Annotated in this window: 100 protein-coding genes, 1 tRNA gene and 1 riboswitch (1 of these 102 running past the window's edge); of the genes, 37 read left to right on the plus strand and 64 right to left on the minus strand. The window is 42.3% G+C overall.

Annotated elements, in window-relative coordinates:
- From PSH41_RS13970 to deoC, 14 genes are all read right to left on the minus strand, one after another.
- The coding region (locus PSH41_RS13970) for a GTP-binding protein (RefSeq protein WP_033023824.1) at window positions 1-127 on the minus strand (127 nt) is incomplete at its 3' end.
- Window positions 128-189: 62 nt separating this feature from the next.
- Window positions 190-2304, minus strand: coding sequence for an elongation factor G (gene fusA, locus PSH41_RS13975; RefSeq protein WP_054983403.1), 2115 nt, complete (start codon window positions 2302-2304; stop codon window positions 190-192).
- A gap of 27 nt (window positions 2305-2331) precedes the next feature.
- Window positions 2332-2802: a 30S ribosomal protein S7 gene (gene rpsG, locus PSH41_RS13980; protein WP_004588211.1), complete on the minus strand. Its 471-nt coding sequence runs from the start codon at window positions 2800-2802 to the stop codon at window positions 2332-2334.
- A 97-nt stretch (window positions 2803-2899) separates the two neighbouring features.
- Window positions 2900-3274 carry a 30S ribosomal protein S12 gene (rpsL, locus tag PSH41_RS13985; protein ID WP_002958885.1) on the minus strand — a complete coding sequence of 125 codons (375 nt, stop codon included), beginning with the start codon at window positions 3272-3274 and terminating at the stop codon, window positions 2900-2902.
- A gap of 193 nt (window positions 3275-3467) precedes the next feature.
- A complete protein-coding gene (rpoC, locus tag PSH41_RS13990; protein ID WP_004588210.1) occupies window positions 3468-7640 on the minus strand; it encodes a DNA-directed RNA polymerase subunit beta' in 4173 nt (1390 codons plus the stop codon).
- 104 nt (window positions 7641-7744) lie between these two features.
- Window positions 7745-11770, minus strand: coding sequence for a DNA-directed RNA polymerase subunit beta (gene rpoB / locus PSH41_RS13995; protein ID WP_004588209.1), 4026 nt, complete (start codon window positions 11768-11770; stop codon window positions 7745-7747).
- 272 nt (window positions 11771-12042) lie between these two features.
- A complete protein-coding gene (rplL, locus tag PSH41_RS14000) occupies window positions 12043-12405 on the minus strand; it encodes a 50S ribosomal protein L7/L12 (RefSeq protein ID WP_004588208.1) in 363 nt (120 codons plus the stop codon).
- A 75-nt stretch (window positions 12406-12480) separates the two neighbouring features.
- Window positions 12481-12975, minus strand: coding sequence for a 50S ribosomal protein L10 (gene rplJ / locus PSH41_RS14005; RefSeq protein WP_024032046.1), 495 nt, complete (start codon window positions 12973-12975; stop codon window positions 12481-12483).
- Between the two features lie 323 nt (window positions 12976-13298).
- Complete coding sequence (rplA, locus tag PSH41_RS14010; RefSeq protein ID WP_004588206.1) at window positions 13299-14003, minus strand: 50S ribosomal protein L1; 705 nt, start codon at window positions 14001-14003, stop codon at window positions 13299-13301.
- A 3-nt stretch (window positions 14004-14006) separates the two neighbouring features.
- Window positions 14007-14435 (minus strand): 50S ribosomal protein L11, encoded by a 429-nt coding sequence (rplK, locus tag PSH41_RS14015; RefSeq protein WP_004588205.1) that lies wholly within the window; start codon window positions 14433-14435, stop codon window positions 14007-14009.
- A gap of 213 nt (window positions 14436-14648) precedes the next feature.
- A complete protein-coding gene (gene nusG / locus PSH41_RS14020; protein WP_024032045.1) occupies window positions 14649-15206 on the minus strand; it encodes a transcription termination/antitermination protein NusG in 558 nt (185 codons plus the stop codon).
- A 4-nt stretch (window positions 15207-15210) separates the two neighbouring features.
- Window positions 15211-15588, minus strand: a complete 378-nt coding sequence (gene secE / locus PSH41_RS14025; RefSeq protein ID WP_004588203.1) for a preprotein translocase subunit SecE — start codon at window positions 15586-15588, stop codon at window positions 15211-15213.
- Between the two features lie 132 nt (window positions 15589-15720).
- Window positions 15721-15797 (minus strand) — tRNA-Trp (locus PSH41_RS14030).
- A 149-nt stretch (window positions 15798-15946) separates the two neighbouring features.
- Window positions 15947-16690 (minus strand): deoxyribose-phosphate aldolase, encoded by a 744-nt coding sequence (gene deoC, locus PSH41_RS14035; RefSeq protein WP_273589370.1) that lies wholly within the window; start codon window positions 16688-16690, stop codon window positions 15947-15949.
- Between the two features lie 281 nt (window positions 16691-16971).
- Here deoC and cysG point away from each other — a divergent pair, with 281 nt between their 5' ends.
- Genes cysG through cysQ form a run of 6 tightly spaced genes read left to right on the plus strand, consistent with a single transcriptional unit; the run spans window position 16972 to window position 23933 of the window.
- The gene (cysG, locus tag PSH41_RS14040) at window positions 16972-18399 is read left to right on the plus strand and encodes a siroheme synthase CysG (RefSeq protein WP_024032043.1); all 1428 of its coding nucleotides are present in this window, start codon (window positions 16972-16974) and stop codon (window positions 18397-18399) included.
- Between the two features lie 48 nt (window positions 18400-18447).
- Window positions 18448-19347 (plus strand): sulfate adenylyltransferase subunit CysD, encoded by a 900-nt coding sequence (gene cysD / locus PSH41_RS14045; RefSeq protein ID WP_004588199.1) that lies wholly within the window; start codon window positions 18448-18450, stop codon window positions 19345-19347.
- Window positions 19347-20771: a sulfate adenylyltransferase subunit CysN gene (cysN, locus tag PSH41_RS14050; protein ID WP_024032042.1), complete on the plus strand. Its 1425-nt coding sequence runs from the start codon at window positions 19347-19349 to the stop codon at window positions 20769-20771. Before cysD ends, cysN begins: the two co-directional genes overlap by 1 nt.
- A gap of 31 nt (window positions 20772-20802) precedes the next feature.
- A complete protein-coding gene (locus tag PSH41_RS14055; RefSeq protein WP_054983400.1) occupies window positions 20803-22527 on the plus strand; it encodes an SLC13 family permease in 1725 nt (574 codons plus the stop codon).
- Window positions 22528-22560: 33 nt separating this feature from the next.
- A complete protein-coding gene (gene cysC, locus PSH41_RS14060; RefSeq protein WP_273589371.1) occupies window positions 22561-23157 on the plus strand; it encodes an adenylyl-sulfate kinase in 597 nt (198 codons plus the stop codon).
- A 5-nt stretch (window positions 23158-23162) separates the two neighbouring features.
- The gene (gene cysQ / locus PSH41_RS14065; protein ID WP_273589372.1) at window positions 23163-23933 is read left to right on the plus strand and encodes a 3'(2'),5'-bisphosphate nucleotidase CysQ; all 771 of its coding nucleotides are present in this window, start codon (window positions 23163-23165) and stop codon (window positions 23931-23933) included.
- Between the two features lie 127 nt (window positions 23934-24060).
- Here cysQ and PSH41_RS14070 read toward each other — a convergent pair whose 3' ends face one another.
- A complete protein-coding gene (locus PSH41_RS14070; protein ID WP_273589373.1) occupies window positions 24061-26427 on the minus strand; it encodes a P-loop NTPase fold protein in 2367 nt (788 codons plus the stop codon).
- A 325-nt stretch (window positions 26428-26752) separates the two neighbouring features.
- Here PSH41_RS14070 and PSH41_RS14075 point away from each other — a divergent pair, with 325 nt between their 5' ends.
- The gene (locus PSH41_RS14075) at window positions 26753-28024 is read left to right on the plus strand and encodes an aromatic amino acid transport family protein (RefSeq protein ID WP_248443278.1); all 1272 of its coding nucleotides are present in this window, start codon (window positions 26753-26755) and stop codon (window positions 28022-28024) included.
- An 83-nt stretch (window positions 28025-28107) separates the two neighbouring features.
- Here PSH41_RS14075 and speD read toward each other — a convergent pair whose 3' ends face one another.
- The 10 genes from speD to PSH41_RS14125 form a co-directional block, all read right to left on the minus strand.
- Window positions 28108-28920, minus strand: a complete 813-nt coding sequence (gene speD / locus PSH41_RS14080; protein ID WP_004588193.1) for an adenosylmethionine decarboxylase — start codon at window positions 28918-28920, stop codon at window positions 28108-28110.
- An 88-nt stretch (window positions 28921-29008) separates the two neighbouring features.
- The gene (locus PSH41_RS14085; protein WP_004588192.1) at window positions 29009-29422 is read right to left on the minus strand and encodes an OsmC family protein; all 414 of its coding nucleotides are present in this window, start codon (window positions 29420-29422) and stop codon (window positions 29009-29011) included.
- A gap of 149 nt (window positions 29423-29571) precedes the next feature.
- Window positions 29572-29919: a DUF3802 family protein gene (locus PSH41_RS14090; protein WP_004588191.1), complete on the minus strand. Its 348-nt coding sequence runs from the start codon at window positions 29917-29919 to the stop codon at window positions 29572-29574.
- A 140-nt stretch (window positions 29920-30059) separates the two neighbouring features.
- Entirely contained in the window at window positions 30060-31529 is a 1470-nt protein-coding gene (gene astD / locus PSH41_RS14095; RefSeq protein WP_029774138.1) for a succinylglutamate-semialdehyde dehydrogenase, read from the minus strand.
- Between the two features lie 16 nt (window positions 31530-31545).
- Window positions 31546-32562 carry an arginine N-succinyltransferase gene (astA, locus tag PSH41_RS14100; protein WP_004588189.1) on the minus strand — a complete coding sequence of 339 codons (1017 nt, stop codon included), beginning with the start codon at window positions 32560-32562 and terminating at the stop codon, window positions 31546-31548.
- Window positions 32563-32646: 84 nt separating this feature from the next.
- On the minus strand, window positions 32647-33852 hold the full coding sequence (locus tag PSH41_RS14105) for an aspartate aminotransferase family protein (protein WP_273589374.1): 1206 nt from the start codon (window positions 33850-33852) through the stop codon (window positions 32647-32649).
- A 444-nt stretch (window positions 33853-34296) separates the two neighbouring features.
- A complete protein-coding gene (locus PSH41_RS14110) occupies window positions 34297-35457 on the minus strand; it encodes an HDOD domain-containing protein (protein ID WP_064386547.1) in 1161 nt (386 codons plus the stop codon).
- 46 nt (window positions 35458-35503) lie between these two features.
- Complete coding sequence (locus PSH41_RS14115) at window positions 35504-36085, minus strand: anthranilate synthase component II (RefSeq protein WP_273589375.1); 582 nt, start codon at window positions 36083-36085, stop codon at window positions 35504-35506.
- Between the two features lie 128 nt (window positions 36086-36213).
- Window positions 36214-38487: a putative bifunctional diguanylate cyclase/phosphodiesterase gene (locus PSH41_RS14120; protein WP_273589376.1), complete on the minus strand. Its 2274-nt coding sequence runs from the start codon at window positions 38485-38487 to the stop codon at window positions 36214-36216.
- Between the two features lie 332 nt (window positions 38488-38819).
- On the minus strand, window positions 38820-39809 hold the full coding sequence (locus PSH41_RS14125) for a zinc-dependent alcohol dehydrogenase family protein (protein WP_273589377.1): 990 nt from the start codon (window positions 39807-39809) through the stop codon (window positions 38820-38822).
- 300 nt (window positions 39810-40109) lie between these two features.
- On the opposite strand from PSH41_RS14125, the gene PSH41_RS14130 reads away from it, so the two are divergent.
- Window positions 40110-40349 (plus strand): YdcH family protein, encoded by a 240-nt coding sequence (locus tag PSH41_RS14130; protein ID WP_004588182.1) that lies wholly within the window; start codon window positions 40110-40112, stop codon window positions 40347-40349.
- A gap of 144 nt (window positions 40350-40493) precedes the next feature.
- Here the strand turns inward: PSH41_RS14130 and PSH41_RS14135 are convergent, their stop codons facing one another.
- A complete protein-coding gene (locus PSH41_RS14135) occupies window positions 40494-41321 on the minus strand; it encodes an SDR family NAD(P)-dependent oxidoreductase (RefSeq protein WP_273589378.1) in 828 nt (275 codons plus the stop codon).
- 306 nt (window positions 41322-41627) lie between these two features.
- Here PSH41_RS14135 and galE point away from each other — a divergent pair, with 306 nt between their 5' ends.
- The 7 genes from galE (at window position 41628) to glpD (ending at window position 50641) form a co-directional block, all read left to right on the plus strand.
- A complete protein-coding gene (gene galE / locus PSH41_RS14140) occupies window positions 41628-42641 on the plus strand; it encodes a UDP-glucose 4-epimerase GalE (protein WP_273589379.1) in 1014 nt (337 codons plus the stop codon).
- Window position 42642: 1 nt separating this feature from the next.
- Complete coding sequence (locus PSH41_RS14145; RefSeq protein WP_273589380.1) at window positions 42643-43707, plus strand: UDP-glucose--hexose-1-phosphate uridylyltransferase; 1065 nt, start codon at window positions 42643-42645, stop codon at window positions 43705-43707.
- The gene (gene galK, locus PSH41_RS14150) at window positions 43697-44845 is read left to right on the plus strand and encodes a galactokinase (RefSeq protein WP_024032028.1); all 1149 of its coding nucleotides are present in this window, start codon (window positions 43697-43699) and stop codon (window positions 44843-44845) included. Before PSH41_RS14145 ends, galK begins: the two co-directional genes overlap by 11 nt.
- 19 nt (window positions 44846-44864) lie before the next feature.
- Window positions 44865-45866 carry a Gfo/Idh/MocA family protein gene (locus PSH41_RS14155; RefSeq protein ID WP_273589381.1) on the plus strand — a complete coding sequence of 334 codons (1002 nt, stop codon included), beginning with the start codon at window positions 44865-44867 and terminating at the stop codon, window positions 45864-45866.
- Between the two features lie 31 nt (window positions 45867-45897).
- A complete protein-coding gene (locus PSH41_RS14160) occupies window positions 45898-47226 on the plus strand; it encodes an alpha/beta hydrolase family protein (protein ID WP_273589382.1) in 1329 nt (442 codons plus the stop codon).
- A 205-nt stretch (window positions 47227-47431) separates the two neighbouring features.
- On the plus strand, window positions 47432-48934 hold the full coding sequence (gene glpK / locus PSH41_RS14165; RefSeq protein ID WP_273589383.1) for a glycerol kinase GlpK: 1503 nt from the start codon (window positions 47432-47434) through the stop codon (window positions 48932-48934).
- A gap of 201 nt (window positions 48935-49135) precedes the next feature.
- Entirely contained in the window at window positions 49136-50641 is a 1506-nt protein-coding gene (gene glpD, locus PSH41_RS14170) for a glycerol-3-phosphate dehydrogenase (protein ID WP_273589384.1), read from the plus strand.
- A 71-nt stretch (window positions 50642-50712) separates the two neighbouring features.
- Here glpD and PSH41_RS14175 read toward each other — a convergent pair whose 3' ends face one another.
- The gene (locus tag PSH41_RS14175; protein ID WP_273589385.1) at window positions 50713-51669 is read right to left on the minus strand and encodes a 2-dehydro-3-deoxygalactonokinase; all 957 of its coding nucleotides are present in this window, start codon (window positions 51667-51669) and stop codon (window positions 50713-50715) included.
- 1 nt (window position 51670) lies between these two features.
- On the minus strand, window positions 51671-52429 hold the full coding sequence (locus tag PSH41_RS14180) for an SDR family NAD(P)-dependent oxidoreductase (protein ID WP_024032022.1): 759 nt from the start codon (window positions 52427-52429) through the stop codon (window positions 51671-51673).
- A gap of 178 nt (window positions 52430-52607) precedes the next feature.
- On the opposite strand from PSH41_RS14180, the gene PSH41_RS14185 reads away from it, so the two are divergent.
- Entirely contained in the window at window positions 52608-53309 is a 702-nt protein-coding gene (locus PSH41_RS14185; protein WP_004588172.1) for a FadR/GntR family transcriptional regulator, read from the plus strand.
- Between the two features lie 63 nt (window positions 53310-53372).
- On the opposite strand, the gene PSH41_RS14190 is transcribed toward PSH41_RS14185, so the two are convergent.
- The 7 genes from PSH41_RS14190 to PSH41_RS14220 form a co-directional block, all read right to left on the minus strand.
- Window positions 53373-55505 carry an alpha-galactosidase gene (locus PSH41_RS14190; RefSeq protein ID WP_273589386.1) on the minus strand — a complete coding sequence of 711 codons (2133 nt, stop codon included), beginning with the start codon at window positions 55503-55505 and terminating at the stop codon, window positions 53373-53375.
- 445 nt (window positions 55506-55950) lie between these two features.
- Window positions 55951-57429 carry an SLC5 family protein gene (locus PSH41_RS14195; RefSeq protein WP_273589387.1) on the minus strand — a complete coding sequence of 493 codons (1479 nt, stop codon included), beginning with the start codon at window positions 57427-57429 and terminating at the stop codon, window positions 55951-55953.
- Between the two features lie 81 nt (window positions 57430-57510).
- The gene (locus PSH41_RS14200; RefSeq protein ID WP_273589388.1) at window positions 57511-58272 is read right to left on the minus strand and encodes a SapC family protein; all 762 of its coding nucleotides are present in this window, start codon (window positions 58270-58272) and stop codon (window positions 57511-57513) included.
- A 12-nt stretch (window positions 58273-58284) separates the two neighbouring features.
- A complete protein-coding gene (locus PSH41_RS14205) occupies window positions 58285-59811 on the minus strand; it encodes a tryptophan halogenase family protein (protein ID WP_273589389.1) in 1527 nt (508 codons plus the stop codon).
- Window positions 59812-59984: 173 nt separating this feature from the next.
- A complete protein-coding gene (locus tag PSH41_RS14210; RefSeq protein WP_024032017.1) occupies window positions 59985-62732 on the minus strand; it encodes a TonB-dependent receptor in 2748 nt (915 codons plus the stop codon).
- A 186-nt stretch (window positions 62733-62918) separates the two neighbouring features.
- Window positions 62919-63893 (minus strand): aldose epimerase family protein, encoded by a 975-nt coding sequence (locus PSH41_RS14215; RefSeq protein WP_273589390.1) that lies wholly within the window; start codon window positions 63891-63893, stop codon window positions 62919-62921.
- A gap of 187 nt (window positions 63894-64080) precedes the next feature.
- On the minus strand, window positions 64081-64470 hold the full coding sequence (locus PSH41_RS14220) for an acyl-CoA thioesterase (RefSeq protein ID WP_273589391.1): 390 nt from the start codon (window positions 64468-64470) through the stop codon (window positions 64081-64083).
- A 36-nt stretch (window positions 64471-64506) separates the two neighbouring features.
- On the opposite strand from PSH41_RS14220, the gene PSH41_RS14225 reads away from it, so the two are divergent.
- Window positions 64507-65211 (plus strand): 2OG-Fe(II) oxygenase, encoded by a 705-nt coding sequence (locus PSH41_RS14225; protein WP_273589392.1) that lies wholly within the window; start codon window positions 64507-64509, stop codon window positions 65209-65211.
- A 142-nt stretch (window positions 65212-65353) separates the two neighbouring features.
- Here the strand turns inward: PSH41_RS14225 and PSH41_RS14230 are convergent, their stop codons facing one another.
- The 6 genes from PSH41_RS14230 to PSH41_RS14255 all read right to left on the minus strand — a co-directional run bounded on the left by PSH41_RS14230 (window position 65354) and on the right by PSH41_RS14255 (window position 73839).
- Complete coding sequence (locus PSH41_RS14230) at window positions 65354-66586, minus strand: cysteine desulfurase-like protein (RefSeq protein ID WP_273589393.1); 1233 nt, start codon at window positions 66584-66586, stop codon at window positions 65354-65356.
- A 9-nt stretch (window positions 66587-66595) separates the two neighbouring features.
- On the minus strand, window positions 66596-67228 hold the full coding sequence (locus tag PSH41_RS14235) for a 2OG-Fe dioxygenase family protein (RefSeq protein WP_004588163.1): 633 nt from the start codon (window positions 67226-67228) through the stop codon (window positions 66596-66598).
- Between the two features lie 198 nt (window positions 67229-67426).
- A complete protein-coding gene (acnB, locus tag PSH41_RS14240; RefSeq protein ID WP_004588162.1) occupies window positions 67427-70024 on the minus strand; it encodes a bifunctional aconitate hydratase 2/2-methylisocitrate dehydratase in 2598 nt (865 codons plus the stop codon).
- A gap of 308 nt (window positions 70025-70332) precedes the next feature.
- Window positions 70333-71391, minus strand: a complete 1059-nt coding sequence (locus PSH41_RS14245) for an OmpA family protein (protein ID WP_004588161.1) — start codon at window positions 71389-71391, stop codon at window positions 70333-70335.
- A gap of 334 nt (window positions 71392-71725) precedes the next feature.
- Window positions 71726-73132 carry a protein adenylyltransferase SelO gene (locus tag PSH41_RS14250; protein ID WP_273589394.1) on the minus strand — a complete coding sequence of 469 codons (1407 nt, stop codon included), beginning with the start codon at window positions 73130-73132 and terminating at the stop codon, window positions 71726-71728.
- 2 nt (window positions 73133-73134) lie between these two features.
- Complete coding sequence (locus PSH41_RS14255) at window positions 73135-73839, minus strand: DNA-3-methyladenine glycosylase I (protein WP_096738934.1); 705 nt, start codon at window positions 73837-73839, stop codon at window positions 73135-73137.
- A 194-nt stretch (window positions 73840-74033) separates the two neighbouring features.
- Window positions 74034-74230, plus strand: a riboswitch (Lysine riboswitch).
- A 128-nt stretch (window positions 74231-74358) separates the two neighbouring features.
- Here PSH41_RS14255 and dapA point away from each other — a divergent pair.
- From dapA to PSH41_RS14280, 5 genes are all read left to right on the plus strand, one after another.
- A complete protein-coding gene (dapA, locus tag PSH41_RS14260) occupies window positions 74359-75243 on the plus strand; it encodes a 4-hydroxy-tetrahydrodipicolinate synthase (protein WP_029773500.1) in 885 nt (294 codons plus the stop codon).
- A 15-nt stretch (window positions 75244-75258) separates the two neighbouring features.
- Window positions 75259-75999 (plus strand): 2,3,4,5-tetrahydropyridine-2,6-dicarboxylate N-succinyltransferase, encoded by a 741-nt coding sequence (locus PSH41_RS14265; protein ID WP_054983375.1) that lies wholly within the window; start codon window positions 75259-75261, stop codon window positions 75997-75999.
- A complete protein-coding gene (locus tag PSH41_RS14270) occupies window positions 75999-77204 on the plus strand; it encodes a PLP-dependent decarboxylase (RefSeq protein WP_273589395.1) in 1206 nt (401 codons plus the stop codon). Before PSH41_RS14265 ends, PSH41_RS14270 begins: the two co-directional genes overlap by 1 nt.
- Window positions 77205-77209: 5 nt before the next feature.
- Window positions 77210-78331, plus strand: a complete 1122-nt coding sequence (locus PSH41_RS14275) for a succinylglutamate desuccinylase/aspartoacylase family protein (RefSeq protein ID WP_248451544.1) — start codon at window positions 77210-77212, stop codon at window positions 78329-78331.
- 209 nt (window positions 78332-78540) lie between these two features.
- Window positions 78541-79575, plus strand: coding sequence for a phospholipase A (locus tag PSH41_RS14280; protein ID WP_004588421.1), 1035 nt, complete (start codon window positions 78541-78543; stop codon window positions 79573-79575).
- A gap of 72 nt (window positions 79576-79647) precedes the next feature.
- Here PSH41_RS14280 and PSH41_RS14285 read toward each other — a convergent pair whose 3' ends face one another.
- On the minus strand, window positions 79648-80541 hold the full coding sequence (locus tag PSH41_RS14285; RefSeq protein WP_138578053.1) for a bifunctional GNAT family N-acetyltransferase/hotdog fold thioesterase: 894 nt from the start codon (window positions 80539-80541) through the stop codon (window positions 79648-79650).
- A gap of 432 nt (window positions 80542-80973) precedes the next feature.
- Here PSH41_RS14285 and PSH41_RS14290 point away from each other — a divergent pair, with 432 nt between their 5' ends.
- A complete protein-coding gene (locus PSH41_RS14290; protein ID WP_273589396.1) occupies window positions 80974-81675 on the plus strand; it encodes a spermidine synthase in 702 nt (233 codons plus the stop codon).
- Here PSH41_RS14290 and dtd read toward each other — a convergent pair.
- Window positions 81672-82109: a D-aminoacyl-tRNA deacylase gene (gene dtd, locus PSH41_RS14295; RefSeq protein ID WP_004588424.1), complete on the minus strand. Its 438-nt coding sequence runs from the start codon at window positions 82107-82109 to the stop codon at window positions 81672-81674. The genes PSH41_RS14290 and dtd overlap by 4 nt on opposite strands.
- Window positions 82110-83012, minus strand: a complete 903-nt coding sequence (locus PSH41_RS14300; protein WP_029773504.1) for a virulence factor BrkB family protein — start codon at window positions 83010-83012, stop codon at window positions 82110-82112.
- 85 nt (window positions 83013-83097) lie between these two features.
- Here PSH41_RS14300 and PSH41_RS14305 point away from each other — a divergent pair, with 85 nt between their 5' ends.
- The 3 genes from PSH41_RS14305 to PSH41_RS14315 all read left to right on the plus strand — a co-directional run bounded on the left by PSH41_RS14305 (window position 83098) and on the right by PSH41_RS14315 (window position 85770).
- Window positions 83098-83754 (plus strand): DUF2959 domain-containing protein, encoded by a 657-nt coding sequence (locus PSH41_RS14305; protein ID WP_004588426.1) that lies wholly within the window; start codon window positions 83098-83100, stop codon window positions 83752-83754.
- A 129-nt stretch (window positions 83755-83883) separates the two neighbouring features.
- Window positions 83884-84975 carry an MBL fold metallo-hydrolase gene (locus PSH41_RS14310; RefSeq protein ID WP_273589397.1) on the plus strand — a complete coding sequence of 364 codons (1092 nt, stop codon included), beginning with the start codon at window positions 83884-83886 and terminating at the stop codon, window positions 84973-84975.
- Window positions 84976-85038: 63 nt separating this feature from the next.
- Window positions 85039-85770, plus strand: a complete 732-nt coding sequence (locus PSH41_RS14315) for a CBM9 family sugar-binding protein (protein WP_273589398.1) — start codon at window positions 85039-85041, stop codon at window positions 85768-85770.
- Window positions 85771-86303: 533 nt separating this feature from the next.
- Here the strand turns inward: PSH41_RS14315 and typA are convergent.
- Window positions 86304-88127: a translational GTPase TypA gene (typA, locus tag PSH41_RS14320; protein WP_004589455.1), complete on the minus strand. Its 1824-nt coding sequence runs from the start codon at window positions 88125-88127 to the stop codon at window positions 86304-86306.
- A gap of 507 nt (window positions 88128-88634) precedes the next feature.
- Here typA and glnA point away from each other — a divergent pair.
- The 5 genes from glnA to PSH41_RS14345 all read left to right on the plus strand — a co-directional run bounded on the left by glnA (window position 88635) and on the right by PSH41_RS14345 (window position 93734).
- The gene (gene glnA, locus PSH41_RS14325) at window positions 88635-90041 is read left to right on the plus strand and encodes a glutamate--ammonia ligase (RefSeq protein WP_024031998.1); all 1407 of its coding nucleotides are present in this window, start codon (window positions 88635-88637) and stop codon (window positions 90039-90041) included.
- A 132-nt stretch (window positions 90042-90173) separates the two neighbouring features.
- Window positions 90174-90686 carry a DUF4124 domain-containing protein gene (locus tag PSH41_RS14330; protein ID WP_273589399.1) on the plus strand — a complete coding sequence of 171 codons (513 nt, stop codon included), beginning with the start codon at window positions 90174-90176 and terminating at the stop codon, window positions 90684-90686.
- 89 nt (window positions 90687-90775) lie between these two features.
- Window positions 90776-91846 (plus strand): nitrogen regulation protein NR(II), encoded by a 1071-nt coding sequence (gene glnL, locus PSH41_RS14335; protein WP_273589400.1) that lies wholly within the window; start codon window positions 90776-90778, stop codon window positions 91844-91846.
- A gap of 15 nt (window positions 91847-91861) precedes the next feature.
- On the plus strand, window positions 91862-93247 hold the full coding sequence (gene glnG / locus PSH41_RS14340) for a nitrogen regulation protein NR(I) (RefSeq protein ID WP_126005528.1): 1386 nt from the start codon (window positions 91862-91864) through the stop codon (window positions 93245-93247).
- Between the two features lie 28 nt (window positions 93248-93275).
- Window positions 93276-93734 carry a cyclic nucleotide-binding domain-containing protein gene (locus PSH41_RS14345; protein WP_004589450.1) on the plus strand — a complete coding sequence of 153 codons (459 nt, stop codon included), beginning with the start codon at window positions 93276-93278 and terminating at the stop codon, window positions 93732-93734.
- Window positions 93735-93743: 9 nt separating this feature from the next.
- On the opposite strand, the gene PSH41_RS14350 is transcribed toward PSH41_RS14345, so the two are convergent.
- Window positions 93744-94409, minus strand: a complete 666-nt coding sequence (locus PSH41_RS14350) for a hypothetical protein (RefSeq protein WP_273589401.1) — start codon at window positions 94407-94409, stop codon at window positions 93744-93746.
- A gap of 82 nt (window positions 94410-94491) precedes the next feature.
- Window positions 94492-94794, minus strand: a complete 303-nt coding sequence (locus PSH41_RS14355) for a hypothetical protein (protein WP_004589447.1) — start codon at window positions 94792-94794, stop codon at window positions 94492-94494.
- A 269-nt stretch (window positions 94795-95063) separates the two neighbouring features.
- On the opposite strand from PSH41_RS14355, the gene PSH41_RS14360 reads away from it, so the two are divergent.
- The 3 genes from PSH41_RS14360 (at window position 95064) to acnA (ending at window position 98942) form a co-directional block, all read left to right on the plus strand.
- The gene (locus PSH41_RS14360) at window positions 95064-95447 is read left to right on the plus strand and encodes an RNA-binding S4 domain-containing protein (protein WP_024031994.1); all 384 of its coding nucleotides are present in this window, start codon (window positions 95064-95066) and stop codon (window positions 95445-95447) included.
- 107 nt (window positions 95448-95554) lie between these two features.
- Window positions 95555-95983 (plus strand): hypothetical protein, encoded by a 429-nt coding sequence (locus PSH41_RS14365; protein WP_273589402.1) that lies wholly within the window; start codon window positions 95555-95557, stop codon window positions 95981-95983.
- A gap of 217 nt (window positions 95984-96200) precedes the next feature.
- Entirely contained in the window at window positions 96201-98942 is a 2742-nt protein-coding gene (gene acnA / locus PSH41_RS14370; RefSeq protein WP_024031992.1) for an aconitate hydratase AcnA, read from the plus strand.
- A 209-nt stretch (window positions 98943-99151) separates the two neighbouring features.
- Here acnA and PSH41_RS14375 read toward each other — a convergent pair whose 3' ends face one another.
- The 4 genes from PSH41_RS14375 to PSH41_RS14390 form a co-directional block, all read right to left on the minus strand.
- A complete protein-coding gene (locus PSH41_RS14375) occupies window positions 99152-99694 on the minus strand; it encodes a DUF4124 domain-containing protein (protein WP_024031991.1) in 543 nt (180 codons plus the stop codon).
- 127 nt (window positions 99695-99821) lie between these two features.
- The gene (locus PSH41_RS14380; protein WP_004589442.1) at window positions 99822-100562 is read right to left on the minus strand and encodes a phosphoadenylyl-sulfate reductase; all 741 of its coding nucleotides are present in this window, start codon (window positions 100560-100562) and stop codon (window positions 99822-99824) included.
- Between the two features lie 42 nt (window positions 100563-100604).
- Entirely contained in the window at window positions 100605-102302 is a 1698-nt protein-coding gene (cysI, locus tag PSH41_RS14385; RefSeq protein ID WP_024031990.1) for an assimilatory sulfite reductase (NADPH) hemoprotein subunit, read from the minus strand.
- Between the two features lie 60 nt (window positions 102303-102362).
- Window positions 102363-104174, minus strand: coding sequence for an assimilatory sulfite reductase (NADPH) flavoprotein subunit (locus tag PSH41_RS14390; protein ID WP_054983363.1), 1812 nt, complete (start codon window positions 104172-104174; stop codon window positions 102363-102365).
- 306 nt (window positions 104175-104480) lie between these two features.
- Here PSH41_RS14390 and PSH41_RS14395 point away from each other — a divergent pair, with 306 nt between their 5' ends.
- Window positions 104481-106112 carry an endonuclease gene (locus tag PSH41_RS14395; RefSeq protein ID WP_248451550.1) on the plus strand — a complete coding sequence of 544 codons (1632 nt, stop codon included), beginning with the start codon at window positions 104481-104483 and terminating at the stop codon, window positions 106110-106112.
- A 30-nt stretch (window positions 106113-106142) separates the two neighbouring features.
- Here the strand turns inward: PSH41_RS14395 and PSH41_RS14400 are convergent, their stop codons facing one another.
- Complete coding sequence (locus PSH41_RS14400; RefSeq protein ID WP_248451551.1) at window positions 106143-106739, minus strand: hypothetical protein; 597 nt, start codon at window positions 106737-106739, stop codon at window positions 106143-106145.
- Between the two features lie 113 nt (window positions 106740-106852).
- Window positions 106853-107326, minus strand: a complete 474-nt coding sequence (locus tag PSH41_RS14405) for a hypothetical protein (protein ID WP_004588695.1) — start codon at window positions 107324-107326, stop codon at window positions 106853-106855.
- Window positions 107327-107507: 181 nt separating this feature from the next.
- Between PSH41_RS14405 and PSH41_RS14410 the strand changes: the two genes are divergently transcribed.
- Window positions 107508-108044: a helix-turn-helix domain-containing protein gene (locus PSH41_RS14410; protein WP_248451553.1), complete on the plus strand. Its 537-nt coding sequence runs from the start codon at window positions 107508-107510 to the stop codon at window positions 108042-108044.
- 326 nt (window positions 108045-108370) lie between these two features.
- On the opposite strand, the gene rpsQ is transcribed toward PSH41_RS14410, so the two are convergent.
- From rpsQ to rpsJ, 11 genes are read right to left on the minus strand one after another with little or no spacing between them, the layout of a single operon-like run.
- Window positions 108371-108628, minus strand: a complete 258-nt coding sequence (gene rpsQ, locus PSH41_RS14415) for a 30S ribosomal protein S17 (protein WP_004588693.1) — start codon at window positions 108626-108628, stop codon at window positions 108371-108373.
- Window positions 108628-108819 carry a 50S ribosomal protein L29 gene (gene rpmC / locus PSH41_RS14420; protein WP_004588692.1) on the minus strand — a complete coding sequence of 64 codons (192 nt, stop codon included), beginning with the start codon at window positions 108817-108819 and terminating at the stop codon, window positions 108628-108630. The genes rpsQ and rpmC overlap by 1 nt, the downstream gene beginning before the upstream one ends.
- A complete protein-coding gene (gene rplP, locus PSH41_RS14425; RefSeq protein ID WP_002957890.1) occupies window positions 108819-109232 on the minus strand; it encodes a 50S ribosomal protein L16 in 414 nt (137 codons plus the stop codon). Before rplP ends, rpmC begins: the two co-directional genes overlap by 1 nt.
- A 12-nt stretch (window positions 109233-109244) precedes the next feature.
- Window positions 109245-109946, minus strand: coding sequence for a 30S ribosomal protein S3 (gene rpsC / locus PSH41_RS14430; RefSeq protein ID WP_004588691.1), 702 nt, complete (start codon window positions 109944-109946; stop codon window positions 109245-109247).
- 11 nt (window positions 109947-109957) lie between these two features.
- Window positions 109958-110290: a 50S ribosomal protein L22 gene (rplV, locus tag PSH41_RS14435; protein ID WP_004588690.1), complete on the minus strand. Its 333-nt coding sequence runs from the start codon at window positions 110288-110290 to the stop codon at window positions 109958-109960.
- A 14-nt stretch (window positions 110291-110304) separates the two neighbouring features.
- Entirely contained in the window at window positions 110305-110583 is a 279-nt protein-coding gene (gene rpsS / locus PSH41_RS14440; RefSeq protein WP_004588689.1) for a 30S ribosomal protein S19, read from the minus strand.
- A gap of 15 nt (window positions 110584-110598) precedes the next feature.
- Complete coding sequence (gene rplB / locus PSH41_RS14445; protein WP_004588688.1) at window positions 110599-111423, minus strand: 50S ribosomal protein L2; 825 nt, start codon at window positions 111421-111423, stop codon at window positions 110599-110601.
- Window positions 111424-111440: 17 nt separating this feature from the next.
- Complete coding sequence (rplW, locus tag PSH41_RS14450; protein WP_004588687.1) at window positions 111441-111743, minus strand: 50S ribosomal protein L23; 303 nt, start codon at window positions 111741-111743, stop codon at window positions 111441-111443.
- Window positions 111740-112345, minus strand: coding sequence for a 50S ribosomal protein L4 (rplD, locus tag PSH41_RS14455; RefSeq protein WP_004588686.1), 606 nt, complete (start codon window positions 112343-112345; stop codon window positions 111740-111742). The genes rplW and rplD overlap by 4 nt, the downstream gene beginning before the upstream one ends.
- Window positions 112346-112362: 17 nt before the next feature.
- Window positions 112363-112998 carry a 50S ribosomal protein L3 gene (rplC, locus tag PSH41_RS14460; protein WP_004588685.1) on the minus strand — a complete coding sequence of 212 codons (636 nt, stop codon included), beginning with the start codon at window positions 112996-112998 and terminating at the stop codon, window positions 112363-112365.
- Window positions 112999-113025: 27 nt separating this feature from the next.
- Window positions 113026-113337, minus strand: coding sequence for a 30S ribosomal protein S10 (rpsJ, locus tag PSH41_RS14465; RefSeq protein WP_002957900.1), 312 nt, complete (start codon window positions 113335-113337; stop codon window positions 113026-113028).
- A 413-nt stretch (window positions 113338-113750) separates the two neighbouring features.
- On the opposite strand from rpsJ, the gene plsB reads away from it, so the two are divergent.
- Window positions 113751-115343, plus strand: partial view of a glycerol-3-phosphate 1-O-acyltransferase PlsB gene (plsB, locus tag PSH41_RS14470; protein WP_029773518.1) — the 5' portion only. Its footprint extends 846 nt past the window's final position; 1593 of the gene's 2439 nt are visible here — the first part of the coding sequence; it begins with the start codon at window positions 113751-113753; the stop codon falls past the right edge of the window.

Below are 115343 nucleotides of genomic sequence, written 5' to 3' on the forward strand. Positions count from 1 at the left end.
CACCGCCGTATACTTTTGCAAGTACGTTAGTGATTGCTGCAGTTAGTGTAGTTTTACCGTGGTCAACGTGGCCGATTGTACCAACGTTTACGTGCGGTTTTACGCGTTCAAACTTTTCTTTTGCCATCTTAAAAAATTCCTAATTAAGAAATTAAAGCCTGACTCACTATTGAGCCAGACAAGCTAAAATCATATAACAGCGCGAGCTGAAATTATTGTATCTGCAACATTTTTAGAGGCTTCAGCGTACTTCAAAAACTCCATAGAGTAAGAAGCACGGCCCTGTGTTGCAGATCGTAAAGCAGTTGCATAACCAAACATTTCAGAAAGAGGAACCTGAGCATTAACTTGCTTAAGTCCACCTATTGCATCTTCCATGCCTTCGATTATGCCGCGACGACGGTTTAAGTCGCCAACTACATCACCCATGTTTGAGTCAGGAGTGATTACTTCAACCTTCATCATTGGCTCTAAAAGTACAGGGTCAGCTTTAAGCGCCCCAGCTTTCATTGCCATTGAACCTGCAATTTTAAATGCCATTTCATTCGAGTCTACATCATGGAATGAACCATCATATAAAGTCGCTTTAACGCCAAGTAATGGGTAGCCTGCCAGTACACCTTGAGACATTTGCTCTTGGATACCTTTGTCTACCGCAGGGATAAATTCTTTTGGAACCGAACCACCTACAGTTTCGTTAACGAACTCATAAATTGGTGCTTCATCATCCGAAATATCCATCGGTTCAAGTTTAACCCAGACGTGACCATATTGACCACGACCACCTGATTGACGTACAAACTTCCCTTCAACTTCAACAGTTGAACGAATAGCTTCTCGGTATGCAACCTGCGGCTTACCAACGTTACATTCAACACTGAATTCACGTTTCATACGGTCGACAATGATATCAAGGTGAAGTTCACCCATACCAGAGATTATAGTCTGGCCTGATTCTTCGTCAGTTTGTACACGAAAAGACGGATCTTCTGCGGCTAGTTTACCTAGTGCAATACCCATCTTATCTTGGTCAGCGATTGTGCGAGGCTCAACCGCAACAGAGATAACTGGCTCTGGGAACTCCATACGCTCTAGCGTAATGATAGAGTTCGGATCACACAGTGTCTCACCTGTTGTTACGTCTTTAAGACCAATAGCTGCCGCAATATCGCCTGCGTGAACTTCTTTGATCTCTTCACGTGAGTTTGAATGCATCTGTACGATACGACCAAATCGCTCACGCTTACTTTTAACTGGGTTATAAACCGCGTCACCCTGTTTAACAGTACCAGAGTAAACACGGAAAAAGGTTAAAGTGCCAACAAACGGGTCTGTTGCAATTTTAAATGCAAGTGCAGCAAACGGCGCTTTATCATCAGCTGGACGTTCTTCCTCAGTTCCATTTTCTAGGATACCTTGGATTTGTTTCACTTGTGTTGGTGCAGGCATGTATTCAACAACGCCATCAAGCACAGCTTGAACGCCTTTGTTTTTAAATGCACTACCACACGTAATGGGAACAATTTCGTTCGCTAATGTGCGTTGACGTAAGGCAGATTTAATCTCTGCTTCACTTAACTCTTCACCTTCTAAGTACTTATCCATTAGTTCTTCAGAGGCTTCAGCTGCACTTTCAACTAAATGAGAGTGCCATTCTTGAGCGAGCTCTTGAAGTTCTGCCGGTATTGCCTCATAAGAGAAAGTCATACCCTGGTCCGCTTCGTTCCAGTTAATGGCTTTCATTTTTATCAGGTCAATAACACCTTTAAAGTCGTCTTCAGCGCCAATTGGCAACTGGATTGGAACAGGCGTTGCTCCAAGACGAGATTTCACCTGGTCAACAACCGTTAAGAAGTCAGCGCCGGTGCGATCCATTTTATTTACGAAGATCATTCTTGGAACTTCGTATTTGTTCGCTTGGCGCCAAACTGTCTCAGTTTGCGGCTGTACACCTGATGAAGCACAAAGAACAACTACCGCACCATCAAGTACGCGTAAAGAACGCTCTACTTCAATAGTGAAATCTACGTGTCCTGGAGTATCAATGATATTGATACGATGGTCGTCAAATTGCGCGTCCATCCCTTTCCAGAAACACGTTGTTGCAGCAGAAGTGATTGTGATACCACGCTCTTGTTCCTGCTCCATCCAATCCATAGTTGCGGCGCCATCATGTACTTCACCGATCTTATGAGAAAGACCTGTGTAGAACAGAACACGTTCTGTTGTGGTGGTTTTGCCTGCATCTACGTGAGCTACTATGCCGATATTACGGTAGCGCTCAAGTGGAGTTGTACGTGCCATATGATCCTCTTAAAGGTTAAGGACAGATTACCAACGGTAATGTGCGAATGCTTTATTCGCTTCAGCCATACGGTGAACGTCTTCACGTTTCTTAACCGCAGTGCCTTTGTTGTCAGCAGCGTCAACGATTTCTTGAGCTAAACGTAAGCCCATAGATTTTTCGCCACGCTTACGTGCAGCGTCTACTAACCAACGCATACCTAATGCGTTGCGACGTACTGGACGTACTTCAACTGGAACTTGATAAGTTGAACCACCAACACGGCGAGATTTAACCTCTACCTGTGGACGGATGTTATCAAGTGCAGATTCAAAGATTTCTAGGTGCGACTTGCCTGATTTCTCAGCAGCCACGTCTAGCGCACCATAAACAATTTTTTCAGCAGTAGATTTCTTGCCGTCTAACATTACGATGTTAACGAATTTAGCAAGAAGTTCCGATCCGAACTTAGGATCTGGAAGAATTTTACGTTGACCTATTACGCGTCTTCTAGGCATTTTGTATCTCCGGTTTATTCAGGTTTGTCCTTTTGGAACAATCACCCAAAACAATAATTAATAATATTTAGTGCTTGGCCTTACTAACGGAAAACAATTAGCCTTTAGGGCGTTTTGCACCGTATTTAGAACGAGCTTGACGACGGTCGCTAACGCCTGCACAGTCAAGTGCACCACGTACAGTGTGAAAACGCACACCTGGTAAATCTTTAACACGACCACCACGGATTAGGATTACACTGTGCTCTTGAAGGTTATGACCTTCACCACCGATGTATGATGTTACTTCGAAACCGTTAGTTAAACGTACACGAGCTACTTTACGTAACGCTGAGTTTGGTTTCTTAGGTGTAGTTGTATATACGCGAGTACATACACCACGCTTTTGCGGACACGCTTTAAGCGCAGCTGAGTTACTTTTAGTAACCTTGCTACGACGTGGCTTACGCACTAGCTGGTTAATAGTTGCCATTTAAATAGCTCCTGAAATTAAAATTACTACTGAAAAAAATAAAAAAATCCGCCCTTTTTACAAGCTTGTAACATACATGCAAGTAAATGGGTGGCGGAATTTTAATGAGCAAAGTTTAACCTGTCAACCTAAACTCATCGTAAGACAGTAGATAACTGTCTTACGATTTATTAATCTGTTGATTAATAAGAGTTTATTGATTTCCAGATAAATCTGCGTTCAGAGCATCTGTTAGTGCTTGAGTTGCCTCTTCTGCACTTACTGTTTGCTCTTCAACAACTTCACCCTGCTTGCGGCGAGCCATACGGTCTTGGTGATACGCAAAGCCAGTACCGGCTGGGATCAGACGACCCACAATTACGTTTTCTTTCAGACCACGAAGCTCATCGCTCTTACCATTCACTGCGGCATCTGTAAGAACACGTGTTGTTTCTTGGAAAGACGCTGCCGAGATGAAAGATTCGGTTGCTAGTGATGCTTTCGTGATACCCATAAGTTGTATTTCAAACTTCGCTGGGATTTTACCTTGTTTTTCAAGGTCACGATTAGCGATATTAACGCGAGCTACTTCAATTTGCTCACCCGCTAAGAACTCAGTATCACCGCCGTCAAGGATGGTACATTTACGTAGCATCTGACGAATAATTGTTTCAATGTGCTTATCATTGATCTTAACGCCCTGCAAACGGTAAACCTCTTGCACTTCGTTAACAATGTAGTTAGCAACATGAGTCACACCACGTAGGCGTAAGATGTCATGTGGTGATTCAGGGCCATCGGCGATAACTTCACCTTTAGACACTTGCTCACCTTCAAACACGTTAAGTTGACGCCACTTAGGAATCATCTCTTCGTAATGATCGCCTTCAGCTGGTGTAATAACTAAACGTTTCTTACCTTTAGTCTCTTTACCGAAGCTAATAGTACCTGTGATTTCAGCTAAGATAGCTGGATCTTTTGGCTTACGTGCTTCAAATAAGTCGGCTACGCGTGGTAGACCACCCGTGATATCACGAGTTTTCGAACCTTCTTGCGGAATACGTGCAAGTACGTCACCTGGGTTTGCTGTAACGCCATCTGTCACTTCAATCGTAGTGAATGAAGGAAGACGTGTTTCTTGCAAGCCGCGCTCTTCACTTTCGATGATAAGCTTAGGCTCTTTCGCATTTACTTTAGCAAGGTCTTTAACAACTACACGGGTTAAGCCGGTTAGTTCATCAGTTTGTGCTTCAGTATTTGAGTCATCAATATCGCTGAACGAGATTTTTGACTTATGCTCAAGAACGATTGGGTGACTATGCGGGTCCCAAGTAGCAACGATGTCGTTACCTTGAACTTCTGCATTGTCTTGTACTGTTAGTACCGCACCGTAAGGTACTTTATAACGCTCTTTTTCACGACCGAAGCTATCAATGATAGTGATTTCAGTTGAACGTGAAGTAATTACAATCTTACCGTCGGTATTAAGTACATACTTAGCGTTATGTAGTTTTAACGTACCGTCAGTTTTAACTTGTACATTGTTTTCAGCTGATGCTCTTGATGCCGCACCACCGATGTGGAATGTACGCATCGTAAGCTGTGTACCCGGCTCACCGATTGATTGTGCCGCGATAACACCTACTGATTCACCCGCGTTGATGATATGACCACGTGCAAGGTCACGACCATAACACTTAGCACATACACCAAAGTCGTTATCACACGTGATAACAGAACGTACGCGAACTTCATCTACTGAGTGCTCTTCTAAAAGGTCACACAGTTTTTCATCAAGCATGATATTACGTTCTACTAATACAGTGTCTGTATTAGGGATAACCACAGGCTCAGCTACAACACGACCTAGTACACGTTCGCGAAGTGCTTCTACAACGTCACCACCTTCAATAAGCGGTTTCATTGTTAAGCCATCTTCTGTGCCACAGTCGTCTTCATTGATTACCAAATCTTGTGCAACGTCTACTAGACGACGCGTTAGGTAACCTGAGTTAGCTGTTTTAAGTGCTGTATCGGCAAGACCTTTACGCGCACCGTGCGTTGAGATGAAGTACTGTAGTACGTTTAGACCTTCACGGAAGTTAGCCGTGATTGGCGTCTCGATGATTGAACCATCTGGACGTGCCATTAGACCACGCATACCTGCTAGCTGACGGATCTGAGCGGCACTACCACGAGCACCTGAGTCGGCCATCATAAACACTGAGTTAAATGACGGTTGCTCTTCTTCTTCACCTTTCGCATTGATAACCGTGTCTTTAGACAAGTTGGCCATCATTTCACGTGATAAGTTTTCATTTACACGTGACCAGATATCGATAACTTTATTGTACTTTTCACCAGCCGTTACAAGACCTGATTGGAATTGTTGGTTGATTTCAGTTACTTCAGCTTCAGCTGATTCAATGATTGATGCTTTAACTGGTGGGATAACTAAGTCATCGATACCAATTGAAACACCTGACTTCATTGCGTAGTGGAAACCGGTGTACATAACTTGGTCAGCAAACACAACAGTGTCTTTAAGACCTAGACGACGGTAACACTCGTTTAATAAGCCAGAAATCTGCTTTTTACCTAATGCTTGGTTGATTGACTCAAACGGCATGCCTTTAGGTAAAATTAGAGACAGAATTGCACGACCAACAGTAGTGTCGATAAGCGTTACAGTGTCTTCAACAACACCTGCTTCGTTAGTGATTGACTGACTAATACGCACTTTAACGCGCGCGTGAAGTTCTGCGTTACCACTACGGTATGCTTTTTCTGCTTCTTTAGGATCTTTAAATACAATGCCTTCGCCTTTCGCATTAATGCGATCGCGCGTCATGTAGTAAAGACCTAATACAACATCCTGTGAAGGAACGATGATTGGCTCACCATTCGCTGGAGATAGAATGTTGTTAGTAGACATCATTAGTGCACGAGCTTCTAACTGAGCTTCAAGCGTTAACGGTACGTGTACCGCCATTTGGTCACCATCGAAGTCGGCGTTGTAAGCCGCACATACTAATGGGTGTAAATGGATTGCTTTACCTTCAATTAGTACAGGTTCGAACGCTTGGATACCTAAACGGTGAAGTGTAGGTGCACGGTTAAGTAATACTGGATGTTCACGAATTACTTCGTCTAGTACATCCCATACTTCCGCTACTTCGCGCTCTACCATTTTCTTAGCAGCTTTGATTGTCGTAGCCATGCCGCGACGCTCTAATTTGCCATAGATGAATGGTTTGAATAGCTCAAGTGCCATCTTCTTAGGAAGACCACATTGGTGAAGCTTAAGTGTAGGACCAACCGTGATTACAGAACGGCCAGAGTAATCTACACGCTTACCAAGTAAGTTCTGACGGAAACGACCTTGCTTACCCTTGATCATATCAGCAAGAGATTTAAGCGGACGCTTGTTAGAACCTGTAATTGCACGACCACGACGACCGTTATCAAGTAGCGCATCTACCGCTTCTTGTAACATACGTTTTTCGTTGCGTACGATAATATCTGGTGCAGCTAAATCTAATAGACGCTTAAGACGGTTATTACGGTTAATAACACGACGGTAAAGGTCGTTTAGATCAGATGTCGCAAAACGACCACCGTCTAGCGGTACTAATGGACGTAAGTCAGGTGGCAATACTGGAAGTACTGTCATGATCATCCACTCAGGGTTATTGCCTGATTGGTGGAACGATTCCATTAACTTAAGACGCTTAGTGATCTTTTTACGCTTCGTTTCAGAGTTAATTGTTGGTAACTCTTCACGCATTTCTGCAATTAATTGGCCAAGATCAAGTTCACGAAGCAAGTCTAATACTGCTTCTGCACCCATCTTAGCTTCAAACTCATCACCGTGCTCTTCAAGTGCATCTAGGTATTCTTCTTCACCTAATAGTTGACCACGCTCAAGCGTTGTCATACCAGGCTCAGTTACTACGAATGATTCGAAGTAAAGAACACGTTCAATATCACGAAGTGTCATATCAAGCATTAAGCCAATACGAGACGGTAATGATTTTAAAAACCATATATGTGCTACTGGGCTCGCAAGATCGATATGACCCATACGATCACGACGCACTTTTGTAAGTGTAACTTCAACGCCACACTTCTCACAGATCACACCACGGTGTTTAAGGCGTTTATATTTACCACATAAACACTCATAATCTTTCACTGGGCCGAAAATACGGGCACAGAATAAGCCATCGCGCTCAGGCTTGAAAGTACGGTAGTTAATAGTCTCAGGTTTCTTTACTTCACCGTATGACCATGAACGAACCATGTCTGGTGAAGCAAGACCAATGCGAATTGCATCGAATTCTTCGGTCTTATTTTGTTGCTTCAGAAACTTAAGTAAGTCTTTCACCTTAGCTCTCCTGTCGGAGTTAATCTTGAGGGCGGATAATCTCGCCCCTACATTCTATTCAGCCGTAACAGATGCTGCAGGATTAACTGCAGCATCTAATTGGCTTAATTTTCTTCCAACTCGATGTTGATACCCAGTGAGCGGATTTCTTTCAACAATACGTTGAACGATTCTGGCATACCTGGTTCCATTTTATGGTTACCATCAACGATGTTTTTATACATCTTAGTACGACCGTTCACGTCATCCGATTTCACTGTTAGCATTTCTTGTAGAGTGTAAGCAGCACCGTAAGCTTCAAGTGCCCATACTTCCATCTCACCAAAACGCTGGCCACCGAACTGTGCTTTACCACCCAGCGGCTGCTGAGTAACAAGGCTGTAAGAACCAGTAGAACGTGCGTGCATCTTATCGTCAACCAAGTGGTTAAGTTTAAGCATGTACATGTAACCAACAGTTACTTGACGTTCAAACTGATCGCCAGTACGGCCATCATAGAGTGTAACCTGACCACTTCTTGGGTATCCACCAAGCTCTAGCATGTCTTTGATTTCGTCTTCTTTAGCGCCATCAAATGCAGGAGTAGCGATTGGTAAACCACCTTTTAAGTTATCAGCTAAACGACGAATTTCATCATCAGAGAAGCTAGCAATATCTACTTCTTGACGAGATTCACCGATTTCGTAAGCTTGCTTGATGAATTCACGTAGCTCATGAAGCTCACGTTGTTCTTTCATCATTTCCTCTAAGCGCTCACCAATACCACGTGCAGCTAGACCCATATGTGTTTCAAGGATCTGACCGATGTTCATTCGTGATGGTACACCTAGTGGATTTAGTACGATATCTACCGTACGACCTTTGTCATCGTATGGCATATCTTCTACTGGTACGATAGTCGAGATAACACCTTTGTTACCGTGACGACCCGCCATTTTATCACCCGGTTGGATACGACGTTTAACAGCTAGGTATACTTTAACAATCTTAAGTACGCCAGGTGCTAAGTCATCACCTTGAGTGATTTTACGACGTTTGTTTTCAAACTTCTTATCGTATTCAGCTTTAAGCTCATCGTACTGGGCAGCTAATTGCTCAAGTTCAGCTTGCTTGTCTTCTTGTGCAAGGCTTTGAGTAAGTAGCTTTTCAGCATTTAGTGACGCTAAGTTGTCTTCATCGAAGCCTGCTGCAGCAAGTAGCTTGCGAGCACGGTCTAATACACCAGCTTCTAGAATACGGAACTCTTCGTTGAAGTCTTTCTTCGCTTCGCGAAGCTGCATGTCTTCAACTTCTAACGCACGCTTATCTTTTTCAACGCCATCACGGGTGAAAACTTGTACGTCAATTACAGTACCAGTTACAGAGTTTGGTACACGTAAAGAGCTGTCTTTAACGTCAGACGCTTTTTCGCCGAAGATAGCACGCAGTAGCTTCTCTTCAGGTGTTAATTGCGTCTCGCCTTTCGGAGTCACTTTACCTACTAGGATATCGCCGCCTTTAACTTCAGCACCAATATAAACAACGCCTGATTCATCAAGCTTGCCTAGCGCAGACTCACCCACATTCGGGATATCTGCAGTGATCTCTTCAGGACCTAATTTAGTATCACGGGCAACACACTGTAGTTCTTGAATGTGGATAGTCGTTAGACGATCTTCTTCAACTACGCGCTCTGATAGTAAGATTGAATCCTCGAAGTTATAACCGTTCCATGGCATGAATGCCACGCGAAGATTTTGACCAAGGGCTAAGTCACCTAAGTCAGTCGAAGGACCATCTGCTAACACGTCACCGCGAGTAACCGGTTCACCAACCATGCACGTTGGTTTTTGGTTAATACATGTATTTTGGTTAGAACGTGTGTATTTAGTAAGGTTGTAAATGTCGATGCCCGCTTCACCAGGAATACGCTCATCGTCATGTACGTTTACAACGATGCGGCTAGCATCGGCGTACATTACTTCACCACCACGTTTAGCAACAATCGTTACACCAGAATCTTTCGCTAGTGTTAACTCAATACCTGTACCTACTAACGGCTTATCCGCTTTCAATGTTGGTACTGCTTGACGTTGCATGTTTGAACCCATCAATGCACGGTTAGCATCATCGTGTTCTAGGAACGGGATAAGTGCTGCCGCTACAGAGATCACCTGTTGTGGTGATACATCCATATATTGCTGGTCCATGCGACCCATAAAGGTAGATTCACCTTTGTGACGACACGGAATAAGTTCATCAACAAACTCATTGGTTTCGGTTAAGTTTGAGTTCGCCTGTGCGATAACAAACTGACCTTCTTCAATGGCTGATAAATAATCAACTTCATCAGTTACTACACCATCTACCACTTTACGGTAAGGTGTTTCTAAGAAACCGTAATCATTTGTACGTGCGTACGTAGATAACGAGTTAATTAGACCGATGTTTGGACCCTCAGGAGTCTCGATTGGACATACGCGACCATAGTGAGTTACGTGAACGTCACGTACTTCAAAGCCAGCGCGCTCACGCGTTAGACCGCCCGGACCTAATGCAGAAATACGACGCTTATGCGTTACTTCTGATAGCGGGTTATTTTGGTCCATAAACTGTGATAACTGAGACGAGCCGAAGAACTCTTTAACCGCTGCCGAAATAGGCTTAGCGTTAATAAGATCTTGTGGCATTATCGCGTCAAGGTCACCTAAGCTTAAACGCTCACGTACAGCACGTTCTACACGTACTAGACCAACACGGAATTGGTTCTCAGCCATTTCGCCAACACTACGTATACGACGGTTGCCTAAGTGGTCAATATCATCAACATCGCCTTGACCGTTACGAATAGCAATTAATACTTTCATAACAGACACGATGTCTTCTTTGCTTAATGTGCCAGGGCCTGTGTCTGTATCGTAACCAACACGGCTATTGAACTTCATACGACCTACAGTAGATAAGTCATAACGTTCTTCAGAGAAGAATAAGTTCTCGAATAAGGCTTCAGCCGCGTCTTTCGTCGGTGGCTCGCCTGGGCGCATCATGCGGTAAATTTCTACTAATGCTTCTAAACGGTTGCTAGACGAGTCAATATTTAATGTATTTGACATGTAAGCGCCGCTGTCCACTTCATTGATGTATAACGTCTCAATTTTAGTGTGACCTGCTTTAACCAATTCAGCCATCAACTCTAGTGATAGCTCGTCATTAGCGTTTGCAATAACTTCACCTGTTGACTCATCAACATAGTTTTTAGCTACAATACGGCCAATGATGTACTCATGTGGTACTTCTAATTGATTAATGCCTTTTTTCTCGATGCTCTTGATGTGGCGAGCCGTAATACGACGACCGCTTTCAACAAGTACTTCACCGTCTTCGCCTTTGATATCAAAAGCGGCAGTTTCACCACGTAAACGTGAAGGCACAAGTTCCATAAGAACTTTACCGTCAGTTACTTCAAACGCGGTAGTATCGAAGAACATATCTAAGATTTCTTCGCTAGAGTACTCAAGTGCACGTAAAATAATAGACGCCGGTAATTTACGACGACGGTCTATACGTACATATAAGTTATCTTTTGCATCAAATTCGAAGTCTAACCATGAACCACGGTAAGGTATAACGCGTGCGTTATATAATACTTTACCCGATGAATGGGTTTTACCGCGGTCGTTATCAAAGAATACACCAGGGCTACGGTGTAGCTGAGAAACGATAACACGCTCTGTACCATTGATTACAAAAGTACCGGTATCAGTCATGAGCGGAATTTCGCCCATGTAAACTTCTTGCTCTTTAATGTCTTTAACTGTGCCTGGAGCTTCTTTGTCCATAACTACAAGACGCAGTTTCACGCGAAGTGGAGCAGAATAAGTCACACCGCGAATTTGACATTCTTTTACATCGAATACTGGCTCACCAATACGATAACTTACGTATTGAAGCTCAGAATTTCCCGAGTAGCTTTTAATAGGGAACACAGAACGGAAGGCTGCTTCCAAACCATGATCGCCATCAGCGTCTGGGACTAAGAATTTTTTAAACGATTCTAACTGTGTCGACAGTAAGAAAGGTATATCCAAAACTTGTGGACGTTTACCAAAATCCTTACGGATACGTTTCTTTTCAGAATAAGAGTAAGCCATGGGGTTCCTCAGCTTGCTGATCTTTGACCCGACCTGTTCTTGTAAGAACAGACTTAACTGGCATCTATGCCAAGATTTACAACATTTAATTGTTGTTCTAATTAACTCCGCCTTAGCAACACTAGCAAACTATAAAGCGTTGAAAGTAAAGAGAAAATCAGATTTCATTTGAGCTATAGGAATACATAACTCTATAGCGCAAAAAGGCCGGTGATTAAATAATCACCAGCCCTTGCCTGATTACTCAGGCAGCGAACCTAGCGTGAGCTAGATTACTTAACCTCAACTTCAGCACCAGCTTCAGTAAGGTCTTTTTGAAGTGCTTCAGCTTCTTCTTTAGATACACCTTCTTTGATAGGTGCAGGAGCAGCTTCAACAAGAGCTTTCGCTTCTTTAAGGCCTAGGCCTGTTGCGCTACGTACAGCTTTGATTGCCGCAACCTTGTTAGCGCCAGCGCCAGTAAGGATTACGTCAAATTCAGTTTTCTCTTCAGCAGCTTCAGCAGCAGGACCTGCTACCATAGCAGCTGCAGCAGTTACGCCGAATTTTTCTTCCATTGCTTCAACAAGAGCAACAACGTCCATTACTGACATTTCAGCAATTGCGTCAAGGATTTGGTCTTTAGTTACAGACATTACAAATTTCCTAATAATTAACGGACTCTAGGTCCAAATAAATTTACACCGAAAGAGAGGTTAAACAGCTTAAAATTAAGCAGCTTGCTCTTCTTTCTGTACACGTACTGCTTCAATTGTTTTACACAATTTGCCAGCAGACGCTTCTTTCATAGCGCTCATTAAGCGTGCAACAGCTTCATCGTATGTAGGTAATGTAGCAAGCATTGCTGCATCTACAACATTTCCTTCAAAAGCGGCCGTTTTAACTTCGAATTTCTCATTCTTTTTCGCGAAATCTGCGAAGATACGCGCAGCAGCACCAGGGTGCTCTGATGAGAAAGCGATTAAGCTTGGACCAACTAACGAATCAGATAGACATTCAAATTCAGTACCTTCAACAGCACGTTTTGCTAGAGTGTTACGAACAACTTTCATCCATACACCAGCTTCACGAGCTTCTTTACGAAGGGCTGTAATTGCGCCTACTGCTACACCACGAGAATCTGCAACAACTGCAGAAAGAGCACCATTGGCTGCTTCGTTGACTTCAGCAACAATTGCTTTTTTGCCTTGAAGATTTAAAGCCATGGGTGTTACTCCTGGTTTAATGGGTCACCGACACTCGGCTTCCCTGTTTTACTCTTCCCTATCAACAAACTTGATAGAGATGCTTTTTACGGCGAGAGCCAGAAGAGATTAGGAAAAATCTATCTGGGGATTCACACCGTCTACGTAGGTAATATTAAGGCCGAAGCCGCCTACGGTCTTGGACGGAAGCCCAATTTATCGCATCACTCAAGAGCTTAGCGAAATTATGGACTTCAACCCGAATTCTTTACTTGTTAAATAATAAATTATTCAACAAAATGGCGCAAAATTATAGTACAAATTTCACGCCATGTAAACACCTATTAAGCTACAGAAGTGCTTAAAGTGTTTTGGTCAACAGCAACACCTGCGCCCATTGTTGTAGAGATGGTTACTTTCTTAACGTAAACACCTTTAGCTTGAGAAGGTTTAGCCTTCTTAAGCGCAACGATTAGAGCTTCAAGGTTTTGTTGAAGTTGCTCAGCAGTGAAATCAACCTTACCGATAGTAGTATGGATGATACCATTTTTGTCATTACGGTAACGTACTTGACCTGCTTTCGCATTTTTAACTGCTTCTGCAACGTTAGGCGTTACAGTACCAGTTTTAGGGTTAGGCATAAGACCACGTGGACCTAAGATTTGACCTAGTTGACCAACAACACGCATAGCGTCTGGTGATGCAACAACAACGTCAAAATCCATCTCGCCTTTCTTAACTAGTTCAGCAAGATCTTCCATGCCTACTAATTCAGCACCGGCTTCTTTTGCAGCTTCTGCATTAGCGCCTTGAGTGAATACAGCAACACGAACATCACGGCCAGTACCGTTAGGTAGTACAGTTGCACCACGAACGTTCTGGTCAGATTTACGAGCGTCAATACCAAGGTTAACAGCAACGTCAACACTTTCTACGAATTTAGCTGTCGCTAACTCTTTTAAAAGCGCAACTGCTTCATTGATTTCGTAATCTTTAGTTACTTCCACTTTTTCGCGGATAGTACGCATACGTTTAGTTAATTTAGCCATTTCTTAGTCCTCTACGTTCAAGCCCATCGCACGCGCAGAACCTGCGATAGTGCGAACCGCAGCGTCCATATCAGCCGCTGTAAGGTCAGCTCGTTTTGTCTCAACGATCTCTTCAAGTTGAGCACGAGTTACTGTGCCTACTTTTTCAGTGTTAGGACGGCCTGAGCCTGATTTGATACCAGCAGCTTTCTTAAGTAAGTAAGCAGCAGGTGGCGTTTTCATATCGAACGTAAATGAACGGTCACCGTAAACAGAGATCACTACAGGAACTGGAGCGCCTTTTTCGATAGACTCTGTACGCGCGTTAAACGCTTTACAGAATTCCATGATGTTTACACCGTGTTGACCTAGTGCAGGACCTACTGGAGGACTAGGATTAGCCATACCAGCGGCAACTTGTAGCTTGATTAAAGCTTCAACTTTTTTAGCCATTATAAATACCTCATTTGGTGGGTCTTAGCCTTGTGCGCGCGAGGACGCGTACTCTAACGGCTTCCCAGTTTAAAAATTGGTTTCGTACTTTTTGCGAGCAAAAATAAATTTTTGCCTTAATACAAAAAGGCCGCTGATTATAAGTTAATCAGCGGCCTTTTTCAAGCTTCGTGCCAAAATTTAAGTAAATAATGGCGAAGCTTTTTTAATCAATTACTTATCTTGTTCAACTTGACCAAATTCAAGTTCAACCGGTGTAGAACGACCAAAAATAAGTACCGACACTTTCACGCGGCTCTTTTCGTAGTCAACTTCTTCAACAACACCGCTAAAGTCAGCAAATGGACCATCAGTAACACGAACAACTTCACCTGGCTCAAATAATGTAGCTGGTTTAGGTGCTTCAGCGTTTTCTTGAAGACGGTTAAGAATGCGTTCTGCTTCTTTAGAACTAATAGGCGCTGGGCGGTCAGAAGTACCACCAATAAAGCCCATTACACGTTCAGTGCTGTTCACTAAGTGCCAGCTTGCATCGTTCATGTCCATTTGTACTAGTACGTAACCTGGGAAGAATTTACGCTCAGATTTACGCTTTTGACCGGCGCGCATCTCAACAACTTCTTCTGTTGGTACTAATATTTCACCAAAGCTCTCTTCAAGACCTTCAATTTTAATGTGCTCTGATAACGTTTGCGCTACACGCTTTTCGTAACCAGAGAATGCTTGTACAACGTACCAGCGTAATTTAATTTCTTTGTTCTCATCCGACATGGGATCAGATCTCCAATCCAGTTAAAAAGCCTACAGCGCGGAATAAAATGCCATCTAATCCCCAAAGGATAAGCGCCATAATCACTGTTGCAACCATTACGATTAATGTCGTGTGGGTAGTTTCTTGGCGCGTTGGCCAAACAACTTTACGTACTTCAATGCGTGCTTCTTTAGCAAATGCTAAAAAGTCACGGCCTTTAGCGGTTTGCGAGGCAATACCTAAACCTGCTGCTATAGCAACCACAACGCCAATTGCACGTAGTAATACAGACTGATCTGCAAACATGTGATTACCAACAACTGCGCCTGCAAGTAGCGCGATTGCTACTAACCACTTTACCGACTCCATCGCACTTGATGGTGTTTCTACATTCGTGCTCATAATATTATTACCTTAACTACAGACACAACAACCCTACACAACGGCAGGGTTAATCCATTAAAATCTAAACTTAAAAACAGACTTATTTAAACCGATTTTTAACCCCAGACTTACTCAACTTATGAGTAAAAATGGCAGGGGCGGAGAGATTCGAACTCCCAACCGTCGGTTTTGGAGACCGCTGTTCTACCAATTGGAACTACGCCCCTGCAAAGTGGATGCCTATTATACTTACGCAAATCATTAACACAAGCCTAAAAGATACCCACATAGGAAAATCTAATTAATTAATTCCATTATTGTTTCGCCTGCCAATCATTTACTCTCTTATATAAAGGCGTAGTGCTTAATTTAATGGTTATTTTTCTAATACTTTATATACATCACTTAGTAAGCTTGATGCGCCAAACCTAAATGTAGCGGCTTGTAAGTAGTCATCGCCCATAATTGAGCGTGTCAGTGCTAAATACTCCTTTGCATCAGTAACGGTTTTAACTCCGCCTGCGGCTTTAAAACCAACAACCTTACCCGATTGTTTAATAGTGCTGAGCATCACGTTTGTTGCGTCAATCGTTGCATTTACAGCCACTTTACCTGTGCTGGTTTTTACAAAATCAGCCCCGCCTTGAATAGCTAAGTTTGTCGCTTTAGTGATTAGCTCTGCAGTTTTAAGTTCGCCACTTTCTATAATTACTTTTAATTGCGCTTTTGTACCACAGGCTTTTTTACTTTGAGTTACATACTCCAGCACTTTGCTGTGCTCGCCAGCAATAAGTGCTTTATACGGGATCACTAAATCTATTTCATCCGCGCCGCGCTCAATTGCTATCAGTGTTTCGTTTATCACATCGCTCAGTGGCGCATCACCACTAGGAAAATTTGTAACCGTTGCTACTTTTACATGGTTAAGCTCACACGCAGCCAGTGCTATTTTTGCATCATCTACAAAATCACTGTAAACGCATACTGCAGCAGGCGTGCCCAACTTAGGGTTAATACTATTTACAAGCTGCTGAATATCACTGGCCGTGTCTGAGGTGTTTAGGCTTGTTAAATCCATAAGCGACACAGCTAAGTGTGCATCGTTGTGTTGTTCAGTCATACGTAATCCCTTTAAGTAGGCGATAAATTAGGTTTAGCGTCATAGTAACAAATTAACGTAATCTCGCTATAGCTCATAACCAAACACTATAAGCACATTATTTTGCGTGTAATGCGCGTTAATCCCCTATAGATTAAGGCTTAAACCTAAAACAACCACCCATTATAACTTTTGGTTATATAAACTTGGTTTTAATTATTTTTTACTTACTAGTGCGCGCTATATTCTGCCCCCTGCTCAATAGCGTTTTATTTTAGATTTTACTTAGAGGTGTTAACCACGTGCAGTATTTACCTATCTTTACCAAACTCGACAACAAACCCGTGCTGGTTGTTGGCGGTGGAGAGGTCGCATTACGCAAATGTCGCGCGTTTTTAAAAGCCCGCGCAAATGTAACCTTAGTGGCACCTTGGTTTTGTGATGAACTAAAAGAACATGCACAAAACAATGAAGTAACGCTTATTGATGCCTATTTTGATGAGTCGCACCTTGATGGCAAAATGCTGGTTATAGCAGCCACAGACTTAGACGAAGTAAACAACAATGTATTTGAGCTAGCAAACGCACGCAATGTATTTGTAAATGTGGTTGATGACCAACCTAAATGTACGTTTATATTCCCATCAATTGTAGACCGTGATCCAATAACCATAGCTATTTCAAGTGCAGGCACCGCGCCAGTACTTGCTCGGCGACTACGTGAAAAGCTCGAAACGTTAATCCCACAACACATTGGCCCACTGGCTACTTTAGTTGGCAGTTTTAGAGACAAAGTAAAACAGCGCTTTAAGCACTTTGCTGATCGCCGCCAATTTTGGGAAGGCGTGTTTGATTCATCAGTCGTAAGCAAAGTGCAAACGGGTAATACCGATGCAGCACAAGCACAACTAGAGCAAATGCTTGATGCCAAAGCCGAGCCAGAAGGCGAAGTGTATGTAGTGGGTGCAGGCCCAGGCGACCCTGAGCTTTTAACACTTAAAGCATTGCAGTTAATGCAGCAAGCCGATGTCGTTGTATACGACTATTTAGTGTCTGATGAAATTATGGAATTAGTACGCCGTGATGCCGATTTAGTCTGTGTAGGTAAGCGTATGGGCGATCACAGTGTAGCGCAAGAAGATACCAACCAAATGCTGGTTGATTTTGCCAAGCAAGGCAAAAAAGTATGCCGCATTAAAGGCGGCGACCCTTTTATTTACGGCCGTGGTGGCGAAGAAGTACAAGTACTGGCTGCCAATAACGTTAATTATCAAATAGTACCGGGTATAACTGCCGCCGCTGGTTGTAGCGCGTATGCGGGTATTCCGCTTACTCACCGCGACCACGCACAAGCCATCCAGTTTGTAACAGGGCATTGTAAAAAAGATGGCCAAGAACTCGATTGGCAATCGCTTGCTAAAGCGCATCAAACTTTAGCTATTTATATGGGCGTTATTAAATCGCCACATATACAGGCTCAGCTTTTAAAACATGGCCGCAGCGCTAATACGCCAGTTGCCATAATCGAAAACGGCACGCGTAAAAACCAGCGTGTTGTTACGGGGCAATTAGGTGAGCTTGCAGATTTAATAGAACGCAACAGTGTTGTATCGCCAGCATTACTTATTATTGGCGAAGTAGCCGCCCTGCACTCGCAGCTTGCGTGGTTTGGCCAAAACGAGCAAACCAGTAGCTTTGCTCAGCCGCTAACCGGCGTATCAAATACATAATTATATTTTACTTAATCACTTTTAATCATTTTAGTAGGACGACTAACAATGGCTTTAACTCACCTTCAGCAACTTGAAGCTGAAAGTATCAAAATCATGCGCGAAGTCGCCGCTGAGTTTGAGAACCCAGTAATGCTTTACTCTATTGGTAAAGATTCATCGGTACTTTTGCACTTAGCGCGTAAAGCATTTTACCCTGCAAAAATTCCGTTTCCGTTATTACACGTAGACACCAACTGGAAGTTTCGTGAAATGATTGAGTTTCGCGATCGCCTTGCAAAAGAATACGGTTTTGACCTGCTGGTACACAAAAACCCAGAAGGTATGGCAATGGGTATTAGCCCGTTTGAGCATGGCTCGGGTAAACATACCGACATAATGAAAACCCAAGGCTTAAAGCAAGCGCTAGATAAATACGGCTTTGATGCTGCATTTGGTGGCGCACGCCGCGATGAAGAAAAGTCTCGCGCTAAAGAGCGTGTTTACTCGTTCCGCGATAAACACCACCGCTGGGACCCTAAAAACCAACGTCCAGAGCTTTGGAATACTTACAACAGCCAAGTTAACCCAGGTGAGAGCATTCGTGTATTCCCACTGTCTAACTGGACTGAGCTTGATATTTGGCAATACATTTACCAAGAAAACATTGAAATGGTTCCGCTTTATTTAGCGAAAGAGCGCCCAGTAGTAGAGCGCGACGGCACCTTAATTATGGTTGACGATGAGCGCATGCCACTTGCTGAAGGTGAAGTACCACAAATGAAGTCGGTACGTTTTCGTACTTTAGGCTGTTACCCACTTACCGGTGCAGTTGAATCTACAGCCAGTAACCTAACAGAAATTATTGAAGAAATGCTGCTATCTACGTCATCTGAACGTGAAGGCCGTGTAATAGATCACGACTCAGCAGGCTCAATGGAGAAGAAAAAACGTGAGGGGTATTTCTAATGTCTACCAATACTAACGACACCATTAACGAAGTAAAAGAGATTGGCATAGACGCCTACCTAGCACGCCAACAAGATAAAAGCTTATTGCGTATGCTTACCTGTGGCAGCGTAGATGACGGTAAATCAACACTGATTGGCCGCCTACTGCACGACAGTCACCAAATTTATGAAGATCAGCTAGCAGCTCTTCATAAAGATAACGAAAAAGTAGGTAACGCAGGCGAAGAGCTAGACTTAGCGCTACTAGTAGATGGCCTACAAGCTGAGCGCGAGCAAGGCATTACTATTGACGTAGCGTACCGTTATTTTTCAACGGCTAAGCGTAAATTTATTATTGCCGACACCCCAGGGCACGAGCAATACACACGCAACATGGTAACAGGCGCATCAACAAGCGATGTAGCCATTATTTTGGTTGATGCCCGCTACGGTGTGCAAGTACAAACTAAGCGTCATAGCTTTATTTGTGACTCGCTAGGTATTAAACAGTTTGTGGTCGCGATTAATAAAATGGATATCGTTGATTTTGACGAAACCGTTTATGAAAAAATTAAAGCCGATTACCTTAAATTTGCTGAGCAACTTAACGTATCAAACATTAAGTTTGTGCCTATGTCGGCGCTTAAAGGCGACAACGTAGTAACACGCTCTGCACATACGCCTTATTACACCGACAAGCCATTGCTTGAGCTTTTAGAAGACTCACCAGCGGCCGAAACCGATACCGGCTTTGAAGCACGCTTGCCAGTGCAATATGTAGTGCGCCCTAACTTAAACTTCCGTGGTTTTCAGGGCACATTGGCATCAGGTAAATTACAAGTTGGCGATGCAATAAAAGTATTACCGTCAGGTAAAACATCAAGTATTAAAGAAATTGTGACCTTTAATGGCAACCTAGATCACGCAGAGGCCGGCCAAGCAATTACCGTTACCCTAAATAGCGAAATTGATATTAGCCGCGGCGATGTCATTGTGCCGCAAAGCTCAAGTGCAACGGTTACTAATCTTATACAAGCTAAACTTGTGTGGATGCACGAAGAGCCGCTGGTACTAGGTAAAAGCTACAATATTAAACTAGGTAGCAAAAATACATCAGCCGTGGTTAAAAAGATTGACCACACTATTGATGTAAATACCTTAGAGCACGGCACAGCCGATTCACTTCAGCTAAACGAAATTGCCATTGTCACGCTTGAACTAAGCGAAACAATATTAGCTGATGAGTATCACAACAACCACGAAACTGGCTCATTTATCCTTATCGACCGTTTATCTAACTTAACGGTTGCCGCAGGTATGATTGAGCAAGTACTAAAAAGCGAAAAACAAAACAGCGATTTCAGCGACTTTGAAATTGAGTTTAATAGCTTAGTACGCAAGCACTTCCCACATTGGCAAGCGCTTGATATTTCAAAACTGTAAGTATAAAAATGTCTGTTAGGAATATAAAAGCATGGTAGAGCAGCTCGTTTTAACAGGCATTATGCTTACTTTAGTTGGGTGCCTTTTTGGCACCCGCATTAATCCAGCATGGTTATTTGTAAGTGCTATTGGTACGGGTTATTTAACAGGCCTGATTGACCTTGAAAGCATGTTAGTAAACTACGCAAACCCGTCGCTCATTACCCTCGTATTATTAGTGCTGGTTTCAATCGCTATTGAAAAAACCACACTCATACAACAGCTTTCCCAATCGTTATCTAAAGGGAGCTTAGTAAAGTCGGTAACAAAGCTTGGTTTATCAACCGCGTTTTTATCGTCATTTACTAACAATACCGCGGTTGTGGCATCGCTTATCACCGCTATAAAAGACAACCCAAATCATTCACCCTCAAAGCTACTATTACCGCTGTCGTACACCGCTATATTAGGCGGCACCATTACACTTATTGGTACATCAACCAATTTAATAGTGAACGGTTTTGCCGTAGATGCAGGCATGGCGCCACTGGGCTTTTTTGATTTTACCTTAGTGGGCATTGGCGCATTAAGTGTGGGCCTCATTACTATTTTAGTGATGCTCAAATACCTGCCCGACAACGGCAAAAACACACAAGAGGTTATTCCCTTTTACTTAGAGGGAAAAGTGCAGGCAGACTCTAAACTTATTGGCCGCACCGTAGAAGAAAACGGCCTACGCGATTTAAAAGATTTATTTCTCGCCGAAATTATTCGTGGCGATGAGCGCATATACGCAGTAACACCTCAGCAAATTATTAGACAAAACGACGTACTGCTGTTTGTTGGCGATATTAAATCGGTGCCCTTATTAAGACGCTTTGACGGATTAAAAGTGGTGCACGACAACCACGAAAAAGACATAGAACACTTAGTTGAAGTGGTTGTAAGCCAATCATCAAAGTTTATTGGCAAAACCGTAAAAGAGGCCCGTTTTAGAGAGCAGTTTCATGCCGCTGTTATTGCCATCCGCCGAGGGCACGATCGCTTACAAGGCGGCCTTGGGCAAGTGCAATTGCAAGCCGGCGACTCCTTAATACTCGCTCCCGGTAAAAACTTTTACTCATTACCTAATTTAAACCGCGAATTTGTGTATATATCGGGGTTTGACTTACAAACACACCTAAAACCTAAACAATCTAATATTGTATTGGCAGGCTTTGCCGCGGTATTAGGGTTAAGCATTGTAGGTATAGTTCCTTTAGTAAAAGGCCTGCTGGTGTTACTCATTGGCTTATTGCTTAGCGGTACAGTTAAACTGAGCGAAGTAAAACGTCGCTTTCCCATTGAGCTACTCGCCGTTGTAGGCAGTGCCATAGGGCTTGCTAAATTAATGATAGAAACCGGGCTTGCCGGGCAAATATCAGATGCCCTATTTATGGTACTAGGTGATTTTGGCCCTTATGGCGCGTTTATCGCCATATTTTTAATGACCGTATTATTCACCGAGCTTATTACTAATAATGCCGCAGCAGCGCTTTCATTCCCTGTGGCTTACTCGCTAGCAGTGGGTTTTAATGTAGACCCACTACCCTTTATTATGGCGGTAGCGTTTGGTGCATCTGCCAGTTTTATATCGCCGTTTGGGTATCAAACAAACCTTATGGTTTACAGCGCGGGTAACTACCGCTTAAAAGATTACATAACAATGGGCTTGCCCCTTTCTATTATTTATTCAATCACGGTATTAACCTTGATCCCGCTCGTATTTCCTTTTTAATACGGGCGCTTACAGTACAAGAGACACACCACTATGGATGAAAATATTGTTTGGCATAACTACGCAACCACAAAAGCACAGCGTAGTGAGCAAAAAAAGCATAAACCGGCCATTTTATGGTTTACCGGTTTTTCTGGCTCTGGCAAAAGCACCGTAGCCAACGCACTAGAAGCGGCGCTTAATCAGCAAGGTGCGCACACTTACCTGCTTGATGGCGACAACGTACGTCACGGCTTATGTAAAGACCTTGGCTTTAGCGACGAAGACCGCATCGAAAACATACGCCGCGTTGGCGAAACCGCAAAACTAATGACCGATGCCGGCCTATTAGTGCTTACCGCGTTTATCTCGCCATTTAGAGCAGAGCGCGACATGGTGCGCAACCTAGTAGATGACGGCGAGTTTATTGAAGTATTTATAGATACCCCGCTTGATGTATGCGAAAGCCGCGACCCTAAAGGCTTATACAAAAAAGCCCGCGCAGGTGAGATTAAACACTTTACTGGTATCGACTCAAGCTACGAAGCACCCAACAACCCAGAAATAATTTTAGATACCAGTAAAAACACCCTAGACCAATCGGTTACACAACTGATAACGTATCTAAAACAAAAGCATATTATAGGTTAACCCCAATGAACCAAACCGAGCTACTAGAAGAAACCCTCAACCTTGCCCGCAAAGCAGGCCAAGCCATAATGGGGATTTACGAAAAGGACTTTAACGTTGAATACAAAGCCGATGAAAGCCCAGTAACCGACGCCGACTTAGCAGCTCATAAAGTCATTGTGACAGGGCTAAAACAGCTCACCCCCGACACACCTATACTTAGCGAAGAAAGCGCTGATATAAGCTGGGACATTCGTCAAACATGGAAAAGCTACTGGTTAGTAGACCCAATCGACGGCACTAAAGAGTTTATTAAAAAGAACGGCGAATTTACCGTAAATATAGCCCTAATCGAAAACGGCAAACCTGTGCTTGCTGTCGTTGATGCGCCCGCGCTTGGTGTATCGTACTTAGCCAGTAACGACATTGGCGCGTTTAAAGACAAAGGCGATGAGCGTATTGAGCTTAAAGTAACCACCAAACCTAATAAAGGGTTAATCCGCGTGGTTGGCAGCCGCTCACACCCATCACCCGATTTAGCCGAGTTTGTAAAACGCTTTGACGACGTTGAAATGGTCTCAAAAGGCAGCTCACTAAAATTATGTTTAGTGGCCGAAGGCAGCGCCGATATTTACCCGCGCTTAGGCCCAACCTGTGAGTGGGATACGGGTGCTGGCCATGCTATTGCTGAAATAGCCGGCGCTAAAGTAACCAAGCTCGATGGCAGCCCGCTTATTTATAACACCAAAGATGAGTATTTGAATCCGTATTTTGTAGTGAGTGCGGTGGAAGAATAAAAGCTAAGAGCTTCGAGCTGTTAGCCACGAGCAGCTCAATGTAAACCTAAACACCGTAGGTTGGGTTGAGTGGAACGAAACCCAACAAGCACTACTTTTTCATAGTGATAAAGTGCTCAAAAAACTCTCAGATACGACCTTCTTGAATGTTTTCGATTCTTTTAAACCACTCCGTTAATTTCTTTGCAAGCTCATGCTCGGAAGGCAACTTCTCTACGACCATCTTAAGATCATCTTCTGAGTTGATACATTTCTTTAAAAGTTTCTCAAAAGCATTCCCTCTATACAATAGCTTCGCATTGTCAGCCTCTGGATTACCAAGTAAAGCTAATGCCAATAACTTCCATATATCATTAGAATCGTCCAAAAGGAAAATACTTTCAAATCTTTCAAATGAAACAAGCCACCTCTCATCCGATAAAATTTTATCTGCTAATACATCAATTGAGTTTGAGTCTGCTTGAAGAAATTCATTAATAACATCTTGGTCTCTTAGCTCTGTTACAGGAAGGTTTTCAAGCACTATACGATCTAAGTAGTTAACTGTTTTAAGTTTATTCTGTAGTTTTTGAGTTTTTAAGATACTGCTTTTAGATTGGTGCTTACCTATATCTAATATTTCCCTTAACAATTCATTAGCATGATACACAAAAGTATCTTCTGATAGTTGCTCAATATTTTTCATTATGTATTCCAAACTCCCAACTTGTGAACCATACTCAAAAGGCGATAAATCTTGAGCTTTTCTGTATTCAGTAACCAAATAATTAAATGTACTTGGACTAGTCTCCCTTAAGACTATTAATAAAAGTAAAGTATTAAAATCAACCTCACCAAGCAACTTGCCTTCAACCCAACAGCTATCTACTCTCCTCATAATTCGTTTTAACATGCGTATAGAGTGAATTAAGTTATTTGCTAAATTTGGAGCTTTAGAAGTCACAGCATTAAAATATGTTGCTTCTCTTCTTAATAAGCTTTGTATATCATTAAACTGCAAATGTTCAGTAAGCTTCATCTGATTGCTATAAAGCTTTTCAATATTAAGCCTCCACCACTTAATAATAAGTTTGGAACAGTCAAATGTTAGTATTGTCTCTAAATGATCAGCTACTTTACTTAATACATCTATGTGCTCTAACCTATTGTTTCCCATTGCTATAATGAAATTAATTTGACTTAACCTTTTTTTCTTTAACCTATCCAACAGTGCAGCGATATCATTTAGCCGCTTTTCACTTTCTTCATCAGTACCACGGTCAACGTCTTGGAGGGTGATCAGTAATTTATGATTGGTTATTTCAAGAACATCATTAAGTTTTTGAAAGCGTATATCTGTATCAACAGGCCCTGCAAGTAATGTAGAAGCGAATTGAAATATGCTACCACCCGATTTTAGGGCTTCGGTATAATGCTTAGGTAGCGTACGAAATGCGCACATATCAATATACTGACTTATGTCATCGATAACATGACTAAGTATCACATGCGCAACACTACCGCTGGCTGCACCCCACGTAGATATATCGCTGTGTATCCAATTAACCTTGTTTTGTTGTTTTACTGTTAGCTTTTCTTTATCAGATGACTCTAATTTTACCTGCTTAGGCTTTTTAAGCTCGCTTGCTAGTGCTGCGACAATGCTACTTTTTCCGCAACCGTATGGTCCACATAGCGCTATGTGCTGCGCCAAGTTTTCTTCATAATCATCACCTCCGTTACGCAGTCGCTCGGTGATACGCTTTGCATACACCTGTAGGTCGGACTCTAACTTTTCTTTACTTTTAATAGTTGTGTCATCTTTAAACCACTCTCTGAAATCATCTAAATCGTTAAAATCATCACCTAAATTAACTCCAATAGAACTGCCTTCATTGTGCGTTTGTTTTATCTCGCTGCTAGTTCGCAACCTTAAAATAGCCAAAAGGCAGTAAAGCAAAGTGAACGTAATAATAAGCGGCCATGGTGTTTGATAATAACCGGATGCAAGCAAGAGTATTACTAAAATAGCGAATAAGATAAACCACGACTTGCCGCCCAACTTTTTGGCTTTCTCTTTGGTCTCTTGAAACACAACAAATAATGCAGATGAAAATAGAGTGATGTGTAAAAACTTCAAACTAGAAAAAAGTAGAGCACCGTCAAGAAAATACGGTCTATAAGCCACATTCACAAAAAGATAAACAAGTAATGCTGCTACTGATAACCACACTGCAATTGTCACTGGTGGATATCGCCAGCTAAACCCAATACCGCGTTTGGGGTGCGATATATAAAACTTATCAAGCAGCAGCTTTATGCCAATACCGGCTAAAAAAGCGCTGCTGTAATGCAAAGCAGGACTCGCATTTAAAATAGCGCCTAAACTTGAATATGACTTTTGTACAAAACCGGCTTTGCTTAAAAATACAGTAATTGTTGCGGCGGTAATTGCGCACAATAAAAGGGAAAGCCAGCGTGTGGCTGTAATAGGGAGAGTTTTAACTTGTGACAACTTAATATCCTTATCAATACGTTACCTTGCCAGTGTATATCAATTGAACATTATTGAATAAGCAAGTTTAATAAATAAATCCGCCTCTTGGCTTTACCGCTCGAATGACGCTATGGCGTGTTGGGTTTCGCTTCGCTCTACCCAACCTACAACTGTGGTGGTTCGGGTATTTGTTTATTTTTACAGCGCTGTTTCGTATTCATGACACTTTTGGTGCAACGGCGTCTAATTAATTAGTCTACAACCCCCCTCAAAACATGAAAATTTTAGCTAAAAACTATATTCTTGCGCGCGATTATTATTTAAATAATGGATGAGTACACACATGACACCATCACAAGATGCAGCGCTTTCAAATGCATCAACAACAGGTGAACACACACCTACTTCTAAATGGAACCTGCACGATACGCAGTGGACGTTAAGCCTTTTTGGTACCGCCGTTGGCGCGGGCATTTTATTTTTACCTATTAACATTGGTATAGGTGGTTTTTGGCCGCTTATTATTATGGCGTGTTTAGCCTTTCCAATGACCTTTTTAGCACACCGTGGCTTAGCCCGCTTTGTGTTGTCGTCTAAAAATAAAGATTCAGATTTTACTGATGTTGTTGAAGAGCACTTTGGTGTAACAGCGGGCAGGTTAATCTCTTTATTATACTTTTTATCTATATTCCCCATTTTGCTTATTTACGGCGTAGGCTTAACCAATACCGTTGACAGCTTTATGGTTAACCAAATGGGCCTTGAGTCACCTTCTCGCGTGTTACTTTCGGGTGTATTGGTTGCCGGTATGATTAGCCTAATGATGGGCGGCGAGCGCTTAATGCTGCGCGCCTTTGCTATTTTGGTGTATCCGCTTGTAGGTATTTTATTTTGCTTATCGCTCTATTTAATCCCTAGCTGGCAAATGCCTGATATGAGCCTACCTGAGGCGGGCAGCTTTACTAAAACACTGTGGTTATCTATTCCTATTATTGTGTTTTCGTTTAGCCATGCGGCGGCTATTTCAAGCTTTGTGAACGTGCAGCGTGGGCATTATGGCAATCAGGCCACTAATAAGGCTGAGGCTATTTTAAAGCGCACTAGCTTACTACTTATTGTATTTGTACTGCTGTTTGTATTTTCGTGCGTGCTTTCGCTTACTAGCGAGCAAATGGCTGCTGCTAAAGCGGCTAACGTATCGATTTTATCTTACCTTGCTAATATCACCAGCAACTCGTATATCGCGACCCTTGGGCCGCTGGTTGCCTTTATTGCGATTACGTCATCGTTTTTAGGGCACTTTTTAGGTGCACGCGAAAGCTTTACCGGTTTGGTGACTAAGCAAACAAGCTTAAGTGCAAAAGTAGCCGACAAAATTGGCGTACTCATTATGTTTTTTGCTATTTGGTTTTGCGCGGTTAAAAACCCGAGCATTTTAGACATGATGGATCAGCTATCTGGCCCTATCATTGCGATGATTTTATTTATTATGCCAATGATTGCCGTATACAAAGTGCCTGCGCTGAGTAAATACCGCAACCGTTTAAGCACCTTGTTTGTACTTGCTGTGGGCTCATTGGCCGTATGCGCGCTTATTTACAGCATGCTTAATTAAGCGAATTGCTATAAATGCCCCACATAAAAAATGGCGCTCACTGAGCGCCATTTTTAATACAACTAAATTGCTTTTAAACTAATTTATTCTGCGTCTGGTAGGTTACGACCGTAGAATATTTCTTGCATTTCGCGGGTTAGTTTAGAGCGAATTTCTTCTTCTTCCTCATCCGACAGCTCATCAGTAGATAGGCCGAACAGGTAAGTGTTTAAGTCGGTTTCTTTTAACATCATTTTGGTGTGGAACAGGTTTTCTTGATACACGTTCACGTCCATCATTTGGTACGCTTCTTTGGTATCTTCTGTCATGAAGTTTTGAATAGAGTTAATAGCGTGGTCTATGTAGTGTTTAACCCCGTTTACGTCGCGGGTAAAACCACGTACGCGGTAATCAATAGTTACTACGTCTGACTCAAGGCTATGAATTAAGAAGTTTAACGCTTTAAGTGGCGAAATAATGCCACAGGTAGATACTTCAATATCAGCACGGAATGTACAAATACCATCATCAGGGTGCGCTTCTGGGTAGGTATGTACACAAATGTGGCTTTTATCTAGGTGCGCAACAACTGAATCTGGTAATGGGCCTGGCGCTTCGTCAGCATCGTAATTTTGCTGCTCTTCTACCGGCTCTTCCGAAACCAAAATAGTCACACTTGCGCCTTGTGGTTCATAATCTTGGCGCGCCACATTTAAAATGTTAGCACCAATAATATCAACAACATCACCTAGTATGTCGGTTAGTCTATCTGCACTGTACTGCTCGTCGATATATTCAATATATTCTTTACGTTGTTGCTCGGTCTTTGCGTAGCAAATGTCGTAAATACTAAAGCTTAAACTTTTGGTTAAATTATTAAAGCCATGAAGTTTAAGTTTATCGAAGGGTTTGTTCATGATAAACCAACCTATAAATTAGTGAAATCTGCACCTGCAGAATGAAAAGTTCGCGGATTTTATACGAATTTTCCTCACGGAAAAAGCGTTATTTTACCTGTTCTTGCACAACTTCGTGGCTGTGGGTAATTTCTACTGTTTTATCAAGCATTAAAGCAACAGAACAATACTTTTCAGCAGAGAGCGAAACCGCACGCGCAAGGTGTTTTTCCGAGACATTATTGCCTGTAACAACAAAGTGTAAATTAATTTTAGTAAATACACGAGGCGCTGTTTCGGCGCGCTCTGAGCTTAGTTGTACTTGCACATCAGAAAAATCTTGTTTGGCTTTTTTTAAAATACTTACCACATCTACCGACGAGCAACAACCTACCGACATAAGTACCATTTCCATTGGACTTGGTGCAGCGCTGTCGCTGCCGGCATCAAAAACTACATTGTGATTAGAATTAGAACGGCCAATAAAGGTGTCGCCTTCAACCCATTTTACATTTGCTTGCATGTGTTTATCTCTAAAAAAATTTTGTTGATTGTATAACAATCTGCAACGATACGTGAGCGCTGAGATTAAATTTAGTGGTGTTATTAATAAGGCGAGAAGTAATAGAAGCGCAGTTATTAGGTCATACTGCGCTGTGTTAACGGGTAACGTTAAGAGGTTTGTGTTACCGCGTTATCAAATAAGTTTTTAATAAGCCCAGCAAACTCATCTATAAATGCGTGTTGTTCAACCGTAACGGGTTGTGAGGTTATGCTGCTTAGTACTTCTTGTAAGTCGTAAACAATACCGTCTACTTCGCGCACTATTTGGCTGCGTTGTTCGGTATTAAGATTGGTATGTTGTTCACAAATTAGCATAACGTTATGCGCTATTACGTCTTCTATGAGTTCCATAACGGTAGGGGCACCGGGTTTGATTTCGCCTGGCTTCTCAAATAACGCTAAATTTTGAGTTAGATACATGATCAAGTCATCGTACCCTTGCCTGTCTAAAACCATTGTGATTTTCACCTTTGAATAACTAATTGCATAGATTTAAGCAGAAAGCGCCACTAATTACTAGCTTTGCGCGATACCAATACAAAAAAAGCAGCCTAAGCTGCTTTTCTCATTCTTTATAACTACAAATAGAACAGTAATTAATCTATTTTTAAGCCTGGGCTTAGTGTTGCTGGCATCGTTACTTTTTCAAGTTCTACCGATGCTACAGGGTATGCACAGTAATCGGCTGCATAATATGCGCTTGCTCTGTGATTTCCTGATGCGCCAATACCACCAAATGGGGCTGCACTTGATGCGCCTGTAATTGGGCGGTTCCAGTTAACAATACCGGCACGAATACGACGTAAAAAGTGATTGTAGTCGGCTTCGCTATCGCTTAATAAACCTGCTGATAAACCAAAGCTGGTATCGTTTGCTTTATCAATTGCGTGGTCAAAGTCATCAAAGCGGAACACTTTTAATAATGGGCCAAAGTGCTCTTCATCTGGGAAGTCGCTAATTGCTGAACACTCAATAATACCCGGTGTTACAAAACCTGTATTGGCTGTGTGCTCAAGCTCTACTAGCACTTCACCGCCAAGCTCAACCAGCTCGTTTTGTGCTTTTACCATGCCTGCTGCAGCCGCAGATGAGATCATAGAGCCCATAAATGGCTGATCCTCATCATCGTAGTTGCCTACTTTAATAGCTTTAGTTGCAGTGATAAGGCGCGCTAAAATGTCATCGCCTTGTTGGCCTTTAGGTAAAAATACTTTACGAGCACACGTACAACGTTGGCCGCTTGAAATAAACGCCGATTGAATAATATCGTGTACCGCGGCTTTAGTATCTGCCACATCTTTAATAATCAGTGGGTTATTGCCACCCATTTCAAGCGCTAAGATTTTACCTGGCTGGCCTGCAAACTGCTCATGTAAAATATGACCAGTACGCGAAGAACCTGTAAAGAATAAACCATCTATGCCTTTATGCGCAGCAAGGGCTTTACCTGTTTCTACTTCACCTTGAACAAGGTTAATTACACCGGCAGGTAAACCGGCTTTTTCCCATAGTTTAAGCGTAAGCTCTGCCACCATTGGCGTAAGCTCTGATGGCTTAAATACTACTGTGTTACCAGCTAAAAGCGCTGGCACAATGTGCCCATTAGGTAAGTGCCCAGGGAAGTTATATGGGCCAAATACGGCAACTACACCGTGTGGTTTATGACGGATCATCGCACGCCCTACCGGCATAGCGTTTTCAACGTCGCCGGTGCGCTCTAAAAATGCTTTTTCAGAAATGGCAATTTTACCTACCATAGCGCCCGCTTCTGTACGCGTTTCCCACAGTGGTTTACCGGTTTCTTGGGCAATCGCTACAGCAAGCTCTTCGCTGTGCTCTTTAAGTGTTGCTGCAAAGGTTTTAACTATCTCTAGGCGCTCGTTAAAGCTTTTATCTGCCCAGCTGTAAAATGCTTCGCGCGCCGAATTTACCGCGCTATCTACTTGCTCTGCAGTCGCTGAAGATGCCTGCCAAATAACGTCGTTATTTGCAGGGTTTACTGAGTTAAATGCGTTGCCTTGGCCTTGTGACCACTGACCATTAATAAATTGTGCAGGATGAGTCATTATACTTTCTCCTTAATTAAACTGGGGTTGCGCTTACGGTGTCGCCCGATTGTAGCTGTAGGGCATCGGCTATTTGTTGCGATAAAATAAGGCTGCTTGCACGCTCATCAAAGCTAAGCGCTGCAACCGTTGCACGGTAATCTTCTAACTTGCCGTTAGCAAGCAGTACCATGGTATCGCCCGATGCTTCGCCTATTTCTACTTTAAAGTCTTTTGCATTACGAATAGTGGCAATGTTATCTACTTTTGCTTCTACTGTTGGGCCCGCATCAAAAATATCGACGTAACCGTTGAAGGTAAATCCTTCATTTTTTAATAGCTCAATAGCTGGGCGTGTGTTGTCGTGTACTTTACCAATCACCGCTTGAGCGTCTTTGCTAAGCAAGTTTACGTAAATTGGGTACTTTGGCATTAGTTCAGCAATAAACACTTTTTGGCCTATACCTGTTAGGTAATCGGCGGTAGGAAAGTCCATTGAGAAAAAGTGCTCTTCTAGCCACTGCCAAAACGGGCTGCTGCCGTTTTCGTCAGACACGCCGCGCATTTCTGCTATTACTGTTTGTGCAAAACGCTGCTCATGTTGTTTTATAAACATAAAGCGTGCTTTTGAAAGAAGTTTACCGTTACAGTTTTTACGATAGCCATCTTTCAGAAATAAGGTACATAGTTCTGTCGCGCCGGTGTAGTCGTTACATAGGGTTAAAATATCAACCGCTTTGTATACATCTAACGTGCGTGATGAGTGAATTACTTTACTTAAGTGGTAATGATAAAACGCATCATCAAGCCCTACTGCAGCTTCAATAGCTGAAGTACCGACTACTTCACCGGTTTCGGTATCTTCAAGAACAAACAGGTAGCCTTCGTCACCAGGTTGTGACGTTTGTTTAGCAAATGAACTTACAGAATGGTCAATTTTCTTTTGCAGTAACTCTTCGTTTAACGGCAAAGATGTAAAACCATGGCCCGATTCGTGGGCAATTTTTAATAACGCTGCGTAATCATTTTGCTGGATTGGGCGAAGGATCATCATGAGTCCGCTTGCTCCCTTATCAATAACGGTAAATAGAATATGCAGGGCAAGCAGGCTTGCCCTTAATAAGGTGGTTTAACGCGCTTAAGCGTTTACTACGCTTGCTACTGCTTTTTCAAAACGCGCCATACCTTCGCGAATATCCGCTTCGGTGATTACTAACGATGGCGTAAAGCGTACTACATCAGCACCCGCTACAAGCGACATAAGCCCTTGCTCGGTAGCTGCTACTAAAAACTCTTTAGCACGGCCTTTGTATTGCTCGTTAACGGCTGCACCAATTAATAAACCTTGGCCACGAATTTCGCTAAACACGTTGTATTTTTCGTTTACCGCGTTAAGAAGCTCGTTAAATAATGCTGCTTTTTCTTTTACGCCCGCCAGTACTTCAGGGGTATTTACAGTATCAAATGCGGCTTCGGCTACTGCACACGCCAGTGGGTTACCACCGTAAGTAGACCCGTGAGTCCCTACTTTTAAGTGCTGTGCAATCTCAGTAGTAGTTAGCATAGCGCCAATAGGGAAACCGCCGCCAAGAGCTTTAGCTGACGTTAAAATATCAGGCACTACGTTTAAACCTTGGTATGCGTATAGCTCACCAGTACGGCCAACACCTGTTTGTACTTCATCAAAAATAAGCAGTGCATTGTGTTTAGTACATAGCTCACGAACGCCTTGTGCAAATTCGTCAGTTGGCGAAATAATACCGCCCTCACCTTGCAGTGGCTCCATCATTACGGCACATGTTTTGTCGTTAATTAGCGCTTCAAATGCAGCTAGGTCATTGTAATCACAATGTACGATGTCGCCTGGCTTAGGACCAAAACCATCTGAGTATGCAGCTTGCCCGCCTACGGTTACGGTAAAGAACGTACGACCGTGAAAGCCTTTGTTAAATGAGATAATTTGTGATTTTTCAGCACCAAATTTATCAAGTGCAAAACGACGTGCTAATTTAAGCGCAGCTTCGTTTGCTTCTGCGCCTGAGTTTGCAAAGTAAACTTTTTCAGCAAAGGTCGCATCGACCATTTTTTTAGCTAAACGCAGCGCAGGCTCGTTAGTCATTACGTTTGATAGGTGCCAAATTTTTTCGCCTTGCTCTTTTAATGCACCTACTAATGCAGGATGGCAATGGCCAAGACAGTTAACAGCAATACCACCGGCAAAGTCGATAAATTCTTTACCTTGTTGATCCCATACGCGAGAGCCTTCGCCTCGAACAGGAATAACGCTTGAAGGCGCGTAGTTAGGAACCATTACGTGATCAAATAATTCGCGATTGACTGTCATTTTTTTTCCTCTTAATTGTGAGCAACACAAAACATCAAAATAGGTGTTTGGTTATAAATGTAACCAAGATATTTACGCACTAAATAGCAAAAGGTTGAGCGTAAAACTGCCTTGTGGTTCAATTTTCAGGCGCTCATTATTTCAGATATTTGTGGTGCTGTCTCGTTAAAAACTTTCATGCAGGCCTTTAAAATAAAGGCCTTGGGATATTATTTCATAGATAGTGAATAACTATCTGCATAGAAAATAAATGCCATTTTTTAATACTTATGCGCCTGCGCAGTGAGTCGCGCCTTACATTAAGTGCTTAAAGCGAGGTGTGCTTGGGGAGATGTTAATGAATGAATAGTCGCAAAAAAATTAACAAAAAATTCAATAGTTAATGAAAATTTGCTGCCACCAGCGGCAAATTACCGATATAAGGACCAGCGAGTAAGCTGCTTTTTAGTCAATTTGAATAGCAAGGTTGGTAAAATTGCTGTTTTCGAGGGCTTTTAGCTCATTTTTAGTGAATTGATGATACGAAAACCATGCCTGCATTTCATCTTGTTCAATAAGTTGGTGCTGTTTTAGGTTTAAATACTGCGAATAGCATCGCGCTTTAAGCATGACTTCACTCATAGGGAAAACATCACTACTTTGCTCAATACCATGAACAAGTTGCGCCATAACATGATTAAACGGCAAAAACTTAAAAGCCATTTTTCGTATAACTTTAGCACTTAATTCAAGTGACTTATTAGTTAGCAATGTGGTTAAAAATAAGGGATCTGGCTTTAGCTCCATCAATGCCGTGTGTAAATCTTTTTGCTGTGCTTCGCGTGCTATTTGCACTTTGCGTTGCCATACCTGTTCAAAGGTTTTTAAGTACAAGCGTACTAAGGCAATACGCCCAACATCTATAAGCATGCCCAGTGTAAACGCATGTACAGGGTTTACATCGTTAAGCTCTGCAATTTTTTGCGCCGCAATTGCATTGGCCATGGCGGCGTCGCGCAGGCGGCGTTTTAATAATGGAAATGGCTCTGTGCTGTGTGGCATCCAATGGCGCATAGCAAAAGTAGGAATTACCAATTGTAAGTTATCAAGGCCAATATAGCGCAGTGCAAGTGCGGGGCTGTCTACTTTGACTGAGGTACTTTTGCTGCGCTGCTTTCGGTAGTAAGGCAGGTTTACCAATGACACTAATTCGCGGCCAAGCCAACTAGAATCATTTACCAATGGCTCTAAACGCCCAACACTTGCCGACTTAACCGCCAGTATATCTAGCATGGTAGCAACGTTATCTTCTATGCCTATGGTGTTTTGAATAACAGCATCCATATCTTCTAATTGCTTAAATATGGCTGTTTCTATTACTTTATGGAGTTGTTTGCTCGCTTGTGCTCGGTACTTATGATGCGCGGTGCTACTTTGCTGGCGTTTATGCTGTGCGGCAACTTCTACTTCTAATAAAGTGCGTTGCTTCATTGGTTCGCCATAATCAATTTCCAGCGTATGAATAAAGCCAATTTGTTGATGTGCAAAACTATGGCCAAGCAGCAAGTCGTGAGCACGCTGGTCAAGCATTGAGGCTATTCGCTTTTGCGACGCAAGTTCAGTCATAAAGTCCATTCAGTATAAGTATTACCATTCGGTGGTTACTGTAAGGTTAGAAGCGAGATAAAAAGTTAGCAAGCAATTCGAGCCCTTGAGTTGTTAAAATAGCCTCGGGATGAAATTGCACGCCTTCAAGAGCAAGCTCTGTGTGAAGTAGCCCCATAATTTCGTCAAACTCACCTTGCTCGGTTTGGCTCCATGCGGTAATGGCTAATTCACTCGGTAAACTGTGTTTTTCGACCACCAGCGAGTGATAACGACACACAGTAAGCGGGTTTTCTAAACCGGTAAATACCCCCTTATTATTATGAACAATAGGTGAGGTTTTACCATGCATGACTTGCTTAGCACGTATAACCTTGCCCCCTAGCACTTGCGCTATAGTTTGATGCCCTAAGCAAATACCCAAAATAGGATAAATGCCTTTTAGCTGCTCAACGACATTGAGTGACACACCCGCTTCGTTTGGCGTACAAGGCCCCGGAGAAATAACAATATGCTTGGGGTTAAGTTGCTTAATTTGCGCAACAGATATTTCGTCATTACGCTTTACCAGCACCTCTTGGTTTAAGCGCTGAAAGTATTGTACTAGGTTATAAGTAAACGAATCGTAGTTGTCGATCATCAACAGCATTACACAACGACCTTATTTAATAATGTAGTGCTCTTTGCTCACATGTGTGGCTTGTAAAATGAGCGATAGAAGCTTTTATAGGGCCATTCTATCACTAATAATTACCCAACATACATTAGCAAAACGCCTTAAAAACTTACGCCTTTAGCTAAAAGTGCTTCAAATTCGTTTGCTGGTATTGGCCGGCTTAACAAGTACCCTTGAATTAGGTCGCAGTTATACTCTTTTAGTTTTTCAAGTTGGGCATGCTCTTCTACACCTTCGGCGATAATATCGAGCCCTAAGTTTTTAGCTAATTGGCAAATACTCAGTACTAAAGCCTGATCCCGTGTGTCTGTGGCCATATTGCGCACAAACGACTGATCTATTTTTAATTTATTAACCGGAAAACGCTGTAAGTAACCCAGCGACGAATAGCCCGTACCAAAGTCATCAATTGATAAGCTAATACCCAGTGCACTCAGCGCCTGCAGTACTGAAATACCAAACTCTTCATCGTCCATAATGGCGGTTTCGGTAATTTCTAGCTCAATTAAATGCGCGGGCACGTTAAAGTGCGCCAACCGCTGTTTTATGCTTTGCACAAAGTCTTGCTGTGTAAATTGCCTTGCCGATATATTAATAGCCAAGCGAATATTTAAGTTTTGCTGATGCCATTTCTTAGCTTGGGCAAAGGCACTATCAAGTATCCATTCGCCTAATGGCAATATAAACCCGCTGTGCTCGGCAATAGGAATAAACTGCGCCGGAGAGACAAACTTCCCATCATCAAACCACCTAATTAAACATTCGCAGCTGTTTATGGTCTGCGATTTAAGGTGCATTTTAGGCTGAAAATAAAGCTCAAACTGCTGCTTTTCAATCGCGGTATGAAGGCGCCGAGCAATATGCAGCTGCTGGGCGTGCTTAACTCCGCTTTCGGTATCAAAATGAGCGTAGGGAATATTACGTTTTACCGCCTCTTCTAAGGCAATATTGGCGTGCAGTAGAAGCGTTTTATAGTCATTACTGGTTGGGTAGCGTGTTACACCGCAGTTAAAGCTCATACGCATTTCACCGTACGGTGTGCTAATAGCTTGGCTTAAACGGCTTTGTACGCCTTTGAGTAAGTCATCTAGGGTTGTTGAGCAGTCTTGCTCGGTATAAATAACCACAAAGTTAGCATCGGCAATGTGATAAAAGGTCAGTTTGTTTTTACTTTTTAGCTGCTGAGAAAATTTATTAGCGCTGCGCGATAAGTGCATAGCAAAGGCATTTATACACTCGTTAGCCCCCGATAAACCATATTGCCCAAGCAATAGCTTAAAGTGGCTTACATCAATCAGCATTAAACTAAAAGGCTGCTCAAGCGAAATTAGCTCATTGGTGTATGTTTCTAAACTGGCTTGGTTAGGCAACTTTGAATACGGGTGGTGAAAGGCTAAATACTCTAATGAGCGCTCTGCCTCAAATTGCTCTGTTACATCGCGTATGTGTATATCAAAGGCATCTATTTCTTGCAGCCAATGTATTTGGTAAGTGAGGTAATGATTATCTAGCTGTGTATAAAAACGCTCAACATGACTAGCCGACTGCTTAGCGTCTATTAGTTGCTGCTTTATATTAGGGCTGAGTAATGCAATGGGCGTACTGTGTTTATCGCTTACATACGCTTTGTGCATAGCAATAGCGGCAGGGTTACAGTAGTTAAGCTCAAGGTTGGCGCTTAAACTCACAATTGGGTTAGGGTTGCGCGTTGGAAATAGCGCTAAACGTTCGTTACGGGCACTAAGCTTTATAAATTTAGATGCGTAACGCCCTGTATAAATGCTTACCAGCACTATGGCAAACGTAAACAAAAACACAATATTGACTGTGGTGTGCAGGTTGCTTTCGGTGTCTTTGTAGCCGCTATCAACTGCATTTGAAATAATCGTTTCTGCATTTGTTAAGTGCCCCATCACTTGGGCTTGCAGTTCAGTGAGTTGCTCTAGTTGTTCTCTGGCTAAATCCCAACTAGTGCTGCTGCTTGATAGGTTTTCGTGTAATTTAAGTGCTAAGTCTAAACCACTTTTAAACTCATCACTTAAGCTGCTTTCTAGCGCTAATGTACTGTGATTTTGATCTAGGTTTTTTATCAGCGCAAGTATACGTACATGGTTTTCTAAAAAGTCGATTAAATAAAGTTCACGCTTACTCGTTGCGTAATACTCATATAATAAGCGCTCTTGCTTTACTAGGTAGGTTTCGATTAATCGAATATCGCGCAGCGCCGGAATTTGTTGTTCCATTAAGGTCGATGAGGTGCGCTTAATGGTTTCTGCCTGATAATAAACCATCGCAGACAGTACACAGCCTACCAGCACAATACCGATATAAAACTGCTTAGCTTTACTGGCAAATTTATTAGTGAATATTTTCATATAAACGCTTGCTCTGACCCTAAAATATTAACAACTCATTTTAAAACGTAATTATATACGATTAATAAAAGCACTATTGTTTATATTTGGTTATAAAAAAGGGTGTACAAACGTTAATCAGGCGGGCATAAAAAAGAAAGAGGCCGGCGAGGATGCCGGCCGTAATGATACCAATCCGCAATAATACTTAATCATTTTCAGGGGCTAAACGTGTCGCTATCTACGTTAAAAAATTCTCATTTAGAGCAACTAAATAGCGAATTTTTTGCCTTACTATCAACACGCTTTTCCATCCTCAAAATAGATCACTTAATTATGCGGATTGGTATAATTTATTGTACAGAAATAACAACTTTACCCATAGCTTGGCCACTTGCTAAGCGGTCATGCCCTTTAGCTGCTTCTTCTAAGCTAAAGTCTTGCTCATCAAGTACTGGGCGCATACCGCCTGCTTCAACAATTTGTGCCAGTTTAGTAAGTTTGTCGCCGTGGTCTTGACGGTTAAAGTCGTGGATCATTGGAATAAGCATAAAGATTACGTTTAACGATAACCCTTTAAAGTGTACTGGGCTTAAATCTACTTCTAATAAAGAAAGCGTTGTAGATACCTGTGCATTTAGCTTTGCTGCAGCAAATGAGTTAGTCAGGTTACCACCACCTACGGTGTCAAATACCATGTCAAAACCAACGTTGCTTGTGTGTTTTTCAACGTACTGCTCTACGGTTTCGTCTTTAAAGTTTATGCCTGTAGCGCCAAAGCTTTCTATGAGTGCTAGTTGCTCTGCGTTACCGCCAGTTGAGTAAACATCAGCGCCAAAATGCTTAGCTAGTTGTACTGCTAAATGGCCTACACCACCTGCGCCGCCGTGTACTAATACTTTTTGGCCTGCACTTACACTTGCACGTGTTAAGCCTTCAAGTGCTGTAATACCTACAAGTGGAATAGCGGCTGCTTCTTTCATGCTTAGATTTTTAGGTTTGTGAGCGATTAAGCGCTTATCAGCAAGAATAAACTCAGCAAGTGCACCTGGTAAATCGCCTAGGCCACCAGCACAACCATATACTTCATCACCTACTGCAAATTCTGTTACGCCTTCGCCAACAGCTTCAACGGTGCCTGCAAAGTCCATCCCTAAAATGCCCGGTAGTTTTGGAGCAAAGGGTAAGTCAGCACCCATTTGACGAATCATCATATCAATTGTATTTACGCTTGTTGCGGCAATACGAACTAACACATTACCTGCTGTTACTTGTGGTTTTGCAACCTCAGCTGCTACAAACTCTTCAGTGCCACCAAAATTATTAATTGTCATTGCTTTCATGGGTATTGCCTCTGTTATCTGTTGATAAGTAATTATGTAATGAAGCTTCATTCTAGACACACCCTTTATAAATGATAATAAGGCTAAACACACAATCAGTTTCAAAATAATATTTATAATAGAGTTTAAAAATCCTCCATCACTGTTTAAAAGTAGGCGTTAAACAAAATCCTACCCAGTCGCTGCGCTATATCAATTTAAGCTAGCTATGGTTGATTTATTATTGTCTAAGCCCCAGAGTAATATATGAAAAGGTAGTAATTCACTTAAGTAACTCATTTATCCTACTAAGGAGCGAATATGTTAGGCGAAGACCACTCACTTACCAATGACTTTCCACAGTACCTAAATACCATTGCAGAGCTAAATAAAAGCGACACAGAATTTGCTAAAAAGGCAGATAAATACGACAAGCTAGATAAAGAGATTCGTGTTTTAGAGCTTAAAGATGCGCCCATTAGCGATGAGCAAATGAATCAACTAAAACATGAGCGTTCAGAATTAAAAGATTGGTTGTACGAGCGTTTACAACAAGAGTAATGTTGCACACAAAAAAAAGAGTTCACCGTTAGGTGAACTCTTTGACGATCAACAAAGGGTAAAACATTTAAAGCACATAACGGCTTTATAAAAAACAACTAGGCCTTATAAGGCATGTGTGAAATTTTTCGCGTTAATTTGCTACTAGCTATCAGTATTTAGCTGAGCAAGCAGGCTATCTAACGTATCAACTAACTGCTGATTTTTAGCAGGGTTGAGCGCATCTGGATGTGGCGGTGCAAAGCGCTCTGCATCGTTATCGAAATAAAGGCCAGTGGCATCTTTAAATTCGTCACTTAATGCGGCGCGGCAAAAAATATCAGCGCCTAGTTTTAAGTCGCCACCAGCAAGCCCATAAGCATCTTTTACCATTTTACTACCTAGTAACGACTTAGGGTTTACCGCAACAACTAATGGCCCGTTACCTTTAAGTGCTAAACCTAAATGACGCGACCACATAGTAATAGCCAATTTGCTTTGCGCGTAGGCTGCGCTATCTGGTAGTGGCTTTTTGCCCACTAACGAGTCAAAGTTAACGCTGGTTTGTGCAGCCGATGACACGTTAACCACACGTGATTGCGTGTTCATTACAGGCAGTAACGCTTTAGTAAGTAAATAAGGCGCTAACGTATTAACTGCAAAACGTGCATCTAGCCCATTTACAGTAGTGATATTTGCCAATTTATAAACACCGGCGTTATTAATAACTACATCAAGTATTTTATTCGCGTTTTGTAAGTCGGCTAACACTGACTGAGCCAAGGTGTTTACTTGCGCCATATCGCTTAAATCGGCAATGTAGGTGGCTGTGCTTGCTTGCGGGTAATCAGCGTTTAAGCTTGCTTGTACAGTATTTAACTTGTCTTGGTTGCGGCCATGTAATAATACAATATGCCCTTGCGCTAACAACATTTTAGCGGTCTCTAGGCCAATACCGTCGGTGGCACCGGTTAATAAAATTGTTTTTTTCATGTTGAACGTTCCTTTTTATATTAAGACTGTGGCCATTGCATTAACGACAAATTACACACGCATTAGCTCACTGCTATTTATTAATAGTACCACCACTTTTAGCGACTAATAATTAGTGGCTCAGTAGAATCAGTTTATAGAATTAATTGATAAACCTATGCGCCCTTATTAAGTAGGTATAGCCATTGTGCCTTTGCTTGGGTAAATTTTAAGCGTTTATTTGAAATAACGGGCAATCATAACTATTGTTTTTAAATTACCTTAATAGTAGTATTTATCATATAAATACACTTTTCGAGAAAACACATGAAAGTTTTAGTTACAGGCGGTATGGGTTATATAGGTAGCCACACATGTATTGCCCTCCATGAGGCAGGCATTACCCCAGTTATTTACGACAACTTATCTAACGCAAGCCCCCGTGTGCTTGATCAACTCGAAAAAATTACCGGCACCCGTTTTGAGTTTATTTTAGGTGACATTCAAGACGAGCAGCAGTTTAAACTTGCCCTTAAACACAGCCAAGCTGAGGCTGTATTTCACTTTGCAGCACTTAAAGCGGTAGGTGAATCAACCGAGCAACCACTGCGTTATTACCAAAACAATGTGTCGGGCACATTAAGCATGCTACAAAACATGCAAGAGGTAGGCGTTAACCATATTATATTTAGCTCATCGGCCACTGTGTACGGCGAGCCAGACTACCTACCTATTGATGAAAAACACCCTATACGCGCTACTAACCCATACGGTTGGACCAAAGTGATGGTTGAGCAAGCCATACAAGACGTATGTAATGCCAACAGCCAATTTATGGGCATTGCTCTTCGCTACTTTAACCCTGTTGGTGCACACCCAAGCGGCTTATTAGGCGAAAGCCCAAATGGTATCCCAAATAACTTAATGCCATTTATTGCTCAAACTGCGGTAGCTAAACGCGAAGTGGTTAATATTTTTGGTGACGACTACGACACCAAAGATGGCACCGGCGTGCGCGACTATATTCACGTTTTAGATTTAGCTAAAGGCCATGTAGCGGCCTTTATGCAACATAAAACCGATACCGCCTTTCATGCATACAACCTAGGCACAGGCCAAGGTTATTCGGTGCTTGATATGATCAAAGCATTTAGCGCATCAGCCAATAAAGATATTCCGTATAAAATTGCACCGCGCCGTGCAGGCGATATTGCCTGTAATTACGCCGATGCCACAAAAGCGCAAACCACCCTTAACTGGCACGCAGAACTAACACTGAGCGACATGACTAACGACACATGGCGCTGGCAAACTAATTACCCTAGTGGGTTGGAGAGTTAACATGGCTTTATTAGAAAGTACTCACAGACGTAAAAACCCGCTAACGGGACGCTGGGTATTAGTATCACCGCATCGTAATAACCGCCCGTGGTTAGGTGCTACAGAAGCAGTAAACGAAAGCGTATTACCAAAACACGATGAAAGCTGCCCACTTTGCCCAGGCAACACCCGTGCAAATGGCGACAGCAACCCAGATTACAAATACACCCATGTATTTAGAAATGACTTTGGCGCACTTACCCCTAATGAGAGCAAGCAATCGCAAAGCTTAGACTCAGACAGCGATTTATTTATTGCTGATGAAGCAAGCGGCGAATGCCGTGTAATTTGTTTTTCGCCAGAGCATAACAAAACACTACCTGAGCTTGAGCACGATGCCCTACACGAAGTAGTAAAAACCTGGAAAGACAACTACACAGAACTTGCACAACACTATGAGTGTGTTCAGGTATTTGAAAATAAAGGCGAGATCATGGGTTGCTCGCAACCTCATCCACATGGCCAAGTATGGGCACATGCGCATTTATCAACCGAAATAGAAGCCGAAGATACCCAGCAGCTTGCTTATTATAAAAAGCATGGCAGCGCGATGCTTGCCGATTATGTGCAAAAAGAGCAAACAGATAAAACCCGCGTCGTATTTGAAAACGAGCACTGGCTTGTGGTGGTGCCATTTTGGGCAGCATGGCCGTTTGAAACACTGCTTGTAACTAAAGATAACATTCAAAACTTTAGCCAGCTAAACGATGCGCAAACAGACGCCTTAGCACAAGCGCTTAAAGTATTAACCACTAAATACGACAACGTATTTAATTGTAGCTTCCCGTATTCTATGGGGTGGCACAATGCACCGGCTAATCGTGGCTCAGATGAGCAACATTGGCGCTTACATGCCCATTTTTACCCGCCGCTACTTCGCTCTGCCACCGTTAAAAAACACATGGTTGGCTACGAAATGCTAGGCGAAAGCCAGCGCGATTTAAGCGCAGAAACAGCTGCCTCTATTTTACAAGCAGCCAGTACCACACACTACAAAAAAACAGCAGGACACACAGATGACGCTTAACGATTTTCAACAACAATTTTTATCACTGTACGGTGCGCCTGCTCAAGGTATTGCTGCAGCACCTGGGCGTGTAAACCTAATTGGCGAATTTACCGATTACAACGACGGCTTTGTATTTCCGTGCTCGTTAGAGTTTCGTACTCAAGTTATGTTTAAAGAGCGCGACGACAACATCATTACCGTGCATTCGTTAAATTACCCAGGCGAAAAAGACAGCTTTAGTGTTGATGAAGACATCAGCGAAGGGCAATCGCAATGGGGTAACTATATCCGTGCCGTGTCATTTGTTTTAAAGCGCGCGGGCCATACTTTACGCGGCGCCGATTTACTTATTGACAGTAACTTACCGCAAGGCAGTGGTTTATCGTCATCGGCGGCATTAGAAGTGGCCATTGGTGGTATGTTTAACCATATTGCACAGCTTGGCTTAAGCGAAGAAAAAATTGCCTTACTAGGCCAAGAAGCCGAAAACGACTTTATGCATTGCCAATCGGGCATTATGGATCAGCTTATTTCGGCAAAAGGCGAAAACGGCCATGCGCTTTTAATTGACTGTGAAAACCTAGCGACTGAATCAGTAAAAGTACCCGATGATTTAAACATTGTTATTGTTAACTCTAACTACCCACGTAAATTGGTAGATAGCGAGTACAACCAACGTCGTGTTGACTGTGAGCAAGCAGCTGCAAAAATGAATGTAGCCACGCTTCGTAAAGCCACCATGGACACGCTTGAAGCAACTAAAGATGCACTAAGCGAAAACGAATACAAACGTGCACACCATGTAATTAGCGAAAACGAGCGTGTAATTGCAGCAACTAAAGCGCTGCAAAATAACGACATTGATACGCTGCGCGAGCTAATGGCGGCATCGCACCAATCGCTTAAGCATTACTTTGAAGTAACCGTACCAGCAACCGACGGCCTAGTAGAAATTTGTAAAGAAGCGATGGGCGAACGCGGTGCAGTACGTATGACCGGCGGTGGCTTTGGTGGTGCGATTGTGTGTTTATGCCGTGATGCAGAAGTACCACTTATCAAAGCAGCGGTTGAGCAGCACTACTTTGAGCGTTTTAATTTAAATGCCGACATTTACGTATGTTCAGCAGGTTCAGGATTACAAATTACGTCTTTTTAAACATCATTAAGGAATAAGCATGGCAAAGGTTAATTGGGGTATTATTGGGTGTGGCAATATTGCTCACACCTTTGCTAAAAGCATTGCGCATTGCGCTAATGCACAGCTTATTGGCGCTGCATCGACCAGCGAGCAACGCGCAAAAGAATTTGCCACACACTATTCAGTTAAAGGCTATGAGAGCTACCAGGCCCTTATGCAATGCCCACACATTGACGCCATTTATATTGCTAATACCCACGAGCAACACTTTAAAACTATTGCGCAATGCTTAGTGCACGATAAGCATGTACTCAGCGAAAAGCCCATTACTGTTAATGCACAGCAACTCACAACCCTTAGCCAGTTAGCCGAACAACAAAACTGCTTTTTAATGGAAGGTGTTTGGATGCGCTTTTTACCTGCCATAGTAAAACTGCAGCAGTTATTAAGCGAGGGCATCATAGGCAAAGTACACAGTGTTAATGCCAACTTTAGCCTAGCGGGCAACTTTGCTGACTCACACCGTTTAATGAACCCTGCGACCGCAGGTGGCGCATTGCTTGATTTAGGTATTTACCCTATATCGATTGCCGATGTGGTATTTAATAAAGCCCCTGAACAAATTAAATCATTAGTACACAAAAGCACGACCGGCGTAGATGAGCGCAGTGTAACCCTTATAAATTACGGCCAAGGGCAATTTGCGCAGCTTAGTAGCGCGTTACAACAAAATGGCCCTACCGAAGCCTGTATTTTAGGGGAGCACGGGTATATTCGCATTGCTGAATTTGTTGGTGCACAGTCGCTAGAGCTTCATTTAAACACCCAGCAAATGCAGCAGTTTGATTTTAGCTTTAATGACGATGAAAACTTTAAATTTGAAATTGCTCACGCTAGCGAATGTATTTTACAACAACAAACAAAAAGCAATGTATTACCGCTCAGCACAAGCCTGCGGGTAATGCACATAATGGATACGCTTCGTGCGCAGTGGCAGCTTAAATACAGCGATAGTGTTGAAGCCCATCAGCTAGATTAATAATAAAAAATACACACAACAAGGATACACAATGACAACCACACACACGTTAAAGGCGCTTTCAAAAGCCTTGCTGCTAGCAACGGGCTGCTTAACAGCAAGTACTGTTTTTGCAGATCAAAAAACGCCTGAGCAACTCTACCCACCTTTAACCAGCGAAGTACTTCCTGAGCTTGCTGCTAAAGGTAGTTACAGCGTTGGCGTACAAACGCTTGATTTAATAAATCCCGCGCAGTTTGACCCTGCAACCCAAGGGGAAAAAGATCGCCCTTTAAAAGTAGAAGTGTGGTACCCAGCAGCAAACAGTGCAAACGCACCCTTAACCAGCTACAGCGACATAACCCGTACAGGTAAAGCGTTTACCTTACAAGCCGATGCCATGCGCGATGTAGCCATTAATAACAAAGAGCACTACCCTGTTATTGTGCTCTCACACGGTTATACCGGCTATCGTACAATTATGTATTACTTGGGCGAACATTTAGCATCGCATGGGTACATTGTGGCAGCCATAGATCATACCGACTCAACCAATGCAGATGTTGATTTTAAAAATGCGCCGTTTTCGGGCTTTTTTAGTACCCTTATAAACCGCTCACGCGATCAACAATTTGTACTTAACTACTTTAACGAACAAAACAACTTTGCCAGCAAGCAAGTAGATAACAAAAAAGCAGGCGTAATTGGTTACTCTATGGGTGGTTTTGGCGCGGTTAATACAATTGGTGGCTGTTATGATTTTAACGAGCAAACCACTGCAATGTTTACCGGTATGAAAGACCCTGCGCAAATTAAACAAGTGCAGCAATTACTCAATAGCTGTGCAGGTGGGCAATATAAAAACCCACAAGTAGATACACGCATAAAAGCTATGGTGGCCTTTGCGCCTTGGGGCGGGCAACATAACTTATTTAATGCCAGTGCTATGCAAAACATTAAAGTGCCTTCGCTTTATGTCGCGGGTAGCTTAGATGATATATCCGGTTATGAAGGCATTAAAAACCTATATAACCAAACGGGCAGCCCCGACAAGTACCTGCTTACTTACAAAAATGCGCGCCATAATATTGCGCCGCACCCTGCTCCTGCTATTGCCAAACGTAGCAGCGAATTAGATATAGGCCATTACTACGAGCCATCGTGGTCAATGCGCACCTTAAACGAGACCAACAAACACTTTGTACTTGCTATGATGGACTGCCACGTAAAAGGCATTACCAGCCAATGTGAATACCTAGACTTACCACAAAATGGCGACCAAGCTGTGGTTAATGGTAAGCCACTGCCAGCATGGCATGGGTTTGATAATCGTTTTTCTACTGGTATGGATTGGCAACAAGCTAAACCGCGCACCAAGTAACACAAACTTTGGCGGCTATTTTTATATTTAGCCGCATACGCACTTAAAATAATGCTGCTATAAAACACCTGTTATTTAAAAGAGTTAGCAAATAAAAACAGCGTGCTTATTTTTTAAACGGCTATTTTAAGAAAAAATCATTGCCATTAATGTAAGTTAAAGGCAATCTAGTCATATATAAGATAAGATAAATAACACAAATATCATGTCAAAATACATACTCTCAATTGATCAAGGAACCACAAGCTCTCGGGCCATCTTGTTTACAAAAGATGCAGACGTTTTTGGCTCAGCACAACAAGAATTTTCGCAGCATTTTCCACAAAATGGTTGGGTAGAACACGACCCTAACGATATTTGGCAAACCGTGCTAAGTACCAGCCGCGAAGTATTAGTAGATAAAAACGTTAAGCCTGAAGAAATTATTGCCATTGGTATCACCAACCAACGTGAAACCACTTTAGTGTGGAACAAAAAAACCGGCAAACCTATTTATAACGCCATTGTGTGGCAAGACCGCCGCACCAGCGATTACTGCGAAAGCCTAAGCACTGACGAGCTTTGCCAAACCATAAGCGATAAAACCGGCTTACTGCTAGACCCGTATTTTTCGGCCACTAAAGTACGCTGGATTTTAGACAACGTTGAAGGCGCACGCGAACAAGCCCTTGCAGGTGAACTGGCGTTTGGTACCGTTGATACCTACTTACTATGGCAGTTAACCGGTGGTAAAGAGCACCGCACCGACGCCACCAATGCATCACGCACTATGTTATTTAATATTCATACTCAGCAATGGGATCAAGAACTACTCGATTTATTCGAAATTCCTGAATCTATGCTGCCCCAAGTGATGGACTCAGCCGACGAATTTGGCTCAACCAGCGATGATATTTTTGGCGCACCAATACGCGTATGTGGTATTGCCGGCGATCAGCAAGCAGCCCTTGTAGGACATGCATGTTTTGAACAAGGCATGGCAAAAAGTACTTACGGTACGGGCTGTTTTTTAATGCTGAATACCGGCGAAAAAGCGCTTACCTCTGAAAATCGCTTACTAACCACGGTGGCTTATAGGCTAAATGGCAAACCAACATATGCCATTGAAGGCAGCATTTTTATGGCAGGCGCCACGATGCAGTGGATTGTTGAAGGCTTAAAACTATTAAGCCATGCCGGAGAGAGCGAATCGTTAGTAAAAGATGTACCGCTTGATCATGGGGTATTTTTAGTGCCTTCGTTTACAGGTTTAGGCGCGCCCTACTGGGACCCAAATGCACGTGGCGCTATTTTAGGTTTAACCCGCGACTCGGGCATTAGCACCATTGTTGCAGCTGCGCTGCAATCGGTTGGGTATCAAACCAAAGACTTACAAAAAGCAATGGAGCGTGATGGCTTACGCCCAAGTGTATTACGGGTAGATGGCGGTATGGTTAAAAATAACTGGGTACTGACCTTTTTATCAAACATTTTAGGCGCAACGGTAGAGCGCCCAACAGTGACCGAAACCACCTCTTTAGGCGTAGCATACTTAGCAGGCTTACAAACCGGTGTGTATGAGTCAACTGAGCAATTAGCAAAAATGTGGACCTGCGACCGACGCTTTGAGCCAACAATGAGCGCTGACGAACGTAACGATTTATACGCAAAGTGGCAGCACTGTGTAGCGCAAGTTTGTCTCTCTAGTGACGATAGCAAACAAGCGTAATACGCCCAGCCGCTAATTAAAATTAGCGGCTTACAAAACACCGGCAACAGCGCTTAAATGGCGCGTTGTACGCTGTATGTTTTAAAAAGATCAGGATTAAAAATTAACAAGCAAAAAGCGCGGTTATCTATTGTCAAATAAGAGCCGCAGCTTTATGATGCTATATGTCTTATTTATATTACAAATAAAAAGGTTAGCTCGGTGGAATTAGCAGATAACGAATACGACCTACTCGTCGTCGGTGGCGGTGTAAACGGCACTGGAATAGCAGCTGATGCAGCAGGCAGAGGATTAAAAGTTCTATTGTGTGAACAATCAGACCTTGCCAGTGCAACGTCTTCAAATAGTTCTAAGCTGATCCACGGCGGTTTACGCTACCTTGAACATTACGAATTTAGATTAGTAAAAGAAGCCTTGGCTGAGCGCGAAGTGCTGCTTAAAAATGCCCCGCATATTATGTGGCCGCTTACCTTTAGGCTACCGCACCAATCGCACCTACGCCCTGCATGGATGATCCGCATTGGCTTATTTATGTACGACAACCTAGCTAAGCGCGAAACACTGGCTGGCTCGCGTGGCATTAAGTTTGGTGAAAACAGCGTATTAGAACCTTCAATTACCAAAGGGTTTGAATACTCAGATGGCTGGGTTGATGATTCACGTTTGGTAATTTTAAACGCCTTAGCTGCCCAAAACAAAGGCGCAACCATTGCTACGCAAACCAAGTGTGTAAGTGCAAAACGCATCGATAACCAATGGCAGGTAACGCTTGAGCAACAACAAACTAAGGCACAACAGACTATTAAAGCCAAAGGTATTGTTAATGCAGCAGGCCCGTGGGTTGCAAAATTATTTGACGAAGCACTGATAGAAAAATCGCCACAAAATATTCGCCTTGTTAAAGGCAGCCATATTGTGGTGCCGCGTATTCACGACGAAAAACAAGCTTACATTTTACAAAATAAAGATCAGCGCATTGTGTTTGTTATACCGTTTGAAGATGACTACTCGCTAGTAGGCACCACCGATGTTGAACACAAAGGCGCAGCGCAAGATGTAAAAATTAGTGATGAAGAAATCGATTACTTAATCGATATTACTAACAGCTACTTTAAAAACCACATTAAACGCGAAGACATAGTACATACCTTTTCGGGTGTGCGCCCACTGCTTGATGACGAATCAGTGAATGCACAAAAAGTAACGCGTGATTACAAGTTAGAGCTTTCAAGTGAAGGCAAACACACACCACTGCTAAGTGTGTTTGGTGGCAAAATTACCACCTACCGTAAACTTGCCGAAGCTGCGGTAAATAAACTTGAAGAATTTTACCCGCAAATGAGTGAAGCATGGACCAAACACAGCGCCTTACCCGGTGGCGATTTTAGCTCGGTAGAAGCGCTGACCAATGAGCTTAAAGCAGCTTATAATTGGTTACCAGAAATCACTCTAAAACGCTTTGTACGTACCTACGGGACTCGTGCAAAGCTAATTTTAGGCAGTGCAACCCAGCTCAGTGATTTAGGCCAAGATTTTGGCCATGGCTTATTTGCAGCAGAAGTCGATTACTTACTAAATGAAGAATGGGCGGGTAACGCTTACAATATTTTATGGCGCAGAAGTAAACTAGGACTGCGCTTTAATGAAGCACAAGTGGCAACGCTTAATCATTATATTACGCAAAGCCAAGCGGCTAAAACAGCTTAACAGCAGCTTTAACCCTTACTTAATTTAAGAACTAGCCCCCAATAATTGCACAATCAATATTGGGGGCTTTTTTATATTTGCTTGGCTTTATTACTATTAAATAAGTAGTTAAAACCACTTAACGTAGCCTCTTTTATGTCAAACTCTAAACATTGCACACCAATGCAATTTAACGCATGGGTAAAGCAGGTATTTAGTTGCTCTGTGCCAATAACCACTACTTTAGAATTATTCACCAATTGCCATTCACTGGCATGGCGTGCAGCGCGTACATCACTACCAATAAGCACGCCCGACAAGTATGCCTTGGCTTGCACTGGTGTTAACTCTTTTGAAAGCTGGCGCGTACGGACACTAAAAATACCGTGCGCCAAATTACCGCTGTCACTGCCTAACGTGAGTTCACAGCCTTGCTCAAATGCATGCCAATCAAATTCCCCCGCTTCACAGTCGTTAGGAATAAGTACACTTTGATGACATAGCAAGTCGTATAATTCGCCGGTCATTGCGGTTTTAAAACAGATAATTTGACCATCTTTTAACAGCACCCATTTAGTATGGGTACCGGGTAAACAAATGAGTACGTTGCCTTGCTGATAGGCCGGGTTTTGTTTTAAAAAACCTAAAATTTGCAGCTCTTCGCCGCGCATTACATCAAATAAATTGTTTTGTAATGTGCATTTTGTACCAGGCAAAGCACTGACTTTATTACCTGCACAATCAAAATTAATTGCGCCACTAAGCAGGCTTTCGGGGTTTATGGGGCACGCTAAATAAGGGGTTTCTTTCCAGCCAATACTTGAGGTGATTTGCCCTGCCATATAAATAGGTAAAACGCCGTATTCGCTGGTCCATGGTGCAACGACACCAATTAAAGTATGTTCAAAGTTTTGTTTATCTCTAATCACACCTGGGCCGTCGCGCTGAGCAATTAAAGTTAACTGCCCTGTGGTATTTACGCTGCATAAATAGGCGCGTAAATGACTCGTGCCCCAATCTACGGCTATAAAAAGGTTTAAGTGCTGCAACTTAGAGCCTCCCACCGTCAATTTTAATACCTTGACCGGTGATCATACTGCTTTCGTCGGCAGCTAAAAAAAGTGCTAAATTAGCTACATCTTCAGGGGTTACTAACTTTTTAAGTGCCATGGCTTCCATCCACTTCACTTGCTCTTGCTCGGTAAACCAACTGGCTAATTGGCGGTCGGTGGCAACCCAACCCGGCAAAATAGCATTCACCCGAATACCAAATTCACCATAATCGCGCGCCAGTGCTTTAGTCATGCCGATTAAACCGGCCTTTGCCGTTACGTAACCCGCCATTTGTGGCTGCCCCATGATGGCATTGATAGAGCTAAAATTAATAATGCTCCCCGCGCCTTCGCTTTTCATAAAAGACATAGCGACTTGCGAGGCAAAAAACGCCGGATTTAAGTTAATTTGTAGGCATTGATCCCAATCTTGTACTGTAACGTCTTCACTGGCTTGGCGGCGGTCGTTGGCTACATTGTTTACCAGTACATTAATAGCGCCTAGTTCAGCACATGCATCTACCAAAGATTGCTGTAAAGCATTTGAGTCGGTTACATCAACCTGTCTAAACCACAATTTGGCGTTAGGCAGTGAGGCTATAAGAGATTGGGCAGCCTCGTTATTAATATCTATAAAGGCAATTTTGGCAGCTTGAGCGGCAAACGCCTTTACCATTGCACGGCCAATGCCTGAAGCACCCCCGGTAATAAAAACAACTTTGCCAGAAATACTGGGGTAGTGAGCGTGATTATTCAAATGCGTTTCTCCATAATACAGACTGCCCCTCTCAATATTTATAATTATTTGCTAAAGAGGATTACTGTTACAGCTGTGTTAAAATACTTGCCTTTAACAAAGTTTATAACATATCCTTTCGTACATTAATATGATATATGATATATAATAAAGCAATAACTCATTCGGATAACGCTCAATGAAAAGCCAACCTCGTCAAAATTTAACACAACAATTAACCCATGATTTAGGCTTTGCAATTGTGCGTGGCGTTTACCCTGTTAACGAAGGCCTGCCCTCAGAAGCTGACCTATGCGTAAAATACGATGTGAGCCGCAGTGCAACACGCGAAGCTGTAAAAATGCTCTCTGCTAAGGGCTTAATATCTTCTCGCCCTAAGCAAGGGATCCGTGTACTGCCAGAAAGCAGCTGGAATATGTTTGACACAGATGTACTGCGCTGGATTTTAAGCAGTAAACCGTCGCTTTCTTTATTAAAAGAGTTTACGCAAGTACGTGTCGCACTTGAGCCACAAGCCGCTGCCCTAGCAGCTGAAAATGCCAGCGCCGAACAACTTGCTGAAATAGATAACGCACTTGCCCGCATGGCCGATGCAGACCAAGGCTTAGACGATCCGCTTGAAGCCGATATTGCCTTTCATACCAGTATTTTAGTAGCCAGTAATAACCGCTTTTTTGTACAGCTCACTGAATTTATTAGCACCGCGCTGCGCGTAAGTATTCGTTACACCAACCACATTAAAGGTGTGCCAGGGGCCGACGTTGCAAAGCATGCTGATATTTTAGATACGATTAAATCGCGCAATCCAGAGCGCGCTAAAAAAGCAGTAGAAACCATTTTAGAAGAAGCGCTTGAGCTGATTGAGTCTAAACTCGACTAATAGCTTAAAAAACATTATTAAAAAAGGGAGCTAATTAGCTCCCTTTTTACTGCTTATTATATTTTAAGCTTTGTTAAGCTCAAAAATAAGCGATGTTTGCGGGAATGAAATTGGCATTTGTAGGCCAAATTCCATCAACGCTTCACCCGTAAAAGTTTGCCCGTTAACAGCGGCAATAGACGAAGGTCGGTATTCTTCAAATTTAACAGGCCACACTAAATTAAGTGTGTACTGCGTATCTGCATCTAAACCAACAAAACGAAGCTTATTAGGCGCAGTGCGCGGTGTTTCGCGTACACTGTTATACGCAAATAACGCTTTTGATTTTTGCTCGTCGATTAAACCAAAGTTAATTGATAAATCGTCGCTATCGAGGCGGTACAAATCGGCAGCATGAATAAATTCACGGTGCTCTTTGTGCAGCGCAATAGCCGCTTTAAGCGCATTGTATTCGTGATCGGTCAGCTCGCGTGGGTCCATTTCAATACCCATATGACCAAACATAGATACCGCAGCACGCATTTCAATACTGACATTACGACCTGTGATATGACAATCACGAGGGCCTACGTGTGCACCCATAACCGACGATGGGAAGAAGAACGAACAGCCGCGTTGAATTTCAAGACGGTCAAGTGCATCGTTAGAATCTGACGTCCATACACGGTCTGTGTGTGCAAGCACACCATAATCTACACGGGCACCACCTGAAGAACAGCTTTCTATTTCAAGGCCTGGGTGCGCCGCTTTAATACGGTCGATTAAGCGATACAGTGCCAGTGTTTGCTGATGCACCGCAGGCTTGCCTGAGAAGTTACCCGCGTGGTTTATATCGCGGTTCATATCCCATTTAATGTACTTAATTGTTGGGTATTCAACTAAAATGTCATCAATCGCTTTGTATAGGTATTCAACAACCTCAGTGCGCGTTAAATCAAGCACTAGCTGGTTTCTAAAGCTAAGTTGCTCGTTATTTTCTGAGCCTAATACCCAATCAGGATGAGCGCGGTATAAGTCACTATCTGGGTTTACCATTTCAGGTTCAAACCAAATACCAAACTCCATGCCTAAGCTGTTTACATGGTCAATCACTGGCGATAGGCCGTCAGGGTAAATTTCGTAATCTACGGTCCAATCACCTAGACCTGCATAATCACCTCGGCGACCTTTAAACCAACCATCGTCCAGTACAAAACGCTCAATACCTAATGGCGCTACTTTATCGGCTAACTGCTTTAGCATGTCTACATCGTGATCGAAGTAAATACCTTCCCACGTGTTGTAATGCACTGGGCGTGTTTTTTCGCGCTGTGCTTGGCTAAGTAAGTTAGCTTTAACAAAGCGATGAAAATTACGCGACAGCGCACTAAAGCCATCGCTCGAAAACGAGCCATAAATACTTGGGCTTTGATACGTTTGGCCTTTAGCAAGGGTTAGCTCGCCCGGTAATAATAACTCACCCATTTGCACATAACGGCGCCCTTCTGGTAGTAGCTCAGCGCGTAGCTTGTTGTTACCGCTCCAACCTAAATGAAAGCCATAACACTCGCCTTGTTGTTCGCCTGCGCCTTCGCTATGAACTAATAAACCAGGGAATACGTCGTGCGATGTTTTACCTTTGCGGTTTTCGCGTACAAAGCTGCCTAATACTAAATCAACCGATTGGCGTTGAAACTCGTTAGACCAACGTCCTTCAAAGCTCACTAGTTTGTTCATGCTATCGGGTAGTTGGAACGTAGGTGCGGCGCAAAAATTAACGCTTAGCGGTGCATCACTTAAATTGCTTAATACGGTATGCGCACTTAGCACATCGGTGTTGCTATCAAGTGTGATGCTGTGCACTACTTCAATACCACGCAGCTCATCAACACTTACAAACTCTAAACTAGAAGGGGTTGGCTGACGAACATCTTGAAGAGCAGGCCCAACTGACCAAGCTATGGTGTCGTTTGACAGCTCTAGCCCTGGCGCGCCTGTAAAGCCTTCACCTAATAGTGGAGAAAGAGAAATAGGTGCTTCTTCAACCACGGCACATTTTACTTCCTGACGAGTCGCAAGCTGAGTTAGCATTGTTTCAGTTGTTTGCTCAGATAAGCGCTTACCAAAATAAAGTAACGCTGGGGTTTTGCTCTGGCAGTCGAAAATAACGGTGCTGTTTGCGCTGTCTAATCGAAAGAATGGTTTAATATCAGCCATGATTCTCCTGTCCTCTTTAATGAAGATGAGTTTAATACGCGAGTACATTATATGTGTGCTTACTCGCCGCTTACTGCATCAAATTGCAGTCAGTGATTTTAAAATAATAGTATATATCATACAAATTACTTTTAGATAGTGTTTACGGTGTAATTTAGCCAATATTATTACTGGCTATACCAGTCATTAACTTGAACAGCGGTTAAAAAATTTAATACCACCTTGAGCAATATTATATTTAGTGGGCTTTTAGCCTGGGGTAGTCTGTAAAACCCCAGCAGGTAGTCACACGTTTAGCCCCGCAAAATGATTAAGTATTATTGCCCATGGGTGTTATCTACAGTGTAGGTTAATTGAATAAATAAAAATCGGCCTAAGTTACCTTAGGCCGATTTAGTAATGTGTTAACTAGCTAATAAAAAGTGACTTAACTTTTTATTGCTGGTTATTTTGGTGCGTGCACTGGTGGCGTATCTTCAATAACAGGTGTTTTACCTGCCCACTGTGCATTTAAACCAAACACTACTTTATTAACGATTAACGCAAAGGCTACACATACAATAAGTGTAATTGGCATTAAGTGAATATAGTGTAGTTCAGTATGTAGCGGCGAATTTTCAAACGTCAGCATGCCATACATAACCACGCCTAAAATTACCGCGGCAATACCTGCACGCGCATCCACATTTTTAAACAATAAGCCCACTACAAAAATTGAGAATATAGGCATACTTAATAAGCCGTTTAACTGTTGTAGTAAGTTAATAATGCTGTCGGCTTGCTGATAAATTGGCACAAGCACAAGCGTTAAACTAGTAAGTAACAACGTAACATAGCCACTTAGCTTTACTACACTTGGCTCTTTATTAAAGTAAGCTTCGTGAATATCACACACGTAAAGTGCCGTAGCCGAGTTTAATAAGCTGTTATAAGTAGAAAGCACTGCTGCCGCCATTGCTGCGGCAAATACACCCGTTAACCATGCAGGCATTACATCACCTACAATTCGACCATAAGCTGCATCGCCAATGTCGCCATACAGTTTGTACGAAATAATACCCGGTAGTACCACAATCGCCGGTACAATTAAAAAGCGAATACCCGCTGCTGCAAATATCCCTTTTTGCGCTTCTCTAACGTTTGGCGCAGCCATTGCACGCTGGGTAATGGTTTGGTTAGTACCCCAGTAATACATTTGAATAAAGATCATACCGGTTAAAAGCGTAGGCCAAGGGATTGGCGAGTCAGCATCACCAATTAATGTTAAGCGCTCTTGTGGAATGCCGCTAAAGTCGTAATCAATCGCGTTAAGCGCTAAAAATACGACCAGTATTGCCATACCTAACACTAATAAACCATTGTAGGTATCGGATACGGCAACCGCTCGTAAGCCACCAAAAAATGCATAAATAGCGCCTACTAAAGCGAATGCGGTTGCTATGTACATTAGCGGAATATCAACTTTAAACATGGTTTGCATAAATAGCGCTCCAGAATAAATAACCGCAGGCATGTAAATTAGCGCGTTACCTAAAAAGAATAAGCCACCAATAACAGCGCGAATGTGCGTGTTGTTGTAGCGTTTTTCTAACAGTTCCGTGGTGGTTGTACAGTTGTACTTGTAATAAACAGGAATAAATACTTTGGCTAAAATAATAAGCCCTAAAATAGCCGCCAATTCCCACCACACGAGCAAGGCCATTTGATTACCATTCATGCCCACCAGCTGGTCGGTACTTAAATTTGTGAGCGTAATTGAGCCTGCTACAAACATCCAAGTAAGGCCACCGCCCGCTAAAAAATACTCTTTTGTTTGATTATCACCACTATTACGGTTTTGGCCTCGGCACTTCCAATATGTAAGTCCACCAATTAAAGCGGTTACAAAGAAAAAAACCACCAACTGCAAAATGTTGTCTGACATGTGTGTGTCTCCAGCGCGTTAAACGCAATGTCTGTCTATGTGAACGTATTAACCTATCAAGGCTAATTAATAAATTGCACCTTACAGTGCGTGTGCATCTCGACTTAGTTCTAACTTAATTTGCTTTAATGGCATAAGTTCAGGATGCTGGTTGTGACGCTTTACTAACGCATTTAACTGAAACAACGAAATAAGCATGCTGTTAAGTACGCTCAGGTAACCTTGTTTGTGTAAATTGGCAATGGTATCGCTGTCTAAAGTTTGCAGTTTATCTTCATCAACAGTGCTCAAACCTTGAATAGTTTGCGCCTCGCCTTGTTCAAACTGCAAAACAATATCTATGTTTTTAATAAGCCCTAAGCGGGCAATTTCTTGGGTAAATTGATACGTTTGGTAATCATTTTTTAAATCGCTTTCTAGTAGCTTTTGCTGCGCACTTAAATACAGGCTTGGGTTGCCTTTGGCATCAAATAACGGCTCGCCTTGCTGGGTATTAACGGCTGAGCTTTGCTCATCAATAGCAATAAAGTAATCACTGCTATTTGCCTCACGAGTGAGTAAATAAAGCGGCTGGGTTTGCATGCACACAGGCGTGTACAGCGCTTGCCATTGATTGTTACTCACAAATAAACTTTGCTGAGCACTAAAGCTGGTTAAGCCCGAAATGGTGAAGCTGCCGTTGTGTGCGTTACGCGCTAAAAAAATAGGTAAATCGCAGGCCGCTTTTGCTACTTCGTTTGCACGCAGATTAACTAAATGCTGTGTTTTTGCGTATTCAACACCCGCATTAGGGTTAATTTTTATTGCATGGTGCTGAGTATTTGATAGTTCACTAATTGCCATAGTTACACATCCTTAAACTGGGTTAGCCGCAAGCCACTGCTCAATATAAGCACGGTGAGGCGGCAACGTTTGCAACATCTGCTGTGTAAGCTGGCTGTTACGTTCAATTATTTGATTTGCTTGCGCATCGTTTGAGTACAAATACGCTTGCTTAGTAAAGTCGGGCTTAAAGCCCATACCGTATAAAACATACTGGTAACTGGCGGCAGGAAATAGCTCTAATGCCCCATGAAAATCTTGAATAAGTGGGCCACGCGTCCCCCAAAGCAGTAAGTCTTCTTGTAAACTTTGCGGAATGCTTTGTGGTTGTACGTGCGCTTGCCAATAAGGCTCTGGGCGCTTAGTTAACATGTAATGTAGTTTTAAAAAGTCGATAATACGCTGCCAGCGATAATCCATTTGCTCATTAAAGCGCTTTGCAACAATGGGCATAACTTGAGTATCGGCTGGCATATGCTCTGCAACAAAGCGAGACGAAATTTCAACCAACATAATGGCGGTTGCTTCAAGGGGCTCTACAAAACCTGCCGACATTCCCACTGCAACACAGTTTTTGTGCCAAAATTTTTCGCGATAGCCTGACTCAAAACTTATTTTTCGGGCAGTTAAGCCTTTAGCGGCATCACCTAAATAGTTACGTAAGTTTTGCTCGGCTTCTTCATCTGATAAAAACTTGCTTGAATATACATGCCCTACACCACGGCGATGCGTTAGGCCTATATCCCAAATCCACCCAGCATTTTGTGCGGTGGCAATGGTATGACTGGCCAGTGGCTCATCACCTTCGTCGTAGGGGACTTGCATAGCTAGGGCGCTGTCGTTAAATAATACGTGATCCATTTTTTTAAATGGCACGTTAAGGGCTTGGCCTAGTAACAGCGATGAAAAACCCGTGCAGTCTATGTATAAATCGGCGTTTATGGTGCGGGTTTGATCGGTTAAGGTAAGGGTGTCTATAGCCCCGCTTTCATCAAGCTTTACCTGATCAACGGTGCCAATAATGTGCTCAATGCCGAGTTTGCTCTTACAATGTTGCTTTAATAGCTCAGCAAAGGCACCGGCATCTAAATGGTATGCGTAATTACAATTTGCTTGATACTCGCCTTGCGCAATGCCTCTCGGTGCTAGGTTTGCTTCGCAAATATCGTGCTGAAAATTAGTTTGCTGAGCAAAGTTTTCAACATTATCTAAATAGGGGGCTAAATCTATACGGCCGTAGCCTAGCGGTACCGTAAAGGGATGGTAGTAAAAATCGTTGTTGCCATGCGTCCAGTTTACAAATTTACCGCCTTGTTTAAAGGTGGCATTACAGGCTTTAAATACATCCACTTCTCGCAAACCAATTTGCTGAAGCGTGTTTTTCATAGTGGGCCAGGTACCTTCACCTACACCAATTGTTGGAATATCAGATGATTCTACCAACATCAATTTTAAGCCATCACCCTTATTACCTTGGTGATACGAAGCGATAATTGCAGCGCTCAGCCATCCTGCTGTGCCGCCACCAATTACGGCGATTGTTTTTATTGCTTTATTCATAACGGACTACTCTTTGAGTACTTTATTGATAACCGGTTAGACAACAAATGCCCTTTCGGGCATTTGTTTAAATTAGTCTCATTTTGTGCAAATTAGCTACTAACTTTATTAGTAACAGTACTTATAATGCACTGCAATGAAAACTAAGAGGCAATCGCTGCCTCTGCTATCAATTAAAACGTACCGCGAATACCAAACGCGTAACGTGAGCCATTATCTTCTACAGAGTAGATTTGATTAGCAAAACGGCCCGTTTGCACTAGCTCTTCTTCAGTAATGTTGATGCCTTCGGCAAAAATAGTGAAGTTTTCGTTGATATCGTAGCTTGCACTAATATCCCATTGACCGTACGTTTCTACGTTCACTGGTTCGCCGTTAAAGCCGTTATCAACTAAGCGTAAAAAGCCCTCACGGTTGTTAAATGCAACACGTGCCTGCCAGTTATCTTGCTCGTAAAACAGCACTAAGTTTTGTGAATCACCTAACCCTTCAAGCGCAAATGTTTGGCTTGTATCGCCATCAACACTAATATCGCTATCTACTACCGTGGCATTAGCAATAAAACCAAAGCCGTTTTCAAACATATGAGTTACACCGATTTCGTAACCCGTTACCGTTGCAGACTCGCCATTTTGCGGGCGACTTACAGTGTAAACTTCTGAGCTACCGTTAAGTTCGGCATCGGTTTGGTCAGTACAAGTTGTACACGCAAAATCAGGGCCTGTACGGTCAGTCATGTCGTATGTTTCGTCGCCGGTTAGGGTAACAATAAAGTCATCCACTTCTTTACTAAATACGGCAAAGCTAAATAAGTTAGCGTCGTTGTAGTACCACTCGTAAGAGATATCCCAGTTTTCAGATTGGAACGGCTTAAGTGCAGGGTTACCACCACTTGCTGTTAAGTTTTGACGACGAGGCTCGTTAAACGTGGTCGCAGGTGATAACTGTGACATAGTAGGACGAGTAATACTGTCGTACGCTGCAAAGCGTAAAATCATGTTGTCTTGCAGTTCAAGCTTAACGTTAAAAGAAGGAAGTAAGTTTGAGTAACTCGTCCCTTCTTGAATGTCTGTTGCCGGGCCAAATACGTTTTGGAATAAAGTGGCATCAGAGGTAGGTATAACATCGCTGATAAAGCTTTGTACAGCAGCTACTTCAATATCAGTTTCTGAGTAACGTGCTCCCATGTTAACCGTAACTGGCATATCAGCTAGGTCAAAACCAATGGTAAAGTCCATGTAAAGGCTAGTGATATCTTCGTTAATTGTGTAACGGTTATTTTGTAGTGTTGGCTCTACAGGGAAACCTTGGTCAGCAAGGTAATCAAGCATTTTATCGCCGTCGTAGCTATAAAATGTATCGATTAAACCTGGGAAGTAGTTACTTGCTGAGTAAGCTTCAAAATCAATTTCATCAAGTGGCGCTTCAGTGCCGTAACCACAAAATTGACATTGGCTACCAAAAATTTGGAAGCTTGATTTTTCACGTTCTTGACGATAAGCACCAAAGTTAATGCGATCAACTGGGCCTTTATCTGGTACGTATTCAAAGTCGGCTTTGATTTCGGTAATTTCATCTTCATCAGTAAACTGGTTACCAATTTCGTTGTAGTGAAGACGCGCAAGGCTTGCATCTGGCAGCGAGCCATTTTCAAAACCATCATGCTGTACGGTAGGAACGCTACCGGTGCCATCAAAGCTGTAGCTGTTAATAATACCCACTACGTTAAAGCGGTCATTACCAGCACGGTCGTTTTCAGCTGTTGAGCGAGATACGTCAAATTTTGCTTTTAATGACTCGTTTACTTGCCAGTCAACGTTAATACCAAATGCTTTGTTAGTTACATCACGCGAGTTACGTGTGTGTGATACAAAGTCGGTTGCAGGGTTGCCACTGGCGTTACCTAAACCTACTTCTTGCGTAAAGGTAAGCAAGGTGCCCGTTTCTGGATCGATTGTTGCGCTACCTACGCGGTCTGGTTCAAACCAAGAAGCTAAATCGCGTACTGATGAGTCCACTTCAAATTTTGAAATTAAACCATCTACGGTAATAGTAATATCGTCAGACGGTGCATATTGTAATACTAAACTTGCATTAGTACGTTCACGGTCTTGCTCATCTACAACTTGGTCCCAGTTACGTGGGATGTATGCATTGTCGTACAATACGCCGTCTTGTGGATTTGAAATAGTTTGTCCACCGCGCCAACCAGCCGTTAAAATTTGGTTATTTTGCAGCTTACGTTGTTGGTTAGTGATGGCAAAAAGCACACCGAGCTTGTCGTCGTTAAACGTATTACTTACTAAAAATGAAGCCGATGGCGATACTTCTTCAGAAAGGCTTTCGTACATGCCTTTTACTGAACCAATCACATGTAAGCCACCAAAATCGAATGGACGAGCTGTGGTTACGTTAACCGTACCACCAATGCCGCCTTCTTGAAGCGTTGCACTGTTACTTTTATAAATATCAGCACCGGTGATTTGATCTGCCGCTAATACATCAAAATTAAATTCACGCCCTGCACTGTCAGTCGCAATTTGACGACCATTTACAAGTACCGTGTTAAATTGTGGGCCAAAACCACGAATTGTTACTGCTTGCCCTTCACCGCCACTACGGTCAATGGCTACACCTGTAATACGTTGCAGAGACTCTGCTACGTTTAAATCAGGAAATTTACCAAGATCTTCTGCTTTAATCCCATCGGTTACAACATTAGATGCTTTTTTATCTAACATTGATGAACGTAAGCTGCTGCGAATACCCGTTACTGCGATAACCTCAACATCTTTATCTACTACTGTCGGTGTGTCGCCTTCAGCGCCTTGAGCTGCAACGTGGCCGCTTGCCAATATGCCTGTAATAGCAATACTGAGTGCGGTTTTCTTGTTGAACGATAACTTATTGTTAATTATCATTTTTTAAAAACTCCTGATTGTGTGTAGTCATTTTGTCGTTGTGTGGTGTGTATAGCTTCAAATACTATTTATAATATAAATACTTTAAATTGAGCAAAAGTGCAACCTTTTCCTTAATTATGGCTATCTTTTTGTTACGTGTATTTTTCTTTTTGTTTTCTTTAATTTAACAGTTGAATTAGTATGTTATTGCGAAAACGCAAAAATTATTTGCTGATTATATTCTTCATCCGGCAATAAATTAGCTTTTGGATAATCGCTTCTATTTGCTGCATTGGGCCAGTTTTGAGCTTCTAAACACACTGCTTGGCGTGCTTTAAAAGGAGAACCTACAAAATTTGCCGTATAAAGCTGCATACCAGGTTGGGTACTTTTAAGGGTTAAATTAACGCCCGTGTGTGGCGAGGTTAATGTAGCCATTGTTTTTAAACGATTGTCATCACTAAAAATATAGCAATGATCAAAGCCACTACCGGCATCAAGCTGTGCATGCTGTGCGCAAAGTGCATCGCCAATGGGCTTAGGGTGAGTAAAATCAAAGCAGCTGCCCGAGCCATCTTCATGATGGACAAGCGGTATACTGTTACTATCGATAGGTAAATACGTTGCGGTATTTATTTGCAGCAGGTGATTATTAATGCTTTCACTGCCTTCAAGATTAAAATAGCAGTGGTTGGTAAAGTTAACGAGAGTTTCTTTATCGGTAATGGCTTTGTAACTGAGGATTAGCTCGCCATTGAGTGCAGTAATTGTTTGCCAAACTTGTAACTGCCCAGGAAAGCCTTCTTCTCCATCTGCCGAGCAGTAATAGAGCTCCACTTCATTATTGCTTTGTTTAGTGACTTGCCACAGTACTTTATTAAAGCCTTTTTCGCCGCCGTGTAAGCTATTTGGGCCATTATTTGCTTTAAGTTGGTACTCTGTGCCTGATAATACAAAACGTCCGTTTTCAATACGATTTGCGTAGCGCCCAACTGTTGCCCCTAAATAAAATGGGTTTTCTAAATAATAAGCAGGTTCGTTAACGCACAGTGTCATCTCTTGGTTATTAAACTTTATGCTTTTGATAATAGCGCCAAATGGCAATATTTCTGCAGTTAAGCTTTTACCATCGCTAAGCGTTATTACCTCTAACGGTTTATTGCCAGTTGTAGATGCCACATTCATTCTCCATAAACTACCAGCTCAACAGTACCTGTCATAGCGGTGCAACAATATATAATATAAATAGTATATAAGTGAGAAGCGTAACTCAATCAAAATGCGTTAAAATAACGCTATAAAAATTCACAGCTGTCGCTTGTGGTTTACATCACCGCTCCTCGTTGCATGGAGTAAATGCACCTAGTTAAACTAGGTGTTCGCTGAGTGCTGCGACTTCTGTTTCGCTTAAATTTTGTTTAGCTTTGTTTTTAAAGTTATAACGCACTAATACAGTTTTACCCACAACACAGCATTTACCTTGCTGCCACGCCTCTTGCTTAATGGTAAAAGAGCTATTTCCTACATGCTCAACGGCTGTTTTAATCGTCACTTCATGAGCATAAAATAATTCCCCTACAAACGATGCTTCTATTTTAGCAATGATCAGTTTCCAGTCGTGTGGGTTTAGATCGGGGGTAAAAAATTTAAAAATAGGGACGCGTGCGGCTTCAAACCATACAGGTAGTACGGTATTGTTGATGTGTCCGAGTGCATCTGTTTCGCTAAAGCGCGGCATCACTTTTTCAATAAACATAAAAATCCAAATAATAACTAAATAAAAAGGTAAATCATGACGGACTTTATCCACGTTATTGATAACGCGTTAAGCAATGATTTTTGCGATAACTTTATTACCACATTCTCTAACAGCCCGCATGTAAAACAAGGTGTAACCTCTGGTGGTGTGGACTTAAAAAAGAAAGACAGCCACGACCTGCAATTAAACAGTTACCCAGAATACGCCCAACAATTAAAGCATATTCAGCAAACCACTGCACAGCATGTTTTTAACTATGTAGAAGCACACTTTTTTATGCTAATTGGCGCATTTGGCTTAAAAGTTTATCACCCAAAAACGGGGGATGTGGTGGATTTAACACAGGATAACTTTGACGAAGTGGGCAAACCACAGCTCTCTGTGCTGGTGCAGCAAATATTTAGACTTGGGAACATTCAGGCGCAAAAGTACGAGGTAAATAAAGGCGGCTACCCTTACTGGCATAGTGAAGTGTATCCACAGCTACAACACAATGAAGCACTGCACCGTGTATTATTATTTATGTTTTATTTAAACGATGTAGAGGAAGGTGGCGAAACAGAGTTTTATTATCAAAAACGTAAAATTGCGCCTAAAAAAGGCACTATGGTCATTGCCCCTGGCTACTTTACGCATACCCATCGAGGTAATAAGCCGGTATCGAACGATAAATATATTTTAACTTCATGGGTGCTATTTAATCGCGCAGAGCACATATACGGCACACCTAAAAGCTAAAACAGTCAGCGGGCAAAAACTAACTAACCGCTGACTACTTTAAGCATTTGAGCTTTAAAAAGAGTCATTTAAAAGCGCAGATTTGTATTCATATCAATCCGCGATAATACTTAATTATGCGGATTGGTATAAACTGTCAGTTTCAAAGAAGTTGATCAAACAAATCAAATAACTTATCTAGCTCTTCGGTGGTGTTGTAATGCATACAACCGATGCGCACTACACCGCCTTTATCAAGTACGCCTAACTGCTCACATAAGCCTTGTGCATAAAAATGTCCATCCCACACACAAATATGCTGTTTGCCTAAAAACTCAGACACCTCACGCGGCTCTAGTCCTTCAAAGGTTAAAGCAAATGTAGGCGTACGCTCGTTTAAGCGCTCTAGGTCATCAATGCCAAATAGCTTAATGCGTGGGTAATTAACTAAACGCGTTAAAAAGTACTCACTAAGCGCCATTTCGTGCTGCTTTGTTTTAGCAAAAGCCGCCGTTAACTTTTCACGGCGCGTGTGGCCTTCATCAAGCCCGCTAATTTCAGCAATGTAATCAACAGCGGCAATAAAACCCGCTAAGGCTTCGAAGCTTTGCGTGCCTGTTTCCCATCGACCTGGTGCTACATCTTTAGCTGGTTCTACTTTGTAAGGCGTAAAACCTTCAAGGTGCTGTGTTTTACCGTACACCATGCCTAAGTGAGGACCAAAAAACTTATAGGCAGAACAAGCCAAAAAGTCGCAATCAAGGGCCTGAACATCAACAAGCTCGTGCGGTGCATAATGCACGGCATCAACGTACACTAATGCGCCTACAGCATGGGCAAGCTCTATAATACGTTTTATATCGTTAATAGAACCCGTAGTATTTGAAGCGTAAGTTACCGCAACCAGTTTAGTATTGCTGTTTAATAAGCTTTCAAACTGCGCCATATCTAAGCTGCAATCAGCCTCGTTAATTAAAGCGGTTTGAACTTTAACGCCTTTATCTTGCGCTGCTTGCTGCCATGACGATACATTTGAGAAGTGATCAGCGTTAGTCACAATAATCTCATCACCGGCTTGCCAATCGCGTGAAATAGCACGGCTAAAGCTAAAGGTAAGGCTGGTCATGTTAGGGCCAAACACTATATTTTGTGCACTTGGCGCATTAAGTAAATCGGCTGCTGCTTGGCGCGCATTTGCCATTAACTCAACGGTTTTATCACTTGAAAAAAACGCACCGCCTAAGTTTGAGTTGTAGTGCCCTAAATAAGCAGTCATTGCATTTAGTACAGACTGCGGCACTTGAGAGCCACCTGGGCCATCTAAAAATATTGGCGATTTACCATCAACGGTTTGTATTAATGCAGGAAACTGCTCACGTAGTTGCGCTATGTTCATGAGCATTCCTTAAGAGGTAAGTACAAAACAATCCAGGTAACCTGGCTTGTTTGTATCTACTTTGTTCATTGGCGTTGCATTGTGCCAAACTTGACGGTCGTTTATTAGTGCAAACATTCCGTCTTTAATTTCCATTTTAAAACACGGTTCTGCTTGCTTGTTTTCGTATACAAGCAGCTCGCCGCCTTCTAAGTTTTCGTGAGAAACACCACATACACAAACATGGTCAAACCCATCTTGATGCACACCTTCAGGTGCTGCGGGCGTATCGCTATCAATGGCAAGCATTCTAAATTGGTGAATTTCAATATCACGGCCTTCATCAATGCCGGTAAGCTCACAAAACTCACTTACAATGCTTTTCATCCCTTCTGACTCAAGTAAGCTTTGCTCTAAGTTTTCATAAGTACGCTCAACATTACCCTGAAAGGTATTAATGGAATCGTCTTGAACAAACGCTTTAGCAGCTTGTAGTTTTAGCTCACCATTTTGAAATTTAATTACCGAGTAACGACGCTTACGAAATTCACCATCTGCATACGGATTAGCAGGTAGGTTATCAAAAGAAGGCTTAACCAAATCAATATTTGCTTGGTTAATAAAACGAAGTTGCAGTAAATTCTGGTTGTTTAATGCAGTCATAAAATCTCGCTTAAAATAATGAGAATATTGAAAGAGATTTTAATGCATGTAGAAAGGAATATTTGCTTTATTATTTATATAAAAAGCGGGTAATGGTTATATTTAATTCATTTAAAACTTATTACAGCATGAAATATTCAATTTTATTTTAACCAATAAAAAACCCGCCTAAGCGGGTTTTTTTAAAACAGCTTTAAATTATACAGCTTGCTGAATAATTACGTTGTCTGCTTTTTTAGTGTACTGAGGCATACGGTGGAAGTTCAAGTAACGGTATGTATCTGCAGCCGTTGCATTGATTTTCTCTGCGTATTCTTGGTACTCAGCTGGTGTAGGTAATTTACCTAAAATTGCCGCTACTGCAGCAAGCTCAGCTGATGCTAAGAATACATTTGCACCTGTACCTAAACGGTTAGGGAAGTTACGTGTTGAGGTAGAAACAACCGTTGCTTTATCAGCAACACGTGCTTGGTTACCCATACACAGTGAACACCCTGGCGTTTCGATACGCGCACCAACACGACCAAAGATACCGTAGTAACCTTCGTCAGTTAGTTGGTCTTTATCCATCTTAGTTGGTGGAGCTACCCAAAGTTGAGTTGGGATACGACCAGTAAAGCCATCTAGTAATTTACCCGCAGCACGGAAGTGACCAATGTTAGTCATACAAGAACCGATGAATACTTCGTCGATTTTCTCGCCAGTAACATCAGAAAGTAAACGCGCATCATCTGGGTCATTTGGAGCACAAAGGATTGGCTCTTTAATTTCTGCTAGGTCGATTTCTACAACGTGCTTGTACTCTGCATCAGCGTCAGCTTCCATAAGTTCTGGGTTAGCTAACCACTCTTGCATTGCATTAATACGACGTTCGATTGTACGTACATCGCCGTAACCTTCAGAGATCATCCACTTAAGCATAACAATGTTAGACTCAAGGTATTCGCTGATAGACTCTTTAGAAAGCTTAACAGTACAACCTGCTGCTGAACGCTCTGCTGATGCATCTGATAATTCAAACGCTTGCTCAACAGTTAAGTGCTCAACACCTTCAATTTCTAGTACGCGACCAGAGAATTCGTTGATTTTACCTTTTTTCTCTACTGTTAATAAGCCTTGCTTAATACCGTAGTAAGGGATTGCGTGTACTAGGTCACGTAAAGTGATACCTGGTTGCATTTCACCTTTAAAGCGAACCAAAATAGACTCAGGCATATCAAGTGGCATAACACCTGTTGCTGCTGCGAACGCTACTGCACCTGAACCCGCTGGGAACGAAATACCTAATGGGAAACGTGTATGTGAATCACCACCAGTACCTACAGTATCTGGTAATAACATACGGTTTAACCAAGAGTGAATTACACCATCACCAGGGCGAAGTGAAACACCGCCACGGTTCATGATGAAATCAGGAAGCGTATGGTGAGTGTTTACGTCAATTGGTTTAGGGTAAGCAGAGGTATGACAGAATGACTGCATTGTTAAATCTGCAGAGAAACCTAAACATGCTAAGTCTTTAAGCTCATCACGTGTCATAGGACCTGTAGTATCTTGCGAACCTACAGTGGTCATTTTAGGCTCACAGTATTGGCCTGGGCGAATACCTGCTACGTTACATGCTTTACCAACCATTTTTTGCGCTAGTGTAAAGCCTTTATCAGATACTTCTGTTACTGCTGGTACTTTAAATACGTCAGTAGCACCTAAACCTAAAGAGGTACGTGCTTTGTCTGTTAAACCACGACCAATGATTAGAGGAATACGGCCGCCGGCACGTACTTCATCTAAAATTACGTCTGATTTAAGTTCAAAAGTAGAGATAACGTCATCAGTACCGTGGCGCTTAACTACACCTTCGTATGGGTAAATATCAATTTGATCACCCATGTTGAACTCATCAACATTTAACTCGATTGGTAACGCACCTGAATCTTCCATTGTGTTGAAGAAGATAGGCGCAATTTTGTTACCTAAACATACACCACCAACGCGCTTATTAGGTACGTATGGGATATCATCACCCATAAACCAAAGCACAGAGTTAGTTGCAGATTTACGAGAAGAACCAGTACCTACAACGTCACCTACGTATGCAAGTGGTAAACCTTGTGTTTTTAATTCTTCAAGTTTAGTGATTGGACCTACTTCACCCGCTTTGTCAGGAGTGATACCGTCGCGCTCATTTTTTAGCATTGCTAAAGCATGAAGTGGGATATCTGGACGTGACCATGCATCTGGTGCAGGTGATAAATCATCAGTGTTTGTCTCGCCGGTTACTTTAAATACAGTAACAGAGATTTTTTCAGCAACAGCTGGCTTGTTAGTAAACCATTCAGCGTCAGCCCAAGATTGAATAATCTTTTTAGCGTGCTCGTTGCCTGCTTTTGCTTTTTCTTCTACGTCGTAAAATGCATCAAACATTAATAATGTGTTTGATAGACCTTTTACAGCGATAGGCGCAAGTGTTTCGTCATCAAGTAGCTCAATCATTGGGGCGATGTTGTAACCACCTAACATTGTACCTAATAATTCTGCTGCTTTTTCTTTAGATACTAATGGAGATTGTGCTTCGCCTTTAGCAACTGCCGCTAAAAAGCCTGCTTTGATGTATGCTGCATCATCAACGCCTGGAGGTACGCGGTTGATTAGTAAATCTAAGATGAACTCTTCTTCACCCGCTGGTGGGTTTTTAATTAGTTCAATAAGATCAGCCGTTTGCTGAGCATCTAATGGCGCTGGTACGATACCTAACGCGGCACGTTCTTCTACGTGTTTACGATATTCTTGTAGCACAATATTGCCCTCTTGGTGACGTGAAAGTATTCGGTAGCGCCTCATGCGCAAAAAAAGTAACCCAATACTTATAGTATTCTAACGCGGGATTATAAAGCTTTTATGTATAGATGAAAATCCATCCAGCTAAGCAACTGATTATACCGACTATAAATATTATGAATAGTGGTAAGCGTAAATTCTATTTTCGTGAATGTTTATTAAGTAATAATCATTCTTGTTTAATCAAATTAATACTGTATATGCTGTTTTAAAGGCATAAAAAAACCCAGCACTAAGCTGGGTTTTTAAAATAAAGTAAGTAACTATTAACGCTTAACTTTTACACGTTCAATAGATTTTACATGTGCTTCTACACGACGGTTTTCAGCGTGAGCTTCTTTCGTGTTAGCTGTGTTTTTAAGACGTTCTTCGCCTAGGCCAACAGTTGTAATGCGATCTTCAGCAATGCCATCTTTAATTAGCTCTTGTGCTACATCATCAGCACGCTTTTTAGAAAGCATCTTGTTGTAGTTTGCGTTACCTACCGCTGACGCGTGGCCTTCAAGTAGTACAGTTGTATCTTCGTGCTCTTTTAAGAACTCAGATACTGATGCAATGTCGTCAAAGTAACGTTGACCAACTTGTGCAGAATCATGTGGGAAAGTAACTAATAAGCTTGTTGTTACTTCACGGTCTTCGTATAAAGTACAGCCATCGCCATCAACAGCGTCTGTCATTGGCGTGTTAGGACATTTATCATCTTTATCTAGGATGTTGTCGTTGTCGCTGTCTTTAGGTTCTACAGGTACTTCTACTACTGCTGTTGGTGCTGGCTCTACAGGCTGTGCAGGCATAGAGTTTTGGCCAAATAAGTAGTTAATACCAATTTTAGCACCTACATCTGTGTAACCTTTATCAAGACCTTGGTATACCGCAGTTTCAGCGTTTACGAAAAAGCCATCAGTAATAAAGTGTTGGTAACCAACACCTGCGTTTAAGAATGTGTTGTCATCTACTACGTCCATTTCTTTAATACCGAATAGACCGTAGAAAGGACCGCCGTCAAGGTGGTAAAGCGCATCAATACCGTAACGCTCGCCGTCGATATTATTACGATTGCCCGCAGCTTTATCGAACGCGTTAAAGTCCATATCTGCATACTCAAGGCGTGCGCTCCAGTAATCGCTGAAACGGTAACCTGCTTCTACACCCCAACCAGTTGACTCGTTTACGTCAAGGCCAGCTTGAGCGCGCATGTTTTCCCATGACGCATCATAGTAGTCACCAAATGCACCAATGTAGAAACCTTCTTCTTTATCGGCAGCGAATGTAGACGCGCTAGTTGCAGCTAACGCAATTGCAATTGTAAGTGATTTTAATTTCATTGTTTTCTTCCCATTTTAACAACTTAGAAAATTGTAGCTAATCAATACTAGCTCAACCAGTTTTGTACACACTACCCGAGCTTTTGTTAATCGATACTTAACGAAAAATAAAGTTTATAAATTTTTTCAACGATCTACAGGCATTCCAACCACCAATTGTAGGTTAAGTAAAAATTTTTACCTAATCTGCAATTAATAAATTATGGTAATTTATAAATAGTTACTTTTTATGAATGCGCACAATACCACCGAGTGTGTAACTGCTCAATCATTGTACACTGCATTATTTAAAAATGACTATTTATAATCAAAAACTTACAATTAATTACAATACTTAAGTACCGCAAAAAGTTTGATAGCCCTTGTCATCTTTACCTGTCTCTTGAAAGCGGGCTAAATTAGCTGTTTTATCATATGGGTTACTCATCACCGTTAAAAAGTCGCTTAGCAGCTCGCTCTCGCCGTGTTGATTATATTGCGCAAGGATTTCTTCGACGATGTGATTACGCGGTATAACCCTTGGGTTAGCCGCTCTCATTAGGTTATAGCTGTTTTCATCACATCTTTTTTGCCATAACTGGGCCCATTGCGTTAATTCATTTGGCACTTTGCCACCCTTTAGTGACTCGGTTAGGGCATCAAAGGTATTGGTGTAATCGAGCTTATGCTCTTGAAATAACAATAATAACTTACTCACAAGCTCTACATCGTCTTCGTTATAACCTGCTAAGCCTAATTTTTGTGCCCACATTTGATTATATTGCTCGTTAAATAACGTAGAAAACTGATTAATTAACGGCGTCATTAAACTTACAGCTTGTTCGTCATCTTCATCTATAAGCGGTATTAGGCTCTCGGCTAAACGCGCGCAGTTCCAACTTACAATATTTGGCTGATTACCATAGGCATAGCGACCTTGCTTATCAATTGAGCTAAACACGGTATCAAAATCAAAGGTATTCACCATTGCACACGGGCCGTAGTCGATAGTTTCGCCGCTTATCAAGGTATTATCAGTATTCATAACGCCATGAATAAAGCCTACTCGCATCCAGCTAATAACCAGCGCTAGCTGACTATTTATAACGGCTGCTAAAAAGTCTAAATAGCGCTGAGCCCCTGTTGATTGAATACTTGGGTAATGACGCTCAATGGCTACATCAGCTAATTTTTTTAATCCCTCTACATCACCTTGAGTTGCTAAATACTGAAACGAGCCAACGCGAATATGGCTACTTGCTAAGCGGGTAACAATTGCGCCTGGTTGCGGCGGATTACGATAAACAGCTTCACCTGTGCCTACAACAGCCAAACACCGCGTGGTTTTAATCCCTAAGCCGTGCATAGCTTCGCTCATAATATACTCGCGAATAGCGGGGCCTAGTGCACATCGCCCATCGCCTCCTCTTGAAAAAGGAGTGGCGCCTGAGCCTTTTAACTGAATATCCCACAGCTGATTTTTATCATCGCTGATAGCACCCAGTAAGTGCGCTCGCCCATCACCCAAGCGCGGCGAAAAGTGCCCAAACTGATGCCCAGAATAGCCAAGCGCTACAGCATTTACCGGTTGCGGCTCGTTACCAGCAAAAGTACTGGCCCGCAGCGCTGGCTCAACATCAATATTAAACTGCTGTGCTAACGCTTCGTTCCACAGCAGCAATTGCGGGGCAGCAACGCTTGAAGGTTGATCCTCTATTGCAAAGTTATCTGCTATGTCTGTGTATCTTGGCACTAGTTTCATGGTTAATCCTCTGTTTGTTGGCTTATGCCTACGCGATTGTCGCCCACGCTGTAAGCCACAATTAAGCTAAGTTCTTGCAGGCTCAAACCACTTTGCTTTTGCATTTCGTTAAAAAACGCCTGTGCGGCAGTGAGCGATTTTTTAGTTTGCAGGCCGCCATCGATAATTTTGTGCGCTCTTAGGTAACTTTCTACATCTCGCGAAAGTAAAAAAGTATCTTTACCAAGCGCTCTTAAGGCATACGGGCCTGTATTGCCGCCCAAACGGGCGCCGTGTTTTTTTAAATGCGCCCATAAACCAATAATGTCATCGCCTGGCCAGTTAGCTACAAACTGGCTAAAACTGCCATGTTGCTGTGCTATTTCGTGGATCATGTAGGCATTTTCAGGAATTGTTTTTACCTTTTTATAATTACGAATAATGCGCTCATCAGTTGCTTTTTGCTCGAGCATATCGGGCGGCATCATAAGTAATTTATCAACACTAAACTGCCAAAAAACCTCTCTAAAACCTGGCCATTTACTGTTTATTACCGACCAGTAAAACCCGCTTTGAAATACTTTACGGGTAAACTCTTCAAGCCAGTCGTCGTCACTTAATGCGCTTAATGCTTTTTTAGATAAGGGTTTTGCGAGTAATAACTTAAGCATTTTTTCAGAACCTTTTCGCTCTACTGCTCGCTTATAAATATCGCTAAATTTTTCCATACTTATTAAATACCTCATCACTGCTCATAGGGTTAGTTTACGAGAAAAGCAGCTAATACGTAACCACCCACATTTTCGATGAACTAATCTGTATCCTGCAACTTGACACCTAGACGGCTAAAATGTTTTAATCGCCGCAATTACCCTATTTAAATTGTATTTTGTTAAGCCTTTTGCGGTTAAACAAAATACAAAGGGCTAGAAGAGGTGCGTTATTCAGGTAGCGTATGTTAGGAGCGCAAACTCCAGTGAGCATATGTGAGGGGAATACCGCCGAGAGGTAAACGCTTTTGCGAAGCAATTACTTCGGGCGACTAGGTTGAATCCTAGCGACTGTCACCAATAGCTGTTTTAGAGCAGCTTATTAGTTTGGTGGAGAGCTTCTGGTCTTAAATAATAAGGCCGTGCGCCCTATTATTTTAAGCCCATTCGCTCTTCGAATACTGTTCGAACGACGTTAATGCGGCTCACATCATACAGCCTCCTTAATATCTCGAACACCTTATAGGTTCGTAAGAGATGATTCACAACTTCAATTTAGACGACTACGCACTGTGGACAGCGCTTGTTACGCCGTTTGATCAACAAGGTAATGTTGACTACGACACGCTCACAACACTTGTTAGCGAACAAGAAGCGGCACACAACGGTATTTTACTGCTCGGTAGCACAGGTGAAGGCTTAGCCCTTACGCTTAAAGAGCAGCAAGGCATTGTTGAGCACGTGTGCCAATTAAAACCCAGTGTACCGCTTATGGTTGCTGTTGGTGGTAGTAACTTGGCCCAACAAAAAGAATGGGTTAGCTACTGTAACCAATTACCTATTCACAGCTACTTATTAGGCTCGCCTCTTTATGCAAAACCAGGGGCTGTAGGTCAAACACATTGGTACGAAAGCTTATTAAACGAAAGCGCGCATCCGTGTATGTTATACAACGTACCTGGGCGCAGCGGTGTAAGCATTCCTATCGAAACCATTGAAAACTTAAAAGCGCACCCAAAACTGTGGGCTTTAAAAGAAGCCAGTGGCAACATCACCCAATTTGAAGCATACCGACAAGCCGCGCCTAATTTAGCGCTATACAGTGGCGACGATGCACTTATGCCCTACTTTGCCCAAGCAGGTGCAAAAGGCTTAGTTTCGGTTGCGGCCAATGCATGGCCTTTGCAAACACACGAATTTGTAAAGCGCAGCCTAAGCGGTCAACACCCCAATTTATTTGCTCAGTGGACTCGCGCTATTAATAGCCTATTTGCTGTAGCAAACCCTATACCCGTTAAAGTGCTAATGCACCAGCAAGGGCGTTTAAATAGCCCACTGTTGCGTCCACCTTTAACGCATCTTGAGTTAACGCAAACCGATTGCATTACCACTGCAAACGACACCATTTTATCTTGGCATTAAACACAGGTTTTTATAATGAGCTGGTTAGAACTACTAAATAATTTAGAATCGGGCGCAGTACGCGCAGCATCACAAAACGAAAGCGGCCAATGGGAAGCTAACGTAGAAGTAAAACAAGGCATTTTAGAAGCCTTTAAAAATGGCACTAACACCGAGTTTGCAGGCGGGTTTGTTGATAAGCACAACCTTGCACCACAAGAATTTAGCACTGAAGATGGCGTGCGTATGGTACCAGGTGGCACCAGTGTTCGCCGCGGTGCCTACGTAGCTAAAGGCACTATTATTATGCCACCAGCGTACGTAAATATTGGCGCATACATCGACGAAGGTACTATGGTTGATAGCCACGCATTAGTGGGTTCGTGTGCACAAGTTGGTAAAAATGTACATTTAAGCGCAGCTGTTCAACTTGGTGGTGTACTTGAGCCAATTGGGGCAAGCCCAGTCGTGGTTGAAGACGATGCGTTTATTGGCGCAGGTTGTGTCATTGTTGAAGGCGTAGTGGTTAAAAAAGGCGCGGTACTTGCCCCAGGTGTGCGTTTATCTGCAACTATTCCGGTTTACGACTGTGTTAACGAGCGCCAGCTAGATAAAGGCGAGCCAATTCCAGAGTACGCTATTGTAATACCAGGCTCTCGCCCTGCGTCTAACGAATGGGCTCGTGAGCAAGGCTTAAGCATGTCGTGTGCACTCATTGTTAAATACCGCGACGAGCAAAGCGATGCATCGTTATTGCTAGAAGAGGTTTTACGATAATGAGCTTTTTGAGCACGCCTATCAAGGCCGCCGTAAATACACTTACTCAGCAACTTGATACACCTTTTTTTGTTTACGACTTAGACAAACTAAACGCACACCTTACCCGTTTAGTTGCGCAAACCGATGTAAAGCTTTGGTATGCGGTAAAAGCCAATCCGCTTTCTAAGGTTATTCAATGCCTAGACAGCGCCGGATTTAACTTTGACGTAGCAAGTAAAGGTGAGCTTGAACAAGTCCTTGCACAAGGTATTAGTTCACAGCGCGTGCTCAACACAGGGCCTGCAAAGAGCCCTAAACAAATTAAACACTTTATTGAGCGCGGCGTGCGTATTTTTGTTGCCGAAAGCCTCAATCAAGTACGTTGGTTAAACCAGCAAGCGCAGCTGCAAAATACGCAGCTGCAAGTATTACTGCGTGTGCAATTACGCTGGCCAGAAGGTGAAAAAAACCCATTAGGGGGTGACAGCCTTACTCCGTTTGGGCTTGGTTGCGATGAATGGCAAGCGCTCAATACTGGCGATTACCCAGCACTTAATTTTGATGGCCTGCATATTTTTCAGTGGGGCAACATGCTTAGTACACAAAAGCTAAGCGAGCTGTGGTCACAGATGATTGCACCGCTTACCACCTTGGCTAATAACTTAAATATAAACCTGAAAATTTTAGATTTAGGCGGCGGTTTAGGTATTCCTTACACAGCAAACGATGCAACACTTGAGTGGGATGGATTAATCACCGCGCTGGCAAAAATTAAAAAAGATGCGGGTGTAGACGAGCTTTGGATGGAGCTTGGACGTTACGCTGTAGGCGAATGCGGACATTACGCGAACCCCGTCGTTGAGTGCAAACAAAACTACGACCAACAGCAAGTTATTTTAACCGGTGGTATTAACCACTTATTGCGCCCTGCTGTTACAAGCCAAGATTTTCCTGCGGCGTTACTGCGCGAATCAACAGCGCCAGAACAAGCAATGAGCTTATACGGCCCATTATGTACTGCCCTTGATTGCTTAGGCGAGCATACGCTACCAAGCGATTTAAACGAGCAAGACTGGCTGGTGTTTAGCCAATGTGGCGCCTATGGTTTTACCGAAAGCATGCCCTATTTTTTATGCCATGAACTAGCTGCAGAATACGTGTTACAAAATGGCGAGCTCACGTGTGTGCGCCAAGCAGAAGATGCCAGTCACTACTTAAGGTAATAAACATGAGCATAACAACACCCATTAGCCAAGAAAACATTGTAGTAGGGGAAGTAGCAAACGGCTTACCCCTAACTATTCCGGTGTATCGCTTAAAAGGCGATGGCAGCGGGCCAAGCGTGTATATTCAAGCCAATATGCATGGCGCCGAGGTACAAGGTAACGCGGTTATTTTTCAGCTGCTAGAGCAGTTAAAACAGCTCAATTTAAAAGGCGACATTACCTTAGTACCTTATGCTAACCCTATAGGTTGTAATCAAAAATCAGGGGAATTTACCCTTGGCCGATTCGACCCTATTACTGGCACTAACTGGAACCGTATGTATCACTACAATAGTGATTTAGTTACCCAGTTTGCACACGAGCATAGCCAGTACGACGATGCAGCTTTAAAAAGTAATTTTAAAAAAGCCCTGCTTGATGAAATAGATGCCAAACTTAACGGCCCAGCTTACTTGCTCAATACCGGTAAACGCATTGCGCTTAACCTGCAAAAGCTTGCGCATCAAGCCGATATCGTGCTCGACTTACATACGGGGCCTATTTCAAGTAAGCATCTGTACTGTCCAACGTATGCCAGCGACAGCGCACGTTATTTTAATATTGAACACGTACTGCTAATTCCAAGCGACTTTGATGGCGCAATGGATGAAGCTAGCTTTTGCCCATGGTGGCATCTAAGTGATGCACTTAGTGCGCAAGGCAGGAACTTTAATGTACAGGTTGAGGCCTTTACAGTAGAGCTAGGCAGCCAAGAAAAAATAGATTTAGCAGCCGCCTTTGATGATGCAAACAGCATTTTAAGCTATTTGAACCATAAAAATGTATTGGTAGATGCAGCACATCAACCTAAGCAGATGACGCGTTATGCGTGCCATTTAGATGACTACTTTGCTTATTATGCGCCGATTGGCGGCATGGTTGAATATGTTGCCCCATTAGGCGCACACATAAAGGCAGGTGAGCCAATAGCCTATATATTACGCATGGAGCGCTATTTAACTGAGCAACCCCTACAAACATTAAGCCTTGATTGCGATGCAATTGCTATTTTGCATTTTGCCTCAGCAAGCGTAAACCAAGGCACTGAACTTTATAAGTTTTTTACTAACGTATTTGAGTTATAACGCACCGCGCTATAACTCCCCCTTCTCATTGCGTGAGAGTAAGTTAACTAACTTACAATATAAGCGGCTATATGCCGCTTTTTTTGATCTGTGATAACGGTGTAAACGTAAGGTAATCAAATAAGTGTAAATTCAGTGAAAGTTCACCGTTACAAATGTAAAAACACGTTATAATTTATAAATCTACCTTACTCTCAAAGGAATAAACAATGAGCTGGCGTTATTGGATTGCAGTTACGGCTTTACTAAGCACACCCTCTTTTGCCCAACAAGAGGTTAAAAAAAATGAACAAGACAACGACATAGAGCTAGTTAAGCAATGTATTTTAAATGAAGTAATTGGTGGCGATGGTAAGCAAACCTTAGACGAGCTGCGCACAAAATGCTCCGCCCTTGAAGAAAACAAACAACTTACCGCACTTGATAAACGTAAGGCTCGCGAAGAGGTAAGCAAAAAAAATCGTAACGTAATTACGCCGCATAAACGTAACTACATTTTACCTTTATCGTATGTCTCGCACCCTAACGATCGCCCCTTTGATGGCTTTGACGAGCTAACAGATGAAGAAAATGGCGAACCCCTTGATAACCTAGAGGCTAAATACCAGCTTTCTATTAAAGTGCCACTGTATGATGATTTTGCAGATGACGACCAAGCCATATTTTTTGGCTTTACCTTGCAGTCGTATTGGCAAATTTATAACTCAGAGATTTCTTCTCCGTTTCGTGAAACCAACTACGAACCAGAAATATTTTGGGTAAACTACCTAGACCAAGAAAACGTACTTTGGGGCGACGAAATGGCCATAGCGCTGGGTATTTCGCACCAATCTAATGGCCGCAGCCAGCCAAACTCTCGTTCATGGAACCGAATTTACGCCGATTTTATATGGGAAAAGAGCGGTTTTGTATTTAGCTTTAAACCTTGGTATCGCATTGCCGAGGATGAAAAAGACAATATATTAGAAGCCGATGGCGACGACAATCCAGATATTTACAAATACATGGGTTACTTTGAATTTGGCGGGGCGTATCGTTATCACGATCACGAGTTTAGCTTTATGACTCGTAACAATTTAAATTCAGATAACCGTGGTGCACTTCAACTAGATTGGTCATTCCCTCTTTGGGGTCGCTTGCGTGGCTACGCACAATATTTTAACGGTTACGGTGAAAGCCTAATTGATTATAACGCTGATGTAGAGCGTATTGGTGTAGGTATATTACTTACTGATTTACTATAATTTATTAATACACCATAAAAAAAGCCAAGCCCTTTTATAAAGTGCTTGGCTTTTTTATTAAAGCGTTACTCGTTATTTTTTAACGGCAAACACCCCTTCAAACTCTGCAACAACATCGCTGCCATCAAATATAGTAACAGGTACTACGTAACTTGCTTTGCCTGTTGTTTCCAGCTCACTGAGCTTACCTTTACAGGTTTGCACATCAACACAACCGCGTGGGTCGGTATTAAGTGGTTTTAAGTATTTTATAGTGGCATCGGCTAATACAATATTGCCCTCAAGCCCTTCCTCTTTAAGCGCTAAGTACGTTGCGCCCCAACCTGTTAAGGTTGCTAAGCTGTATATAGAGCCTGCAAACATGGTGTTGTGTAGGTTTAAGTTAGCGTCTAAATCAGCACGCGTTGTAAACTGCCAATCAGTGTAGCTTTCTACTTTTATACCCATTGCATCACTAATTGGGATTGATTCACGCCAAATATTTTGCAGTACTTGCGTCCAATCAGGGTGGCGAAACCAACCCGGCTCACTAGGCTTTTGCTTAATCATTTTGAAATGTTGTACATCGCCATACGCAAGGTGGGCTTTTTCTTTTAGCTCGTAGCCGTGGCGCTTATAAAACTCAAGCGCACGCTCGCGAGCAAATAACACTAATTCGCCTGCGTTTTGCGTCCATGCTATTTTTTCAAGCTCGTGTAATAAACGGCTACCAATATGCTGGTTACGGTTGCCTTCGGCTACGGCCATGTAACGTACTTGCGCTTGTTCATGGTTGTTAAAGTGTAAACGGGCCACACCAAGCACATCACCGTTGTTATTTTTAATAAAGCGATGCTCTGAGTCTTGTTCCATATCGTCTTGTTCAGAGCCACGAGGCTCATTCCAAGGCGCACGTAGTACTTCCCAACGTAATTGGTAGTACGCTTGCCAGTCTTCGCTGCTCTGCGGTGTAGTTACTTGAAACATATATACTCCTGTTGTTTTGCCGTAAATAAAAAATAAAGGCTACGGCATGTAATCCAACTGAATAACTCTTTAACCTGCACATTGGTTTTTACATTAGAAAATTAAAGATTAAGTTGGTTGGAATTATTATGGCAAATACCATACTCCATCTTTTAAACACTGCCAATACGACTTTGGTAAGCAAGCGAAAAAATAACTGTTTTACCCATCGCATCAGCTAGTTTATGCTGGGCCTTTAGAGATTGAACATGCACTGAGCGAAGGGTTCAGCCTAGGGGAAATTTAATCTTTGTTGCCTACATGGGTGTAAGCCAGTAGAGTAACGCAGGAGCAGTTACCTAGCCCACTAGGTTACAAATCTCGCGCCGCGATTAAATCGCCCCCTAGATTGAACAAACTTTAATCCTGAAAGGTCAACAGGCCCTTAATGTTATGAGCGATTTTATAAACCCTTTAACGGGTGTAGTGAGTAGCCACTTTATTAGTCACAGCCAAGATATTGGGCAACTAGTTTACTGGCATAAATATGCAGGCGATCACATACAGGTTCGCCAATCCGGGCAGCTTCGCTGGCTGCTAATTAACGATACATTGCAATCGGTGATAGAGCTTAACAATCCACAGCGTTTACTATTTCCACATTTAACCTATTTAGCTAAGCAGTGGCAAACCTTAGCACCGCCAAATCATGTGTTAGAACTTGGTCTTGGCGGTGGCGCTATACGTAATTACTTACAATACACTTACCCGCAGGCACACGTAACATCAGTTGAAAAAAATGCAGATATAATTGCCTGCTATACAGATTTTTTCGCTCTTAAAAACCAAAGTGATGTGCTGTGTGATGACGCGCAAAATGTACTTAGCAAGGCACATAACCATGACTGGATTATTCTTGATTTATTTAGCCAGATAGATGCACCACGATTTTTGTTTGAACGCGCTTTTTATCAAAAAATATACGTTGCGCTAAACGCAGGTGGCACGTTATTTATTAACTTTTTATCGCAACATGAGTCGCAGTTAATTCAGTTACAGCAATTACTATTTAATGTGTTTGGCGTAAAAGTAAGCCCGCATAAAATTGCGGGCTTTGTGAATCATATTATTATTGTTGCTAAAGCTGGTAATTAAACCGATAAGTTAAACGTAACAGGCCCATCGTTACACAAGCTCACTTGCATATCGGCGCCAAACTCTCCCGTTGCCACACTAATACCTTGCGCTTTAGCTTGAGTTACAAAATACTCGTAAAGCGCGTTAGCTTGGCTAGGTGTGGCTGCAGATGAAAAGCTTGGGCGCATGCCTTTTTTAGTATCAGCCGCTAATGTAAATTGCGACACCACGAGTAACTCACCGCCTATATCTTTTAGGCTTAAGTTCATTTTGTCGTTTTCATCGGTAAATATTCGGTAATTACTTACCTTATGCAACAGTTTGTCGGCGGCTTGCTCATCGTCTGGTTTTTCAACACCGAGTAACAATAAAATACCTTGGCCAATTTCACCTATAACTTGGTCGTTAACTTCTACTTTGGCACTTTTTACACGTTGTATTAAGCCCTGCATTTAACTGCGTTCCTCTGTTTTTAGCTCTTCATCAATGTCTATTTCTGGTGTTTGTGGTACATGATTAGGGCTTATACAGGCGGTAAATTCGGCCCCTAATAACACCACCACCCACGACAAATACACCCACACAAATAAAATAGGAATGGTCGCAACAGCGCCATAAATTACTTCGTACGATGGAAAGTGGCTAATATAAAGCGCAAAGCCTTTTTTAGTCAGCTCAAATAATACTGCCGCAAAAAGAGCCCCCGGTAGCGCAGCCCGAATAGATACAGGCGTGTTAGGCACTAAAGTGTATAACATTAAAAAGCCAATCATCGAAAAGCCATAAGGCACCAGCTTTAACAAAAAGCCACTAAACCCAGGAATGCCCTGATCGGCAAACGACACTAACGAAACAATATACGATGTAACACCAATACTTGCGCCCAGCAGTACGGGGCCTAAGCTCAATACCATCCAATAAACCGCAAAAGAGATCATCATGGGGCGTTTTTTCTTAATACGCCAAATACGATTAAGCGTGGCATCAACATTACGTATAAGCAGCAGTGCAATCGCCGCTAAAAAGCCAATACCCACCGCGGTCATTTGGTTCGCATTGCCAGCAAAGGAGCTTATATGCTCTTTAATCACATCAGATGAGGTAGGTACAAAGTTAGTAAACAAAAAGCTTTCTATGGCTATGCGGGTCGACTCAAACCCCGGGAAGGCCGAAAATATTGCCACGCCTACCGCTATCAAAGGCACTAAAGAAAGCAAAGTAACATAGGCAAGGTAGCCTGCATTCACTGTAATTTGATCGTCTATACAGCGGTTAACGTACTGCATCCACCAGCTTGGCTGTTGCCTTAAAAAGGAGATAGCTTGCTGTTTATAAAGGGAGAGCTTATCATTCATACAATTGACTTGTGCTAATCGAATTTTGATTATGATAGCAATCAGCACCATAATTTACAGCACTTACTGGTAAATAGGGATCCAAATGAAAAAACAAACATTACTTAGCGCCTCGGTACTGGCCATTACGCTTACTTTATCGGGCTGTCAGTCGGCTTATTATTCTGCAATGGAAAAAGTAGGTGTACATAAGCGCGACATTCTTATTGACCGCGTAGAAGAAACCAAAGATTCACAAGAAGAGTCGCAAGAAGAATTTCAATCAGCACTTGAGCGCCTAACAACTTTAATTAATTTTGATGGCGGCGAGTTACAAGATGCCTACAATCAACTTAATGACGATTATGAGTCGAGCTTAGCAGCCGCTAATGAAGTGTCGAGCAATATTAATAAAGTTGAAGATGTAGCAGAAGCTTTATTTGATGAATGGAGCGATGAGCTTGAGCAATACAAAAGCGCGTCGCTTAAGCGCGAAAGCAGTAAAAAGCTAGCGGCTACACAACGCCAATTTAGCCAGTTACTTCGCTCTATGCGCAGTGCAGAAAGCAAAATGGAACCAGTGCTATCGTCTTTACAAGATAACGTACTGTACCTAAAGCATAACTTAAACGCACAAGCGGTTGCCGCTATTAAAGGCGAATTCACTAATTTAAAGCGTGATATTCAAGTACTGATGAACGACATGAATAAATCAATTGCCGATTCAAACAAGTTTATAGAGCAAATGAATAGCGCTGGCTAATCAATTAAATCTGCCTAACAAAGCCTGCACATTGCAGGCTTTTTTGTTGTTACGTTTTGTTACCTTTGAACTATTTGTTAATCTTTTGATGTTGTTATACTTTTATGAAAATAATAATAGATAGCAACAATGAAACTAAAAACCACCAGCCTTGTATTTATTTGTGGATTGCTTAGCGCTTGCGAAACTACTAATCGCATTGAGGTGATTGCAGGGGAAAGCACGCTTACCCCGCAGCATCAAACAGGCGAGCGAAAAGGACGCTTTTATAACCTCTACCCTGGCAAAAAAACCTACCCCACCACCTGCGAAACCGGCTGCTACCCGCCAAGCCCTAAATTACAATGCAAACAAGACGCTGAAGATTGCCAATTTATTGCTGAGCAAAAGCCAATTAATTTAAATACGGGCTTTACCGTGCGCTGGTTAGGGCACGCTGGGTTTATGATCCGCACACCTAACGGACAACACGTGCTATTTGATCCTGTAAAAGAGCAGTTCGACTCACCTGTTGATTTAGCCTTTAGGTTAGCCTCAGGGTTTTACAGGCAACCCGGCGATTGGCTTACACAAAACGAGCTTAAAAACTTAAGTGCAGTGATGTACTCGCATATTCATTACGATCACTTTAATAAAGCCGATATAGAAGAGCTTGGTAATCAACCTCGCTACTTAACGCCATTAGGTATGGCCGACAACTTCCCTACTGGTGGCTATAACATTAGCGAAATGGCCTGGTATGCAAAAACACAGCTTGATGATTTAACGATTCATGCCCTACCAGCGCACCACTTTAGTAGCCGCGTATTGGTGCCCTTTATTTACGAAGATAACGATAAAGACCTATGGAATGGCTGGTTGCTTGAGCAAAACGGCAGTACCGTGTTTTTTGCAGGCGATACCGGCTACTCAAAACACTTTAAAGACATTCAGCAAAAGTATGGCGATATAGACATATGCCTACTGCCCATAGCCTCGTATTACAGTGAAGATAGCCCTACTTGGTATCGTTATGTACACACCACACCAGAGGATGCTGTAAATGCAGCTAGTGACCTTAACTGTAAAGTAATGATACCGTGGGGCTATGGTAACTCAAGCTGGAAAATGGGCGACCGGACAAGCCATTCAGCACTGTTAAGGTTGCTTTATATGCACAATAAAATGGCTTCAACCACACCTTTATATATTTTAAACGAAGGCGAAAGTATTTCACTGTAACTCATAGCTGAACTGTTTTAGGATGATTGTAATATCTAAATACATATTAACATTGAGAAATTAATGAAAAAACACGCATTAGCTTTAAGCTGTTTATTAAGCGCCCCAGTAATGGCCATTGATGTAGCGCACACATCGACCCCTATTACTATTGATGGCGTATCTGAAAGCGCATGGGATAAAGCAACGTGGCATAATATGCCGCATTTAATGGATGGCACCTTGCCCTCATCAGATGCCGACTTTAAAGGCCGCTACCGCCTGCTGTGGGATAAAAACTACCTGTATTTACAAGCTGATATAACTGACGATGTACTTATTGATACGCACCCAGACCCGACCGTAAAATATTGGGATGACGATGCGCTGGAAATTTTTATCGATAGCGACGCCTCAGGTGGTATTCACCAGTTTAACCATACCGCGTTGGCATACCATATTGGCCTTGATAACCAAGCCGCCGATTACGGCCCCGATAAAAAAGCCCATTTATACACCGACCACTTAACAAGTAACTGGAAGCGTAATACCCAAGCCCCTTATAACATCACCTGGGAAGTTGCTATAAAGCTCTACCCTAACGATTACCAAGAAGGCGCTGTAAACACGCCCATTACGCTTAATGAAAAACAAGTCATTGGTTTTATGCTCGCGTATTGCGATAACGATGGCAGCAAAGTACGCGAACACTTTATGGGTTCGCACGAAGTACAGCCAGTCAATGGCGACAGAAACCGTGGTTTTATAGACGCAGATGTATTTGGCAAAATCACCCTGCTACCAAAAAGTAAGTAACTACCAATAAAATAATTGAAAACGTTGGGTTGAGCGTAGCGAAACCCAACGAAAAAATACCCTACCAACAATGACAGATGCTTTGCATTATCGATTGATTAAGCTTTGACTCTTTTACTTCTCTTTGTGCAAATATTTTTTAAGTGAATTATTCACAAAGAGGATAAGAGGCGCTGCGCTTTTAGAGATAAATACATTGCTGCAGTTTCACTATAGAACGAACTATAAACACAGACGTATTTGGAAAAGCCGCTCTACTTCCAAAAAGTAACCACTAATAAATAGTTGAGACGTAGGTTGGATTGAGCGCAGCGAAACCCAACGAAAAAGCACCCTACCAACACGCACTACCACTATGCATTGTTGCAGATTTATATAGCCTACTGACTTTCAGCTTAAACCAGCCTATTTAGCTGCGCCGTTCTAAACTGACCGCTGATAACTTATAGCTGACAACTCTTGTTTTAACCCACAAAAAAGCCGCTGTATTTTGCAATACAGCGGCTTTTAAACCATTACTCTAAATTAATAGATTATGATTTTGGAGCACGACCCGCACGCTTACGCTCACTTTCAGTTAAGTGACGCTTACGAATACGAATGTTCTCAGGTGTTACTTCTACTAACTCGTCATCATCGATGAACTCAAGCGCTTGCTCAAGTGTGTAGTTCAATGGTGGCGTCAATGTTTGTGCTTCATCTGTACCAGATGCACGAACGTTAGTAAGTTGCTTACCTTTAAGTGCGTTAACTGTAAGGTCGTTATCGCGGCTATGAATACCGATAACCATACCTTCGTAAACTTCAACACCGTGACCGATGAATAATTTACCACGCTCTTGTAAGTTAAATAATGCGTTAGTAAGTGCTTTACCTGTAGCATTTGCAATCATTACGCCGTTCTTACGAACACCTAGCTCGCCACCTTTGTGCGGACCGTAGTGATCGAATGTATGGTAAAGTAAACCAGAACCTGAAGTTAACGTCATGAACTCAGTTTGGAAACCGATTAAGCCACGGCTTGGGATCATAAAGTCTAAACGCATACGGCCCTTACCATCTGGTGCCATATCAGTAAGTTCACCTTTACGAAGACCAATTTGCTCCATGATAGAACCTTGATGCTCTTCTTCACAGTCAATTGTTAGTGTTTCGTACGGTTCTTCTAATACGCCATCAACAGTACGCAAGATTACTTCTGGACGAGATACAGCTAGCTCATAACCTTCACGGCGCATGTTTTCAATTAAGATACCAAGGTGTAATTCACCACGGCCCGATACGCGGAAGCTATCTGGGTTGTCAGTATCTGCAACACGAAGTGCAACGTTATGTACTAATTCTTTGTCTAAACGCTCACGAATATTACGTGATGTTACAAACTTACCTTCTTTACCACAGAAAGGAGAGTTATTTACAGAGAACGTCATTGTTACTGTTGGCTCATCAACACTTAGTGGTGGTAATGCTTCAACGTTGTTAGGGCAACAAACAGTATCTGAAATCTTAAGCTCGCCAAGACCTGTTACCGTTACAATGTTACCAGCGTAAGCTTTATCTGTTTCGATACGCTCAAGACCTAGGTAGCTTTGTACTGAACCAATTTTGCCGTTACGCGTAGAGCCATCAGCACTAACAATCGTTACTTGCTGGTTAGGCACAACAGAACCACGTTTGATACGGCCGATACCGATTACACCTTTATAAGAGTTGTAATCAAGCTGAGAAATCTGCATTTGGAAGTCACCTTCAGGATCTGCATCCGGTGGTGATACTTCGTCAACGATCATTTGGAACATAGGTTCCATGTTGTCAGACGGCTCGTCTAAATCTAGTGTAGCCCAACCGTTGATTGCTGAAGCGTAGATTACTTTAAAGTCTAGCTGTTCGTCAGTTGCACCAAGGTTGTCGAATAAATCAAAGATTTGATCCATAACCCAATCAGGACGTGCACCTGGCTTGTCGATTTTGTTGATAACAACAATTGGCTTTAAGCCTTGCGCGAATGCTTTTTGCGTTACGAAACGCGTTTGCGGCATTGGACCTTCTTGAGCATCAACAAGTAATAATACTGAGTCAGCCATCGAAAGTACGCGTTCAACTTCACCACCAAAATCGGCGTGTCCCGGGGTATCTACGATATTGATATGGTAGTCTTTCCAAGAAATGGCTGTGTTTTTAGCCAAAATGGTAATACCACGTTCTTTCTCAATGTCGTTTGAGTCCATCACACGCTCTTCGTTACCGCCGCGTGTTTCTAATGTACCTGATTGCTCAAGTAGTTTGTCAACCAATGTCGTTTTACCGTGGTCAACGTGCGCGATAATCGCTATATTTCTTAACTGTTCGATGCTCATATTTTTACTCAGAGAAGTTTATTCTCATTGATCCTGCAAGATCTACGCACTCATCTGCGTTTTCACCAGATGTCCCAGCATAGGATTTAAAAGGGCGCATATTATCCCTCATTAATGACATGGATGAAAGTTTATCCAATACAATTTTAAAAACTTTCTTAATACTTTTACTAAGTATCTGTTTTTTATATGACAATTATATGAAATAAATTTCGACAAATTACATAAATTGTCGTTTTTTAGCTAATTTGTTGATTGCTTTGGCACTATTTACTATTTAAGTTAAGCTGATTTAGGTGATTAAAATACGTGCAGAATCGAGCGTGAAATTTTTGCACCAATGTGGATATTTTACGCACCATAAAAGTGCAAAGCGCGTGACCACTTTTGTGCAACCATAATTTTTAACTTAATAAACAGCAAGTTAAAATAATGGCATAAAATCGGCTTACTAAAAAACCAAAGCATTTAATGCAGCAATAATAAAACCCAACAGTTGGAGGACACATGTCACAATCGGTTTTAGATTTTATTAAAGAAAATGACGTTAAGTTCATTGATTTACGCTTTACTGATACTAGAGGTAAAGAACAACATGTTTCTATTCCTCATCACCAAGTAGATGAAGATTTTTTTGAAGACGGCAAAATGTTCGACGGCTCTTCAATTGCAGGTTGGAAAGGCATTAACGAATCAGACATGGTACTTATGCCAGTAGCTGATTCAGTAAAATTAGACCCATTCACAGAAGAAGCTACGCTAATCGTACGTTGTGATGTTGTAGAGCCATCTACACTACAAGGTTACGAGCGTGACCCTCGTTCAGTTGCTAAACGCGCTGAAGAGTACATGAAATCTACCGGTATCGCTGATACAGTTTTATTTGGCCCTGAGCCAGAATTCTTCCTATTTGATGATGTTAAATACAAGTCAGATATGTCAGGTTCTATGTACAAAATTGATGCTGTTGAAGCAGCATGGAACTCAGATAAAGACTACGAAGGTGGTAACACAGGTCATCGCCCAGGTGTTAAAGGTGGTTACTTCCCATGTTCACCAGTTGACTCTTCACAAGATTGGCGTTCAGCTACTTGTTTAGTACTTGAAGAACTAGGCCAAGTAGTAGAAGCACATCACCACGAAGTTGCAACAGCGGGTCAAAACGAAATCGCAACTCGCTTTAATACAATGGTATTAAAAGCTGATGAAATCCAAGAGATGAAATATGTTATTCATAACATGGCTCACCTTTACGGAAAAACGGCCACATTTATGCCTAAGCCTGTTGTAGGCGATAACGGCTCTGGTATGCACTGTCACCAATCTTTAGCAAAAGACGGTGTTAACCTTTTTGCTGGTGATAAGTACGGTGGTCTTTCTGAAGATGCACTTTACTACATTGGCGGTATTATTAAGCACGCTAAAGCAATCAATGCGTTTGCAAATGCCTCAACTAACTCGTACAAACGTTTAGTACCAGGTTTTGAAGCACCGGTAATGCTTGCATACTCTGCACGTAACCGTTCTGCATCAATCCGTATCCCAGTTGTACCATCTGAAAAAGGTCGTCGTATCGAAGTACGCTTCCCAGATCCAACTGCTAACCCATACCTTGCTTTCTCTGCAATGCTTATGGCTGGCCTTGACGGTATCAAAAACAAGATCCACCCTGGCGATGCTATGGACAAGGATTTATACGACCTACCAGCAGAAGAAGCAGCAGAAATTCCACAAGTTGCATCTTCACTAGATGAAGCGCTAGAAGCACTTAGTGCTGACCGTGAATTCTTAACACAAGGTGGCGTATTTACTGATGATTTAATCGATGCATACATTGCACTTAAATCTCAAGAAGTTGAAAAACTTAACATGACAACTCACCCAGTTGAGTTTGAAATGTACTACAGCGTTTAATACGCCGTAGACAAAATTATCGATAAGATAATAAATGTGTGTTCTCAAGCCCGCTTAGCGGGCTTTTTTTTATGGTAAATTAGGGTTATCTCCACTAAAGTTATGTAATTACAAAATATGCAGGGTAGCAATGTGAATTACAGGATATTATTACTATTTTTTGCTTTAGGATTAAGCATTTATAGTTATGCAGGCAATAAGAAAATTTATGCTTGGAAAGATAAAAATGGTGTTTTAGTGTTCTCAGATACACCACGTAGTGGCGCGCACGAAATAAAACTAAGCAGCCAAGATCTTACCCTGTCTGAGACCGATAAACACATCCCTGGTTCACCACAACCAACGCACCCTAACCGTTTTCAAATTATGATATCGTCGCCTACACATAACCAAACCGTACGCGAAAACACCGGCTCGGTGTACGTAACAAGCCGCATAACACCCCGTTTTGAAGCTGGCTTTACCATACAGCTATTTTTAAACGGTAACGCTTATGGGCCCGCAAGCGATTTATCAACGTTTGCCATACGGGATGTAGAAAACGGAGCTCATACTTTGTATCTCAAACTTTATAATAAACAAAATCAAGCCATTGCTATCAGTCAGCCCAGTACCTTTGTGATGCAAAGAAAGGCTGTAAACTAAGTACAATGTCTCATGAAGCAAAATTAGCGCAGCAGTATTTACTGATTAAAACTTGCTTGCAAATATTAACGCACTAAAGTGGTGCAAAGATGTCAAACGAACAAAATTTTAGCCCTGAACTTCTCAATGCCATTTGGCAAAATCAAACTACATCGGTCATGTTACTTGATAAAAATTTTACCCTTGTTTATGCCAACACCAGCACCAGCGAACTACTCGGCTTGGGTAAAAAGCGCATTATTGGGCAAACCTTTAACAGCTTATTTAATTACCATTCTGTGGATTTAGAGCGCATAGCCCAGTACTCACTTGTTGATGGTGTAGATTGCAGCCAGCACAGAGCTGACGTGGTCTTTATAGATTCTCGCCATGCAAAAATAGCTATTACATCGCGCCAAGTTAAGTTTAAAAACGAACGCTATATTTTACTTGAGTGTCGTAAAACCGATGAAGAAATAAAACACGACAAAGCCTCTAACCAAATGCATCAATATCAAGCTGCACGAAATTTAATTAGAGGGCTTGCCCACGAAATTAAAAATCCTTTAGGGGGAATACGCGGAGCGGCGCAGTTATTGCAGTATGAGGTAGATCAACAAGAAAGGGACGAATGCGCTGAGCTTATAATTGAGCAAGCCGACCGATTACGCGAATTAGTTGATAGGCTACTTGGGCCAAATCAGCTTCCGCAAAAGTCGTATGGCAATATTCATCAAACACTTGAGTCGGTTGTTAAATTAAGCACATTAGATAATTGTAAAAATATTAGTCTAGTTAAAGATTACGACCCAAGTATCCCTGATGTGTTTATTGACCAAGGCAAGGTTCAGCAAGTTGTACTTAATATTGTACGCAATGCTCAACAGGCGTTAGTTGATGGCGGTGAAATAAAAATAAAAACCCGCATTAATCATCAGTATCGCCGCCCCGGAAAAGCCCCTAAAAAAGCCTTGTTGATCCAGGTTTCTGATAATGGACCAGGCATAGACCCTAGCGTTCGCGAAACATTGTTTTACCCGATGATCACCAACAAAGAAGGTGGCTCAGGGCTAGGGCTTTCAATCGCACAAACGCTCATAGATCAGCACGACGGTTATATAGACTGCGATAGCTGGCCTGGCCATACTGAATTTAATATCTATCTGCCTTTTGCAGATTAATGTTTTGGAGTTGGCATGAAAACAGTTTGGCTTGTAGATGATGACGCATCAATTCGCTTTGTATTAGAAAAAGCGCTGACACGCGCAGGGTTTGAAGCAGAAAGCTTTGCAAATGCGCAAGACGTGTTAAGCGCGCTAAAATTTAGCCAACCAACCGTGTTGGTATCTGACGTACGGATGCCTGGCATGGACGGCATGGCATTGCTTGAACTCATAGCTGAGCAAAACCCTGGGCTGCCGGTTATTATAATGACCGCCCACTCAGATTTAGACTCAGCGGTTAACGCATTTCAAAAAGGCGCGTTTGAGTACTTAGCCAAGCCATTTGATTTAAACGAAGCCGTAGCATTAATCGAAAGTGCCTGTAGAGCAAACTCAACTAAAAAGACTAAGCGTAAACAAGTTCCACCTAAAAGCGCGCACATTATTGGCGAAGCCCCTGCGATGCAGGAAGTGTTTAGAGCGATAGGTAAACTGTCGGCTTCAAGTATGAGCGTACTAATTAATGGTGAGTCTGGCACAGGTAAAGAGCTTGTTGCCAGCGCTTTGCATAACCATAGCCCACGTAAAGAAAACCAGTTTATTGCATTAAACATGGCCGCTATTCCAAAAGAGCTTGTGGAGTCTGAGCTATTTGGCCACGAAAAAGGCGCATTTACTGGTGCCGATAGCGTTCGTAAAGGCCGCTTTGAACAAGCCAATGGCGGCACTCTGTTTTTAGATGAAATTGGCGATATGCCACTGGATGTGCAAACACGTTTATTACGTGTACTCGCCGATGGTGAATTTTACCGTGTGGGCGGGCACCAAAGTATTAAAGTTGATGTACGCATTATTGCTGCAACGCATCAAAATTTAGAAGATTTAGTAAAACAGGGTAAATTTAGGGACGATTTATTTCATCGTTTAAACGTTGTGCGCCTTCGTTTACCGGCTCTTAGAGAAAGAACAGAAGACATTGAGCGCCTAGCGCAGCACTTTTTACACAAAAGCGCAAAAGACCTGCAAGTAGAAAGTAAAGTGCTAAGCCCAAAAGCCACAGAGCAGCTTAGGCTATTTAGCTGGCCTGGTAATGTTCGCCAACTCGAAAACACCTGTCGCTGGTTGACCGTTATGGCCCCTGGTGAATTAGTAAGTGAGCAAGACCTACCACCAGAGATCATTGATGCAGCGCCTGTTCAACAAGAAGGTGATTGGCTTGATGCGTTCCAGCAATGGCTCAATCAAGAGCTTAAGCAAGGTAAAGAAAACATTTGGCCTGATATTCAAGCTCAGCTTGAAACTCGCCTTATAAAAACAGCACTGGCTAATTGCTCTGGCCATAAACAAGATGCAGCCATAAAAATTGGCTGGGGGCGCAACACGTTGACCCGCAAATTAAAAGAGCGCAATATTAACTAGTTTCTAACCGTTACTCGTTGGTCCTAGGATGAAATTAATAGAACACATTCCATTGTTTAAACAAATGGAAATAGTGAATAGATTGCACTTTTTTAAAGACTTCACCCTTGCTGAACGCCAAGTGCTACTAGAGTCGTTTGGGTTATTGTATTTAGTTAACCAGCATCAGTTTTTATTTAAACAATACGATAACGACAAACGCTTATACATTGTATTAAGTGGTGCTTTACTTGTTTTTAAACATAACCACTTGCTGGAGCTTGGCACTATAGAGCCCGGTGAGTTTATCGGTGAAGGTGCATTTATTAATAACCGCGAGCGCAGTACGAGCGCTCGCGCTAAAACCGACACCATAGTACTTGCCATTACCCCAGAGGCACTTACTCGCTTGCCTAATGTAATACGCGAAAAAATTAAAGATAGAATCATAGAAGGTATGAGCCTGCGCATTGCAAAGCTGAGTGAGCACATAGAAACCCACGGTTAACTCTATCCCTCAGTTCATATAAACAATTTGTAGTGAGCAATCAAGCCAGCTGGGGTGATTAACATGCGCCGTAAATGTATACGTATCGGATGGCTTAGCGCCAAAGGGCGTTGCTACAAGCGGCTGTGAGTGGCTATATGTTTGCGAGTAGGTTTTATAATAAATAACAACATAACCATATAAAAACTCCCAACCTAACCTTACAACAGCGCCACTGGGTAAGGTAAAGTCAGCGTGTTCATTTGAAAATCTAACCGCTAAGTCATTGTACTTGTCTTCGCTGCATTGGGTTGTTCTTAGCCGAGACGGCATAGTAAAAGCGTCTTTTCCATCAGTGCTCTTTAAATAAAAGCCTATATTGCCATCACCATAAAAATGATTTGATCGTGTCGTGTAGTTAATTTCGGGCTGATAACCTAGCTCTTGCATAATAATAGCTAACTGCTCAGTTTCTTTTGGGTAAATTTTATCGCTTGATAAGAGTAATGTAGCCTCACCAAAGTTAGATGGAATTGCCAGCGCTACGTATTCATAAGGAAGCGATTGTGCTTTTAGCGCAGCATCGAGCTGCTTGCGCTGCTCCTCTTGCAAGTTTTCACTAAAAACATAAACGGTAGGTTGTTGGCACGCAGTTAATAATAGCGCCCACATACAGATTAAAATGCCATTTTTCATAGCGTCCCTCCAATGATTACAAATGTAGTCTATTGGAGGTAGCTATCTATAGCAAATTAATACTCATGTGCTTAATTAAGTATTATTGTACGTTGGTATAATTTGTTTGGCTGTCTAACCAGGCATCTACACTTTGGCGCGTATATAAAACTTCGTTAAATAAGCGATGGCGTTCAAATTCCAGTTTTGATTTTTTAAGTGGATCGCCACTAATTAGCCGACTGTGCGTATCGTTAAACTTAGAAATAACCGAAAAGCCGCGTTCATCTTGCTCTTTTTGTGTTTTTACCGAGTTAGCTAAGTGAGCTCTTACATCATCTGCTGTCAGCATATCTGAATTATCTAAGCCCATTAGCTCTTTTTTCATTGCTAATCTTATGCCCATTTACTGCTCCAATTATATGCAGACCTAAACAATTAAAACGGTGAAATAATTACCATGTTTTAGGTACGATTTTTTATTTGCCAAAGCAATAGCAAATAGCACACCAAATTTTTGCTAGAGCATACGCATCAAATGCTGCAGTTTTTTTAAAGTTGAAAAAAGTTTTATATTTATCACTCTTTTTTATCCCACTCGGGCGAGCTTGCTAGGTGCAAAAAACAGTGCAAGCCTTTATACTTGCTGCTTATGCGCCACCAACAGAGATAACCATGTCAGAAGAATACATTGAAATTGAACTTGAAGAAGAACCTATAGAGCTTTGTAAATTACTAAAAGTACTCGATTTAGTAGAAGGTGGCGGCCAAGCTAAAAACCTAATAGCGCAAGGCTATGTTGGGGTTAACCATGAAATATGTACAATAAAACGGAAAAAATTATACAGTGGCGATGTACTTGAATTTGATGGCGAGCTTTTTCAACTCACTTTAAGTGAAGATGCGACTCCTGTAGAGCGCCCAGTGGCAACAACCCAGCCGCAGCCAGAAAAAACACCTAATGAAACAGCTCAAAAGCCGGCAAAAAATAAAAGAAAGCGCACTAAAAAGCCAAAGGTTGATGAAAATACAGGGCGCCGCCCTATCTCATTTGGCTAGCCCTTAGCGCTTTGTGCCGTTTTTATTATATGTATAGGCTAGCTTGAACAGTTAGCCTTTTTGCTCTTTAATTACCTCGTAAAATACAATAAAAACAAGGTAATAATATGACAACCTCAGCCACACCCAATTGGTTTAAACCCGCCCTGTGGGCAGCACTTATCTGGAATTTATTAGGTGTGTTTGCATTTATAATGCACCTTATGATGACCCCCGAGATGATAAGTAAACTTCCGCTAGATCAACAAGCTGCATATTCAAACGTGCCTTTGTGGTCTACCATTGCATTTGCTGTAGCGGTATTTGGTGGCACCCTTGGCTGCATACTACTATTGGCCAAAAATGCATTTGCAACGCCTACCTTTGCGTTATCGTTGGTAGCGATATTTATTCAGCAATTTTATAATTTCATTGTGATAAATAGCATTAAAATACTGGGGATAAGCGCGGTGTTTATGCCTATTTTAGTGATTGTTATTGCGTTTTTGCTTTTATATTTAAGCATAAAAAGCAAACAACAAGGTTGGTTGAACTAGCCTCCCCCCCTTTTGTAAACTCATTATTTGCTACTTGAAAAAACAATTTTAGGTAGCACTTCTATACTTATTACTGTCTAAAAAACATGCATTGCGCTACCTGCTTTTTAGCCTGATTTGTCATATTTATTATCTCTGGTATGCACTTTGCAAACTATTGGCAAATAAACACGTTATTTTATCAAGGACATAATCCTAACTATCAAAGGGGCAAAAAATGAATAGTTTCGACACCCAACAACAATTAACGATTAATGGCGAGCAATACCATATTCACTCACTTAAAGGATTAGGCGATAAAGCAAAGCGATTGCCCTTTTCTCTCAAAGTATTACTAGAAAACCTATTACGCAATGAAGATGGCGTAAATATTAAAGAACAAGATATTCAAGCCCTTCTTGACTGGGACCCTAAAGCAAAGCCCTCAGCTGAGGTGGCCTTTACGCCGGCACGTGTTGTAATGCAAGACTTTACAGGTGTTCCCGCCATTGTTGATTTAGCTGCCATGCGTGATGCAATGGAAAAGCTAGGTGGCGATCCTGCAAAAATAAACCCGCTTTCTCCTGCTGAACTTGTAATTGACCACTCAGTGCAAGTAGATGGCTATGGTGACGACGGTGCGTTTGATTTAAACGCCAAGCTAGAATACGAACGAAATAAAGAACGCTACGAATTTTTACGCTGGGGGCAAACTGCTTTTGATAATTTAAAAGTAGTACCACCAGCTACAGGTATTGTGCACCAAGTAAACTTAGAGTTTTTAGCGCGTGTTGTTTTTAACGACAGTGAAAACGGAAAATCAATAGCCTACCCAGACACCCTTGTAGGGACTGATTCGCACACCACCATGATTAATGGTTTAGGTGTGCTAGGCTGGGGCGTAGGTGGTATTGAAGCCGAAGCAGCCATGCTTGGGCAGCCAATTAGCTTGCTTATTCCTCAGGTAGTGGGCTTTAAATTAAATGGCCGCTTACCCGAGGGCACCACAGCTACCGATTTAGTGCTCACCGTTACCGAAATGCTACGTAATCACGGCGTAGTGGGTAAATTTGTTGAGTTTTATGGTGACGGCCTAGCTGATTTACCGCTAGCCGATAGAGCAACCATTGCCAACATGGCGCCAGAGTACGGTGCAACATGTGGTATTTTCCCCATTGATGATGAAACAATTAACTACCTGCGTTTAACGAACCGCGATGAAGATCATCTCAAACTGATTGAAGACTACGCTAAACACCAAGGCTTATGGCGCCATGAAGGCGACGAAGCGCATTACACAGACACCCTTGAGCTTAAATTAGACGATGTAGTACCTAGCCTTGCAGGTCCTAAACGCCCACAAGACAGAATTACACTTGATAAAGCCGGTGATGTGATAGGCCAGCACCTAAAAGGTTTCCAAGATGAGCGTATGGCTCGTCGTGATAAAAGCGATATTGAAGAAGCGCGCATTGAAAGTGAAGGCCCAACAACCAACCCAGATGAACCGGTAGACGAAGCGCAGTTTATGGGTGCAGCCAAAGTGAAGTTTAAAGGCCAAGAATTTGAACTAAACGATGGCGCCTGTGTTATTGCCGCTATTACAAGCTGTACAAATACCTCTAACCCCAGTGTTATTTTAGCCGCAGGCTTAGTGGCTCAAAAAGCTAAACAGCTGGGTATTAATGTAAAACCGTGGGTTAAAACATCGCTTGCACCTGGTTCGCAAGTGGTAACCGACTACCTTGAAAAAGCAGGCCTAATGGATGACCTAGAAAGCTTAGGCTTTAACTTGGTCGGTTATGGTTGTACCACGTGTATAGGTAACTCAGGCCCGCTAGCAGATGAAATTAGCGAAGCTATTCAAAAGCATAAGCTAGTTGTAAGCTCTATTTTATCGGGTAACCGTAATTTTGAAGGGCGTATACACCAAGACGTTAAAATGAACTTTTTAGCCTCGCCTCCACTTGTGGTAGCGTATGCCATTGCAGGGCGTACAGACATAGATGTATACAACGAACCTTTAGCGCAAGATGAAAACGGTAACGATATTTACCTGAAAAATATTTGGCCAAGCGTGAGCGAAGTCAGCGAACTAGTACAAAAAACGGTAACCAGAGAAATGTTCGAAAAAAGCTATGCCAACGTATACGAAGGCGACAGCCGTTGGCAAAAAATCCAAATTCCTGATGGTAAGCTCTATGATTGGGATGATGGGTCAACTTACATTAAAAAAGCACCATTCTTTGAGGGCATGAGCGTTGAACCACCAGGCGTGCCAACAATTGAAGGGGCGCGTTGTTTAGCTAAACTTGGCGACTCAGTAACCACTGACCATATTTCTCCTGCGGGGGCCATTAAAGCTGAAGCGCCAGCCGGTATTTACTTACAGGAAAAAGGCGTAGAAAAAGCGCAGTTTAACTCGTACGGTTCACGCCGTGGTAACCACGAAGTGATGATGCGAGGCACATTTGCGAACGTTAGGCTTAAAAACTTACTCGCACCAGGTACAGAAGGTGGCGTTACTCGCACCCAACCTGATGACAAGCTTGCCAGCATTTACGATGCCGCAATGGAATATGAAAAGAGTAACACACCATTAATTGTGTTAGCTGGTAAAGAATACGGTACCGGTTCATCACGCGATTGGGCAGCAAAAGGCTCGCTTTTATTAGGTGTAAAAGCGGTGGTTGCACAAAGTTATGAGCGTATTCACCGCTCTAACCTCATTGGTATGGGTGTACTGCCTTTACAGTTTAAAGAGGGTGAGAGCCACGAATCATTAAATTTAACTGGCCAAGAGCAGTTTGATATTGAAGGTTTGTACGACAAAACGAATGAAGTAAGCATTATTGCCACGAATGCTGAGGGCAAAAAAGTCAGCTTTAGCGCCGATGTACGTATAGATACCCCTAAAGAGTGGGATTACTACAAGCACGGCGGTATTCTACAATACGTTTTACGTAACATGCTTGACTAATCATATACTTAAAACTAAAAAGCCTAGCAGTCGCTAGGCTTTTTTATGCGCTAAATGATTAACGAGTATTGCAACTTGGTATTGCTTTTAACTGGTTATAAGCCCTTAGCATAACGAAGGCGCAGTAACTCAGCTCACTAATTACAAACCCCGCACGATTAAAACCCCTCATATTGAGTAAGCTTTAATGCTAAGCGCACAATAAAAATTTAGTACCCACCTATACTTTGCATCTCTTTACTGCGCTGCTCTAATTTTTGCTTTGCCTTTTCGGCATCTTCAAACAGTTTTTGAATAGATTCAGCGTTGTAAACGGTTGGTGTAGGTGGTTGAATACTCTTTTTTGAGGTACTTGCACTGCTACTCAAAATTGAGGTGTCTTCTGCGGCTACAACAGTGACATCACGGGCATCAAGTTTTACCTCAATACTTTTACCATCTGCATTAGGCGTATCTGAAAAATGCCATTGGCCGTTTTTATCTTGCCACTTATAAATTTTGCTACCGGGTTTAATTGTCGCCGCATCATTGTTTACACTCTGCGCAATTTTATCGCCCGCTTGTTTTGCGCCTTGCACTGCCTGATTAAGCGTATTGCTAGATAACGCGACCATTTTTTCTTTAATTTTGTGAGATTCAGCACTAATAGATGAACTAGAAAGCCATGTTTGGCCATCTGGCTTTTTTAGGTAAAACAAAGAGATAACAGCAATGATCATGACTGATATTGCCAAGTAGGTGAAGTATTTCATAGCGTTCCTGCTTAAAAATGAATCCTTGAAAGGCAAGTCTAATAAAAAATACTTAATCAGGCAATTTTTTTGCAATAAAAAACGCAACCTAAGTTGCGTTTAAATAGTTGTTTAGCATTCGCTTTTTTTAAATACCATCGCCGTCAATATGCAGTCCGCATTCGCGGTTTAAACCAAAAAAGCGCGTTTCTTCTTCGCTCATACCTGGCTCAAGTTTACGCGTAGTATGCACATCACCCATCGACACATAACCTTGCTCCCATAATGGGTGGTAAGGTAAATCATGCTTGGTAAGGTATTGATATACATCGCGGTTTGACCATTCAATAATCGGGTACACTTTTACCGTACCTCGGCTTATCTCAACAAACTGTTTATCTGCACGGGTCGACGATTGGTCACGGCGCAGGCCACTAAACCAAGTACCGGCACCAATTTCTTTTAATGCGCGGGTCATGGGCTCTACTTTATTAAGCTGATTATATTGCTTAATACCGTCCTCGCCTTGTTCCCATAATTTACCATATTTAGCTTCTTGCCATGCAGGGCTTAGCTCAGCTTTATACACCTGTAAATTAAGTGATAGGCGCGCTGTCATTTGCTCAATAAACTGATACGTTTCTGGAAATAAATAACCCGTATCGGTTAATACCACAGGAATATCAGGACGCTGAGATGTTACTAAATGCAGCATGACCGCCGCTTGAATACCAAAGCTTGATGATAAAAAAGCTGTATCGGGTAAGTTCTCTAGTGCCCATGCAACACGCTGCTCCGCACTCATTGGTGCAAGTATGCCGTTTGCATCTGCAAGCAATGCCGCTTGGCTTTGCTTATCAAGCTGTAATATGTTTTTAAATTCACTCATGGTCAATTTTAAACCTCACCCACGCTCCGCGTGGGTATTTAATTAAGCGTGAAAATCGGTTACTGATACTTTTACTTCAGCAACAATGCCTTTGCGAATAACAAAGTCACCAAAACATTCACCGTCGTTTCGCTCACTTGCCCACTGGCCAATCAGCTTATCAAACGCGTCTAGGTAAACATCTTCACCTACGTTTTCTAGGTACAGTTTAGGAATGCGTGTACCTTCTAAATTACCGCCTAAGTAAACGTTGTATTTACCAGGGCCTTTACCTACTAAACCAGCTTCTGCAAGCATTGCGCGGCCACAACCGTTAGGACAACCTACAACACGCATAATAATACTGTCATCAGGTATGCCATGCTTAGCAAGTAGTGCTTCGGTTTTTTCAATTAAGCTTGGTAAGTAACGCTCAGCTTCGGCCATAGCAAGCGGACACGTTGGCAATGCTACACACGCCATTGAGTTTTTACGTTGCTCAGTGTCTTTGTCATCAATTAGGCCGTGGTTACGGGCAATTTCTTCAATAACTGCTTTTTGATCGGCAGGCACACCGGCAATAATTAAGTTTTGGTTAGCCGTCATGCGCATATCGCCTTGGTGCACTTCTGCAATTTTACGACAACCTGTTTTTAATGGCTTACCTGGGTAGTCTAAAATACGGCCACTTTGTATAAAGAGCGTAAGGTGGTGCTTGCCATCAATGCCTTCTACCCAACCGATACGATCGCCACGGTGAGTAAACTCATAAGGGCGGCTTGGTGCAAAGCTTACACCGGCACGTTTTTCTACTTCCGCTTTAAATACGTCAGACCCAACACGGTCTAGTGTGTATTTAGTTTTTGCATTTTTACGGTTAGAACGGTTACCCCAATCACGCTGCACTGATACAACATGCTCAGCAATTTTTAAGGTGTCTTCTAGGGCAATAAAACCAAAGTCGTCAGCTTTACGCGGATACGTAGCCGTATCACCGTGGGTCATAGCTAGGCCACCGCCTACAAGTACGTTAAAGCCAACAAGCTTGCCATCTTCGGCAATAGCAACAAAGTTTAAGTCATTCGCATGCACATCAACTTCGTTGTTAGGCGGAATAGTAACCGTGGTTTTAAACTTACGCGGTAAGTAGTTAGAACCTAAAATTGGCTCTTCTGTGGTTTCTGCTTTTTCGCCATTTAACCAAATTTCAGCGTATGCTTTCGTTTTTGGAAGTAAATGCTCAGAAATTTTTGCCGCCCACTCATACGCTTCTTGATGTAACTCTGACTCAACAGGGTTAGTCGTACATAGTACGTTACGGTTTACATCGCCTGCGGTGGCAATAGAGTCAATACCAACGCTATTAAGCATTTGGTGCATGCCTTTAATATTTGGCTTTAATACACCATGAAATTGAAACGTTTGACGTGTTGTTAAACGAATACTGCCGTAGCTTGTTTTTTCATCGGCAAATTTATCAATTGCTAGCCATTGCTCAGGCTTGATAATACCGCCAGGCATACGTGCACGTAGCATTACATTGTGCAGCGGCTCTAGCTTTTGCTTTGCGCGCTCAGGGCGTATATCGCGGTCATCTTGCTGGTACATACCGTGAAAACGTATAAGTTGGAAGTTATCGGCTGTAAAACCACCGGTAATTTCATCTTTTAAGTCTTGCTCTATGGTGCCACGTAAAAAGTTACTTTCTCTTTTCAAACGTTCGTTATCAGAAAGTTTTACGTTTTTATCTTGTTCGCTCATTTTAAATCCTAAATTTGTTACAGTGACGGCTGCTAGCTGTTAATAAAATAAGAAACGTGATTAATACACGTCTTTCTGATAGCGGTTAGCGCTACGTAAGTCTTTTAAATATTGCTCTGCGTCTTCGTAGCTTTTACCGGTGTTTTCGCTGATGATATCAACTAAGGCGTTGTGTACATCTTTTGCCATGCGGTTTGCATCACCACACACATAAAAATGCGCTCCTGCTTCTAGCCACTCAAAAATTTCTTTTGAGTTTTTGCGTAGTTTGTCTTGTACGTATACTTTTTCGGCTTGGTCACGGCTAAATGCAACGTCAACTTTGCTTAATAGGCCTGATTTTAAATAACCCTGAATTTCTACTTGATACAAGAAGTCTTGTGTAAAGTGTGGGTTACCGAAAAACAGCCAATTTTTGCCTTGTGCTTCTCGCGAGTCACGCTCTTGTAAAAATGCACGGAATGGCGCAATACCGGTACCTGGGCCAACCATAATAATGGGGGTATTATCATCGCTAGGTAAACGGAAGTTGTCGTTGTGCTCACTAAATACTTTAACTTTACACCCTTCTTCAGCACGGCGTGCTAAATAACCAGAGCAGCCACCTAAATGTTCGCTGCCAAAGGCGTCAAACTCAACTAAACCTACCGTTAAGTGCACTTCCTCTTCAACCTCGCTTTGGCTTGAAGCGATTGAGTATAAGCGCGCTTGTAGTTTACGTAGGCAATCTACTAAGGTTTGTGCGTCTATTTTTGCAGGGTTTTGTGCCACTACATCAAAAATTTGACGAGGCTCAATGTACTCACGCATAGCGGCTTTATCTTCTACAAGCTTTAGTAGCTCTGGCGTGCCCGTTGCAACTGCGTATTTTTCTACAAAGCCTGGGTATGACTGAGTAAGCTCTAACTTTTCGATTAATGCATCGCGAATAGGCAATGACTCTTCGCCCACTTTTACAAGTGTGCCTGAATCGATTTGCGTGTGTGTTAGTAGCTCATCTACGCGGGCTTCATCATTTAAAAAGTACACGCCTAATGAATCACCAGGTAAGTAGGTGATGTCTGAGCCTTCAAGCGAAATCTCAACATGGCGTACATCTTTAGTAGAATCGCGCCCTGTAATTTTTTGTACGGTAACAAGCTCTGCTGCAAATGGGTTTTGCTTAGTGTATTGGCTTGCTGCAGCTGTTGGCGCGCCAAATGGCATTGATACAACTTGGCCGCCAGCAGCATCTTGCTGCGCTTTTAAATCAGGTTCGAATGCATCAAGTGCACCGGTGATCCAAGTGGCTGCTTCATCATCGTAATCAACATCTAGGTCGGCACGTTGGAAAATAGTTTCTGCGCCAAGTTTGTTTAAACGCTCTTCAAAGTCTTTTGCTGTTTGGCAGAAAAACTCATAGCTAGAGTCGCCTAAACCCAGTACCGCGACTTTAACGCCATCTAACTTAGGTGCTTTTTTGGTAGTTAAAAATTCATACAGTGTTTCAGCATCTTCAGGTGGCTCACCTTCACCGTAGGTAGATACAACAACGGTTAAAAACTTTTCTTTTTTCAGGGCTGTAGGTTTGTAGTCAGACATGCTCACAAGTTTTACAGCTAGACCGCGCGACTCTGCTTGCTCTTTAAGCTTAGTCGCCACACCTTTTGCATTACCTGTTTGCGAACCATACAAAATAGTAAGTGGCGCAGCATCGCTTGCAGCCGCTGTAGGCGCTTGCCCACCAAGAGCCGCAGAATTAGCATTTGCAGCTAAGTAACCACTTACCCACGCTTGCTGAATCGGATTAAGTTCTGCTACTAAGCCTTGCAGCTTTTGTACTTGCTCTTGCGATAGCGGGCTTGCCGCTGCGTTAAGTTGACCTAACAACATGAATTTGTTCCCCATAACCCTGAAAATTACATACAGCCCACATGGTGCGCTGTTCAAAATGAGTTTTACCTCACCCAGAGTAACTCTGCTGAGGTTTTATTAGTGTGCAGGATAGCGGGCTATGCGGTGAGAAAAAAAGAATAGAATCTGCTTTGTTATTCCATTTAGTTATTAATTTATATAAAGACCTTCAAAAACAGCTTAAAGGCTTATTATTGCTATTTTATTAATTTTGTATTTAACAAATTTGTAACCTTGTGCAGATAGTGTATGTTATTTACTCAACTATAAAAAATAGGAACAATCATGTCACACGGGACATACAAAAATAAGTTACTTAGCACGGCATTACTGATTGCCGCCACCCCAGCAATGGCCAATGTCGCAAATGGCGGATTTGAGCAGTGGACAGGCAATGCGCCTGACGCGTGGACCACAATTGATAGCGGTATTAATGTATCGCGCTCAACCAGTATCGTAAATAACGCAAACAGCGCGGCGGCTATTAATGTGACCACCGGCTCGCAAAGCAATACCGACTTATTACAACAAGTTAGTGTGGAGGCGGGCAAAACATATGATTTCTCAGTGGATGTATATCACACTGAAGGAAGCATAAGGGCCCGCCTGTATGTAGATGGCTACCAAGGGTACTCTAACCAAGCGCAAACTAACCAGTGGCAAACAATTAGCCACAGTTATACGCCTAGCAGTAATAAAACCATTAATGTTGGTTTACGTTTTTACGATATGAGCGGCTTTGATGGCAATGAAACCGTTTATGTAGATAATTTTTTGCCTAATACAGATGGCGGCGCTTCAGGCAGCTGTAACGACCATAGCCTTACTTTAACACTTAATACCGATAACTACGGCAGCGAAACCAGCTGGGTGGTTAACAACAGCCAAGGTAGCAGCGTAGCCAGTGGCAGTGGTTATGCCTCTAACACACAATATAATGAGCAACTATGTTTAACTGATGGCGCATACACTCTAGTTATAAGTGACAGCTATGGCGACGGTATGTGCTGTAACGTAGGTAATGGTAATTACGCGCTCACTCAGGGCAGCACCACACTTGCCAGTGGCGCAAGTTTTAATAACACAGATAGTACAACTTTTGAATTAAGCGATAGCTCTGGTGGTGATACTGGCGGTGGCACTAACCCAACACCAACAGGTTATTACGTAACAACTCAGGGTTTATCTGGCTATGCATTAAAAACTGAGCTTTATAACATTATCAAAAATCACAGCTCGCAAGGTTACTCAGCTATTTGGAACTTTTACGATTCTTCAGCACGCGATAAATACTTTGAAAACGATAACAGTATTTTAGATATGTATAGTGAAAAGCCAAATGGTAGCGACAGCTATATTTACACCGCGGTGAGCGATCAGTGTGGTACTTATAACAGTGAAGCAGATTGCTATAACCGCGAGCATTCGTTCCCTAAAAGCTGGTTTGGCGGCACAAATGAGCCAATGAATTCAGACGTGCACCACATTTATGCAACCGACGGTTATGTAAACTCAAAACGTAGTAACTACCCTTTTGGTGAAGTGGCTAGTGCATCATTTACATCAACAAACGGTAGTAAAGTCGGTTCAGCAGCAAGCTCTATTAATTACTCAGGTACGGTGTTTGAGCCAATTGATGAGTTTAAAGGTGACTTTGCCCGCGCTTATTTTTACATGGCAACCCGCTACGAGAATGTAATAGGCTCGTGGGAAAATAACACAACTGCCAGTAATGCAGTCCTTAATGGTACAAGCAATCAAGTATTCGAAAACTGGGTAGTAGCTATGCTACTTAACTGGCATAACGCCGACCCTGTTAGCCAAATGGAACTTGACCGTAACCAAGCAGCTTATGAGTTTCAAGGTAATCGTAATCCGTATATCGATCACCCTGAATTTGTTGAGATGATTTGGTAATAGCTTGGTTATAACTTTTTAGCCCCAGCATTAACTGGGGCTTTTTAATAACTGTACTTTTTGTTTAGCAATAAGTGACGCTACATACTGCTTTTCTAAATCCCACGGATGACGCTTCCAACCCTTAAAACCAAAACCGATAATATGCACCTGTGCTTGCTGCTTTAAAAAGTGCTCAATAGCTAACATTCCCGAACTGGGTGTTTTAGCTTTAAAAGCAGGTTTGCCAAACGTATATAAGTGTTTTAATAATGCTGTTTTATCGTGCTGGGCGATTCGACTCACGTTTGCACGCGGGCTATATTTGCGTATTATTTCATCGCCATGGTCAATACAGCCCCTGCGGTTAATTAGCTTATAAAAGGGTTGAGTAAATAAGTTAGGTTTTGGATCAGTGATCATGACATTTTTCAGCTGCGTTATATCTATATCTGGAAACGCTGCGCAAAGCATTGCGCCTTGCTTACCTCGTCCCACTAGCCATAAATCAGTACATTTACGGCCTAAGTATGCAGGCATGTTTGCACACATATTAAAGCGCACCACTCTATCAAAGCTGTTTAGGGCTTTACTTACATCCTTTTCGACGGGGCCATTACCTATAATTAACACTGTTTGCTTAGCCATACTACGCTCCTTGTACCTTTATTAGCGCATACTAACGTGCACGCCACACTTTACCAGCAAACTTATATTAAACTTTTTTTGCAGCCACTCACTGTGCGGTAAACTAACAGGCATTACTTTTGATTTAAGGCCTGCTCTGCACGTTCTATTGATTCGTAGCGTTTACCTGTAATTTTTATCAGCCATACTTTATCTGTAAAGGTGCGGCTTAAATACACTGTTTGCCCATTTGGGATTTGCGGCATAAAGGAAGAAATAGATTCCCACTTGCCATCAACCTGCTCTTTTAGCTTCAAGCTAGCGTTAAAGTGCGACCCCTCTGCGTTAGGCTTTACTTCAAGCGCCGTCATTTGCGTATCATCACCAATTTCTATCATTGCACTTTTATTTAATAGCGTGAGTAGCTGAGGTTGATGCGTAGGGCTTAGATTTTTTAAAGCCTGCTCTATTTTACTATCTACGGTAATCTCATTCTGTAATTTATAAATACTGGCCTTAATTGCAAAAACAGGCTCTGCGTAACTGGGGTTTATAAAAAACAGTGAACTGATAAGCACTAAAATAGCGCTAGTAAATTTATTCGGCATATTATATCTCCTTATTAAAATCGAATTGAGCATACCTTATATTTTATTAAATTTAATATAAGCTATTAATATTCATAATATTCTTTATATTAATAAGCATGAATATACGCTTTTAGACTATTTATAAATACTAATTTTAGCGATAATAAAACGCTTAACGAATCAAATAAGAGCAGAGGGTATGCAAGCGTTAGGAATGGAGTTAAAACGCCTTAGAGCAAATAAAAAGTGGACTCAGGCTTATGCAGCGCGTGAAATTGGAATTCAACAGTCGTACCTTTCAAAGCTTGAAAATGGACAGTTTATCCCCTCAACTGAGGTAATTGAAAAGCTTAAACTTTGCTATGGCGAAGGCTGTATTGATAAATGCCTACCTATAAGTTCAGCGATACATAAGCCCTCAAACATCACTTTAATTATGAGCCTGACTTTATTTATGTGTGGGCTGATAGCGTGGTTGTGTGCAACATATGAAATTTTTTATCCACAAACCTACTTTACCTATCAAGCAAAGCTAGGTGACTTTTTAGCCTTTAACGTCACTCAGCAATACCAAGGCGAACGCTTTATTGAGGGGGATGTGACCTATCAAATTGTAGGAGAAAGGCAAGTCAGTCGAATCGAGAACCGCTTCCTAGTGGTAGGCTCTGCCGTGTGCATATTAATATCTATTGTTGCAGCTTTACTCTCGCAAAGGCATAGGTTTGGTAAATTATAGAGCTGTTATTTAGTTGTTCTTGGCAATTACTCCAGTATTACTCTACCTCAAACATCTATACAGTCGTACATCAGAAATTTGTATCTGTCGCTATAAATGCCTAATAACTTAACACGATTGGTATTATTTTCGATTAGAATTAGGACTATTACGTATTCGTGGCGTGCTTTTTTTCAAGTGTTCTAGTCTCAACCCAAGCTACGGCGCTTCACTTCACTGCGAGCAGCTGAGAACTGAAAGCTTCAAACTTACAGCTTTTTTAAACGCAAACAAAAAGCCCCGGCTAAAGCCAGGGCTTTTTTTACAAAACTTACTTAATTTAAAAATTAAGCTTGTTTTGGACTAGAAACAACGTCTACTAAAGTCCAAGATTTATTCTTAGAAATTGGTGCGCATTCACGGATAGTAACTACGTCACCCGCTTTTGCTGTGTTGTTTTCGTCATGTACGTGTAGCTTAGTAGTACGTTTGATGAATTTCCCATAGATTGGGTGCTTCACGTAACGTGCGATAGCAACAGTGAAAGATTTTTCCATCTTGTCGCTTACTACACGGCCTTGAAGAGTACGAATTTTATCGCTCATTATTGACCTGCCTTCTGGTTAATAATTGTTTTTACACGCGCGATATCGCGACGTACTGTTCTTAGCGTGTGTGTCTGAGCTAACTGACCAGTGCTTGCTTGCATGCGCAGGTTAAACTGCTCACGAAGAAGTCCTAGAAGTTCAGCATTTAGCTCTTCTACGCTTTTGTCTTTTAGTTCGCTTGCTTTCATCACATTACCGTCCGAGTTACGAAAGTTGTTTTGAATGGCAGTTTACGAGCTGCAAGGTCAAACGCTTCACGAGCAAGCTCTTCAGAAACACCTTCCATTTCGTAAAGTACTTTACCAGGCTGAATTTCAGCAACCCAATATTCAACAGAACCTTTACCTTTACCCATACGAACTTCAAGAGGCTTTTCTGTGATCGGCTTGTCAGGGAAGACACGGATCCAGATTTTACCTTGACGTTTCACGTGACGCGTCATAGCACGACGAGCTGCTTCGATTTGACGAGCAGTCATGCGGCCACGACCAGTAGCTTTCAAACCGAAAGTACCGAAGCTTACTTTGTTACCGTTTTGCGCTAAACCGCGGTTGCGGCCTTTGTGCATTTTACGGAATTTTGTACGTTTTGGCTGTAACATTACTCGCTACCTCTACTTAGCACTTTTCTTGGCTTTCTTTGGTGCGCGTTTAGCTGGCTTCTCTTGCTCTTGTACTAGTGGTAAACCACCAATAACTTCGCCTTTGAAGATCCAAACTTTAACACCAATGATACCATAAGTGGTTAAGGCTTCAGAAGTTGCGTAGTCGATATCAGCACGAAGAGTATGTAGAGGTACACGACCTTCACGATACCATTCTGAACGTGCGATTTCTGCGCCGCCAAGACGACCGCTAACTTCAACTTTGATCCCTTTAGAACCGATGCGCATTGCATTTTGTACCGAACGCTTCATAGCGCGACGGAACATAACACGACGCTCTAGCTGAGAGGCAATGCCGTCTGCTACTAGTTGTGCATCTAACTCTGGTTTACGTACTTCAGAAATATTAATCTGAGCAGGTACACCTGCGATCTTAGTTACCGCTTGACGTAGCTTTTCAACGTCTTCGCCTTTTTTACCGATAACAACACCCGGACGAGCCGTGTGAATTGTTACGCGGATCGATTTTGCTGGACGCTCAATAACGATTTTAGACACAGAAGCCGCTTTTAATTCCTTTGTAAGGAAAGTACGTACTTTGTGATCGCCAAAAAGCTGATCAGAGAAATCTTTAGAACTCGCGTACCAGGTAGAAACCCAAGGTTTAGATATACCTAGGCGAATACCAGTAGGATGAACTTTTTGTCCCATTACTTATACTCCTAGCTATCTGAAACCACAACAGTGATGTGGCTTGTACGCTTAAGGATGCGGTCTGCGCGTCCTTTAGCACGTGGCATAATACGTTTCATTGTAGGACCATCGTCCACAAAAATCGTAGTTACACGAAGCTCATCAATGTCAGCACCTTCGTTATGCTCTGCGTTAGCAATAGCAGACTCAAGTACTTTTTTAACTAATACAGCCGCTTTTTTCGGGCTGTACGCCAGGATTTCTAGAGCGCGATCGACAGGTAGTCCGCGGATCTGATCTGCAACTAGACGAGCTTTTTGCGCCGAACCAGAGGCGAATTTATGTTTAGCTAATGCTTGCATTTATCATTCCCCTCTTAGCGTTTCTTCGCTTTCTTATCCGCAGCATGGCCACGGTAAGTGCGAGTTGGTGCAAATTCACCTAGTTTGTGACCGATCATTTCGTCAGAAACGAAAACTGGTACATGCTGGCGACCATTATGGACAGCAATGGTCAATCCGATCATGTTAGGTATGATCATTGAACGACGGCTCCAAGTTTTAATTGGCTTCTTTTCACCGCTTTCCAAAGCTTTCTCTACCTTCTTCAGCAAGTGTAGGTCTATAAAAGGACCCTTCTTGAGAGAGCGTGGCATGGCTATTCCTCAATATTACTTAGTACGACGACGTACTATAAATTTATCCGTACGCTTGTTCTTACGCGTCTTAGCACCTTTAGTAGGCTTACCCCATGGAGACACAGGATGACGACCACCAGATGTACGACCTTCACCACCACCGTGTGGGTGATCAACCGGGTTCATGGCAACACCACGAACTGTCGGACGAATACCACGCCAGCGATTTGCACCTGCTTTACCAAGTGAACGAAGCATATGCTCAGCATTGCCTACTTCACCTAGCGTTGCACGACAATCAGATTGTACTTTACGTACTTCGCCAGAACGAAGACGTAATGTTACGTATTGACCATCACGCGCAAGGATTTGAACGTATGCACCAGCAGAACGTGCGATTTGAGCACCTTTACCTGGTTTTAATTCTACGTTGTGAACAGTCGAACCTACAGGCATGTTACGCATAGGTAATGCATTACCAGGCTTGATTGGTGCATCAACACCAGACTGGATTGCATCGCCAGCTTTTAAGCCTTTAGGTGCGATAATGTAACGACGCTCACCGTCTGCATATAATACAAGAGCGATGTTTGCGCTACGGTTTGGATCATATTCCAAACGCTCAACAGTGGCTGGAATGCCATCTTTAGTACGTTTAAAATCGATTAAACGGTAATGATGCTTATGACCACCACCGATATGACGAACCGTAATACGACCATTGTTATTACGACCACCTGATTTAGAGTTTTTCTCTAATAGTGGTGCGTAAGGTTTACCCTTATGTAAATCTGGGTTAACCACTTTAACTAGGTGACGACGACCCGCAGAAGTTGGTTTACACTTTTGAAGTGCCATAATTCTAACTCCCCTTATTACTCGGCGCCGCCGACAAAGTCTAGCTCGCTACCTTCTTTAAGAGTAACGTAAGCTTTCTTCCAGTCGCTACGACGACCGAAACGCATGCCAGTACGTTTTGTTTTACCCTTAACGTTAAGTGTGCGAACACCCGTTACTTCTACTTCAAAAAGCTTCTCAACTGCTGCTTTAATTTCAGCTTTAGTTGCGTCATTTGTTACTTTAAAAACAATAGTATTGTTTTCTTCAGCAGCAATTGTGCTTTTTTCAGAGATATGTGGAGCAAGGATCACTTTTAAAAGACGTTCTTCACGGATCATGCTAGCGCCTCCTCAAGTTGCTTAACAGCAGCAGCTGTAATAAGTACCTTGTCGAAAGCAATTAAGCTTACAGGATCGATACCAGCTACATCACGCGTGTCAACCTTGTACAGGTTACGTGCCGATAAGAAAAGATTTTCATCTACTTCTTCAGTCACGATAAGAACATCTTTAAGCTCAAGTTCTTTAAGCTTAGAAACTAGTTCTTTAGTCTTTGGTGCTTCAAGACCAAAGCTTTCAACAACGATTAAACGCTCTTGACGAACTAATTCAGATAAGATGCTTTTGATCGCACCGCGGTACATTTTACGGTTTACTTTTTGGCTGTGGTCTTGTGGTTTAGCTGCGAAGCTAACGCCACCTGAACGCCAAATTGGACTACGGATTGTACCAGCACGTGCACGGCCAGTACCTTTTTGAGCCCATGGTTTTTTACCACCACCGCTTACTTCAGAACGTGTCTTCTGAGCACGAGTACCTTGACGAGCACCTGCTGCGTATGCAACAACTACTTGGTGTACTAATGCTTCGTTAAACTCACGTCCAAAAGTAGCTTCAGAAACTTCAAGAGCGCCAGAAGCGTCTTTAATTGCTAATTCCATCACTAAATCTCCAGGACTTATGCTTTAACAGCTGGTTTAACGATAACGTCACCGCCGATAGCGCCAGGTACTGCACCTTTAACTAAAAGCAAGTTACGCTCAGCGTCAACGCGAACTAGTTCTAAGTTTTGAGTCGTTACACGCTCAGCACCCATATGACCGGCCATTTTCTTACCTTTAAACACCTTACCAGGTGATTGGTTTTGACCGATTGAACCAGGAGCACGGTGAGATAGAGAGTTACCGTGAGTAGCGTCTTGCATGCTGAAATTCCAGCGCTTAACACCACCTTGGAAACCTTTACCTTTAGAAGTACCGGTTACGTCAACTTTGTTGATTTCGTTGAATAATTCAACAGTAAGCTCAGCGCCTACTTCAAAATCGCCTTCACCACCATTTAGGCGGAATTCCCACAGACCGCGACCCGCTTCAACACCAGCTTTAGCGAAATGACCCGCTGCTGCTTTGTTTACACGGCTTGCTTTTTTAGTGCCTGCGGTTACTTGAAGCGCGTTATAACCGTCTGTTGCGTCAGATTTGATCTGAGCAATGCGGTTAGGAGTCGCTTCGATAACTGTCACAGGGATAGATACACCATCTTCAGTGAAGATACGTGTCATACCCACTTTACGACCGACTAGACCTAATGCCATTTTCCTATAACCTCTCTAATCTTTCGATTAACCCAGGCTGATTTGAACATCAACACCAGCAGCAAGATCTAAACGCATTAATGCGTCAACAGTCTTGTCAGTTGGTTCTACGATGTCGATCAGACGTTTATGGGTGCGGATCTCGTACTGATCACGCGCATCTTTGTTTACGTGCGGTGAAGTTAGTACAGTAAAACGTTCAAAGCGTGTAGGTAGTGGGATTGGACCACGTACTTGTGCGCCTGTGCGTTTCGCAGTTTCCACGATTTCCGCCGTTGATTGGTCAATCAAACGGTGGTCAAAAGCTTTTAGGCGAATACGAATGCGTTGATTTGACATTCTTAAACCTCAATATAAAGAGCATTTAAAGAGCATAAAAAAACGACCGAAACAATCTTAATAATTAAGATGCCGGTTGTTGATTTATATCTACGATGAGTTCCAAATCGGAACTCCTGTTTATTAGCTTGAAATCCAAGCTTAATTTATCCCTTCAAGTTCCAGAGGAATCTTGAAAGCCTGCGTATTATAGTGATATTGGTGATAAATGCAACAACTAATTGCAAATTAATTACGGGTGTAAGGCTGCCCAAATAACCGCCATTGGTTATTTATAGCTATAATTGAACTGCTCAGCACCAAATTAGTCTTATGTTTATAATTTAACCGATTACGCAAATTACAGGATTTTATAGATATTATGGTATCCTATGCGCTAATTTTGCTTTTAATACTCTCAATATGGTGAGTCGATGCGTTTATTAAATTATTGTTTGAATTTTCTTACTAGCTGCGTAAGCCGTGTTTTGGTAAAAAGTAAGGTCCTTCCCCAAAGCCCTATAGAACAATATGACCTTAATCCTGAACACCCTACTTTTTATATAGTACGTTTAAATTCGCGTTTCGATTTAGCTGCGCTTACTAATGTATGTAAAAAGCATGGTTTGCCTAACCCATGCGAATATCAAACGTTAGGAAACCAAGAGCTGGCACGCTTTATTGGTATTAAAAATCCGCCGCCTTTATTTGGCGATACCGCGAAACCGACCGCCGCTTTATCGCAGGGTAAGCAAATAGTTGAGCATTTATTAAATAGCGGGCAAAAGAATGTACAAGTGGTGCCGGTAACTATTTTATGGGGGCGCGACCCAGGTAAAGAAAAGCCAGGCATTCGTACCTTAATTACCCACTCTCTTACACCTAGTTGGTTCAGAAAATTCTTTGTTGTGCTGTTTTCTGGGCGCGATAACTTTATTCGCTTTAGCCAACCACTCGATTTATCACTTATCGTGAACGAAAAAGCCGATGTAAATGAGCTACCACAAAAACTATTACGAGTTGCTCGGGTGCACTTTAAACGTCAAAAACTGGCCGCTACGGGCCCTAAAATGCCCTCGCGCGAGCAATTATTTAACTCACTTTTGGCTTCGCCGACAATAAAAAAAGCAATTCAAGATGAAGCAAAGTCAAAAGGAATAAGCCAAACAGAAGCCCGTCAAAACGCGTTAAAACTACTAGATGAAATTGCCGCTAATTACTCTGAGGCAATGATACGTGTAGGCGACAGAATTTTAACGTGGCTGTGGACTAAGCTTTATAACGGTATAGATATAAAATACACCGAGCAGATTCATGAGCTAACAAATAAAGGTCACGAGATAATCTATATGCCGTGTCATCGCAGCCACATGGATTACTTGTTACTTACCTATGCCATATACCATCAAGGTTTGGTGCCGCCGCATATTGCCGCGGGCATTAATCTTAACTTTTTCCCTGCCGGTGGTATTTTTCGCCGCTCAGGGGCGTTTTTTATCCGCCGCTCGTTTGCCGGTAATAAACTTTACTCAGCCGTATTTAAAGAATATTTAAGCCAACTATTTATTAAAGGTTACTCAGTTAAGTTTTACACTGAAGGCGGGCGCAGCCGCACAGGCCGATTACTACCGCCAAAAACCGGTATGCTCGCCATGACATTGCAAGCAATGCTACGTGGCATAGACCGCCCGGTTTCTATTGTGCCGGTATACATTGGCTATGAACATGTAATGGAAATCAATACCTACTTAAAAGAGCTTGCCGGTAAAGATAAAAAAGGCGAGTCCATTTTTGGTATTTTTAAAGCCATTAAAAACCTTAAAAATTACGGCCGTGGTTACTTAAACTTTGGCGACCCTATTTCTATAAACCAATACTTAAACGACAACCAACCTGATTGGCGCGATGCAATACACCCTACCGATGTGCAAAAGCCGCAATGGCTAGGCCCTCAAGTAGCCGCATTGGCCGACCAAGTAATGGTAAAAATTAATAATGCCGCAGCACTTAACGCTGTGAATTTACTG

The sequence above is a fragment of the Pseudoalteromonas sp. CST2 genome (assembly GCF_028599385.1).
Classification (GTDB): Bacteria; Pseudomonadota; Gammaproteobacteria; order Enterobacterales; family Alteromonadaceae; genus Pseudoalteromonas; species Pseudoalteromonas atlantica.

What these genes read in the sequence shown, in the direction of transcription:
- PSH41_RS14405 (WP_004588695.1), bottom strand. Translation starts at nt 107,326, where the DNA reads ATGCCGAATAAATTTACTAGCGCTATTTTAGTGCTTATCAGTTCACTG.
- PSH41_RS14350 (WP_273589401.1), bottom strand. Translation starts at nt 94,409, where the DNA reads ATGAAAAATGGCATTTTAATCTGTATGTGGGCGCTATTATTAACTGCG.
- PSH41_RS14135 (WP_273589378.1), bottom strand. Translation starts at nt 41,321, where the DNA reads ATGAAAAAAACAATTTTATTAACCGGTGCCACCGACGGTATTGGCCTA.
- PSH41_RS14185 (WP_004588172.1), top strand. Translation starts at nt 52,608, where the DNA reads ATGAAAAGCCAACCTCGTCAAAATTTAACACAACAATTAACCCATGAT.
- galE (WP_273589379.1), top strand. Translation starts at nt 41,628, where the DNA reads ATGAAAGTTTTAGTTACAGGCGGTATGGGTTATATAGGTAGCCACACA.
- PSH41_RS14225 (WP_273589392.1), top strand. Translation starts at nt 64,507, where the DNA reads ATGACGGACTTTATCCACGTTATTGATAACGCGTTAAGCAATGATTTT.
- cysD (WP_004588199.1), top strand. Translation starts at nt 18,448, where the DNA reads ATGGCTTTAACTCACCTTCAGCAACTTGAAGCTGAAAGTATCAAAATC.
- PSH41_RS14085 (WP_004588192.1), bottom strand. Translation starts at nt 29,422, where the DNA reads ATGCAAGCAAATGTAAAATGGGTTGAAGGCGACACCTTTATTGGCCGT.
- PSH41_RS14130 (WP_004588182.1), top strand. Translation starts at nt 40,110, where the DNA reads ATGTTAGGCGAAGACCACTCACTTACCAATGACTTTCCACAGTACCTA.
- deoC (WP_273589370.1), bottom strand. Translation starts at nt 16,690, where the DNA reads ATGACTGAACAACACAACGATGCACACTTAGCTGTGTCGCTTATGGAT.
- PSH41_RS14145 (WP_273589380.1), top strand. Translation starts at nt 42,643, where the DNA reads ATGGCTTTATTAGAAAGTACTCACAGACGTAAAAACCCGCTAACGGGA.
- PSH41_RS14310 (WP_273589397.1), top strand. Translation starts at nt 83,884, where the DNA reads ATGAAACTAAAAACCACCAGCCTTGTATTTATTTGTGGATTGCTTAGC.
- typA (WP_004589455.1), bottom strand. Translation starts at nt 88,127, where the DNA reads ATGAGCATCGAACAGTTAAGAAATATAGCGATTATCGCGCACGTTGAC.
- nusG (WP_024032045.1), bottom strand. Translation starts at nt 15,206, where the DNA reads ATGTCGGATGAGAACAAAGAAATTAAATTACGCTGGTACGTTGTACAA.
- glnG (WP_126005528.1), top strand. Translation starts at nt 91,862, where the DNA reads ATGAAAACAGTTTGGCTTGTAGATGATGACGCATCAATTCGCTTTGTA.
- rpsC (WP_004588691.1), bottom strand. Translation starts at nt 109,946, where the DNA reads ATGGGACAAAAAGTTCATCCTACTGGTATTCGCCTAGGTATATCTAAA.
- speD (WP_004588193.1), bottom strand. Translation starts at nt 28,920, where the DNA reads ATGAACAAACCCTTCGATAAACTTAAACTTCATGGCTTTAATAATTTA.
- rplA (WP_004588206.1), bottom strand. Translation starts at nt 14,003, where the DNA reads ATGGCTAAATTAACTAAACGTATGCGTACTATCCGCGAAAAAGTGGAA.
- PSH41_RS14190 (WP_273589386.1), bottom strand. Translation starts at nt 55,505, where the DNA reads ATGGCTGATATTAAACCATTCTTTCGATTAGACAGCGCAAACAGCACC.
- PSH41_RS14075 (WP_248443278.1), top strand. Translation starts at nt 26,753, where the DNA reads ATGACACCATCACAAGATGCAGCGCTTTCAAATGCATCAACAACAGGT.
- PSH41_RS14395 (WP_248451550.1), top strand. Translation starts at nt 104,481, where the DNA reads ATGTCACACGGGACATACAAAAATAAGTTACTTAGCACGGCATTACTG.
- PSH41_RS14360 (WP_024031994.1), top strand. Translation starts at nt 95,064, where the DNA reads ATGTCAGAAGAATACATTGAAATTGAACTTGAAGAAGAACCTATAGAG.
- rplV (WP_004588690.1), bottom strand. Translation starts at nt 110,290, where the DNA reads ATGCAAGCATTAGCTAAACATAAATTCGCCTCTGGTTCGGCGCAAAAA.
- cysC (WP_273589371.1), top strand. Translation starts at nt 22,561, where the DNA reads ATGGATGAAAATATTGTTTGGCATAACTACGCAACCACAAAAGCACAG.
- cysN (WP_024032042.1), top strand. Translation starts at nt 19,347, where the DNA reads ATGTCTACCAATACTAACGACACCATTAACGAAGTAAAAGAGATTGGC.
- PSH41_RS14235 (WP_004588163.1), bottom strand. Translation starts at nt 67,228, where the DNA reads ATGACTGCATTAAACAACCAGAATTTACTGCAACTTCGTTTTATTAAC.
- PSH41_RS14110 (WP_064386547.1), bottom strand. Translation starts at nt 35,457, where the DNA reads ATGACTGAACTTGCGTCGCAAAAGCGAATAGCCTCAATGCTTGACCAG.
- PSH41_RS14400 (WP_248451551.1), bottom strand. Translation starts at nt 106,739, where the DNA reads ATGGCTAAGCAAACAGTGTTAATTATAGGTAATGGCCCCGTCGAAAAG.
- PSH41_RS14090 (WP_004588191.1), bottom strand. Translation starts at nt 29,919, where the DNA reads ATGGTTTTAGACAGGCAAGGGTACGATGACTTGATCATGTATCTAACT.
- PSH41_RS14380 (WP_004589442.1), bottom strand. Translation starts at nt 100,562, where the DNA reads ATGAGTGAATTTAAAAACATATTACAGCTTGATAAGCAAAGCCAAGCG.
- PSH41_RS14390 (WP_054983363.1), bottom strand. Translation starts at nt 104,174, where the DNA reads ATGTTGTTAGGTCAACTTAACGCAGCGGCAAGCCCGCTATCGCAAGAG.
- PSH41_RS14285 (WP_138578053.1), bottom strand. Translation starts at nt 80,541, where the DNA reads ATGTTTCAAGTAACTACACCGCAGAGCAGCGAAGACTGGCAAGCGTAC.
- glpK (WP_273589383.1), top strand. Translation starts at nt 47,432, where the DNA reads ATGTCAAAATACATACTCTCAATTGATCAAGGAACCACAAGCTCTCGG.
- PSH41_RS14195 (WP_273589387.1), bottom strand. Translation starts at nt 57,429, where the DNA reads ATGTCAGACAACATTTTGCAGTTGGTGGTTTTTTTCTTTGTAACCGCT.
- astA (WP_004588189.1), bottom strand. Translation starts at nt 32,562, where the DNA reads ATGATGATCCTTCGCCCAATCCAGCAAAATGATTACGCAGCGTTATTA.
- PSH41_RS14375 (WP_024031991.1), bottom strand. Translation starts at nt 99,694, where the DNA reads ATGAAATACTTCACCTACTTGGCAATATCAGTCATGATCATTGCTGTT.
- dapA (WP_029773500.1), top strand. Translation starts at nt 74,359, where the DNA reads ATGATTCACAACTTCAATTTAGACGACTACGCACTGTGGACAGCGCTT.
- PSH41_RS14115 (WP_273589375.1), bottom strand. Translation starts at nt 36,085, where the DNA reads ATGCTGTTGATGATCGACAACTACGATTCGTTTACTTATAACCTAGTA.
- rplD (WP_004588686.1), bottom strand. Translation starts at nt 112,345, where the DNA reads ATGGAATTAGCAATTAAAGACGCTTCTGGCGCTCTTGAAGTTTCTGAA.
- rpsQ (WP_004588693.1), bottom strand. Translation starts at nt 108,628, where the DNA reads ATGAGCGATAAAATTCGTACTCTTCAAGGCCGTGTAGTAAGCGACAAG.
- PSH41_RS14155 (WP_273589381.1), top strand. Translation starts at nt 44,865, where the DNA reads ATGGCAAAGGTTAATTGGGGTATTATTGGGTGTGGCAATATTGCTCAC.
- PSH41_RS14280 (WP_004588421.1), top strand. Translation starts at nt 78,541, where the DNA reads ATGAGCTGGCGTTATTGGATTGCAGTTACGGCTTTACTAAGCACACCC.
- PSH41_RS14160 (WP_273589382.1), top strand. Translation starts at nt 45,898, where the DNA reads ATGACAACCACACACACGTTAAAGGCGCTTTCAAAAGCCTTGCTGCTA.
- rplL (WP_004588208.1), bottom strand. Translation starts at nt 12,405, where the DNA reads ATGTCTGTAACTAAAGACCAAATCCTTGACGCAATTGCTGAAATGTCA.
- rplP (WP_002957890.1), bottom strand. Translation starts at nt 109,232, where the DNA reads ATGTTACAGCCAAAACGTACAAAATTCCGTAAAATGCACAAAGGCCGC.
- PSH41_RS14270 (WP_273589395.1), top strand. Translation starts at nt 75,999, where the DNA reads ATGAGCTTTTTGAGCACGCCTATCAAGGCCGCCGTAAATACACTTACT.
- PSH41_RS14300 (WP_029773504.1), bottom strand. Translation starts at nt 83,012, where the DNA reads ATGAATGATAAGCTCTCCCTTTATAAACAGCAAGCTATCTCCTTTTTA.
- cysI (WP_024031990.1), bottom strand. Translation starts at nt 102,302, where the DNA reads ATGAGCGAACAAGATAAAAACGTAAAACTTTCTGATAACGAACGTTTG.
- rpsL (WP_002958885.1), bottom strand. Translation starts at nt 3,274, where the DNA reads ATGGCAACTATTAACCAGCTAGTGCGTAAGCCACGTCGTAGCAAGGTT.
- glnA (WP_024031998.1), top strand. Translation starts at nt 88,635, where the DNA reads ATGTCACAATCGGTTTTAGATTTTATTAAAGAAAATGACGTTAAGTTC.
- PSH41_RS14345 (WP_004589450.1), top strand. Translation starts at nt 93,276, where the DNA reads ATGAAATTAATAGAACACATTCCATTGTTTAAACAAATGGAAATAGTG.
- PSH41_RS14055 (WP_054983400.1), top strand. Translation starts at nt 20,803, where the DNA reads ATGGTAGAGCAGCTCGTTTTAACAGGCATTATGCTTACTTTAGTTGGG.
- PSH41_RS14250 (WP_273589394.1), bottom strand. Translation starts at nt 73,132, where the DNA reads ATGAAACTAGTGCCAAGATACACAGACATAGCAGATAACTTTGCAATA.
- PSH41_RS14105 (WP_273589374.1), bottom strand. Translation starts at nt 33,852, where the DNA reads ATGACAGTCAATCGCGAATTATTTGATCACGTAATGGTTCCTAACTAC.
- PSH41_RS14265 (WP_054983375.1), top strand. Translation starts at nt 75,259, where the DNA reads ATGAGCTGGTTAGAACTACTAAATAATTTAGAATCGGGCGCAGTACGC.
- fusA (WP_054983403.1), bottom strand. Translation starts at nt 2,304, where the DNA reads ATGGCACGTACAACTCCACTTGAGCGCTACCGTAATATCGGCATAGTA.
- rpsS (WP_004588689.1), bottom strand. Translation starts at nt 110,583, where the DNA reads ATGCCACGCTCTCTCAAGAAGGGTCCTTTTATAGACCTACACTTGCTG.
- rpsJ (WP_002957900.1), bottom strand. Translation starts at nt 113,337, where the DNA reads ATGTCAAATCAACGCATTCGTATTCGCCTAAAAGCTTTTGACCACCGT.
- glnL (WP_273589400.1), top strand. Translation starts at nt 90,776, where the DNA reads ATGTCAAACGAACAAAATTTTAGCCCTGAACTTCTCAATGCCATTTGG.
- rplJ (WP_024032046.1), bottom strand. Translation starts at nt 12,975, where the DNA reads ATGGCTTTAAATCTTCAAGGCAAAAAAGCAATTGTTGCTGAAGTCAAC.
- rpsG (WP_004588211.1), bottom strand. Translation starts at nt 2,802, where the DNA reads ATGCCTAGAAGACGCGTAATAGGTCAACGTAAAATTCTTCCAGATCCT.
- astD (WP_029774138.1), bottom strand. Translation starts at nt 31,529, where the DNA reads ATGACTCATCCTGCACAATTTATTAATGGTCAGTGGTCACAAGGCCAA.
- rpoB (WP_004588209.1), bottom strand. Translation starts at nt 11,770, where the DNA reads ATGGCTTACTCTTATTCTGAAAAGAAACGTATCCGTAAGGATTTTGGT.
- PSH41_RS14315 (WP_273589398.1), top strand. Translation starts at nt 85,039, where the DNA reads ATGAAAAAACACGCATTAGCTTTAAGCTGTTTATTAAGCGCCCCAGTA.
- PSH41_RS14220 (WP_273589391.1), bottom strand. Translation starts at nt 64,470, where the DNA reads ATGTTTATTGAAAAAGTGATGCCGCGCTTTAGCGAAACAGATGCACTC.
- cysQ (WP_273589372.1), top strand. Translation starts at nt 23,163, where the DNA reads ATGAACCAAACCGAGCTACTAGAAGAAACCCTCAACCTTGCCCGCAAA.
- galK (WP_024032028.1), top strand. Translation starts at nt 43,697, where the DNA reads ATGACGCTTAACGATTTTCAACAACAATTTTTATCACTGTACGGTGCG.
- PSH41_RS14255 (WP_096738934.1), bottom strand. Translation starts at nt 73,839, where the DNA reads ATGGAAAAATTTAGCGATATTTATAAGCGAGCAGTAGAGCGAAAAGGT.
- PSH41_RS14245 (WP_004588161.1), bottom strand. Translation starts at nt 71,391, where the DNA reads ATGAAATTAAAATCACTTACAATTGCAATTGCGTTAGCTGCAACTAGC.
- rpmC (WP_004588692.1), bottom strand. Translation starts at nt 108,819, where the DNA reads ATGAAAGCAAGCGAACTAAAAGACAAAAGCGTAGAAGAGCTAAATGCT.
- acnA (WP_024031992.1), top strand. Translation starts at nt 96,201, where the DNA reads ATGAATAGTTTCGACACCCAACAACAATTAACGATTAATGGCGAGCAA.
- rplB (WP_004588688.1), bottom strand. Translation starts at nt 111,423, where the DNA reads ATGGCACTTCAAAAGTGTAAACCAACTTCTGCGGGTCGTCGTCACCTA.
- rplC (WP_004588685.1), bottom strand. Translation starts at nt 112,998, where the DNA reads ATGGCATTAGGTCTAGTCGGTCGTAAAGTGGGTATGACACGTATCTTC.
- PSH41_RS14210 (WP_024032017.1), bottom strand. Translation starts at nt 62,732, where the DNA reads ATGATAATTAACAATAAGTTATCGTTCAACAAGAAAACCGCACTCAGT.
- PSH41_RS14290 (WP_273589396.1), top strand. Translation starts at nt 80,974, where the DNA reads ATGAGCGATTTTATAAACCCTTTAACGGGTGTAGTGAGTAGCCACTTT.
- PSH41_RS14275 (WP_248451544.1), top strand. Translation starts at nt 77,210, where the DNA reads ATGAGCATAACAACACCCATTAGCCAAGAAAACATTGTAGTAGGGGAA.
- PSH41_RS14305 (WP_004588426.1), top strand. Translation starts at nt 83,098, where the DNA reads ATGAAAAAACAAACATTACTTAGCGCCTCGGTACTGGCCATTACGCTT.
- PSH41_RS14355 (WP_004589447.1), bottom strand. Translation starts at nt 94,794, where the DNA reads ATGGGCATAAGATTAGCAATGAAAAAAGAGCTAATGGGCTTAGATAAT.
- PSH41_RS14365 (WP_273589402.1), top strand. Translation starts at nt 95,555, where the DNA reads ATGACAACCTCAGCCACACCCAATTGGTTTAAACCCGCCCTGTGGGCA.
- rplK (WP_004588205.1), bottom strand. Translation starts at nt 14,435, where the DNA reads ATGGCTAAAAAAGTTGAAGCTTTAATCAAGCTACAAGTTGCCGCTGGT.
- rplW (WP_004588687.1), bottom strand. Translation starts at nt 111,743, where the DNA reads ATGATCCGTGAAGAACGTCTTTTAAAAGTGATCCTTGCTCCACATATC.
- dtd (WP_004588424.1), bottom strand. Translation starts at nt 82,109, where the DNA reads ATGCAGGGCTTAATACAACGTGTAAAAAGTGCCAAAGTAGAAGTTAAC.
- PSH41_RS14205 (WP_273589389.1), bottom strand. Translation starts at nt 59,811, where the DNA reads ATGAATAAAGCAATAAAAACAATCGCCGTAATTGGTGGCGGCACAGCA.
- secE (WP_004588203.1), bottom strand. Translation starts at nt 15,588, where the DNA reads ATGAGCACGAATGTAGAAACACCATCAAGTGCGATGGAGTCGGTAAAG.
- PSH41_RS14230 (WP_273589393.1), bottom strand. Translation starts at nt 66,586, where the DNA reads ATGAACATAGCGCAACTACGTGAGCAGTTTCCTGCATTAATACAAACC.
- PSH41_RS14200 (WP_273589388.1), bottom strand. Translation starts at nt 58,272, where the DNA reads ATGGCAATTAGTGAACTATCAAATACTCAGCACCATGCAATAAAAATT.
- PSH41_RS14410 (WP_248451553.1), top strand. Translation starts at nt 107,508, where the DNA reads ATGCAAGCGTTAGGAATGGAGTTAAAACGCCTTAGAGCAAATAAAAAG.
- PSH41_RS14125 (WP_273589377.1), bottom strand. Translation starts at nt 39,809, where the DNA reads ATGAAAGCAATGACAATTAATAATTTTGGTGGCACTGAAGAGTTTGTA.
- PSH41_RS14120 (WP_273589376.1), bottom strand. Translation starts at nt 38,487, where the DNA reads ATGAAAATATTCACTAATAAATTTGCCAGTAAAGCTAAGCAGTTTTAT.